Raw genomic sequence first — 115,343 nt, forward strand, 5'->3', positions numbered from 1 at the left:
CCGATTGCCGGCATGCCGATCCTCGAAGCGTTCAAGGCCAAGACCATCATCGTCAACAAACGCTCGATGGCCAGCGGCTACGCCGGCCTGGACAACGAACTGTTCTACCTGGACAAGACCATGATGGTGTTCGGCGACGCGAAGAAGGTCATCGAAGACATGGTCAAGGCCGTCGAATAAACAAAGCTAGTATTTACTTGAGTTCCAGCGGTGCTCTGCTCTACGAGAGTCCAGCAACGTCCAAGGCACAGGCATACACCGCGGCTAACGTAGAGACCCCCTTCGCCCTGCAACAACGGCCTCACGACGACACGCTGGTCCTTTCCGACGGCCAGTACGGTGACTGGACGCCGCGTGATCTGCGCCGTACCGGCGCGACCATGATGCAGGGCTTGGGGGTCAGCCTGGATGTCATCGATCGCTGTCAAAACCATGTGCTGGCCGGCTCGCGGGTGAGACGCCACTACCTGCATCATGATTATGCCGAAGAGAAGAAGTGCACTAATACCCTCTAACCAAGCTTCGTCGATGTATGGAAGCGGCTATTAGGGGGAAACATAGTCTCTATGGACCACTTGAAAAAAAGCGCATCCGTGCTAAAACCAATGTATTGAATATTATGTATTTCTGGATTCAATTAATGCGCACGACTCGTGTATTCGATGATTCGGCCCAAGGACTGAGGGGCGGCGCAGAACGGTCGCGAGGTGCCAGGCGCCGGCTCATGGGCGCTACGCTCTATTGCTCGTCATGTATCAGATGTTCGCCAACGTGGCCAATGCGCCAGTTTCAGGAATGATAGCGAGCTAATATGCCCTCCAAAAAATCATCATTAAGAATGGGCGGGCCGGGAGAAATTAGTACAAGCCCATTCCGTAGGTTCCCGGAAGTAGTTGACGCGATAGGGGGTTCCTCGCGAGGCGTTTTCAAAGACGCTGGTATCAGCCTTGAGCAATTTGCATATGAAGACAACCATCTCGCCTACATGGACGTTGCTCGTCTGTTCAACACGGCATTCGAACACACTCAGTGCCCCCATATTGGCCTGCTGATCGGTGAACGCTTTTCGCTGGAAAATTTGGGTCCGGTGGGTCAGCTTATGCGTCTTGCGACTACACCAGGCGATGCATTGAACGACCTGGTCGGACATGCAAACCTCTATGATCGTGGCGCGACCCCACTCCTTCTTCCCTTGGCGGGCCAACACAGTTTGTTGGGATATGTCATTTATCGCCACGACCTGCCCAATCAATCATTGCTTGTCGACACTGCCGTCATGGTTGGCCTCCAAATGCTGCGGGCCTTATTAGGCGCTAACTGGACGCCCGTTCGTGTGCAGTTTTCATATCGCAAGCCATCAGACATCACCCCGTACATCAGAAAATTTCGCTGCAATATTCAGTTCAATGCAAGCATTTCCGGACTTGTAATAAACAATCAGCAACTCCGACAAATTCAATGTACGGCGAATCCACGCTTACACCATCTACTTAAACTGACTATTTCGAGCGCCACGTCACATTTGACGATTTCGGAAAAAATAAAGAGTCAGGCATACGCTCTATTATTGCAAGGACAGGCAAACTCCAAGCACATCGCCAGTCAATTCTCATTGAATGAAAGAACGCTGCGACGCCGGCTGGGTGCGGAAGGTTCTCACCTCAAAGAACTGATCACCGACTCCAGAAGCAACTTCGCGCGGCAGCTCTTGAAAGATACGGATTTGCCGATATCCACAATCTCCCAGACCCTTCAATACCAGGATCCAAACGCCTTCTCCCGTGCATTCAAAACGTGGACAAATACGTCACCACAGCATTGGAGAAATGGGCTGGGGTAGCCTCCATTGGGGGTTGATTCAACCACTTCCATACCCCCGTGATACCGCGCGCACTGTCCGAAAATGCAAGGTGCCTTTCTGATGATTGCCGTAAAGTGAACGCAACAACAGGCTGATTGCAAAGCTGATCTTCGGTTTTTTGTGTTGTTCATGAGGTTGGCGATTAGTTGCACCTGCGGGTGGAGTTCCGCGCAGACACTCAAGAAGGCCACACGAATAAAAGACGATGCCCAGGCCTTGGGGCGATGCAAGCGACATAGACTGAGTGATCTGATAGAGAGGGATTTCATGCAATTAAATAAAAGTGTGTTGTCGATTACTGTTCTTGGTGCGCTGACACTCTTGACCAGTGGCCGAAGTGTTGCCGGTGGCCTGATGTTGTACGAAATCGCCACCGACAACGTCGGACTGGCCAATGCCGGTGCAGCGGCCCGGGCACAAGGCCCTTCGACCATTGCCAGCAACCCCGCCGGCTTGAGCTACCTCAGCGGAACACAGATCTCCGCTGGCGCTCAGGTTCTTTTTGGTGACTTATCGTTCGATCGGGACAGTGAAACCAATACGCCGGGCACTGGCAGCGGTAACGCGCTCGATCCCATACCGGGTGGCAGTTTCTTCATCAGCCATCAACTGGATGATCGGTGGTCCGTCGGCTTCGGCTCCTATGGCGATTTCGGTCTGGCTGTAAACTACGACAATGACTGGTCCGGCCGTTATTTCGTGCAGAACGCGAGTATTGCGGGACTGTCACTGGTACCCAGTGTCGCCTATCGCTTCAACGATCAATGGTCCGTCGGCGTCGGACTCAAAGCCATGTACGGGATGCTGAAGAGCGAAGCCGCCATCGATCAGGCGCCGCTCGGACTGACACAACGGGGTGACGGCCAATACAAATACCGGGACAGCACCTGGGGTTACGGCGCCAACGCAGGCGTGATTTATGCCCCAAAGCCCGGTACCCGGATTGGCCTGGCTTACACCAGTCAGGTTGACCTCGACTTCGAGGATCGCCTGGATGTGAAGAGCAGTGCTCCGTTGGTGAGTCGCCTCAACAGCCTCAACACCAAAATCGACCTGAAAGTACCGCAAACGGCGACCCTCAGCCTGTACCAGCAACTGGATACGCAATGGGCCGTTCTGGCCTCGGTCAATTGGCAGGACTGGTCGAAATTCGGTGACATCGGCATTGACGTAGACACGTCCAGAACCGGTTCCCGGGCCGCTTCAATCGATGCGCATTACAAAGACACGTATCAATTGGCGCTTGGCGCTCAATACCAGATGAACCAGGACTGGGTCTGGGATTTCGGTGTCGCCTATGACACGTCCGCCGTGTCCGACGGTAATCGTACGCTCACCGTGCCCATGGGCGCCGCCTGGCGCTTCGCCACAGGCTTTACTTATTCACTGAATAAAGAGACAGACGTGAATTTCAGTTGGGTCACGGTGTGGATGGGGGACATGTCCGTCGATCAGCAAAAAACGTTGTCAGGCAATCGTGTCTCAGGCGAGTTCGACAACGCCTGGATTCAAGCCCTGACTGGCAACATGACTTGGCGCTACTGAGAAAAATCCAAGAGCGTTTCAGGTGTCATGCCTAGTATCTAGCCGTGGGCATGAACGCTCACGACACCGGCTTGTACAAAACTAACGAGGTGAAAATGAACAGGAAGTCTCACAGTGGCTGGACATTGGCTGCGGCGGTCGTCGTAGGTTCAACGCTTTTCACCGGGTGCACGAGCAAGCTCGATCCGATCACACAGGCCGACAAGGCCGATGTGGCCAAGGGCGTTCCCGCGCCGAGTCTGGAGCAAACCAAGGCGATCGCCGAGGAAGGCTTTATCTACGGCTTGCCGCTGGTCATGAACTACGCCGTAATGAACGAATTCGCGGTGGACTCCAAGTCCAGCCAGTTCAAGGCCCCCTTCAACCAACTGCACCACGATCATAAGGTCGCGACCCCCGCTGACACGGCCATCATTACCCCCAACAGCGACACGCCGTACTCCTTTCTCTGGACCGACCTGCGCGCCGAGCCGTTGGTGATCACCGTGCCGGCCGTCTCCAAAAAACGCTACTACTCGGTGCAACTGATCGACGGCAACACCTATAACTACGGCTACATCGGCAGTCGGGCCACGGCCAGCGCACCCGGGAGCTATTTGATTGCAGGCCCCGACTGGAAGGGTGCGACACCTCCAGGCATCGACAAGGTGTTCAGCTCCACGACCCCTTTCGCACTGACGCTGATCCGCACCCAGCTGTTCAATCCGGCCGACATGCCGAATGTCGAGAAGGTGCAGGCGGGTTACAAGGTCCAGCCGCTGTCCGCTTTCCTCCATCAACCCGCGCCGCCCGATGCGCCGAAGATCGCTTTCGTGCCGGCCACCACGGAGGGCATCAAGGCCAACTTCTTCGAGTACCTGTCGGCGGCGCTGCAGTATGTGCCGCCATCGGCTGAGGACAAGGCGATCCGTGCGAAGCTGGCCAGCATCGGCGTAGGCCCCGGTCGCAGCTTCGAATTCAAGGACCTCTCGCTCGAGCACAAGGCCGCGGTCCTGCTCGGGATGAAGGCCGGCGACGAGCAGGTCGACAAGTTCCTCTCGAACGGAATGAAGAATATCAACGGCTGGAGCGTCGGCGCGTTCTTCGGCGACCAGGCGTTCTACAAAGGCGACTGGCTGATGCGGGCTGGCGCGGCGAAGGCTGGTCTGTACGGCAATGACGCCGCCGAGGCGATGTACCCCTTTACGCGTACCGATGGCAATGGCCAGACGTTGAATACCGGCAAGCACAACTACACGCTGACCTTCCCTGCCGGCAAAATGCCGCCTGTCAATGCCTTCTGGTCGGTGACCATGTACGACGGCAAGAGCCAACTGCTGATCAAGAATCCGATCAACCGCTACCTGATCAATTCGCCGATGCTGTCGGCCATGAAAAAGAACGCGGACGGTTCACTGACGCTGTATATCCAGAAGGATTCGCCGGGCAAGACCAAGGAGTCCAACTGGTTGCCCGCGCCTGACGACACGGCCTATCTGGTGATGCGCCTCTATTGGCCGAAGGCCACGCCGCCTTCAATTCTTCCCGCAGGCAGCGGCAGCTGGCAGCCGCCGGCAGTGGTGGCATCGAAGTAACGCGACGCTTGCGACTGCTTGCAGTTAGCAAGCAGTCGCTCGATTGCTCAGGCTGAGATCCAGTGGGCCCTATTCCGAAAGGGCTAAGTCCACAGAGTCTGACCTTGAATAAAAGACATTCAGGAACACATCCCTCAAGGAGTACCGTTATATGAGCTTCTCGCACAAATGGATAACGAGTGCTGCACTGAGCAGCTTGTTATTGACCGGCTGCGTATCGAAAGTCACTGAAGTCGAGCAATACTCGGGCTACCTGTCCAACTACAACAACTTGCAGGAAGTCAAAACGGCAAGCGGCGGCACAACAATGCGTTGGGTCAGTCCGTCGTGGAACCCGAATGCCTATGACACAGTGGTGTTCAACAAGCTGGAGCTCTATCCCGCGCCCAAGCCCGATGAGCGGGTCAACCAGCAAACGCTGACCGACATCCAGAACTACATGACCAGTAAGGTCAAAGGCACCCTGGGTCAGAAATACCGTGTGGTTTCCAATACCGGCGCCGCGTCAGCGAGTTCCAAAACCCTGCTGATGCGTGCGGCGATCACCGGGGTGAATGCCGAAAACGAAGGGATGAAATGGTACGAAGTGGTGCCGATCGCCGCCGTAGTCGGAGCAACACAGGCCGCCACCGGCCACCGTGATCAGGACAGCACTTTGTTCATCGAGGCCGAGATTATCGATGCGAGAACCAACCAGACGGTCGCCAGGGTAGTCCGCAAGGTGTTTGGTACAACGCTGGAAAACGAAAGCCAGAAGATCACCGCCCAGGACTTCAAAGCGGCGATCGACAAGTTGAACGTCGATCTCTGGGCGTTCATTCGCAGTTAAGCCTTGATTGAACTGCCAACAGACGTTGGCTCAAGCATTGCAATCAAATACCAATAACGAGGTGCATCGCAATGAAAGTAATCCTGTCCTGGCTGTCAGTCACGTTGATGACGGTGCTGATAAGTGCCTGTTCCGCCGTCGGGTCAACCGATGGCGGCGCCGGTGAAATCGAGATTCGCTCAGGGAAGATCGAGCAGATATCGCTGACGCAGATGCAGACCAATCACGACAGTGGTGTCGGCGCCGTACTCGGTGGTCTTGGCGGCCTGGCGGTTGGCAGCTTGATCGGGGGCGGCACCGGGCGTGACGTCGCCATGGTTGCCGGCGCGCTCGCCGGTGCTGCTGGCGGTAACTACGCCGAGAAGAAAAAATATGACCAACCGATCGAGGCGCAACAAATCATCGTGCGGGTCAACAGTGGCGTGCTGGTATCGGTGACCCAACCGATCAATCCGTCCCTGACCAAGGGCTCGAAGGTGTATATCCAGGGCTCAGGCAATGATGCCCGCGTTGTGCCGCAAGGCAGTTAAGGCTGACTGTTCGGATTCGTAAAACACCGTACGTGCCTTCTTAACAAATTTTGTAGGAGCGAGCTTGCTCGTGATGGACTCAAGAGCGCTGCGTTTATTCTGTAAACACGCGATTCGTTAACGACCATCGCGAGCAAGCTCGCTCCTGCAAAACCTCCCACCGGCAACGGTAAACTTTACGCCCTCCTGCCTAGACCCGACAAATACATGACTGATTGGAGAAGTTAAACTTGTAAAGTAAGTAACCTCGGCATAATACAAGACGTATCAACAACAGAATGGGTGGCTGTTCGCTGTGCTTCAGTTAAGTACGGCCCACTGAGATTGAGGTATTCAAGTAACTTCTGCTTGTCGTTAGAAGGCTCCCGTTGATAGTCGAGGGGCCCGGGGCGATTGGTATCCAAGGAATTCGCATGAACAAGTACATTGAACGACTTTTGCTATCGTCTTTGGTTTTCGGTATTTCCGTTTCCAGTCAGGCCGACGATCAGGCGGAGCTGGCCAAACAGTCATTAAATCCAGTCGCGGCACTGTATAGCTTGCCCATCCAATACAACTGGAATCAGAAAATGGGGCCCTCTGGCAATGGAATCCAGAGCGTCACCAATATCCAGCCGGTTTTACCCTTCACACTTAATGACGATTGGAATCTGATCTCTCGCACGATCCTCCCGGTCATTGATCAGCATGGACTGGCACCGAGGGGCATTGCCGATAAAAGCGGAGTGGGCGACACCACGCAAAGCTTCTTTTTCTCTCCCAAAAGGCCCACCGAGGACGGCTGGATCTGGGGTGCAGGCCCCGCGTTGTTGTTACCGACCGGTAGTGATGAGCTACTGAGTAGCGAACAATGGGGGATTGGACCGACAGCGGTGGCGTTGAAGCAGGCCAACGGCTGGACGAACGGTATTCTGGCGAACCACATCTGGTCGCTGGACAACAACCCGGCCAATGACAAGGAGAAGGTCAATCAGACATATCTGCAACCCTTTCTGGTCTATACCACAGCGTCGTACACCAGTTTTGGCATTAATACAGAATCCACTTACGACTGGGAAGCCAGGGAGTGGAATGTGCCGATCAACCTGTTCGTGACGCAATTGTTCAAAGTCGGCAAGCAGCCCATGAGCCTTCAGGTAGGGCCGCGATACTGGGCGGACAGTCCTGAGGATGGTGCACACGGTTGGGGCTTTCGGGTGGCGTACACGCTACTTTTTCCTAAGTGAAACTATCCGTAAGACTTACTTTTAGCATCAGAGGACAAGTTGTTCTCATGTCAGCAGCGTAGTTTGATTTGCTGCTTATACTGACCGAGCAGTCTGAGCTTGTCATCCGTCGTGGTTCTCCTCGATCAGCGTCGCGCTTGCGCCGACCAGCTTCAGAAAAAAACAAAGACTTACAGCAAGAAAAGGAGCGTTATGAGATATCAAGTCGTGAGCAAACGCGACACTGAATATCCCCTGATCAGCAGTTAATCCCATCTAATGCGAAAAATGGAGTTTCAAGTTCATGATAACCACACTACCGAGAACATTTGGCTGTGCAATGGTATTGCTCGCGTCCTTTGGATTTACGCACGCCCAAGCAGCGGACATCACTCCCGCCGAAACAAAAGCCATCGCCGAGGAAGGCTACATCTACGGTCTGCCCATCGTGATGAACTACGCGACCATGTACGACTATGCCGTGGACAAGAACTCAGGCCAGTACAAGGCACCGTTCAACCACATTCACAGCATGCACAATGTCTTCACCTACAAGGACACGGCCATCGTCTCGCCGAACAGCGATACGCCGTATTCCTTGATGTTCATGGACCTGCGTAGCGAGCCGATCGTGCTCTCGGTACCGACGGTGGAGAAACCGCGGTACTACTCGGTGCAGCTCATCGATAACAACACCAACAACTTCGGTTACATCGGCAGCCGTACCACCGGCAGCGAAGCCGGCGATTACATGCTGGTCGGCCCAGACTGGAAAGGCGTGACCCCGCCTGGCATCAAGAAGGTGTTTCACTCCCAAACACAACTCCTCTTCGCGATCTTTCGCACCCAGCTCTTCAATCCGGCGGACATGCCAAACGTCGAAAAGATCCAGTCCGGTTATGCGGCCCAGCCGTTATCGGCTTATCTCAAGCAGCCCGCGCCGCCTGCCGCGCCGGCGATCAACTTTCCGAAGTTCGACAAGGCCCTGGCCAAGACCGACTTCTTCAAGTATCTGGGCTTTGCCTTGCAGTTTGCCCCGGCCACCCCGGATGAAGTGGCGATCCGCGCGAAGCTTGCCCGTCTGGGCATTGGCGCCGGCAAGGACTTCAACTTCCAGGACCTCTCCGCCGAGCAAAAGGCCGCTGTGGTCGAGGGCATGCAGGCTGGGCATGCGAAGGTTCAGGATGCAGTCAATCATCTCGGCACACAGGTCAATGGCTGGAACATCGTGAGTTCCGGCGGTAATGCCGCGTTTTACAAGGGTGATTGGCTAAAGCGCGCCGCCATCGCACAAGCAGGCATCTATGCCAACGACGCCGAAGAGGCCACGTATCCGATGGCCAAGATCCTGTCCGACGGGACGCCGCTTGACGGCAGCAAGCACAACTACACGATCACTTTTCCCGCTGGACAGCTCCCGCCGGTCAACGCCTTCTGGTCGGTGACCATGTACGACGGCAAGTCGCAACTGCTGATCAAGAATCCGGTCAATCGCTACCTCATCAACTCGCCGATGCTGCCTGACATGAAGAAAAATGCAGACGGCTCGTTGACGCTCTACATCCAGAAGGACTCGCCCGGCGCGGACAAGGAAAGCAACTGGCTGCCCGCACCGAATGATCTGATCTACATGGTGATGCGCCTGTATTGGCCGAAGACGGAAAACCCTTCCGTCCTGCCGCCTGGCAAAGGCACGTGGAGTCCGCCGGCGATCGTTAAAATCAATTGAGCACCTAACGACCGGTGCAGCGGACGGCGCTGGCGTGCCGCCGCTGAACCGGGGCGTCAGGGTTTCACAGAGGCCCTGACGTCCGCTTTGATCACCCAAAGGCCAACGGTGGCCGCAAACCGTAGATATTGTTGTTTTGGCGTTATTTGCACGGCACTCCGTATGCCGCAATTCAACGCCATTGGATGGATCCCCCTCCTCAAGAGGGGGGCGGTGTGAGCACGGCCTGTTCACGATGCTCTTAACGCACCGTGTAAATCCTTCCACCGTCCAACAGAGAACAACAAGCATGTTTTATGAAAACATCGACACCTCCTCCATCAACGACGAGGACCTGCCGTGGGTTCCGTTCGCACCTTACAGCGATGAAATCTTCATCAAATACATCAAGTGCGACCCGGTTCGCGGGGAAACCATAACCCTGCTCAAGGCCCCGGCCGGGTCTTCTCTGCCCAAGCACCATCACTCCGGCACGGTCATCGTTTACACCATCAAGGGTGGCTGGAAATACCTGGAGCACGACTGGATCTCAAAACCGGGCGGCGTGGTGTTCGAAACCGCAGGTTCCAGCCATACGCCGATCGTGCTGACTGAATATGGCGATGAACTGATCACCTTGAACATCACCCAGGGCGACCTGCTGTATTACGACGATAACAACAACGTCGTGGCCATCGAGAACTGGAAATCCAGCGTGGATCGTTACCTGGCGTTCTGCAAAGCCAATGATATCGAGCCCAAAGACATCACCAGTTTTGCGGTCTGAGCAGCTCTCCAATCTCTCGGCCGTCCGGTGTTCGACCGGGCGGCTGCGTCGTTGCAATGAATAAAAAACGGAGACACTCATGTCCCAGAAGCTGCAACCCGCCGGACGTTTCACCCTGAAACTCTGCGCACTGTTGGCCAGCTCGGTCGCTTCCGCACAAGACTCGCTGCCCTTCCCGCCGACGCCTTCGGCCAGTGACGCCAAACCGACGCTGCAAGAATCCAAGCACCAGAAACGTCAGCAGCAATCCCGGCTTCCTGCCGAGGCCCCCAATATCCTGGTGATCATGCTCGATGACGCCGGCTTCGCGCAGTCCGACACCGTCGGCGGCGCAGTCCATACGCCGACCCTGAGTCGAGTCGCCGACAGTGGTGTGCGCTACAACGCTTTTCATACCGCTGCCATCAGCTCCGCTACTCGCGCCGCATTGCTTACCGGACGCAACCATCACCGGGTTGGCAACGGCGTCATCGCAGAGCTGGCCACTGACTGGGAAGGCTACACCGGCAAGATCCCCAAAAGCTCGGCGACCATGGCCGAGGTGCTCAAGCAATATGGCTACAGCACCGCCGCGTTCGGCAAATGGCATAACACACCACCCCTGGATACCACGGCGGCCGGTCCTTTCGATACGTGGCCGACGGCCTACGGTTTTGAACATTTCTACGGTTTCCTGGCCGGCGAAACCTCTCAGTACGAACCGCGTCTGTACCGCGACACAACGCCAATCGAACCGGCGCGAGATCCGAAATATCACCTCAGCGAAGACCTCGCCAATCAGGCCGTAAACTGGCTGCAAGACCATCAGACCTACGCGCCGGCAAAACCATTTTTCATGTATTGGACACCGGGTGCCGTACATGGTCCGCACCAGGTGAATGCGCAATGGGCCGATAAATACAAAGGCAAGTTCGACGGTGGCTGGGACGCCTATCGGGAGCAGACGTTCGCTCGCCAGAAAGCCCTGGGCTTTATCCCGCAGGACGCCGTCCTCACCCCACGCCCGGCGGAGCTCCCAGCCTGGGACAGCTTGTCTTCCGAACAGAAACAGTATCAGGCACGGTTGATGGAGGTGTATGCCGGCTTCCTGGAACATGCCGACACGCAGGCCGGCAAGATCCTCGACGAACTGGAGCGTGAAGGTAAGCGCGACAACACGCTGATCTTCTATGTCTTCAGCGACAACGGCGCTTCTTCCGAGGGGATGGAGGGCACGATTAATGAGTTGCTGGCCCAAAACGGGATTCCAGTTCCCAAAGAGCAGCAGTTGAAAGTCCTCGACGAGATGTATGGCGGCTTGTCCGCGCTCGGCGGTCCTAAACTTGAAAGCATGTACAACGCCGCGTGGGCCTGGGCAGGTTCAGGGCCATTCGTAGGCACTAAACTGGTCGCCGGCTACTTCGGTGGTACGCGCACGCCGCTGGCCGTTTCCTGGCCGAAACAGATCAAGGCCGACGCCAGAGTTCGCGCGCAATTTCACCATGTCAACGACATTGCCCCGACGGTCTACGACGTGCTGTCGATCACGCCACCCAAAGAGGTCAACGGTATCGCTCAGGACCCAATGGATGGCGTCAGCCTGCGCTACACCTTCAACGACGCTCAGGTGAAGTCGAAAAAACCAGTGCAATACTTCGAAGTCTTCGGCAGTCGCGGCGTCTACAAGGATGGCTGGATGGCCTCGGTCTTTGGCCCGCGCAAACCCTGGGTGCAAGGCTTTGCGCAGTTCATGGGCTGGAATCCGGCGAATGACCGATGGTCGCTCTACAACCTGCAAAACGACTACTCCCAGGCCAACGACGTAGCCGCGAGCAATCCGGAAAAACTTGCGGAGCTGAAGGCCGAGTTTGACGTGCAGGCCAAGGCTAACCATGTCTATCCGATTGGTGCCGGTCTCTACCCCTTCCTCGATCCGACTGCACGAATCTCCAGCAGCCAACGCGAATGGCATTTCAGTGATCGTGTCCAGCGCTTTCCGGAGTTTGCGGCTCCGAACCTGCGCAATCAGAACAGCAAAGTTGTCGTCGACGCCGAGGTTCCAGCTAACGCCACCGGCGTGTTGTATGCCTTGGGCGGAATCGGTGGCGGGGTCAGCCTGTACATGGATGACGGTTTCCTGAACTACGAGTACAACGCGCTGGCTATCTCTCGAGTGAAACTGCGTTCGGCCGAACGAGTACCCGCAGGCAAAGTCAGTATCGAAGTGCTAACGACCCTGTCGTCAGCCAAGCCCGGAGCGCCGGCCAATCTGAGCTTGCGACTTGACGGGCAGGAAGCCGCCAAAGGGGTGACACCGTTCACTCCGGCACTGACGTTCACCGCCAGCGAAACCTTCGACGTCGCTCAAGACCTCGGTTCCCCCGTCACCCTGGACTATTTCGAGCGTGCGCCCTTCGCATTCAATGGCAAGGTCAAGGATGTACACGTGACGTATTTGCCTTGACCCTCAATGCCGCCCGGATAACCGGGCGGCAGACTGATGACTCCCGGATCCTGCCCCCATGCCTACCCACGAATCCCCGCCCCAGGGCTTGCATCTCATGGCCAAACCCGTCGGGCCGATCTGCAACCTCGATTGCAGCTACTGTTTCTACCTCGAAAAAGAACAGCTTTACCCCCCTCGGGAACGCTTCAGCATGACCGACGAGGTACTGCGTCTGTATGTGCAGCGCTACATCGAGGCCCAGCCCACGCCTGAGGTCGAATTTACCTGGCAAGGCGGCGAACCGACGTTACTGGGGTTGGATTTTTTTCAACGAGCGGTCCTGTATCAACGCCAGTTCGCAGGGAACAAAGTCATTCGCAACACGCTGCAGACCAATGGCACGTTACTCAATGACGACTGGTGCGCGTTCCTCGCCCGTGAACGCTTCATGGTGGGGATCAGCCTCGATGGCCCGCGATTCGTTCACGACCTCTATCGCCCCGACAAGCGCGGACGCTCCAGTTTCGATGACGTGATGCACGGTCTCGAACTGCTCAAGCAGCATGACATCGACTTCAATGTGTTGGTTACCGTGGCGCGCGATGTCGCCAGATTTCCCTTGGAAATCTATCGATTCCTCAAGTCTGAGGGCGTTCGTCATATTCAGTTCAACCCCGTGGTGGAACGCAAGCCCAGCGCCTCACAGGTCAGTCTGGGTCTGCATTTCGCTATCCCGCCGGAATTGCGCTTGCACGTGGTGCCGGAGCCCGCGATGGTGACGGAGCAAACGGTCGCCCCCGAGGCCTATGGCGATTTTCTCATCACGATTTTTGACGAGTGGGTGCGCCAGGATGTCGGGGAGGTTCATGTCATGAACTTCGAATGGGCACTGGCCTCATGGTGCCAGCTGCCGGCCTCGGTGTGCCTGTTCAGCCCGCGCTGCGGCAAAGCGGCGATCGTGGAACACGATGGCAATGTCTACTCCTGCGATCACTACATGTATCCCGAGTATCTGCTGGGCAACCTGAAGACCGATGATCCTGCCGTGCTACTCGCCTCTGCTGCGCAACAAGCCTTTGGCGCCGCCAAGGAAGAGACACTGCCGACGTATTGCCAGCAGTGCGATTACCGCTTCGCCTGCCATGGCGAATGCCCGAAAAACCGCTTCATGAATGCGCCCAATGGCGAGCCGGGTCTGAACTACCTGTGTCCGAGCTACAAGAAATACTTTCGTCACCTGACGCCCTACATGAACGCCATGGCCCAACTGGTCAGCCACAACCAACCCGTGGCGTTGATCATGCAGGCCTTCGCCGGCCCGCTGATCGTGCCCCTGGATAAATAGCCTTTCAGCTCTGAAATCTGAAGTCGCGAAACTGTTCGCGAAGCTTCATCTTTTGCAATTTGCCGGTGGCGGTATGCGGCAGCGCTTCGACGAAGGCCACATCGTCCGGCAGCCACCATTTCGCCACGCGGCTTTGCAACACCGTCAGCAGATCGTCTTTGCTCGCGGTTCTACCAGGTTTGAGCACCACCACCAGCAACGGCCGCTCCTGCCATTTGGGATGAGGGATGCCAATCACCGCCGCTTCGGCGACGGCCGGATGACTGACAGCGGCATTTTCCAGATCAATCGAGGAAATCCACTCGCCACCCGACTTGATAACGTCCTTGGCGCGGTCGGTGATCTGCATGTAGCCGTCAGTGTCGATCGTTGCGATGTCACCGGTATCGAGCCAGCCCTCGCCATCAAGAATCTGCCCTCCTTCGCCGCCGTAATACTGGCTGGCGATCCATGGTCCCTTGACCAGTAGAAGACCGCTTGCCTTGCCGTCTCGCGGAAGTTCAGCGCCTTGCTCGTCGACAATCTTCATCGACACCCCAAACAACGCCCGCCCTTGTTTGGCCTGCAGGTCGAGCACTGCTTCCAGCGGAGCATCACGGTGTTTGGGCAGCGGATTGCAGATGGTGCCCAGCGGGGACATCTCGGTCATCCCCCAGGCATGCAAAACACGCGCATTGAAACGGGTTTCAAACGTATCGACCTGGCTGCGCGGCGCGGCGGCTCCGCCGATCACCACCCGGTTCAGGCACAGCTCTGTCGCCGGTTGCAAAGCCTGTGTCTCGACATGCTGTTGCAACATCATCCACACCGTCGGCACACCCAGCGCCAGGGTCACCTGTTCATCCCGCATCAGCGTGTAGAGGCTCTCGCCGTCAAGTGCGGCGCCCGGTAACACCAATTTTGCGCCACACATTGCGGCGGCATACGGCATACCCCAGGCATTGACGTGGAACATCGGCACGACCAACAACGCTGAATCCGCCGCCGATAGACCGAAACCATCCGAGGTACACAGCGCCAGCGAATGCAGGATCGAAGAACGGTGCGAATACAGCACACCCTTGGGATTGCCAGTGGTGCCCGAGGTGTAGCACATGGACGACGCCGTGCGCTCATCGAACTCAGGCCAGATGAAGTCATTGCTGTGCCCGGCGATCAGGTCTTCGTAGCACATCAAGCCAGGCACATCGATTGCCGGCATTTGCTCCCGCTCACACAGAGCGATGAACGCTTTGACTGTCTTCAGGCGCGGCGCGATCTGCTCGACCAACTCAGCGAACGACAGGTCGAAAAGCAGGTACTGATCCTCGGCGTGGTTGGCGATGAATTCGATCTGCTCGGGGAACAGCCGCGGGTTGATCGTATGCAGTACCGCGCCCATGCCCGACACACCGAAATACAATTCCATATGCCGGTAACCGTTCCAGGCCAGGGTGCCGATTCTGTCGCCGGGTTGTACACCCAACGCAACCAGCGCATTGGCCACTTGTTTAGCGCGTTCGCCGATGTCGGCGTAAGTGCAGTGATGCACCGCTCCATCTGCCATGCGCGAGGCAATTTCGGTGTACGGATGCGCCTTCAGCGCATGTTCCAGAACGGAAGAAATCAACAGCGGTTGATCTTGCATCAAGCCCAGCATGGTTTGTGTTCCTTTTATTCTTGTTTGATGTCGATGTTTCAGAAGCGGCAGAGACTCACAGGTAGCCGAGCGGATAAAGCATGCAAGCAGCCGCTTCAAGGAGCACGACGGAGCAGGAAATACGACAGCGCCGGGATCAGCACCAAGGCGCCGACCATGTTCCAGATGAACATGAAGGTCAGCAGGATGCCCATGTCGGCCTGGAACTTGATCGGCGACCAGGCCCAGGTGATGACGCCCGCCGCCAGGGTGATGCCGACCAGCGCCACCACTTTGCCGGTGAACGCAACGGAGTTTTTGTAGGCTTCGGTCAACGACAGACCGGCACGCTGCTGAGCCAACTGAACACTGAGCAGGTACAGCGCGTAATCGACACCGATGCCGACACCCAAGGCAATCACCGGCAAGGTCGCGACCTTCACGCCCATGCCCAGCCAGACCATCAACGCCTCGCAGAGAATCGACGTCAGCATCAACGGCACGACCGCCACCACCACCGCTCGCCAGCTGCGGAAGGTGATGAAGCACAGCACGATCACCGCGCCATACACGTAGAACAACATGGTGCGATTGGCGTCGCGCACGACGATATTGGTCGCCGCTTCGATCCCGGCGCTACCGGCGGCGAGCATGAACTGCCGATCGTCGTTGCTGTGTTCACGGGCGAACTGATCGGCCACTTTGACCACGTGATCGAGGGTTTCGGCCTTGTGGTCGGAGAGATAAGCGATCACCGGCATCATCGAACAGTCACTGTCGAACAGTTCCGGGTTGTTCACCGAGGCCTGCTGCGCGCCGTAGTTGAGCACGTTCTGGTTGCGCGCTACGGTCAGCATTTTCGGGTTGCCTTCATAGGAACCCGCCGTGATCTGGCGCACAGCGTTGACCAGCGACACGGTAGTCTGCACGCCCGGTTGCTGTTGCAGCAGCCAGCCGAGACGATCGGCTTCCACCAGGGTTTCGTACTTCAGGCAACCTTCGCTGGCTGTTTTGACCATGACCGCAAACTGGTCGCTGGACAGCGAATAGTTGGCAGTGATGTAGGCGTTGTCGCGGTTGTAACGTGAGTCGGCGCGCAGTTCGGGTGCGCCCGGATCGAGATCACCAATCTTCAACTGCGTGCTGACCATGAAGCCACCTGCCGCCAGCAACCCGGCCACCACCACCGCCACCGTCGCCCAGCGACGCTCGGTAAAGCGGTCAAGCAGGCTCCACACATTACCCAGCCCTTTTCCATTCACCTCCTGCCGTTCCTGACGCAGGCTGCGCGCCGCCGCCTTGGGACTGACACCCCAATAAGACAGCAGCACTGGCAGCAGCACCAGGTTGGTGAAGATCAGCACCGCCACGCCAATGCTGGCGGTGACGGCCAGGTCCTGGATCACCGGAATGTCGATCAGCATCAGTACCGCAAAACCCACGGCATCGGCCAGCAATGCGGTCAGTCCGGCCAGGAACAGACGGCGGAAGGTGTAACGCGCGGCGACCAACTGATGGGTACCGCGTCCGACGTCCTGCATGATCCCGTTCATTTTCTGCGCACCGTGGGATACCCCGATGGCGAATACCAGAAACGGCACCAGAATCGAAAACGGGTCGAGTGCATAACCGAACAAGGTGATCAGGCCCAGTTGCCAGACCACCGCAACCACCGAGCACAGAATCACCAGCGCGGTGCTGCGCACGCAACGGGTAAAGCCAAAGATGATGGCAGTAGCGATCAGCGCTGCGGCGCCGAAGTACATCATGATCAGCATCAGGCCATCGATCAGATCGCCCACCAGTTTGGCGAAACCGATCACGCGGATCTTGATCGGGCCTTTGCCCTCTTCACCGGCGAGGTGTACCGCGCTACTGCCGGCAAACTCAAACTTGTTGCGTAGCTGCTCTTCAAGCATCCGCGAAAAATGGTGATAGTCGATTGCGGCGCCCGTGACCGGATCCTTCTCCAGCAGCGGCACCACAATCATGCTCGATTTGAAATTATTGCCGACAAGACTGCCGATGATGCCGGAACGGGCGATGTTCAAGCGCAGTTGCTCGACCCCACTGGCCGAGCCGTCGTAGGAGTCCGGCATGACCGGGCCACCACGGAAGCCCTCCTCCGTGACCTCGGTCCAGCGCACGGCAGGCGTCCACAATGACTTTATCCAGGCCCGGTCCACGCCCGGGGTCAGGAACAAGGTGTCATTAACCTGCTTGAGCACCTCCAGGTATTTCGGGTCGTAGATGTCGCCGTCGGTGTTTTCCACCACCACCCGAACCGTATTGCCCAGCCCGCGTAACGCCTGACGATTCTCAAGGTAGTTTTTGATGTACGGCTGACTCTGCGGAATCATCTTTTCGAAGCTGGCATTGAGCGTCAGCCCAGTGGCCGCGAAATAGCTCAGCAATACCGTCACGATCAGGCAGGTCAGCACCACCAGCAGGCGGTTGTTGAAAATCAGGCGTTCAAGGACATTGCCGGAGCGTGCATCGAAGCCCTTCAGCTCTCGGATCACCGGCATCGTATCGAGGTTGTAGTTACCCATGAAGTGGCTCGTCTCTTTTTATTATGTGGGATGTGGGCTCATTCGAAGGGCAACTGGCGCAAGCCCCGTGCGCCCGCGACCACCACGACGTCTGATGCGATGGCCTGCGCCGCAGCGGCGGGCCCCAGGCGGTCTTGTGGCTTTAGCGTGAAACTGGCGCCGTCGTCGGTGCTGACAAGCACATGCCCGGCCTGGCTGACCAGGATGATTCGGCCGTCGGCGGTGATCGTGCTCGCGGTGATGCTTGAGGAAAGCCCCACTTCAACCTTGTCCCAGTTCACGCCGTGATCGACGCTGCGATAAACATTGCCCCGCAGGCCATAAACGAGCACCGAGCCCGGCTTGCCGGTGATGCCGAAATAGCTGCCGCCGTAGGGCGTCGGGAGGTTGATGAAGCGTTGCGTTGCCGGGTCCAGTTTCAATACCAGGCCTTGTTCGCCGACAATGAACAGGTCATCGCCGATTGCTCGTATCCCGTAGAAATTCAGTGCTCCCGGATTGTCGGTGCGATCCATCAACGGCACCCAGTTTCGGCCGCCGTCTTCAGTGCGGAAAATCAGATTGAACGCGCCGACGATATATCCGGTTTTATCATTGGCGAACCAAACGTCCAGAAAAGGTTTGTCAGCCCCTTCATCGACCATTCGTTGAGCCTCGGCCAATAACGCATCATTGGGCTGTTGCCCTTCTTGCTTCTGAAAATGTTCGAGCATGATCTGCCCCACCTGACGGCCATCGAGCTGACGCTTCCAGGTTTCACCCCTGTTGTCGCTGTGCAACACAATGCCGTCGTGCCCGACCGCCCACCCCTGCGTCGGGCTCGGAAAATGCACGGCCACCAGATCGGAACTCACCGGCACTTCTGCCTGGTGCCAGCGGACGCCGTTGTCATCGGAATAAAAAATATGGCCGCGTTGGCCCACGGCGACCAGGCGCTGACCTGCACGGGTCAACCCGGTGAACACCCCGCCAATCGCCTTGTCACTCTGAATCGCGGGGCTCGACAGCACGTCGACAAAGTCAGCGGCGACGACGGATCTGGTGAATGGGGCAGCCAACGCCAAAATTAGCGCAGTGAGCGCAATCCATCTAAATGTATTCATGAGGTCTACTCGGCAAAAAAGCCGCCGAACAGTGCGATACACACTGTCGGCGACAAGAAAACACCTGCGTTATGGCTCAGCGAATACCCGTGCCGGCCAATGACTCAGGTGCCCATTGCGCTTTCGAAAGCGGGTCGATGTACTTGACGCCGCCGTACGGCCCGTAGATGCCGGTGATGTTGTAGCTGCCAGAGACCAGGTCATAAATCATGTGGTTATCGGAGTTCGGCGCCTGCACGTCATAGCTGTATGCCATGTGTGCAAAGGACCCGCGGTACAGCTTGCCGCTGGCGTCATATTCATCCGAAGCCAGGGCGATCCAGCTGTCTTCGTCGAGGTAGAAGGTGCGCTTGCTGTAGATGTGGCGTTTGCCCGGTTTCAGCGTGGCTTCGACCACCCACACGCGGTGCAACTCCCAGCGCATCAGGTCCGGATTGACGTGATGCGGCGTGGTGATATCCGCAGCAACCTTGTGATAGTTCAACTTGTACGTGTTGTAAGGAATGATCATTTCCTTCTTGCCGACGAGTTTGAAGTCGTAACGGTCCATTGCGCCGTTGAATACCCAGGCATCGTCATAGGTCGAAGCGCCGGCCGAGCCAGGGTTTGGCGTGTCGTAGGCGATATCCGGTGCGAGTTTCACGCGGCGCTGACCTGGCAGGTATTGCCAGCCACGACGCTCCATTTTCAGAGGGTTGACGGCATCCTGCACCAGGATGGCTTCGCCTGCGCGACGGGCCGGGGCCTGGTAGTAAAGTTTGGTCTTGAAGAACAGATCCGTTTCTTTCGCCGGGTCCATACGCTTGGGATCGTACAGCGGGTATTCCAGATAGGCATTACCGGACGTGGCCAGAATTGCCCTCCCGGAACTGTCGACGTTCCAGGAGTCATATTTCAAATTGGTGGCATACCCCTGATACCGCAGCAAGTGGTTCCACATGGCCTCATAGCCATCTTTCGGGATCGGGAACGGAACGCCCGGCAACGCGTTCTCCAGTGCTACCCCGCCTTCGAGTGTTTTAGTGCCGACGGCGTTTTTTGCGGTGTTATCCAGCAACCGTTGAGGCAGCGCAACGCTGCGATGAGTCGGAAACACATCGACCCGGAACGTCGGGTAACGCTTGAGCAGTTCTTGCGTGGTTGCGGTCAGTTTGTCGGTGTATTGACTGACGTTTTTGCCATCGACGACAACGCGTGGCTTGTCGGCCTCATAAGGGTCCGGACGGAACGAACTACCCGGTTGAAAACTGGCCGGCGCCGTAGTGAGACCGCCGGTGTAGGGCGGAATGGTGTTGTCGGCATTGCCGGTCTTTTCAGCGCCGACGCCTGTCAGGCTGTTGCCGAGTCTGGCTGCTTCATCGGGGGACACGGCTGCGTGTGCCGCACCCGCGATGGCAACGGTCAAGGCAGTGAACAAAAGCGTATTGACGAACTTCATGGAGTGACTCCTGCTATCAAGCAAAGACTTCGATCAAATGGTCGTTTTGAAGGTCAAAGTGACCATGCCCCGATCCTTGAGCTGAGGCTGAGTACCGCCAAAAGCAGTGGTCTGCCCCGGTACGCAGTTGTATTGGCCGTTGGCCCCTGGTGCGGCACCCTCGCCCTGTGCACCTGCACCACCGGCTGAGCCGCAGGTGTCGAACGGACCAAAGTTGTCCACGTACTTCAGGTCAAACCGGTACTGGTTGTGCACGTCCATGCCAACGCCCACCGAGTAACTGCCGGAGTCCTTGTTACCCCCGAGCTGAACCGACGAGTTGCCCGCAAGGCCGACGCTGTAGTTGGCCGGCAGGTACATATCGATGCCGGGGAACACCTGATACCAGGTCGGGTTGAAGTTGACGCCCAGGACGTAGTTGTCCTTGGTGACCTTGTCGACACCGCGATACCAGTCTTCGCCTTTGAACAGCTGCTTGTTCTCGGTGACGTCCAGCCAGCGGCTGTAGGCGACTTCAACCAGCAAGGTCGAACTGTCCCAGACCGGTGTCGCACCGAAAGTGGTCAAGCCGTTGAGCACCGCGTGCACGGTGTTGCCCCGGGCCACGCCGTTATCACCATCAAAGCTGCTGATGAAGCCAGGCAAACCGGCAGCACCGGCTACCGGATTGACCGTTGCCGGCACGCTGGCCAGCGGCATGTTGTGGCGATAGTTCAGGTCGAAACCGACGCTGACACCTTCGATGCTTTTCGACAGGCTGATGCCGTAGATATCGATGTCGTCGACATAGAACTGGTTGTAGCTGCCGGCATTGCCGGAGATCAGTTGCGCAGGGCCGACCGCCGTTGGCTGCAACACCAGGTTGGGCAGAATGTCGGAGGTTTTGCGGTAGTAGAAACCCAGCGTACCCTGCAGCCATTCCGGGCTCCACTTGGCCATCAGGCCAAAGTCACCCTGGTTGTCCGGGGTAAACGTATGCCCGTTGGACAGCCGTAAAAACTGGTTGGCACCCAGTGGGCCAGGTGTGCCGAACAGCGGGTTTCGGCCGCCGATCAACGACAGGTTGTGCCCGCCATTTTGAATGCCGTCGTTGAACCCCAGATAAGTGCCCGACTCCGGCAACCGCGCGGCGTCCCAGTCCAGGAAGTACTGCGCGGCGAGGGTCAGTTCCGGGTTGACCGTGAGGCTGGTGGACAACTGATTACGCGGAATGAACAGTTCTTTGGCTTCTGTTCCCGGGACCGCCAGCGACTTGGAAATATCCAGACCGGACTGGCCATAACTATTGCTATGGGCAAAGGCGAGGATGCTTTCACCCCAGTAAACGGTGTGCTTGCCGAGCTTGCCGCTGAGCAGTGACTCATCGCCGACTTCCGTGCTGCCAAACACGAAGGCATCAAGGATTTCCGAAGAAGGACCGTTGTAATACCGATCGGCGTAACCGCTTTGATGACGAGAGTCCGGCTTACCGTTGTTGAGCTGATTGGTCGAGGCGTTATCGCTGCCAATATCGTCGTAGGCGTGGTCGTACCAGGTGTTGGCGCTGACACGGAAACCGACTTTTTCTTTGTAAACCACGTCCAGTTCGGTCAGCACATCCAGTCGTTGAGAAACGGGACTGCCGGAGGAGAAGTTGCGATCCCCGTCATTGTTGTTCCACGAATTGGCCAACTTGCTGCTGGGGGCTTCCACGCGCTGGGCGTAGTTGAACTTCAGCGTGTTGTCGAAGCGAACCGCAAAGTCTTCATTCCCCGTGTTGATCTCCACAGCCCCTACGGGCGCGATGCCCAGGCCGGTGAGAATGGCGGAGGCCAACAACCCTTTGCGAAGGTTTGCATGGCAGATCTTATTATTTTTGTTCATCTAGCTTGCCACCTGCTCTATGGTTTACGAAAAGTCATGGGTTGAATCACGGCGTAGTGAGCCTCCTCTCAGGTGCGCTGCAAAAGGGTGACCGACACCGCCCGGCCCAGGGCGGTGCTATGTTGTAAAGCCGTGCGGGCACCAGCAATTTGCCTGCCGTCGGCCACGCCGCGCAGTTGCCAGACCAACTCGACCAGTTGCGCCAACCCGGTGGCACCCGGGGCGTGACCACGTCCCAGCAAGCCACCCGATGGGCACACCGCATTCATCTGTCCTTTCAGGCGGTGTCCTTGCTGCACGAATCGATCGATCTCGTCCTCCCGGCAAAAGCCCAGCGCGGCGCTATTGACCATGAAGTCGCCGACGCTTTGGTCGTGCAGTTCAACCACGTCGATGTCTTCCGCACCGAGGCCCGCCTGCTGATAGGCCAACTGCGCGACTCGCCGGGTGGTCGCCTGTCCGAGCACATCCAGCACGCAACCCGTTTCCTGCTCTGAAGCGCTGTCACTGCCCCTGACACTGGCCAACACGGTGACGTCCGCCCGAGCGCCGAAACGCAGGGCGAAGGCCGGGGTACAGAGCAGGATGGCCGCCGCACCGCAGGCGGGCGGGCACAGATAAGGCGGGAGCCAGCCGTCGCGATCCGGCACTCGGTTCAACACGGCGTAGGGATTGCGCCCGGCCTGGGCCCGTGCCCGCTCAAGCACTTGATCGAAGCTGCTTTGAGCAATGCCCATGCGTGTCAATAACCAACTGGTTTGGGCCGCGAACAGCAGCGCCGGTTGTTGTCGACGCTCGATAAAGCCGATGGGGTTCTCATCCTGCCTGAGCGTTGCCGACTCATCGCGAGCGAGATCTTTCAAACCGAAAAACTCACGATTGGAGATGTGTGCCGGCATGCACTCGACACCCACCAACAGGACACATTCAGCCTGGCCGCACAGCAGGCTATTGCGGGCCAGATGGAAAGCACTACTGGCCGACGCACAGCCATCGCCGAGGCTGAAAGTCGGCACCCCCGAGTAGCCAATCTGCGACAACATTTGCTCGGCGATACCGGCTTCTGCGTGTACGCAGGAAGTAAACACCTGGTCGACCAGGTCATAGTCGATCCGCGCATCGGCCAGCGCTGCACGAATAGCTTGCCCCGCCAATGCCGCATGACTGTCAGAGCCACCCAGCGGTAGAAACGGCACCATTGCTGCACCGGCGATCAGCACTTTTACAGACATAAACCTGCTCCCACTCACCGATACGTTGGTGCTTTTGTGGATTCAGACTATTGCGAAGTCGAAAAGCGTACCCCCCCATTGACTGGGGGGGTGGCTGGAAATCGGATTAGGGGGGGAGTTAAAGGATGATCCGAACGGATCACCTCGGGTGGTGAGTTCGCATCAGCTCGCTGTCTCGAGAATTCCCAGCATGTATGCGCGCGCGACTACATGCTGTCTTGTGCCGGCCTGGAATTTTCCAAACAGGTTTTTCAGGTGCCACTTCACGGTTTCCTCGCCGACATTCAGCGCCAGGGCGATTTGCTTGTTGGACAGGTTGCGAGCCAATAGCTGCAACACCTCGCGCTCCTTGGGCGTCAAGAGACGACTCGGGGACACGCTCAAGGGGGTGGATTCCGGTCGCGGAACAGGTGCGGGCGTAGAGGTCGCCGCAAGCAAATTGACGGTATCACGCTGGAGCGCCTGCTTCCATTTGATAAGGTCCGGATGGGTGTCCTGCACCACGCGTAACATACCGTTTTCTTGCGCGAGGCTGACAGCCTCCAGCAAATAGTCGGTGCCGCCCTGTCCGGTCGCCCGAAGTGCCAGCGCCCTGAGCAGCTTGATCTGCACGATGTCTCGCCCACGACGCAGGTATTCGGCTGTTTCGCCAACCCTGTCCAGCACCGCCAGCATCGCCTCCCAGTCACGTTGGGCCAGTAAGGCATAAGCGTTGGCTACCCCGGCCAGCAAGTCCAGCTCCGGCCCCAGCAACCCTGCTCGCTCACGGGCAATAACCGGCGTGAAACTGTCCAGCCGGCGCCATAATGCCTGACAGGTATCGCTGCGTCCCTGCAAGGCATGCAGGCGTATTTGCTCTCCCAGGGAGGCAATGCAGAATCGTGGAATATTTCGCTCTTCTCCAAGGGCGAATAACGCCTCGAGCAGATCCTGCCCGCGATGCCCCTGCCCCTGAAGTGAGGCCAGTCGAGAGGCGGCGAGGAAACCCTGCACAATCGCATCGGGAGAGGCCAATCGCTCAACGATATCCAGCCTGTTCGCCAGCACCGTAGCGGTCTCCTGGACTTCCCCCTGTTCCAGCAACACCGTCGCCAGAGCGCTCGCTAACATGACCGCCACCGGACTGCGCCGACCGATGTCCCGTTCGGCATGCAACAGGCTGTCGTGCAACGCAGTACGCGCCGACACCATTCGACCCTCGTATAAATAGGCAAGACCGACCACCCACTCGCCATACCCGCGTATGGCATCAAGGCCAGTACTAGCCGCGTAACGCGGTGCTCGCTGAAGGATTCGTCGGGCTTTCTCCGGTTGTCCCTGCAACAGCGTCAGCCGGGCGATCTGGCTCGCGACAATCGCTTGCACCTTGATCGAGAATGAAGGCAATCGATCGACCCAAGGCATGATGAGTTCATGCGATTGATCCGGATGGTCCGCAAAGTAGGCGGCGGCGGCGGCGATGGCGGCCGCTTCACAACGTGTCGCCTCGTCGGCGGACGGATGCTGTTTAATGGCAGCAATCAATTGCGCGGCTTCTGCCTGACGCTCTCCCATGGCTAAAGTCCAGGCCGCCGCCAGGCAGATGCGCGGATGCGACAACACGTCAGCGGGACCAAGCTCCTCGACCCACTCCAGCACCCGACTGAACTGCCCTTGCAACATGACTTCGTACAGGCAATTGCCGATCAACGTATAGGCCGGTTGGGGCATGCCGGCCAACAGATATTGCCGGGCGGCCTGCTCCAGGAAACCGTGGTGCTCCAGCCACACAGCACCGCGCCGGTGATAACCCTGACGTTCCTCCAACGGCAAGTCGGCAAAACGACCGAGCAGAAATTCCCGCGCCAATGGATGGATGCGCACCCAGTCACTGTCGATGCTTTCAACAAAAATCGGTGTCGAGGCACATAACTCCTTCAGCAACTCACCCGAGCAAGCGTTGCCCGTCAGCGCCTCGCATAACAAGGGCTGGACCATTTCCAACACTGCAATGCCGGTCAGAAAGCGAACCTGCTCCTCCCGAAGATGTGCGAGTAAACTGTCGACGAAATAACGCTGGATATCACCCAGGCAAGTCGACAACTCTTCGACTGCCGCACTCCGATTCGGGCTCTTCTCCAACGCCGAAATCGCTAATTGCAGACCAAGCGGCCAGCCTTCGGTTATCTCGTGCAGTCGCACGCAGAGGTCGGCATCAACCCTTGTGCCGAAACGGTCATTGAGGATGGCGATCGCCTCTTCCACATTCAGCCGTAAAGCCGCAGTCATGATCGTCGTGAAAAGCCCTCTTGCCGCGAGGTCCGCCACCTGCAGATTCAACCGTGTGCGAGAGGCCATGATGATGCGCAAATTGGCCGGCGCGTTGTGCAGCAGGTACGTCAGGGAGTAACGGATCGTCAGCTCGGGCAGGGTATCCACTTCATCCAGAATCAATACGGTTTCGCTACCCAGATCGGCCACTTCCGCCAACCACTGCGTCAGCCCTTCCTGTTCGTCACGCCCCAGTCCCGCAATAGGTTCGAATGCGCGGGCAAACGATGGCCGACCGCTGCCAATTGCCATGGCAACTCCCAGCCCCTGGACAAAACGCGCACCATCATCCTGTGCATCCAGCGTCATCCAGGCCACCACGGCGCCGTGAGACAAACATTCACGACGCCATTGGGTCAGCAGAAAGGTTTTGCCGAAGCCTGCCGGCGCTTGAACGGCGATCACCACTTTGTCTGTCAGTTCCTGGGTCTGGATACCCAGGCGGTTTCGCATCCGTGCTGATTTCTGACTACGCGGCGGTGTGGTTTTGAGGATCAGTTGGGGTTCTATGCAATCCATTTCTTTCAGACCCTGGTGGTTGATAGACGCCTACCCAAGGAGCGTCTGAAGGTCGCTGGATACAGTTCCAAACGGTCGAACACTACCATGGAATGGTCCGGGGGTTTGAACCCCGGTGCAATCCAACGCAAGCCGCTTGCGTACTTTCGGTGCCGTGACCTGCTCGCCACGCAAAAGAATCCGCTACCTTCCAGCCAGGGCTCTGTATTCGGCCGGTGTACTGGCGTGCGCAACCTTGAACGCTGCCGTCAGGTGGCTCTGAGAACTGAAACCACACTCCAGTGCCACATGCAAAATAGGTAGATCGGTCTGCATGAGCAAATCACGTGCATGTTCCAGTCGTACATTCATCACATAGCGATGGGGCGGCATACCCATGGCGCGCTGAAACAGCCGTCGGAAATGAGCCGGGCTGACACCCGCCTGGCCAGCCAGCGTGCTGATCGACAGTTCCTGCCCCAGATGCTCGCGAATGAAGACCAGTACCGTATGCAGGCGCGCCAGATGAATATGCGGCGGATAAATACCTCTGCTCGCGTCAACTCGTAGCGCACGATACACCTGCTCAAGCATGACCATGGCCAATCTTGCCATGAACCCCTGATCAGCCCCTTTCCCAAGACTTAGCTCATCCATCAATTGCCGGGCCGCCGCGCTCACCAAACCATCACTGACGGGCAATGGCGCCTGCGCGCCAGCGCATAGCTCACGCAATTGTCGAAACACGCCATCAGTGCGCTCGGGCAGATAAAAAACCGCGAAATCAATGCTGCCGGAATAGTGCCATTGAGTGGCACAACCTGCAGGCAGCAGCATTGACAAGCGGGGCATCGATGTTGAGCGCAACTCGCCCCCTGCCCCCTCATCCGCCCGCGAGCCACCGAACTGGGTCAGCAGGGCCATGAAGTCAACGGGCGGGACGGATAAATCAGTCGTATGCAAGAAATAGCGCTCCGCATACAAGGGGATTTCACTGCACACCAGGCCGCCCAGCAAGGGCAATCCCAGTGTTTCATGGACCTGTTGCTGCGGATTCATGGGCATCTCGGGATGAGCATATTTTGACAAATATGACCGCTTTTCAGGTGAGTTGTCGATGTCGGGAAGAACAATAATCGGCCAAATATTCCGCCACTCGCCTTAATGCGAGGCGGGCACAACCGCTCGCCCGCATAACTGATCACAGCCAGGAGAACAGCGTGAGCAAGAAGACCGTCACTGTATTCGGCGCCACCGGGACTGCGGGCATCGCCTGCGTCAATGAGTTCATTCGCCAGGGCCTGGTCAATATCAATGTACTGGCGCGCCGCTCCGGCCAGATGGAACGCTCATCGTCGGGCATCAGCAAGAGTGAGGCGCAAAAACAGCTGCAGTACGCCGAATGGGCGCGTCAGGGCGTGACCATCAAGGAGGTCGACGTCACCATTGCCGAAGCGCTGGTCCCGGCGCTGCGCGGCACCGACTACCTGGTGTCCTGCGTCCCCCTCTACGCCACCGAATCGCAGATGCCGCTGATCTTTGCCGCCAAGGAAGCCGGGGTCGAACGCTTCGTGCCATCCGAGTACGGCGCGATCTACGAGTTCGAGCAGTTCTGGCAGACCGACACCACGCACCGCTTGATGGCCCGGCAGAAGGCGTTCATCCGGCGCATGATCGAATTGGCCGGCATGGACTACACCATCATTCCGGCTGGTGCCTGGATCGAGTACTACATGCTCGAGCCGGTGATGGTGATGGGCGATCCCGACGCCAGGCTGTCCTGGTCGACCGGCGCGGATGTCGGTCGCATCATTCCGCATGTGCTGGCCCACCCGGCCTCGCGCAATGCGATCTGTCCAGTCGCGGCCACGGCCTGGTGTTCGTGGAACGAGCTACTGGCCGCGCGCGAACAAGCCATGGGGCGCCCGATCGAGCGTAACGAGTTGACGCCCGAGCAGTGGCGCGCAGCCTACGCGGCTTCCCGTCCCGGTGCCATCCAGACCCTGCTGGCGATCGGCGTCGCCATGGTCGATACCCCAGCGGGCATGTCGCTGTGCGGCCACTGGAACAAGACCTTCCTCCCCGAGTTCAAGGGGACGCCGTTGCAAGAACTGTTCGTCGACACCGTAGAGCCTTTCGTCGAGGCCACGCGCGCCACGCTGATCGCCGCCGGCGAACTGCCGGCCGACGCCTGACGCGTCTCGAAAACCAGAGTGCAGGCCATAAGAAAAACCGAGTGATATGACGAGGCCCATCATGAAACTAAGCAACCGGATCAACCTGCCTGACATTTCAATAACCGGCTTTGAAACGCCCCTGAACGAGGTCGAGCGCGGCATCCAGGACAGCGTGCATCGCTTTGCCAGGGATTTCATGCGTCCCCTCGGCCAGGAACTCGACAAGATGACCGCAGAGCAGGTGGTCGCCCCCGGCTCGCCGTACTACAGCCTGTTCAGCGAAGCCGCCAAGTTGGGCCTGAGTTCCGATCTGCTGGCCGAACTGCCGCCGGAAACGGCTGTACGCGTCGAGTCTATGATCGGCGAGGAAATGGGCTGGGGCGATGCCGGCCTGGCGGTTTCCCTGGGCGTCAGCACCTTCCCGAACGAGATGGCCAAAGCCTTAGGGAACCAAGAGCTGATCGATCTGAGTGCCGGGAAAATCGGCTGCTGGATGATTACCCATCCGGACAAGGGCACTGACGCCGGCGCCTTCGACATGCAGCGCGACTGGGTGCCGGGGCAGTTGGGTAACAAGGGCAATCTCTTCGCCAAGGTCGGCGAGCACGAGATCGTCATCAACGGCCAGTGCTCGGCCTGGGTGTCCAACGGCGCGGTGGCCCAGGTGGCTCTGGCCTACATGACCGCCGACTATGGCAACGGCTTCTACGATGCCAATGGCTTGCCCTATGGCATCTCCGTCATCGTGCCCCTGGACTTGCCCGGTGTCAGCAAGGGCAAGCCGCTGGAGAAGATCGGCCAACGCGCGCTGCCGCAGGGCGAGGTGTATTTCGACAACGTGCGGATTCCCAAGCGCTTCGCCGTGGCCTTGCAGGACGAGTACTACGGCAACGTCGCTTCGACCTGGTCGTTCGCCGGCACCCACATGGCGCAATGGTTCACCGGCGTGGCACGTTCCGCCTTCGAACTGGCCCTCGCCTACTGCCATGAGCGCAAGCAGGGTGGCCAACTGCTGATCAACCACCAACTTACCCGCTACCGCATCGGCGACATGATGCGTCGTGTCGAGCTTTGCCGGGCTGTCGCCCGCCGCTCCCTGGCCTATGCGCGCCTGTCCCCGCAGGGGCACCCCTGTGCCACGGCTTCCAGCAAGGTCACCGTGACCGAAGAGGCCATGCGCGTAGTCAGCGATGCCTTGCAGCTGTTTGGTGGCAACGGCCTGACCCGCGAGTACCCCATGGAGAAGTTGTTCCGCGATGCCCGCGCCGCGCTGATCGAGGACGGCGAGAACATGATGCTCACCACCCGCCTTGGGTTCCTTGTCCAGGAGCTCTACGAAGACGGCTGGCCCCAGTACTGATCCAAAACCCGACTGACAATAAACTTTGGAGATAATAGAAATGGCTAAATTCCCCGTAGTTGTCTATGGCGCCAGTGGCTACACCGGCATGCTGACCATGGACTGGCTGATCGACCAGAACATCCCCTTCACCGCTGTGGCGCGCGATGCCAAGCGCGCGCAGGAAATGATGGCGCAACGTGTGGTACGCCTGGAGTCCGCGACCTATGAAATCATCGAGGCCGAGCACAACGTCGAGTCGCTGAGCGCCGCCTTCAAGGGAGCCAAAGTGGTCTGCAACACCGTTGGCCCCTTCGTCAACTTCGGTCTGACCACCGTCGAGGCCGCGCTCAAGGCCGGCTGCCACCACATAGATACCACCGGCGAGCAAAGCTACGTCCGTCAGGTTCGCGAGCAATTTGGCGAGCTCTATCGTCAGGCTGGCCTGCTGGTTTCGCCATCGCTGTCCTACATGTTCAGCTTCTCCGAGATCGCCGCCGAACTGGCGCTGGAAACCCCCGGCATCGACGTGCTGGAAACCGCCGCCCTGTGCCGCGGCCCGCGTGATGTCGCCGGGGTCAGCCTGGGCTCGGCGGCCTCGATTTTCGAATTGTTCCACCGGGAGCAGTTCTACCTGTGGGAAAACAAGCTGGTGCAGCACCCCGCCACCGCTTCGTTCAACATTGTCGACCCCAACTTCATGCAGCCGGTTTTCTGCCTGCCTTGGGGGGGAACCTCGCTGCCAATTTACTTCGAGCATGATCCGCGCGTGCGCGCCTGCACCTCCGCGGTCGGTTTCTACGACAACAATGTGATGCCAATGGTGCATGGCCTGAGCCAGAAGTGGGAAGCGGAATACAAGCACTTGTCCAAGGAGCAGCAGGACGCGGTGGTGAAGAGCCTGGTAGAGGCCACCACGCCGAGCATGCCGCCCCGCGAACGCACCACCTTGCAACGCAGCGTCGACATCGCTATCGGCCGCGGTCACCTGTCCGCCGTGCGCGCTACCGTGCATGGCGTCACACCCTATATTTCCACCGGTGCCCTACAGGCCGCGGCGGCGATCAGGCTGCTCGACGACGACACCAACAAGGTCGGCTTCGCTTCCGGTTCCAAGGCTTTTGGACACCGCTATCTGCTCGGTTTCCTGGAGGAGCGCGGCCTGGCCCGTGCCACCGTTACCAAACTCTGATTACCGGCACAGGAACCATTTATGGCCATCATCGATTTTTACGATCGCGGCTGGGGCATCAACCCAGCCGGGGTCGCCTACATCCAGGGCGAGCGCTCTTACACCTTCAACGAAATCGGCGAGCTCTCGTGTCGCATCGCCAACAAGTTGCTCGCACTGGGCTTGCCGAAGGAAACCAAGGGTGCCGTCTGGTCAGGTAACGACGTCACCGCCTGGGCCTGCACACTGGGTCTATGGCGCGCCAACATGACCTGGATTCCAGTCAATGCGCGCAATTCCAGCGAAGAGAATCACTACCTCCTCGACGCATTCGACTGCGAGGTGATGTTCTACCAGAACGATTTCGCGCAAATCATCGCCGAGCTACGGTCCAGGCTGCCTAAGATCAAACACTGGATCTGTATCGATGCCGACGCTGTCGATGCACCTTCATTGGAGCTATGGAGTGCCGGCCAGCCGGCGAGCCGTCCCGAAGTCGCTTATGACATGGACGACGTGGTGGCGGTCTCACCCACTGGTGGCACTACGGGCACGCCAAAGGGCGTGATGAACACCCACCGCAGCGTGCAGACGTTCATCGCCCACTTCATGCTGACCTGTGCTTATCGCAATGGTGAAAAGCCGGTGAATATGGCCGCCGCACCGATGACCCACACTGCCGGCCTGTTGTCCGTACCCTGCACGGCGCAAGGTGGCACTGTAGTGGTCATTACCAAACCCGATCCGGCATTGATGTTGAACGCCATTGCGCAGCACAGGGTCAGCGAGCTCTTTCTGCCGCCAACGGTGATCTACAGGCTGTTGGAAATTCCCGGCATCGAGAAGCTGGACTTCTCCTCGGTGAAGTACCTGATGTACGGCGCGGCTCCCATGTCGGTAGACAAGCTGAAGAAAGCTATCGAGATTTTCGGCCCGGTCATGACCGGCGGCTATGGTCAGACCGAAGCACCGGCCAGCATCGCCAACTTTCGTCCTGACGAGCATCTGGTGGACGGCCAATTCGCCGACGACGAACGCCTGTCCTCGGTCGGCCGCCCTAACCCGCTGGTCCGCGTCGAAGTGATGAGCGATACCCACCAGATCCTGCCGCGCGGTGAAACCGGTGAAATATGCGTGCGCGGCGACCTGATCATGAAGGGTTACTACAAGCAGCCGGAGAAGACCGCCGAGACCATCGTCGACGGTTGGCTGCATACCGGCGACATCGGCCATATCGATGCCGAAGGCTATCTGCACCTCACCGATCGCAAAAAGGACATGATCATTTCCGGCGGTTTCAACGTCTATCCCAGCCAGGTCGAGCAAGTGCTGTGGGGACATCCGGCGGTTCAGGACTGTGCCGTGATTGGCGTGCCCGATGAAAAATGGGGCGAGGCCGTCAAGGCCGTGGTCGAGCTCAACCCAGGCCAGGAAACCACCGAGCAGGAGCTTATCGAGCTGTGCAAAGCCAGGCTGGGCAGCGTGATGGCACCGAAGTCGGTCGACTTCACGACCAGCCTGCCACGTAGTCCGGTGGGCAAGGTGCTGAAAAAAGAACTGCGTCAGCCGTATTGGAAAAACTCGGCCCGCAAGATCTGACACAACCGCGGATCTCAGGCCCGTCGAACGACCCGATCGGGAAAAAATCGAGTCGATTTCAACCTCGGCCTGCACGTGGCCGAGATACGCCTGCCTGAACCTGGTAACGACCAGCAACTTCAGTAAGCCGCTGCCCAGGCGCACCCAACGTCAACCACGCCGTGGGGTGCGAACTGGACACTGACCCACTGAATATAAGGAATTTTCAATGAGCAATATCTATATCGCCGGCATCGCCATGACCGTCTTCGGTCGCCACATCGAACGCAGCCTCGACGACTTGGCACGCGAGGCTTTCCAGGGCGCATTGAAGGACGCCCACTGCACTGCCGCCGATCTCGATATCGCGTTTTATGCCGGCATGACCAATGGCCCATTGCAAGGCCAGCTCTCGATCCCGGGTCAGGTCGTGTTCAGCAAGATCGGTATTGAAGGCATTCCTATCTATAACATCGAGAATGCCTGCGCTTCGGGTAGCTCAGCCTTCAATTTGGCCGTGCAAAGTCTCAAGGCCGGTACAGCCAGTATCGCGCTGGCGTTGGGTGCGGAAAAGATGAACATCCCGGATAAACTGAAAGCCCTCTCGCTGTTCGAGGCTGGTTGGGACGTATCTCGCGCCGAAGAGAATTATCAGACGCTGGTAAAAATGGGCGAAGGTGTAGTGCCGCCCGCCGGGTCGGAATCGGACAAGCCTTACAGTAAGTTCATGGCCATCTATGCCGCATTGTGCCGCCAGCATATGAAAACCTACGGCACCACGCAGCGGCAGATCGCAGCGGTGTCGGCAAAAAACCACACTCACTCGGTCCATAACCCCTACTCGCAATTTCGCAAAGCCTTCGGTATCGACGAAATCCTTGCCGCCCCTCCGATCACTTATCCGCTCACCCTGCCAATGTGCGCGCCGCTGTCGGACGGTGCAGCAGCAGCCATCCTGTGCACCGAGGAAGGACTCGCACGCATCGGTGCCGACAGAAGCCGCTGCATCAAGATAGCGGCCAGCGTCATCCGTAGCTTCAGCCATCGCCGGCTCGATCAGCCGGAACTGAACGTCGGTCACCTGGCAGCTAACCAGGCCTATGAACAGGCGGGCCTGGGGCCGCAAGACATGCATGTCGCCGAAGTCCATGACGCCTCGGCGATGGGCGAAATCATTCAGGTCGAAAACCTGGGCCTGGTCCCGTTCGGTCAGGGCGGACCTGCGGCTGAACGTGGCGAATTCACGCTGGGCGGGCGCATCCCGGTCAATACCTCAGGTGGCCTGGAATCGAAAGGCCATCCACTCGGCGCTACCGGGATCGGACAACTCTACGAACTTGTGACGCAACTGCGCGGAGAGGCTGGCGCACGCCAGGTATATGGCGCACGCCATGCAATCCAGGAGAACGGCGGCGGTTTGCAGGGTATTGAGGAGGCAGCCGTCGCGATCCACATTCTCAGCAAATAGTTCTTGTCAGAAAAATTTGTAGTGGCCAAACCAATCAAAACAAGAAGGATAAAAACATGTTCCAAAACAAAGTAGTCGTCATCACCGGTGCAGGATCCGGCATTGGTCGGGAGTTGGCTATCCAGATGGTGGAAGCTGGCGCGCATGTCGCCCTGTCGGACATCAACCAGGTGGGTCTCGACAAAACCATGAAGCTATTGCCTGACGCCAGCAAAGCGAAAGGTTACCTCCTGGACGTATCGTCCTGGGACGCCTTCCAGGCCCATGCCGACGAGGTAAAGCGAGATTTTGGCACGGCGCACTTCGTCATCAATAATGCAGGTGCCGCAGTCATCGGGACAGTTGCCAACACCTCCATCGATGAGTACGAGTGGCAACTCGGTATCAACCTGTGGGGCGTGCTGTACGGTACCAAAGCGTTCCTGCCGATGATGCAGGCCCAGCGAGAAGGCTGCATCGTCAACATTTCCAGCGTATTTGGCCTGGTGGGTTTCCCGATGCAAAGCGCTTACAACATGTCGAAGTTCGCCGTACGGGGTCTCACCGAAGCGCTTTGGTCGGAACTTGAGGACAGCGGCGTGCGCGCCGTGTGTGTGCACCCCGGAGGAATTCGAACCAATATCGAGAAGTCCGGACGACGTTGTAAGGCCGCCGGCAAAACAGAAGAAAGGTTCACGGCACTGGCAGACAAGATGCTGCTGACGCCAGCGGCGGATTGTGCCAGCGACATCATCAAGGGGCTGCGCAAAGGAACCAAGCGCATTATCACAGGGAACAAGTCGAGCACCTTGTTCTGGATAAGCAGGCTGTTCCCCAATAGCTATCCGGCATTACTCAAGCTGCTTGGCTGAGGCCCGGAAGTTACAAGATGTCTCAGCGCGACGCGAAGCGTCACCACCTCTCAGGAACAATTCCATGACCGACAGTTATACCCGCAAGCTGTTTATTTCTGCCGCTTGTTTCAACGTACTCGCGGGTCTTCCATTACTTGTCGCCCTGCGACCCGTAGCTGCACTGTTGGGGCTGCAAATTACCCCCACCTCAACCCTCTTCATTCAACTCACCACGTGCCTGGTTATCATATTCGGCTGGGCCTATTGGATGATCGCTCGCGATCCGCTGCAGTATCGTCCCTATATCCTGCTCGGGATTATCCTGAAAGTACTGTTTGTTGTGGTGGTCTATGGTCACTGGCTGGCGGGCAGCATCCCCTGGCCATTGCCAGTAGCGGCATCGGGTGACATCGTCTATGCATTACTGTTCTGGCGTTATTTCCAGCGCGCTGCGCGTTGAACTTCGTCGTGCTGACCGTCGGTGCTGCTGGAGCATCAAGGATTGAGCCAGGAAAATTCGAACGCACCCAGCAACCAGGCCGGCCGGTAGGCCGCCTCGGTTGCTGTTGCGGGACACGCCCCTCGTGAGGCCGGGCGGCGTTCCGTTTTTACAAGTGACCCGCCGTAAGGGCGCAACCCTGAGCGGCGGTTACCGCAGCAACGGATATGTACACCTTCAAAAATCCACACTGCCTGAAAATCAACGTCCTTGATCTCACACTTTGTTACCCCATACCCCAGCCGGGTGTAAAAAACTGCTTTGGTAACAGCCTCGCAGGCGGCCTCCCGCCCTGCACTCACTTGCCTGAAAAGCCCAGCCCAGAGCGCTGTACGCGCTTTCTCAAACGCCCACTGCGCGAATTGGCCGGGTGATTGCATATGCTTGTCTGTACAAGTATCTGCGTGTGCATAAGACATCTTGCCAAACAGTCAATATGCTTTTGCGTCACAAGCGCTTCCGATGGTCCCTGGGAATAAAATAATGAAAAAAGCATTTCTCACCCTTTCTGCATTAGCTTTGTGTGTGGCTGCCGGTTCTGCGCTGGCCAAGGAGTACAAAGAGTTGCGCTTTGGCGTCGACCCCTCTTATGCGCCATTCGAATCCAAGGCCGCCGATGGCAGCCTGGTGGGCTTCGATATCGACCTGGGTAACGCGATCTGCGCAGAGCTGAAGGTCAAGTGCAAGTGGGTCGAAAGCGACTTCGACGGCATGATTCCCGGCCTCAAGGCCAACAAGTTCGACGGCGTGATCTCTTCCATGACCGCCACGCCAGCGCGCGAGAAAGTTATCGATTTTTCAAACGAGCTGTTCTCTGGCCCGACCGCGCTGGTATTCAAGAAAGGCGTGGTCATCGGCACCGATCAGGCCTCCCTCAAGGGCAAGAAAGTCGGCTACGAGCAAGGCACCATCCAGGAAGCCTACGCCAAGGCCGTGCTGGACAAGGCCGGGGTAGAGACCCAAGCCTACGCCAACCAGGACCAGGTGTACGCTGACCTGGTCTCCGGACGCCTCGATGCCTCAATCCAGGACATGCTGCAAGCCGAACTGGGCTTCCTGAAGTCGCCGCCAGGCGCCGACTTCCAAGTCAGCGCGCCGATCGAAAGCCCCCTGCTGCCAGCCAAAACCGCCGTGGGTCTCAGCAAAGGCAACGCCGAACTCCAGGCATTGCTGAACAAAGGTATCCAGGCACTGCACGACAATGGCACCTATGCGGCCGTCCAGCAGAAGCACTTTGGCGATCTGAATCTCTACAGCGGCAAATAATGACCCTGCGCCCATTTTCGGATGGGCACTTTTCTGATTGACGTAGGGCTGCTCAATGCTAGAAAACCTATTGCAGATTCTTGGGCTGTCAGGCTTCAGCCTCAAGGGCTTCGGCCCGCTGTTGCTACAAGGCTCCTGGATGACTGTCAAATTATCCTTTCTGTGCTTGTTGGTAAGCGTTGGCCTGGGCCTGATCGGCGCCAGCGCCAAGCTTTCGAAATCAGCGCTGCTGCGCGTCCCTGCGCAGGCCTACACCACGCTGATCCGCGGGGTGCCGGACCTGGTGCTGATGCTGCTGATCTTCTATAGCCTGCAAACCTGGCTGACCTCGTTTACCGATTTCATGGAATGGGAATACATCGAAATCAATCCCTTTAGCGCCGGGGTCATTACCCTGGGATTCATCTACGGGGCTTATTTCACCGAAACCTTCCGTGGCGCCATCCTTGCCGTACCGCGAGGGCAGATGGAAGCGGCTACCGCCTACGGCCTGACCCGCGCTCAGCGCTTTCGCCTGGTGGTGTTCCCGCAAATGATGCGTTTTGCCCTGCCGGGTATAAGTAACAACTGGATGGTGATCCTCAAGGCCACGGCGCTGGTGTCGATCATTGGCCTGGCCGACCTGGTCAAGGTGGCCCAGGACGCGGGCAAGAGCTCCTATCAGCTGTTCTTCTTCCTGATTCTGGCCGCCTTGATCTATCTGGTGATAACCACCGTTTCGAACTACGTCTTGCGCCGGATGGAAATCTTCTACGCCGCAGGTACCCGGGAGGCCGTGCGATGATCGAACTTCTACAGGAGTACTGGAAACCTTTCCTGTTCCAGGACGGCAATCACATCACCGGGCTAGCCATGACCCTCTGGCTGCTCAGCGCCTCGATCTTCTTCGGCTTCGTGATGTCGATCCCTCTGTCGATTGCCCGGGTCTCAGACAATGTCTGGGTGCGCTGGCCGGTGCAGTTCTACACCTACCTGTTCCGCGGTACGCCACTGTATATCCAGCTGCTGATTTGCTACACCGGCATTTACAGTCTGGCCGCGGTGCGTGCTCAGCCCGTGCTGGACGCGTTCTTTCGCGATGCGATGAACTGCACGATCCTGGCCTTCGCCCTGAACACCTGCGCCTACACCACGGAGATCTTCGCCGGGGCCATTCGCAGCATGAACCACGGCGAAGTCGAAGCGGCCAAAGCCTACGGCCTGACCGGCTGGAAGCTGTACACCTACGTGATCATGCCGTCAGCCTTGCGTCGTTCGCTGCCTTACTACAGCAACGAAGTGATCCTGATGCTGCACTCGACCACCGTGGCCTTCACCGCGACCATTCCGGACATCCTGAAAGTCGCGCGGGACGCCAACTCGGCGACCTTCCTGACCTTCCAGTCGTTCGGCATCGCCGCGTTGATCTACCTGGCAGTCACTTTTGCGCTGGTCGGCCTGTTCCGCCTGGCTGAACGCCGTTGGTTGTCTTTCCTCGGCCCGGCTCACTAATTCAGGATGCTTGTTCATGTACAAACTGACCGTTGAAAACCTGCACAAAAGTTATGGCAACCATGAAGTCCTCAAGGGCGTTTCGCTAAACGCCAGGACCGGCGATGTGATCAGCCTGATTGGCGCCAGTGGTTCGGGCAAGAGCACCTTTCTGCGTTGCATCAACTTCCTGGAAACGCCCAACGACGGCGCCATGAGCCTGGACAACCAGCCGATTCAAATGGTCCATGACCGCCACGGCATGCGCGTGGCCGACGCCAATGAACTGCAACGCATCCGCACTCGCCTGGCGATGGTGTTCCAGCACTTCAACCTGTGGAGCCACATGACCGTGCTTGAGAACATCACCATGGCCCCACGCCGGGTGCTGGGCGTCAGCAAGAAAGACGCAGAGGATCGCGCCCGACGCTACCTGGACAAGGTCGGTTTGCCGGCACGGGTGGCCGATCAATACCCGGCGTTTCTCTCGGGTGGTCAGCAGCAACGGGTCGCCATTGCCCGTGCCCTGAGCATGGAACCGGAGATCATGCTGTTCGACGAGCCGACTTCGGCCCTGGACCCTGAACTGGTGGGAGAAGTGCTCAAGGTGATCCAGGGGCTGGCCGAAGAAGGCCGCACCATGATCATGGTGACTCACGAAATGAGCTTTGCGCGCAAAGTGTCGAACCAGGTGCTGTTCCTGCATCAGGGGCAGGTCGAAGAACAGGGTGCGCCCGAGGACGTATTGGGTAACCCCAAGAGTGAGCGTCTGCGGCAGTTCCTCAGCGGCAACCTGAAGTGACCAGAGCGCCTTCGAGCAACCGCAGGGTCGCTCGAAGGCGCTGGTTCAACCCTCAACACGGAGGGCTGATGGTCCTCAATGACTCTTTACATCTCAACCTGCGTGCCCAACTCGATCACCCGATTCAACGGCAACTTGAAGTACTTCAGATTGCTGTTGGCATTCTTCAGCAAAAACGCGAACAGACTTTCTCGCCAACGGGCCATGCCGATGCGCTTGGTCGGGATCACCGTTTCACGGCTCAGGAAATAGGTGGTGCGCATCGGGCTGAAGTCCAGCTCGGCCAAGTGACAGAGACTCAACGCCAAGGGGACATCGGGCTCCTCGATAAAGCCGAAGTGCAGGCTGACCCGGAAGAATCCTTCGCCATAGGCTTCAACCTCAAACCGTCGATCAGCACTCACACGAGGGCTGTCTTCAGACACCACGGTGAGCAACACCACTTGCTCATGCAAAACCTGGTTATGCAGCAGGTTGTGCAGCAGCGCATGCGGAACGGCATCGGACCTGGCCGTCAGAAATACCGCCGTACCTTGTACCCGATGAGGAGGCTGCGTGCGGATGCTACCGATGAACAGTGGTAGAGGCAGCGCGGTTTCGTCCAGCCGTTCAACAATGATCTTGCGGCCCCGTTTCCAGGTCGTCATCAAAATGAACAGGCCAATGCCGGCAATCACCGGGAACGCACCGCCCTGGAAGATCTTCGGTGCATTGGCCGCGAAGTACAGACTGTCTACCAGCAGAAAACCGAGCAGCATCGGAATGGCCAACCAGCGCGGGGTTTTCCATAGCAGCAGGACGACGGCCGAGGACAGGATGGTGGTGATCAGCATGGTGCCCGTCACAGCGACCCCATAAGCGGCGGCCAAAGCACTGGAAGACTCGAAACCAAGCACCAGCAGCACAACACCGACCATCAACGCCCAGTTGACCGTGCCGATGTAGATTTGCCCCTGCTCCTGGCTGGAGGTGTGCTGGATAAACATGCGAGGGACATACCCAAGCTGGATGGCCTGGTGGGTCAGGGAAAATGCGCCTGAGATCACGGCTTGAGAAGCGATGATGGTCGCCAGTGTGGAGAGTGCGACCATTGGCAGCAATGCCCAGCCCGGCGCAAGCAAATAAAATGGATTGCGCACCGCCTCAGGGTTTTCCAGGATCAAGGCACCTTGACCAAAATAATTGAGTAGAAGTCCTGGCAGTACCAAAATGAACCAAGCACGGGCAATGGGCTTGCGACCGAAGTGCCCCATGTCGGCATACAGTGCTTCGGCGCCCGTGAGCGCGAGTACCACTGCCCCAAGGATGGCCACACCGATTCCCGGATGAGCGATAAAAAAATGCGCTCCCCAGTACGGATTGAGCGCTTGCAGTACTTCCGGTCGCTGGAAAATGCCATAGATCCCCAGTGCACCCAACACCACAAACCACAGCACCATCACCGGGCCGAACAGGATACCGATGCGAGCCGTGCCGTGTTTTTGTATCAAGAACAGCGCCACCAGCACGATCAATGACAAAGGCACCACCCAGTGCTCTATTCCATCAAACGCCAGCTGTAGTCCTTCAACCGCAGAGAGCACCGAAATAGCCGGGGTAATCATGCTGTCCCCGTAAAAAAGTGCCGCACCAAACAGACCGAGCAGCACCAGTGCCTTGCTCATGCGCGGATAAGGTAAGGCCGCGCGGCGGGCTAACGCCGTCAACGCCATGATGCCGCCTTCGCCCTGATTGTTGGCCCGCAGGATAAACAACACGTATTTGATCGAGACCACCCAGATCAACGACCAGAAGATCAACGATAGAATGCCCAGCACGCCATCGTGGTTGGCCTGGACACCGTAGTGACCGGCAAACACTTCCTTTAGCGTGTACAGGGGGCTGGTGCCGATATCTCCATACACCACTCCGACAGCAGCGATAAGCAGTCCCGCCGCTGAAGATTTGCGATGAGGTTTTTCAATGGCATGGGGCGATGTTTCGCTCACTTTCTACGTCTCGAGTATTGAGGGCCGAAAACGCATTCCGTGAGAATTCAAGGCCGGTGGACTTCAGTGAAACTGCCATCAAATTCAGATGAGTCGTAAAGACCGTCGTCCTTGCACAGCCAAGTGATCACTCGTTCTGAAGGGCCTGCGACAGACCCGCACCACCTTCTACTCCCCCGCAAGCAACATTGAACAGCCTAAGGAAATCTTGAGGGTAAAGACGAAGAAGCCGAGAGTTGCGAGGCATAAAGGCAATGTCAATTTTCCCGGCCAGTATCGTTGCGAGTAACAAAAGCCATCGTAAAAAAAGCGTAATTTTTCCGCCGCCATACCCTCCGTCATCAGTCGGCATCTTTAGTCCTGCGTCCTCATAGCATCGTTATTCTTCCGATACTCATGGTCCCCCCCAGAGAGGCAACCTTCGACATTTTCCATGGAGAGGGCTTCGAGCAGCACCTGCTCCAGGATGGCAAAAAAACATTTGATGTGAGCCTGTTTCAATGCCTGAGGCCGGGTCACCAGATAGACTTCCATATCTGGAAGTTGGAGATCCGGGAACAACTCGATCAAGTCCTTTGCCAGAATACGGGGCAGTACGGCCACACCCATTCCTCGTCTCACCGATTCGAGCTGAACCGCGAACGCGTTCACACTGATCTGCGCGCGGTCCAGACCACCGGCCTTTGCCGCACGCATTTGCGGCAACATGTCCAGCGGGGGAAGCAAGGCAATATTGACCGCAGTGGCCGGGGTCACCCCTGGAAACCGCTTCAGATAACCTGCATCAGCGAAAACACCGTAGGCGAGCCGGCCTATCGGTCGATAAATCAGCGACGGCTCACCCAGATGAGTTGTACGTACAGCAATGTCTGCCACGCCGCGGACGATCTTGTGAAAGTCGGCTGTTACCATCAGCTCCACCGAGCAACGCGGGTGCAGAGAAGTGAAGCGACTCGCGGCCTCCAGCACACAAGACGAGAACCCCTCTCCTGCGCTGACCAGGACACTGCCAGATAACTCTGTGTGTACCCCGGATAGGCCAGCAGCGGTTTGACGCCTCAAGCCAGTTTCCGCGGCCAGGGCAACTTCCACGAGGGATTGGCCCCGTGAGGTCAACCAGCATCCTTCAACGCCCCGTTCGACGAGTGGCTCGCCCAGTGCGACCTCAAGTTGGGTCAGGCGGCGGGACACGGTAGACGCCGCGATACCCAGCAACTGGCCAGCTTGAAGAAAGCTGCCACGCCGCGAAACTGCCAACAGCAGACGAAGATCGTCCCAATTTGCTTGCAACGCCATGCGTCCTGTCCTCCCTGGTCTGCATATGTGCAAATCCATTATGCAGTAGTCGCTGTTTTTCGAGGGAGGCCTCAAAGGTATATCTACAGGCCCTCGAAACGAATGGAATGGATTGTATGACTACTGGCCCCAACGACTATGCGGAACGCGCCGCAAGAGCCTTCAATTGCCGTGATGTGGAGGCGATGCTTGCGTTGGTTTGCGAAGACTTCATCTACGTCGATGGCATGGGGGTTCAAGCCGGTCGTGAATCCATGCGCAAAAGAGAGACTGCGCTGTTCTACGCATTCCCCGATGCCCAAGTGACCTTCACCCCATTCATGGTCGCTGACGATCGTTTGGCGCTGACTGCCCTGCTGACCGGCACCTTCGCCGCCCCCCTGGTGCTGCCAGGCCGGGTGATTGCACCCCATGGACGCCATATTACCGTGCACTACGCCGCACACTTCACCTTCAAAGACGGACTGGCCATCCGTGAAGAGGTCTTCTTCGACAGTGCGGTGTTGATGCCGTTAGCCGGACAGGGTGAGGGTTGAGCCATGCGCAGCGCATTTGTTACTGGAGCAACCGGCTTGCTGGGCAACAACCTGGTGCGTGAATTGGTCGCTCGTGGCTACAGGGTCAAAGGCCTGGTCCGCTCAAGAGCCAAAGGTGAACAGCAGTTCAACAATCTGCCGGGTGTGGAGCTGGTCGTGGGTGACATGGCCGATGTCGACGCATTCGCCGCATCGCTGCAAGGCTGCGATACGGTGTTTCACACCGCGGCGTTCTTTCGCGATAACTACAAGGGTGGCAGGCACTGGCAGGAACTCGAAAAAATCAATGTCGCCGGTACGCGGGACCTGATTCACCAGGCCTACCGCGCCGGTATACGACGGTTCGTCCATACGTCTTCCATTGCCGTGCTCGACGGCGCACCTGGCGCGTCCATCGATGAGACATGTCTGCGGGCCGACGCCGACGCGGATGACTACTACCGCAGCAAGATCCTCGCCGACCGTGTCGTCTTGTCATTCCTGGAAGCACATCCCGAGATGCATGCCTGCATGGTCCTGCCCGGTTGGATGTGGGGCCCTGCCGACATTGGCCCGACCTCTTCGGGACAGTTGGTCAACGATGTCGTGAACGGCAAGTTGCCCGGGCTGATCCCTGGCAGCTTCTCCGTTGTCGATGCCCGTGATGTGGCATCGGCGCTGATTGCCGCAGCCGAACATGGCCGACGAGGTGAGCGCTATCTCGCGGCGGGCCGGCATATGACGATGGGTCAGCTGATCCCGGTTCTAGGACGTATAGCGGGCGTCAAGACGCCCGTTCGACAACTACCGCTGCCGTTTCTATACACCCTGGCGGCTGTGCAGGAGATCTATGCACGCCTTACCGGCAAGCCCATTCTGCTGAGCATGGCCACGTTGCGCCTGTTGGTACGAGAGAAGGACCGCACCTGCTTCAACCATCGCAAGAGTGAACAGGAGCTTGGCCTGAGTTTCCGGGCGCTAGAGCTGACAATCACTGACACCGTGGCGTGGTACCGTGATCACGACTGGTTTGAAAACCACGGTGCTGGCACACGAGGCGTACCTTGAGTTCCCGAGACCGCACTTACTGGTCATTTACCACGCACCAGAACAAGGACGTAAATTTGTGAACAGGGAAATAATCCTGATGCGTCACGGCCAGCCAAAACTGGCCGCTACCGACAAAATCTCAGCGATCGAGATGAAAGAATGGATCGAGCAATACAACCGATCCGAAATTACCCACCACCCGATCCCGCCTGCCAGTATGCAACTCGCCGCAACCGCCACGGTGATTGTTTCAAGCAGCGCGCCTCGTGCGCTGACCTCCCTCCAGGCGCTCGGCCTGAAGCCTGCACTGGTCGACGCACTTTTCTGCGAAGCACAACTACCTTGTGGTCATTGGAAGCTGCCACGGTTATCGCCGTTTACCTGGGCATTTATCCTTCGAGTCTTATGGCTGTGCGGCTACTCACGCAACGTCGAATCCGCCAGCACTGCGAGGATCCGCGCCAGCACGGCAGCCAAACGATTACAGTCCCTTGCCAGTGATGGACCGGTTCTGCTGCTCGGTCATGGTTTTATGAACCGAATGATCGCCAATCAACTGGTCGCTGACGGTTGGGCTCGGCAAAAACGTAACGACAGACAGTATTGGAGTGCGACCGTGTATCAGTACGACGGTGTGTAAGAGGCGCCACCTGTACAGTTCGATGCCCGGCATCCACACATCGACTGCCGCACAGGCCATGGCCAGATCGTTGTTGGCGCCCGTGGTTTTCAACATGTCCCAGACCACTGTGGTAACGGTGTCGAATACCGGTTCAGTTAATCATCACCTCGTCCAGTGCCTGCGCGAGGGTGCTGACCGTGCGCTCGATATTGTGCAGCTTTTCGAGTCCGAACAGACCGATGCGGAAGGTCTGGAAGTCGGCCGGCTCGTCGCATTGCAACGGCACTCCGGCGGCGATCTGGAGGCCGTGCTCGGCAAATTTCTTGCCGCTCTTGATGTCGGCATCATCGGTGTAGCTCACCACTACGCCAGGGGCCTGAAAGCCGGCTGCGGCCACGCTTTTGATGCCTCTGCCGCTCAACATTGCGCGCACCCGATCACCCAGGACCTGTTGTTCGCCGCGGACCTTTTCGAAACCGTAGGCTTGCGTCTCTTTCATCACCTCGTTAAACCGCGCGAGGGAATCGCTGGGCATGGTCGCATGGTAGGCATGCCCGCCCTGTTCGTAGGCCTGCATGATCTGAAGCCACTTTTTCAGGTCGCAGGCGAAGCTGCTGCTTTGCGTCTGCTCGATGCGCTCAAGGGCCAAAGAACCGAGCATCACCAGGGCGCAGCAAGGGGAGGCGCTCCAGCCTTTCTGCGGCGCGCTGATCAGCAGGTCGACTGCGCATTTGCGCATATCAACCCAAAGCGTGCCTGAGGCGATGCAGTCCAGCACGAACAGGCCACCCACCGCATGCACGGCGTCGCCGACGGCCCGCAGGTAGTCGTCGGGCAGGATAATCCCTGATGAGGTTTCAACGTGGGGGGCGAAGACAATCTGCGGCCTCGAAGCCGCAATGGCTGCCAGCACTTCGTCCAGAGGGGGTGGGGCGTAGGCAGCCTGGCGACCGGTGTCGACCGGTCGGGCTTTCAGCACCGTGGTGGCCGCCGGGATGTTGCCCATCTCAAGGATCTGGCTCCAGCGATAACTGAACCAGCCGTTGCGTATCACCAGACACTGCTGGTCGGTGGCAAACTGTCGCGCCACCGCTTCCATGCCGAATGTGCCGCTGCCCGGGACCACCGCAACAGCCTGGGCGTTGTAGACCTGTTTCAGGGTCCTGGAAATGTTCTTCATCACGCCTTGAAATGACTGCGACATGTGGTTGAGCGAGCGGTCGGTGTAGACCACTGAGTACTCGACCAGCCCCTCGGGATCGATACTGGGATATAGCTTTGACATAGGGTGACTCCTTTGGCAGAGATCTCAGTGGTATCGACCCTGCCCTAAGCCTTGGCAAATGACAAGATTGCTCGGGATTGAATTGCGACTTCTGTCGAGCAGCGCATCATTTTTTTGATCCGGCGTGATCACCACGCAATCAAGTTCGTTCAAGCCAGGCACGGGCGATTTCTTCGCGCGTAGCAAACCAGGCATCGCTGTACTGCCTGGCATACTCGATGAATTGCTTGATCGCCCTTACTTTCCCGGGACGGCCCACCATGCGTGGATGCAGCCCGATCGACATCATGCGGGGTCGCTAGCGCCATATCGGCAATACCAGCCCACGGGACGTTTGCCACAGGTACGTTCGAAGAATTCGATTGCCAGGCGCATGTGCTCTCTCGAACCATTGCCTATGCGGAATTTGTGCCGGTTTAGAGGGGGGTCAGTCTTGCTTCAGCTCGTGGGTCAATTCGGCGCCAGCATCAACGCTGGCCATTACCTCGCCGATTTCTATAGCCCGATTGGGCGTCCGTCGGAACGGCGGGCGTCGATTCAAGGCTAGATCCAGGATAACCGTGGGAGTAAATGTGGGGGTAATTTTGCAGGCATGAAAAAGCCCAACCTTTCAGATTGGGCTAAGTCAGTGAATTTTATGGTCGGGACGGAGTGATTCGAACACTCGACCCCTAGCACCCCATGCGCTTACTGCGTGTAATTCCATGGATGCTAGTAGCTCCTAGCGGAAAGCCTAAACCTAGTAAATGCAAGGTATTCAGCCTATATTGACGTCTATCACGATCCATATACATCCACCGGTAGCCGGGCGATTCGGTGGGGCAAAAGTGGGGCAAAATTCCAAAGCAGTGGAATCAGGCATGGGGTAGACAGTGGCAAAACTAACGGCGAAGCAACTGGAGGTGCTCACCTCCGCGGATGACGGTAGGACGTTGCGCGAAGACGGTGGCCTGACAGCCAAAGTACGCGCGGGTGTACGCGGCGTTACTGTACTGTTTCGCTACGAGTTCAAACTGCACGGAATCAAACGCGATCACCGACTGGGCAGTTGGCCCAAAAAATCGCTGGCGCAGATCCGTGCCGAGCGTGACGAAATGAGAGTGAGCGTCACTAAAGGCGTAGACCCCAGCATCGCCCGCAAGGCCGCCAGGATCGAGGCCCAAGCAGCCATCATCGCCACCATTGCCAACGCCGAACGCGAGTCCGCCGAGAACAAGACAGTCACTGATCTTTTCGAGGAGTGGATGCGCGACGGCGTGTCCCGCCAGGACGGCAACACCGAACTGCGCCGCAGCTTTACCAAAGATGTGTTACCAATCATTGGCAATAAGCCGCTGCGTAACCTCACCGAGAAAGATCTGCTCACCGTCCTGCGCTCGGTCAAAGCCCGCGGCCTGAACCGCGCCGTTGTGATTCGTAGTAAGGACATCGGCCAGATGCTACGCTGGGCCGAGAAACGCAAGCCGTGGCGCGCCCTAATGGTCGATGGAAATCCGGCCGACTTGATAGACGTCAACAAACTGCTCGATCACGACTACCAAGAACAACGCGACCGCCTCCATTCCATCGACGAAATCCGCGAACTGCGCGATATCTTCGCCCGCCTGGAGCGCGACTACGACGCCCTACCCGCCGGCCAGAAATATTCAGGCATCCGACCGGTGAATCCACGCGTGCAATGCGCCGTCTGGATCTGCCTCAGTACGCTCTGCCGCATTGGCGAACTGCTCAAGTCCGAGTGGCGCCATGTCGATCTGGAAAAAGGCACATGGCTCATCCCGGCCAACGCCACCAAAGGACACAAAGGCAAACGGCAGGATCATCATGTTTTCCTGTCATCATTCGCTGTGAAGCAGTTCAAGCGCCTGAAAGAAAAATCCGGGCACACCCCTTTTTGCTTTCCTAGCAAAGATGAAAGCAACCACGTCGATACGAAGACAGTAAGCAAGCTGATCGGCGACCGGCAGTGCTCTTTCAAGAACCGTAAAAACCCGCTATCCGGTCGCCATCATGATGACTCGCTAGTGCTAAGCCAAGGAAACAGCCGGGAATGGACACCGCATGACTTGCGTCGTACGGGAGCGACCATGATGCAGGAACTGGGTGTACCGCTGGACATCATCGACCGCTGCCAGAACCACTTGCTGGGTGGCTCAAAAGTCCGCCGGCATTATCTGCACTATGACTATGCCAAGGAGAAAAATGAGGCATGGAACATACTGGGGCAGCATCTCGAGACGATCTTCGCTTGCCCAAGCCATCGGCGCTGATTGAAAACTGATCCAGCCTTTACTGGGTTAGTTTTAGATCAGCGGCAACACCCCCATCAGCAGTCGCTGATTCAGAGCTGCCTTCTCCCACAGGAAACTCCAGGTCGCCTTCATCCGCGTTATGTCCTTCAGTTCCTATGCCATCAGAAGCTAGAAGGTGCGAGAGAACTCGATTTGCTCGCCAAGCACGCAACGAAATCGTGGATCCGAGTCGGCCGAAAAAGACGGCAATATCGCAATGCCCGCTTCTGTGGCTGTGGCCTGCTGCTGGGTAAGGATGCTGGTACTGCGTAGTGCAATATGTCGTGGTTCACGTATGTAATTCAGGCGCATCAACTCCTTGCTATCAGGAGATCCTCGATATGGCTGACGAAACAGTAATGACGAAGGTCGTCGCGATGACGGATCGGTGGATGCCGCTCGAAGTAGTCAACCGATGTATACAGTTTGAGCACGTATTCGGTGAGCTTGGTGATGATAAAAGGCGGCAGAAAAGCCTGGATATGTTTCTCCGGCTCGTTATCGAAGATACCCATGAATTGATCAGAGCAAAAGTGATACTTATCACCTTTGTATTCCTCCTCCCGATGGCATATTAAAGCGGGGTCATCCGGCTCAGTAAATACCGTTGGCAACTAGCAGCACTGACAGAGTTTGGCCAGGCCGAAGTTCTTGAGGGTTCAACCTCGCACTTACTGCGTTTGAGCAGCGGCGCACTGAATCGTGTCTCGATGTCGGAACCCCGTTTACTGACGGCCGATGGCGCGATGAATGCCCGCTCTTTGGCGCGTGCAATGGTGCTCTCTTCGAAAATCCGAATGAACAGGTGCAAAGTCAAATGATCCAGGTGCTGCATCATGTCCATCCCTCAAGTCGCATCGTGCCACGAACCAAACGTTGCTCTTCGCTTCCAATTGATCGACGCGCGCTCAGGACCAACGCCTCCTCACTACCAGCCCCAGCAATTCTCGATGTCCGCTGACTCCCACCTTTCGATAAAGCCGCTTTATGTAGGTAGCGGCGCTTGAGCGCTGGATGCCCATCAGGGGCGCTATCTCTTCCGCCCCCAGGCCATTGAGCAAATGCCTTAGCAGCTCACGGTCCCGACGAGTCAGTTCAGGATAGAGCTGCTCGACGCGTTGACTTAGCACGGACGGCATCTGGTTGGCTTCGACATAAGCGCGATAGTGCAATCGCGTGACTTGAATCAGTAGCGGCGCAACCGACTCGATAAATTCAATGTCGCGCTGATTGAAGTTACCGTGCTCACGACCTCGATAGAAGTTGATCGACAGCCAAGCCCCGCCCTCTTCCTGATGATTGAGCAAGGCCATGCGCTGAGATATTTGCGGTTGCTCGTAGCAGACCCGCCGATAGTCACGATGGGTGATGTCTTCAACTGATTGAAGCTGAGCCAGGATTCGCGCGTCGCCGTATTTTGCCCGATGGCCGAGCATCGCTTGGCGGTTGCCGTCCAGGCTGTGAAAACGCTCGACGTAGTCCCGGGAGATGCGCGATATCTGCACGAGTCTTGCCTGATCGGAGCACGACAACACCTGCGGCTCCTGGCCTTGCGGATAAGCGAAAATTGTACATTGAGCCAGCGGCATTTCACCCCGTACCAGGGTCAGTAACTCTGCCGCCAACCAGGTTCGGCAGTCCTCGCCTACCCGAGCCAATAGATGAGCAATTTCCCCCGTCGTCAATGGGCTCTGATGGTAAACGTTGGTAAGCAGCCAGTGGTTCATTCAGGTATGAGTTCACGTGATGAAAATTGGCGTTCATGGGGTAGCGTGCGCACCAGCATTGCAGCCACCAGTAACAGCAGCGCAGCGTACAGACAACCGGCGGTATAGGTATGGGTAAGGTCTTTCAGCCAGCCGACCACTAAGGGGTTAAGGGCAGACCCCAGATTACCCACTGCATTGATCACCGCGATGCCCACCGCCCTGGCTTGAAAACTTAATGAGCGATCCGGCAGGGTCCAGAAAATCGACATGGCCGTATAGGAACCCGTCGCCGCCATGCAGACCCCGGCCAGCTGCACGATCGGCTCACTCGACAGGGCCGTGCAACACCAGCCTGTTGCAGCCAGCAGCATTGGAAGCGCCAGGTGCCAACGCCGCTCCTGGGTCAGGTCCGAGTGTCGGCCCCAGAGGATCATGCCAATGATGGTGCATATTTGCGGAATTGCCGACAACAATCCGATCAGCGTATTGCTCTGGCCAGTGCTGAAGCTCTTGACGATCAACGGCGTCCAGACTGCGATCATCGCTAAGGTGTTGACCAGGCAAAAGTACACCAGACAGAACAGAATCACCGATGGCGACAGCAACTCACGTCCCCAGTGAGCGTGAGGGGAAGGTGCCTGACGGTCACGCTCGATCAACTCGGCCAACTGCAGCTTCTCATCGTCGCTCAACCAGTGTGCCTTGCGCGGCTGATCATCCAGATAACCGTACACCGCCAGGCCGAGTACGACGCTGGGTAGTCCTTCAAGAAGAAACAGCCATTGCCAGCCTGCCAGGCCCCAGTGGCCATCCAGCCCCAAAATGGCGCCGGACAAGACCGAGCCAAAGCCCGCGGTAAACGGCATGGCGATCATGAACAGCGCATTGGCACGAGCCCGGTACGCAGCTGGAAACCAGAACGTCATGTACAACAGCACCCCGGGCAGAAATCCTGCCTCGGTGATACCTACCAACGCACGCAACCAATACAGACTGGCTGCGTCATGCGCAAACAGGGTGGCTGTCGACGCGAGTCCCCAAGCAATCATCAGGCTGCCAATCCAGCGACGGGCGCCGAGTTTCGCCAGGACCATGTTGCTGGGGATGCCGCAGGCGATGTAGGCCAGGTAAAAAATCGTCGTTGCCATACCGAACTGGGTACTGCTCAAACCCAGATCGTCCATCATAGTCAGCCCGGCGAAGCCGATGTTGATACGGTCCAGAAATGAAAAAACGAAGCAGATGAAAAGAAACCACAGCAGGCGTTTCGAAACCTTGGCAATGACCGGCGGTTGAGCGCCGGTCTCCACGCCAGGGGTCACAGCAGGACGGGATGGCATAGGGGTGATCCTGTTCTTGTAATTATTGGCTGTCGCGAAGCTTTACAGGTCTTGTCCGGCGCATTCGATCAGTGCGTCGAAGCGCTCGGCATCGTTCAGTGCCTCGGCCGCCAGTAGTGCCAGCTTGACCAGAAACAACTCGCTGTCGTTACCCGTACGATCAATCGCCTCGGCAAGTCGGTCATAGGCGCGTTCGAGGTCTGTTACGTTCATTGACTGGCTCATGGGTGGTCACTCCCGTTGTGGCCAAGGGCCTGGTTCAATCCATGGCGCAAACGCTCGCCATCCAAATGCAGCCAGCGGGCGCAGACGTGCTGGTCCGGGCGTGCCAGATAGGCGGCGCCTGCATGCTGCACGCCATAGCGCGTGCTGAACAGATCGTCGCAATCGGCCAGGGTCAGGTCGGCGTGTTGCACCTGAAGGACTCCATTCATGGCGATCGCGATCACTTGAATCGGCACTCCCTGACGGCGTAGCGCCTGGACTTGGGCAACGACTTCGACATCGAGTGCCGCCGCGTCAGTGAAGCAAATCAAATGATAAGCGGGCGCCAACTCATCGAAGAGATAGTGCTGCTCTGCCAGACGTACATTCAGCAACGGTGCACCGTTGCGCGGCCCGCCGGTAAACAATTGATTATCGTCGTTCACCGCGTTGAGTTGCGAATCGGCATAATCGTGAGCCCTTGAAGTCCGCCAGTGATAGAGCGGGCGCACGAACTCGCGGGTCAATGACAGCGACAGCACCGCGTCGCGTAATAACCGATAGCCACGACTGGGTGGCGCCATGAACCGCGTGCTCTTACCAGCCTCTTCAATGATTTCCCGAGCGGCCTTCACCCGTTCGTCACTGTAGGATGCCAGCAGTCCGGCACCGGCCAGGCCTTTGATGTGCAGGGCCAGTTTCCAGCCAAGGTCGTGGCAGTCCTGGAAGCCGGTATTGGCCCCGCGCACGCCGAAAATCGGTAACAGGTGCGCCGCGTCTCCGGCGAAAATCACGCGGTGGTTGATGTACTCCGCCAGGGTCAGCGCCCGGGCCGAGTACACCGAACTCCAATCCAGTTCCCATACCGGGTTCTCGACGCCGAGCATCGCCAGTTGCGCATCGATGCGCTCACGCAAGGAGTCGGGGTGCAGCGCCTGCTCGGGCGTTTCGTCCACGGGCAACTGGTAATCGATGCGCCAGATATCCCCGGGCTCGCGGTGCATCAACACGGTATTGCCGGGATTCCAGGCGGGATCGAAAAATGCCAGGCGTTCGGTCGGCAGATCGAGCTTGATGCGGATGTCGGCAATCACGAACCGCCCTTCATAGGACGCCCCTTCAAGCTTGAGACCCAGCAACGAGCGAAGTCCGGAGCGGGCGCCATCAGCAGCCACCACCCAATCGGCCTGCAGGGTATAGGTATCGCCCGGGGTATCGACTTGCAACACCGCACCGTCGACGCCTTGCTCGATATCGATGACTTTGTTGCCCCAACGCAATTCGATCAGCGGTTGTGCTTGGGCGGCCTCTACCAGATGTTGCTCGAGGTACTGCTGTTGCAGGTTGGTCATCGGCGCAAAACGATCGTGCTCGTCGACCGGGGCTTCCATGCGAAAAACTCGCTGGCCGCGGTAGTACGAATTGCCGAAACGCCAGGGCAGACCCTGTTCGGACACCACCCCGGACACCCCCACTTGCTGGAAAATCTCCATGGAGCGACGGGTGAAAACAATTGCGCGGCTACCTTCACAGACTTGCTGTTGAGCGGCCAGAACAGTGCTTCTGATACCGAAGCGCGCCAGTTCGAGCGCCAGCGTCAAGCCAATAGGTCCGGCCCCCACAATCGCCACAGACGATTGATTGTCGACGCCTGGGTACGGCACGAAAGCAGGATAAACCTGATAAGGGAAATAAAGAGATTGATGGGGTACGACTTGAGGCTGATGCATGGTTCCGGTAGCTCCCGGTTTATTGTTATCGGGGACAGGTTTTCTGGAGCCACTCTAAATCCAGGCGCTCAAGGGGATGTCCCCTGCAGAGGACATCTTGCTGACGCTCGCCAATCATATCCCTCTGGTGCGTCGCGTTATCGGCGCTCCACCGCTCTGATGCCCTCGCGACCCCCTCCTCCCGTCTTGCGTATGGCATCCCCGGCCGCGAGCGCTGGGCCTCGTCCTGGTCAGGATCGACGGTAATGCGCACCGGCACACGCTGTGCCAGCTTGACGAAGTTGTCGGTGGCATTGTCCGATTGCGGCAGGGCAAATTCGGGACCGGTGACGGCGAGATACGCTGCACATGACCGCGCAATTGCTGGTGGTCGAGGGCATCGACGGAAAAAGTCACCGGCTGGCCGATACGGACTTAATCCATTTGGGTACCTTTCATGTTTGCGATCACCCAAAGCGTATTGGGTACCAGTAGTTCAAGCGCCTGAAAGAAGAGACCGGCAATATCCCTTTTTGCTTTCCCAGTAAGGAGGAAAGCAACCACGTTGATACAAAGAAAGCTGATCGGCGACCGGCAGTGCTCTTTCAAGCACCGCCGAAACCCGCTATCCGATCGCCATCACGATGACTCGCTAGCGCTAAGCCGCGGCAACAGCCGGGAATGGACACCGCATGACTTGCGTCGAACGGGAGCGACCATGATGAAGCAACTTAGTGTTCCGCTGGATATCATCGATCGCTGCCAGAACTATTGGTGGGTGGCTCAAAGGTCCGCCGGCATTATCTGACTATGCCAAAGAGAAAAATGAGGCATGGAACATGCTGGGGCAGTATCTCACGACGGTCTTCGCAAGCTAAATTCATGTGCGAAAGTGCCCAACCGCAGCATTCAACTCTCCATCCACCTGCTGGAGTTCGAGCGTCAACCGCTGCAATTTCACACTTTCTTGGGCGCTCTCCTCTGCCACTTCGCGCACTCGAACGATGCTCTGGCTAGCCTGTTCCGCCAAAAACCGCTGTTGCTCCGCGGCCCCGGAGATTTGTTTGTTCATCCGTTCAATGCTTGATACGGCGCGAGTAATTCGTGTCAATGCCTGAGATGCCTGACCAGCAAGGATCACTGTTTCACCTGTCAGCGCATGGCTAGCCTGTAGCCGCTCAGTTGCCTGCTGGGCGACGCCACGCAGGCGACTGATCAAGTCCTCGATTTCAGCGGTAGAACTCTGCGTGCGGCGTGCCAGACCACGAACTTCGTCAGCTACTACGGCGAATCCACGACCGTTTTCACCTGCTCGAGCTGCTTCTATAGCCGCATTTAATGCCAGTAAATTAGTTTGTTCTGCTACAGCTTTAATCACATCAAGAATGCCGCCAATAGCCGTACTTTCTGCCAGTAACGATTGCATTGCTTCATCGCAGCCTGTCATTTCCAAAGCCAGTTGGTTGATCTTGGAGCCCGCTTGGCGTGCCAAATCGTCACCTTCGCGCGCCTGGTCATCAGCAAGAGCTACTGCCGCGCTAGCGTCCTTGACGTTACGTGCGACTTCGCCGGCCATCATAGTCATCTGTTGCATTGCGGTAGCGGCGATTTCAGTCTCCTGTCGTTGTCTCTCAACTCCCTGGCTGCTGCGCTGAATGACTTCTGCCAGGCTTCCTGCCGTTCCATTGAGCAGGCCTACCCCGGTACCAATTCGACCAACCAATCCTCTCAGGCTACCCAGCATGCTATTGACAGTATCCAATAGTTGCCCAAGCTCATCGTGCCGAACGCTTACACCATCAGGCGCACAACTCAGGTCACCTGCAGCAACCTGTCGAGCCAAATGAACAGCCCGACGCAACGGCTGCAGTATCAAATGACGTATTAATAGACTCGCACCAATACCCAGCGCTAACGCCAGCAAGCTAATAAGGCCAAGCTGACTGTACGCGTTGCGACCATCGCGTTGAATCGCCTGGCTCTGAAATTGGTTGGCCTTATCCAACAACTCGCTGACTTGCTGGGTTTGCGCGTTCATCGCTTCGCTACTAAGAGCGCTTTGCTTGCGGCTGGCAACGAACTGTTCGAAGGCTTTTCGATAATCAGCCAGTGCATGACTTGCAGCCTGAAGCGAAACCTTTTCCTGATCATCGAGATTGAGCACCTGCATTGAAGACAGTAGGTCGCTCATGCGCATCTCCCAATCGCTACGGAAGCGCTCCTCAGCATCCAACGAATAATAAAGCTCGCTATCACGGAGCTTGGCCAGCTTGTCACGTAGAGCAGTGGTCTGCTCCAGTAACAACAGTTGCCCGCTGTCCGGAGAAGTACCTCGTTCCTGCTGTGCACTCATTGCATCAAGCTGATCGAGAAATACCAAGGTGAAGCTTTCTCCCGCTGTCTGCGCGAGTGTTTGCATGCGCAAGCGAGCCTCTCGTGCTTGCTGAAGAGACTCCGCATAACTTAGGAACTGCTTTAAATAGTCGCTGGACGCCTCCCGCATCGCGATGTCGGCGTTATTTTTTTGCGGGAGGCCATCAAAATGCCGAGTGAGCTGCTCAACTGCACCTCGCACTTGATCCTGTGCCTGAGGAGAAAGACTAAGTGCATATTCTTTTTCCGCGATACGAGCCTGCAGGACCAACGTTTGAATCCAGTCCTCGGTACGAAGTTGTTCACCACGACGCCCTAACAGACTCAAAGAATGGAAAGCGGTAATTCCCACCCCGAGAGTGAATAGCAACACCAACCCGAAACCGATCGACAGCTTGGCTCCTACCGAGAGATTACCCAGTAGTCGACTCACCAAAGACATACAAATATCCTCTTCACGCTAGTGGTGATGCAACCAGGAACAGGAAAACATGCCCACTGTCGGAGTCACTTATGCTTCGCCGACAAAGGCAGGGAGACTGACGGGATAATCCTGAACCAAGTCCAGGATTATCCGGGCGCTACATGCACCCACCGCAGGTGTGATGAAACCCTAATACGCCAATCAGGCGTTGGCACTGCACAGACGCAGTGAATGACCTGGAGTGGATTGTTCACTCAATGTCATCGGGTTGGCGACCTTGCTGCCAGAAGCATCACTGCGCAGTGTGGAAGGCAAGAGGAAGTAAGCCAGTGCCGGCAGTAATAGAAGCGCCCCCACCATGTTCCAGACAAACATGAACGCCAGGAGCACACCCATGTCGGCCTGGAACTTGATTGGGGAAAATATCCAGGTACCCACACCTATCGCCAAGGTTATCCCTGTGAGCATTACAACCTTGCCCGTGGAGACCAGGGCGCGGTAGTAAGCTTCGGAGAGGCTTTTACCTTCGCGCAAGAACCCCAGCATGATGGTCATTACATACAGCGCGTAATCAACGCCGATACCTACACCTAGAGCGATTACCGGCAGGGTCGCCACTTTCACACCGATACCTAAACCGACCATCAGTGCCTCACACAGAATCGACGTGAGCATGAGCGGAATCACTGCACACAGAGTGGCTCGCCAGGACCTGAAGGTGACGAGGCAGAGCAAAATGACTGCGCCATACACCCAGAACAGCATCTCGCGATTGGCCTCTTTGACCACAATGTTGGTCGCTGCCTCAATTCCCGCATTGCCGGCGGCAAGTTGGAATTTGACCTCATCAGTGTCATTTGCTGCTGCAAAAGCCTCGACGTGATTCACCAACCGCGTAAGGGTGTCGGCCTTATGGTCTTTGAGAAAAACGTACAGCGTCAGCAAGCTGCAGGACTCATTGTAAAGTCCCCGCGGTGCGCTGGCGGTAATCATGTTAAGCATGGCCTGGTTGTTTTGCAGCTCGTACCACTTGGAGTTGCCCTCAGACAGTCCTACCAACATACGACGATTTAACAACGCCATGGAGTTCGTTGAGTCTACCCCGGGTAAACTGCGCAACTGCCAATCCAGATCGTCGACCTTACGCAAGATGTCGTAGCTTGAGCAGGCACTCTTAGGTGTCTTCACCATTATGGCGAACAGGTCACTGCTGGCTCCGTAGCTGCGCGTCATGAAGGCATCATCGAGGTTGTAACGCGAATCCGGACGTAACTCTGGCGCACCAGCATCCAGATCGCCAATTGCCAGATGCAAGCTGACCATAAAGCCCAGCACAGCAGCCACCAGGCTGACAACTACGCTGATCAAGGCCCATGGTTTTCGAGTAAATAGATCAAGGAATCGCCAAAAAACGTGTCGCGCTTGACCACTCTGCTCGGCCCGTTCGCTCTTGAGGCTTAGCTCGGCTGCGCAGCGATTGACGCCGACATAGGAGAGCAGGACGGGTAGCAAAATGAGGTTGGTGAAAATCAGCACCGCAACGCCGATGCTAGCGATAATGGCCAAGTCTTGAATGACTTTGATCTGAATGATCATTAACACGGCGAATCCCACCGCATCACAAAGCAGTGCAGTCAGACCGGCGAGAAACAGGCGACGAAACGTGAAGCGCGCGGCAACCACTCGGTGCATGCCGCGACCAATATCCTGCATGATGCCGTTCATTTTCTGGGCGCCATGACTCATGCCAATGGCAAACACCAGAAAGGGCACCAGGACCGAATATGGGTCAAGCTCATACCCCAGCAACGGCAGCAAACCAAGCTGCCAGACAACCGCCACTACCGAGCAAAGCACGACCAGAAATGTGCTCCGCAGGCATCGGGTGTAGCCATAGAGCACTACTGTCGTGATAGCAATGGCGGCGGCAAAGAACAGCATGATTTGCCCCAGCCCATCTATCAGGTCCCCTACCTTCTTTGCGAACCCCGTGATGTGAATGTCAATGTTGTCGCTTTGAAACTCGGCGCGAAGCGCTTCCAACTGAACAGAAAGTTTGGCGTAGTCGAGGGGCTGGCCGTCCGGCGTGCGTGACAGCAAAGGAATGGAAATGATGCTGGACCGCTGGTCGAAGGCTACCAGTTGGCCTATCTCGTTGGACAACTGCACATTGCTTCGTAACTCAGCGAGGGATGCGGGGCTGCCGTCGTACTTGTCAGGAATGACCGGCCCACCATCGAGCCCATCCTCCGTCACCGAAACCCAGCGTGTGGAAGGCGTCCATAGCGACTTCATGTACACGCGGTCCACGCCTGGCAGCAAAAAGATACGATCGTTCATGGACTGCAAAGTACGCAGGTAATCAGTGTCGTAGATATCCCCCTTCTTGTTGGCAACCGCGATACGCACCGTATTACCTAGTCCGGAGAGCTCCTTTTGATTGGCTAGATAATTGGCAATATAGGGATGACCAGTCGGGATCATCTTCTCGAAACTAGCGTTCAATCCCAGTCGAGTGGATTGCCAGCCGAGCAGGACCGTCGTCAGCAGACATAGCAGAAGCACCCAGTGGCGATGGTTGAATAGAGCACGCTCAACCAAGGTCCCTGACCTTGGATCAAATATGCCTGACTCAGGCAGGGAAGGATGACGAGCGGAATTCATATGCTCACTCCGAAACTTCAGTGGCGGGATGTGAAAAACGTGACAAACCAGTAAAACCGGAGGTAATCAGACTACCGTCGACCGCCTCAACAATGCTGCTCACGGGAATTCCCAGCGGATTGCCCACCGGGTTAAGTGCTAAACCATTTGAGGCGGAGCTACTGAACAAATCACCAGTTTGATTGGCTAGCAATACACTTCCATCTGGCAATCGAGCGGAACTACTGATTGAACTCGGCCTAGACACCTTCAATTGATTAAAGCTGGCACCATCATCAGATGACAAATAGGCATGGCCTTTAAGTCCCGCGATCAGCAGAGCTCCGTCACCACGTATATTCGCAGTGAAAAAGCTACCGTTATATGGGCTTGGCAAATGTGTGAAAGACTTTCCGTCATCTGTTGAGCGAGCTACATAACCTTGTTCACCGGCAAGGAACCAAAGGTGGTCTTTCCGAGCGATCGCGTAGATGTGCACAAGCGACGGATTTTCGATGCTGCCTATCAGCGATTGCCATGTTGCCCCACCATCCTGAGTAGAAAAAACCATTCCGTAGGAGCCGGCTACGAGGCCGTGGTTGGCATCAAGAAAATGCAGGGCCAGGAATGGTTTATCCGGCCCATCTGCTACCAGGCGTTCGGCATTGGAAATGCGCATATCAGCCGCGTCGGCATCGACTGCATTAGCTTTTATATCTTGAGCTGCCTTCAACTCAATCTCTGCAGCCTGTATACCCGTAAGCTGGAGGCTCCAGCGCTCACCACCGTCCGCAGTGGCCAACACTGTGCCACCGTGTCCGACTGCCCAGCCATGTTCGTCATCGATGAACTGAACCGCAACCAGACTGACTGAGACCGGTACCTGCACCTGTCTCCAGGACTGGCCATTGTCATCGGAAAGTACAATGACGCCTCTTTCACCAACCGCAATCAGTCGATCACCAGCACGTGCCAAATCAATCAGAACAGCATGAGCGGGTGTGGCGATTTGCATCGCCGATGAGCTCAGGACAGAGCCTACGGCTCCACCCTCAGCACAAGCAAGCGAAGCTAAAGCAGACAAAGCCAAAGCTAACGCCAAGGCACTTAAACGACTGTTTATTATCATTTTTATTATCTCTTGAACCGCGTGTCGCAAAAGCACCGACAACTGAGATTGTCGGTGCTTTTCAGAGAGTCTTAGCGTTAACGCACACCCTGCCCCGCCATTACTGTTGGCGAGAAGTCAGACTTCTTGAAACGCTCGACAATCCCCCATTGCGAGGACTGTCCAGTGAGCAGGTCAAGTACAAACCAAGTACCGGACATAAAGTCATAGAACCCCGACGAGACAGAAGCCTGGGCAGGAATATCTGGCATGACTGCCGGTAGCGCCCACAGCGTTTTGGCCAATTGACCACTTGCATCCCAACGATCACCCAACAGCGCTTGCCAGGTATCTTCATCCAGGTAGTAACGGCTCTTAACCATTTGATGGCGCTCGCCAGGCTTCAGATTTGCCTCGACAACCCACACACGATGCAGTTCCCAGCGCAAGACGTCTGGATTAAGATGCCGCTTACCAAGTACGTCTTCCGGTTTGCCTGCGGTAAAGAATTTATTGGTGTTATAGGGAATATAAAGTTCCTTTTTACCTACCAACTTCCAATTGAACCGGTTGAGCCGCCCTTTATAAACGGACAGTTCGTCGTAGGCCATCACGCCTGCTGTTGAAGGCGCTGGCGTGTCGCAGCAGGAGTTAGGTACCTTGCGCACTCGCCGTTGGCCGGCAAGGTAGATATGCGTCTGTGATTTATCGGCATTGAGATTGGCCCGATCCATCGCCTGCTCACCAGCACGAATCGGTGGGCCAATATTAAGCAGGCGAATCATCCAGTAATCGCCATCGAAAGTCTGCGCCGAGCCATCCTGAAAGTAATACGGCATCTCTTGGATAGCCTTACCATCGGTAGTCATTACCTGTTGACCATCGGCAGTCATCAAATAAAAGCGAGCGTCCCGCGTAATGGAGGTACCGCTCCAACTCAGCAGATGGTTCCACATCGCCTCGTCACCATTTTTCGGAATCGGAAACGGGATACCGCCATAAGCCCCTTCGGGCATTGGACCCGCGCTACCCTCTACCAGCTTGGCATTAACCGCATTCTTGGCTGTATTGTCATATACCCACTGCGGAGCCGCTGCTGTTCGACGTGTTGGGTAGATATCCATTCGATAGGTGTCTGGATACCGTTTGAACATTTCTTTAACACCATCGCTCAGCTTATCTGCGTATTGAGCCATGTTCTTCGAAGTAATGCTGAACAGTGGTTTATCCGCGGCGAAAGGATCGCCACGCTTACCACCCTTCTGATAAGACGGATCAACGGTGGTATATCCACCCTCCCATGCCGGGATAGTTTTATCCGCGTTACCAGCCCGCTCAGCGCCAAAGGGGGTCAGGCTTTTGCCTAAATCATCTACTCCGGTAGCCAACGCGGACGCGCTAAAAGCAATAGCACTCATTATAAAAAAATAAGCAGCACTGAATTTAATTCGAGAAATCATGTTCAAGTCCTCTTAGAAAGTGCTCTTGATAGAGAAGGCCAGGTAATCCCGATCTTTAAATGATTGCTTATAATTAAACTGGCTGGCCTCATTGAGCGTAGTGTCAGATGGACCGTAATAATGTGTGTACGTCAAACCACAAGTGACACGATCAAGGTAGGTGGCGGTTACACCGATATTGAAATCACCACCTTTATCAGGACCGAAAGCGCCAACTACAGCCGACTTACCCATAGGGAAGTAGCTGACACCTAGCGGAACACCAAGATCGATACCCGGGAATACCTGACGATAAGTTGGTGTATACACCAACTTGAGCCCTACCCCGTCATCTGTAGCATTCGGATCCAGTGCTGATCGGTTTTCAGTAACCTTCAACAAACGGTTCCAGGCAATCTCACCGATAAAGCTGGCCTCATTGGATATGAAAGTTGGCTCGAGAGATGCGAGCACGTTCAAATTCACGTGGGCAGTCCGCCCGACCGCGTAAAGTGGATGATTGTCATTGTCAGCGTCTACATCTGGCAGTACGACCTGACCATTCGATACCAGGGGCATATTCCAGCGCATAGACGCTTCCCCGGCAAAGTTATACTCACCCACTGACGTGGTAAAACTTGCGCCCAGTGCGCGTATATCCTCCGGATACACCCAGAAGAACTCACCTACTTGTCCGGTTGCAAAATTAGGGGCGCCTACGCCAGGACGGAGGTACAACTGCGGGGTTTTATCATGGTATTGGATAGCATAAAGCCCGTAATCGACAGTTTCAGCTGCATAGCGTAACTGCAGGCCACCCTGTCCAGAACTCCGGGCTTTTTTGTCCTTACCATGAAAAAAGGCCGCAGGGCTGCTTGGATTACCACCGAGAAAATCGGGGAATGGCTCCCCGACAATCAGGCGCTCAGCCCCCTCTCCCATCATGTCGAGCGTGGAAAAATAGCTACCCGCCGCAGGTAATCGTGTTTCTTCCCACTCAAACTGATAGAACGCACCCAACGAAAGCGCATCAGTAAGTTGGTAGGAAGTAGACAACTGACTAACTGGTCTGGTGATTTCCTTGAACTGGGTGTTGGGTACTGAAATAGCCTTTACCACGTCCACCGGAGCCATTCCGCCAGCAATCCCATTGGCCCCGAAAAACAGACTTTCCCCCCAAATTAGGCCATGCCGACCCAAACGAAAGGACAAAGCTCGATCCGCAACTTCACCATTCCAATAGACGAATGCATCTAATAACTCACCATCACCGCCGTGCAGATGTCGAGTGTCATCAGTGAATTCGTCATAGGCAACCGACACCTGATTCGCGCGCGCGGGGTTGTTGTTATCGTTGTCCTTCTGGTATTCGGTGTCGAACCAGGCTGCTCCGCTTAGACGACCACCAAAATTACGGTAACCGATATCCATTTCCGAGAGCAGGTCAAAACGGTTAGAGATAAGGCCCTTATCAAAAGCACGGTCACCGTCATCCTGGTTCAGGCTGACTTCGCTTTTCGAAAGCTTGCTGCTTGGGTCCTTCAGACGCCATGCAGAACTGTACTTGAGGGTGTTATCCCAGCGTGCACTAAGATCATTGTCGCCCGTATCAATTTGAAATGCACTGGCACTCATCGATATCACACTCAGCGCACCTCCTGCTAGAACGCATGATAGGAACTTTGGCCGCCCTGAAGGCGACGGACATGAGTACGTAGTAGACTTTATTACACGCATATACGAACCTCTTTTGTTTTTGTATTAGGCTTCGCTAAACTTGAAATTTGACGCTACTTAACCGCTCCTTCCGAAAACGCATATACCTATCCGGGTCTCACCGAGCACCAGCGATATGACCATTCCCATTAAATTTAACAATACGGGACGTTTCGTATACTTACAGCTATCAACCAGGCCTGTCAAGCCCGGGGTGATGTGTTTTGCCTACGGATCCCTGTTGGGGGGCTGGCATACCGTGACCCTGGCAGCGTCTAAATCCGAGGATCCACCAACAGAAAGCCCTGTAAGACAGATAGTTGTGATTTTTTGACGTTTGAAAGTTGCAGCCGCCTTTCCTGCCGGGTGAACAGACAACGCGCAAGCGCAATCTCACCTTTCATCTGCTAAGCGGCAACAATCACAAGCAAAACGGAACGTACCGTTTATTACATTTCCATTTGTTATGTTCTGCAAGCTAAATGCGAGAAAAGTTAAGGTTTAGAGTTCAACCTGAAAGGCATAAAATAGCGCCATGTATCGCTTCTCTATGCCTAAGAATCGATACGCGCTGAATGGCAGATGGCGTCAAGGGCAGTAAAGCCAAATCGCCACAATGATTTTATTAAAAAAACGCTTGCACTAGAAGCCAAGCGTAAAATTGCAGCACCTAATTAAAATTTAAACATTCCATTGAGCATCACTGTGTCGCCTTCCGAAGTATTTCGAGCATAAACATCTTTTTGATAGCCGAGTACTACTCCAAAATCCCGACTTGCGTAGCCCACTTGCGGGCCGACCTTTATGGATCTTGTTCGATTACCTACATCATCCCCGTGGGACTGGTCATCATTCAACTGAGTCGACAAATATCCACCAATACCTGCCAGCCAGTTCTGGGTCAGCCGATAGTTAAATCCATAGTCTGCAACGACCTGCACTCCAGATTTATAGTCAGTCTTTGGATTTTCGTAACTATAGTTGACACTGATCTTCGAGCTGACCTCAACTTGCGGCATTGGAAACCACGTAAAGGCGTAAGCAGCATAAATTGCCTTACTATTGTTTCCTGGATTAATCAAGGCGTGTTCATCATATTTCCCCCAAGGCGCTACAAAATCCAACTCCAGGTTATGAAGATAGGTTGGAGACTGCCAGCTGACCAAGGCACCGAATAATGGGTCGCCCATTCCATTCGAGGAGTCTCTACCAAATGCTCCCAATGCAGGAATATCCAGGTGACCAGCAACGTAAGGAACTGCGAGCTGCAATGAAACGTTCCCGCCAAGTAGTGATGGCCCATCAAGCGTGTGTACTAATCTCAAAGCATGCGAGTGAACTCTTCCTTTAGCCTTTTGAAATACCTTATTTCCTTGCCCATCTCGAATTGAATCTATGGCAACGGTTTTATTGTATGTATAGGCATGGGTTTCACCTGGAGCACCTACTGCCCCACTCATGACAGTTACAATACCCAATGGATAACTGGAAGCACCTCCTTCAAGCGCCATCGATTTGGCGGCAAACAGCAATACACCAAAAAAAATCACCAGGCGAAAATCAGCTGGAGTCTTCATCACACGTTCCTTTCTTGTTTTTGTTTTTGGCAATGGAAATTGACGCAGTCAAATAACATAAGGATCTGCCAAAAATCCTCTGGATGCTACTCTTCCATTAAAAATATTTCTTTCATCTCAGTAATTTCCAAACTCACAGGTGTCAAACGCAAGCCAATACAGGGTCCTTTTATGCACAAACCCGAACTAATTTCAAACAACGCACCATGACCACTACAAACGATATGACTGGACTCGCTGTCGAGATAACGATTCTTGCGAACTGGCATAGTTGAACCGGGCCAATGGGGACAAGAATTTTTATAGCCATAGATATTTCCGCAGTCATTGACTAAAAAAATGTCGTCGGGACCTGTGCTTTCCTTCCTGAACCCCAAAGATTGGCCTGGCGCAATTTGCTCGAGATGGCAAAGCCTGCGGCGATCAGATTTTGCCATCTTCAACCTACCCCCCTTATTAATCAGGCTTGCCGCCAGGAGCCCATTTTTCACGCCATTGGAACAGGAACACCTGGGAGTTATCCATGATTGCAGGGGCTACGCGCGGCGACCAGTCATCGTCGTGCTGATCCATATCGGCGTCGTACTCGATGTGGCAGCCCAATGGGGTGTTGAAGTACCAGAACCAGTTAGACCCAAACTTATGTCGCCCCGGCCCCCAATATGACTCATAACCTTTAGCTGCAAACGCATAGCCGGCTTGCAGTACTTCCTGAGGCCCCCCCATATGGAAGGTAAAGTGCTCGCATCCCTGCAAATGCGGCGGGGTTTGAATGAAGAAAAGGGTGTGGTGGTCGAAAGTACCCGCAGGACGCAGAAATGGACCCATCCCGACAAATTTGTCGGTGAGTTTGAAACCCAAACGATCCGCATAGAAGCGCTCGGCCTTTTCGATATCTGGAACGAAATAAACAACGTGGGAGAGCGTTCGTGGCTTGGGAGCGAGCTCGGAACTTTCATCCACACCGGTTTTATTCGCAGGACGGTGAATATCTCCCGGCGCGTTTACGCGCTCGGCGGGCAGTTTGTGCGGCTTTCTGATCGAAACTTGAAAGCCCAGAGCGAATCCGAGATCGTCCACTAACTCCAGTGAACCATCGGCCAGAACCTTGACTTCACGCTCGCCCTCGAACTCCTTCCGGATGCTCGCGAGAGTCGCGATGTCTTTTACGCCATACATTGTCTTGCGCAACATGTTTGCGGTCGGCAAATTCCAGGCAGGGAGCGACGGATCGTCACGATGCTTGATAACTACACCAGTTCCATCCAATGCTTCAAAGCGTCCGCCCCCTACCGGCTCAAGGCCGTAATCTTCCAAGAAGCGCTCACTGAGCGCGACATCGTCAACACCAAAATACAAAGTGTCCGGTCCAAGGATGTTCATTTCAACACCTATCAAAGAATGCGTTTTTCTTATGTCAGGCCAGAACCATTGCCGGGCCTGAGATCTCTGATGCGCGCGTGAGTTTCAAATACACGTCACATGAATGGCTTGCGCTCTTCAGGCCACCATAGACCGGAAATAGGTTGTCCCATCTTGTTGCGCAGAGTTCCAACGCCATCAACGATAATTTCGACGACATCACCGGGCTGGAGCCTACGATCGAGCTCCAAAGCTGAACCACCGCCCATCGTACCCGAGCCGATTACATCGCCCGGCACGATGGCTTCACCAAGGCTAGCCCAGGCAATCAGCTCGCCAATTGTCCAAAGTTTATTGGAGCTGTCACCCTTACCCCAAGTCTCGCCATTGACGCGGACTTCCATGCCGATCCGGTCCAAATCTTTGAATTCATCGACGGTGGTAATCCAAGGCCCGATACCGTAGGCGAAGTCTTTACACTTGGTGGGACCCATCCCAATTGGCATTTCGACCGCCTGACAATCGCGGGCACTAAAGTCATTGAAGATGGTGATACCGAACAGGTGATCAAGCGCGTTTTCAGGGCGCAAACTTTCTCCACGCTTTCCGATGACGTAACCAAGCTCCAGTTCGTAGTCCATGTGCTGGATGTATCCTGGCCACGGAACTTCCGCTTCATGCCCAATCACCGTATGCGGCGTACCTTTGAAATAGCCGGGCACCTTCAGAAGATTTGGAGTGGGCGGCTGGCCAATTTTTTCATGGAAGCCTTTGATGTGGCCCACGAATGTCAGTCCATCTCGCACCACAGAAGGATCCGAGGCTGGCAACCACTGCACGCTATCGAATGAGATTGAATGTGCATCTGGCCGCTTAGCATTGATCTTTTCTGCTGCCTCGATAAACGGCGTGCCCAATGCAATTGCCGCCGACATGCTGCCAGGGAAAACAGCATTTGCGTATTGCAGAGCGCTTTCCCGGGAAGAACCGCCCTTGACCAACTGCTCATGGAGCGCGCGCTTCAGGTCGATGACCCGATGCTCCTCTGGAACTACCAGCACCAAGCGGGCTTCCGCACCGTCGGGCCCGTTAACAGAAATTCGGCCTAGCTTCATGTGATTTCCCTCTTTTTATTGACTTGAACGAGCCTGAATCAGCTTTGCAAGACCCAAAGCTAAACGACACGCACCGTTTTGTAAAGGGCAAAAATCGGTACAATTTAGAAGATTTCGCTGATACGCCAAGCCGTGGCGTAGACAGATCAGCAGGAGCCGGGAACTGAAGCAGTCGGATTGATAATTTTGGCAGACAACAAATATACTAATCGTATCGTTTTGTTTTGTTTATAAGTTCGTGCAATGAATCATTGTCAGACCATCTCAAGACCGCAGCGCCAAGGAACACATCAATGCAGGTTAAGAAAACCTCAATGCCTACTGGACGCCCCCGTAGTGAAGCGACACGCCGACTGATCCTGGATGCTGCTATCAGCCTCCTCCAGGACAAATCGATTCAAGCAATCTCTATCGAAGCGATAGCACGAGAGGCAGGAGTGAGTAAGGCGACCATTTATCGATGGTGGGAATCCAAGGCTTCCGTCGTGATCGATGCGTTTATCGAGCAACACTTGGTTAAAACAACGCTTCCTCGAGGCATGCGCCCACGCGAGGCCATAACGCACCATTTCCGTTCTTTCGTAACGCAGTATTCAGGATGGCCCGGCCGGCTCGTCGCTCAAATTGTTGCTGAAGGTCAATCTGATCCAACCATCCATCGCGTCTTCCGTGAGCGATTTCATTACGGTCGAAGAGCAGTCGTCAGAGAGATGCTTGAAGAGTGGAAAAACAGCGGCGACATTTCAAAAGGTGCAGATGTCGAAGTACTCATGGATTTGATCTATGGGCCGGTTTATATGCGCCTGATGATAGGTCATGCCCCTCTGGACGAGTCCTTTGCTGAATCACATATCAATTACATATGCGAATTGCTGGGCTCTAGATCCTGAAAATCGCGATGATTACCATACTAAAAAGCCGGCCTTATGGCCGGCTTGTGTATTTCACAATACAGGGTGGGCCGTCTCTGGATGACCCTTATGAATACCGAATTAGAAAGCAGTATTTGTCTTTCCTTTCAACGCGAGTATTTCCCTTGCCTCTTGAGGTGTAGCAATTTCAAACCCCAACTGTTCCACGATACTTCGGATTTTCCGCACTTGTGCGGCATTAGAAACCGCCAACTCACCGCGCCCGATGTACAAGCTATCTTCAAGACCCACTCTGACGTTGCCGCCCATAATGGCCGCGAGAGTCGCTAGCGACATCTGGTCTTTACCTGCGCCCAATACTGACCAGTGATACTGATCACCAAATAGACGATCTGCGGTTCGCTTCTGATGCATCACATCTTCGATATGAGCCCCCATGGCACCACGCAATCCAAAAATTGTCTGGATGAACAATGGCGGCTTAACCAGTCCTTTATCCAGGAAATACTTCAGCGTGTACAAGTGGCTGACGTCGTAACACTCGAACTCAAAGCGGGTACCGGTATCACCAATGGTTCGCAGGATCCATTCGATATCGGAAAAAGTATTGCGGAAGACCAGATCCTTTGTGGCATTAAGATGCTCCACTTCCCAGCTGTAACGCCACTCTCGATCCTTGCTGGCCATTTCGGAAAGGTTGAGGTTTATAGACCCCATGTTCAGGGAGCACATTTCCGGCTGTAGCGCTACACCCGCCGCCGCACGCTCGCTAATTGCCATTCCCGGGCCACCACCGCCCGTAGAAATGTTCACGATGGCATCCGTTTCGGCCTTAATTCTCGAGACGAATTGACGAAAGATTTCAGGGTCGCCAGTGGGACGACCATCCTCAGGGTTTCGGGCGTGAAGATGAACGATCGCCGCTCCCGCTTTTACCGCTTCGATCGCCTGATCGCCAATCTCCTGAGGAGTAACCGGGAGATGAGGAGACATCGACGGCGTATGTGCCCCGCCCGTGATAGCGGCGGTTATTATAATTTTTCTCACAGTTCTTCTCCTTCTTTCAGCGCTAACAGGACGAACAGCATTCGACAGTTACGCCCGGAACGATTCGACCAACTGTGGTTGGTTGCGCGCTGTACCAGTACGTCTCCTGGCCGCATAACGGTCTCACCGTGATCCATCATCGCGACAATCTCGCCCTCGAGTACCACGGCGTAATCAAGGGATTGCGTTTTGTGGAACCAGAAATGTCGAGGCTTTTTCTTGTCGCGCACACCTTCACTATCAAGAAATTCGACCAACTTTTCCTGGTCATAAACTTCATCTGGCGGGAAGTCGACTATTCGAAGAAGCGAACCCTCATCAGAATGAAAACCAAATTTGTGTCCGGCTGGCGCTGGATCCAAACCGCCCGCACGCCCAACACCCGTTGCCCAGACGACCTGTGCAACCGGCTTACCAGCTTGTGCCAGAACATTTGGTGTATTGGCGTCACTGGTGATAATCGACTCACCAGCTTCGTTGTGACCAGTGACAATCCTCCGTACTGGCTTATAAGCCACTTCGGTAATGTTATTCATCATGCAACCTCAAAAACGGTTCGTTTAGTTTCGTTATTAATCAAATTTTTTGAGTCATACCGCCTTTAGGCGACTCACTGGCATAACCACAAATGTTGCTGACGAACTGGCGATCAGCACTTCTCGCTGAGGGTCATGAAGTTCGGCCCTGGCGAACGCAATTTGACGACCCACACGTTCAACTGTTGCCTTTGCTTTCAACAACGATGGCTTCGCAGCCGCCTGCATATTCACCGTAATGCTGGTAGTGGCACAGGTTTGCCCACAGGGCAGCGTGCTGAGTACTGCAAAAGCCATGGCATAGTCGAGCATGGTCATCAATGTGCCACCGGATACAACGCCATTTCCCTGAAGGGATGTTAATGGCGCTTCGAAACTAAGTTCGACAATGCCAAGGCCGCCATTAATCAACCTCGCGCCAAGTGCACTTAATCCAGCAGTCAATTCAAACGGGATGTCAAATTGGGCCTCTGAAATAGCACGCTCCAAAAAAGCTCGGTCTGGGTTGTCAATGATTTTTTGCACAAGACGTTACCTCAACCTGAATGACTGATGCAGTTCTGCCGTTGCGCACCCAGTCCGGCAATTGTGCCAACCATAATGTCGCCGTCGCGCAAGAAACGATTGTAATGAGTTCCATTACCTGCAGGGGAGCCTGTACAAATCACATCGCCGGGCAATAGCTTTGCGTACTTCGAGATGTATGCGATTTGTTGTTCAATCCCAAAAAGCATATCTGCCGTCGTCTCATCCTGCATTGTTTTGCCGGACACTGTCAGTTGCATCGAGAGGTTGTGGGGATCTTCAACGAACTGCTTGGGAACCAGATACGGACCAAGCGGAAGAAAGCCTGGCTGCCCTTTCGATCTGAGCCAGTCAGTACCGAGCATCTTGTAATCAGTGCGTGGAATGAGGTCGCGAGCCGAAATGTCATTAACGATTGTGTAACCGGCTACATAATCCATGGCATCTTCCACACGGATATTGTACCCCTCCTTGCCTATCACTACGGCCAACTCAAGCTCCCAGTCAGGCTTGCTGGTAGTGGGAGGAAGAACCAAGTCGTCATAGGCTCCCGAAATGGCAGAGACGGGCTTGGTGAATACATAGGGTTCTCCATTAGCGACCCTGTCATCCATCATGTCTTCAGCCCAAGTCCTCAATTCTTCCTTGCTTAGCCCTTCTGGACCGACATTTGAATCGACGGTCAAATCCACTACATGCTTTCGATAGTTTGCGCCTGTGCAGAACACTTGACGCGGCAGATCAACTGCAGGGCGAAACGTGAGTTGATTTTCATCATACCAGGACGACGTAATGACTTTATTGACAATCGATTCGAGCGCGGCGTAACTGGCATCCCAGTTTTCAAGTAGCGACAGCACACTTTTTTCTCGGAGAATATCAACTCCGAACTCCTCAGCCACGCGACTGACTGGGATAACCTTTGCGTCAATAACCAGGCCAGCAAAGCGTTGCTGTGGATTGGCTTTTAAAGAAAATGTACCGAGCGAGAACTTCTTCAAGTGTACCTCCGAATTATTGTAAGAATGAGCCGTCGACAATTTGCTCATAGGTAAAATCCGCGCCGGGCAACCCTAGCAAAGCCCTCTGCCCAATAAGAAGCTCAAGACCCTCGCGAGAAGGCATCAGCGTTTCAGGAAATGTATTCACCATTGCTTTTACTGCTTCGACAGGCATGCCAAGCAGCTCCAAAGCCTCTGTCAGCTTTACCGTGTCGCCAGGCATGGTCGTAAGTGTTGCGCTGAGGATGCGTACCCACGCTTTCAGGGCGTCATTCGCCTGACTCGCCGACTTCCTCACGACCAGTCCTTGACCAGGAAAATTGGTAAATACACCCTGAATCGTTGCAATAGTCTTGAGTCCCCGCTGAACCGCCATGGTGTCGAACGGAGGCCCGAGCAAGGTCGCATCACCCTCCCCCGCAACAAGAGCCGCAAACCGCTCACGCACCCCGCCAACGGGTGTCAGGCGATAATCGTCGGCGCGGAGCCCTGCTTCCTTGAGTAGCGCTCGAAGGGCAATGACAAAACCGTTCTCGGGGGCGTCCACCAGAATGTTGGCACCGCGCAAATCTGCAGGAGCGGATAGGGCCGAGGAACCGACCAGTTGTAACGGCGTGGTGGTTTCAATCTGAGCAATCACCACGAAGTCTTGTGGACCTTGCCGGCGGTTCCAGTGCAAAACGTTGTCGATTGACGTTACGACCGCGTCGACCTCTCCTGCACAGAGTGACGAGTACTGCTCATCAGACGATTGAGTCATCGAAGACTCGATACGCAAATCCGCCGGCGTTTGCCACGAGGCTGATACCGCAATAGCAGGAGGGACAAACCACATCACTCGAAGAGAGTCGTTGGACATTTTTTATTCTCGTTGAAATTACCCCATATATAAAACTATACGTACCGTATTGTCAACGAGGCGACCATCGCTTGATTAAGCCGTCAGAAGGGGGGTATTACAGGTCTAACACCATACGAGGTGTCTTGCTTCCCGAGCAGCAGACAAAGAGCGTCTTGCCTGCCTGCTTTTCCGCCTCGCTCAGAATTGAATCGCGATGGTCTGGCGTGCCCTCCAGCACCCGCACTTCACAAGCACCACAGATGCCTTCGCGACAGGAATGCATCATCTCAACACCGTTTTCAATCAGCGCATCGAGTATGCTTTTGCCCTGCTCCATCCTGAGAGTCTTCCCGGTCCTCGCCAGTACGATCTCATACCCACCCGACGTCGCGGCTTCCTGCAGCGGTATAAAGCTCTCGAAGTGAACCCTGCCATCAGAGATGGACAGCGCCTTTGCTTGCTCGGAATAGACCTGAATCATCCCAGCCGGCCCACAACAATAGTAATGTCGGGTTCCATCATCACCACGGAAAACCTCCTGAATGTGAGCGACGGTAGCCTCCACGTCGTACCCCAACAGCAACTGGACCTTGTCCTGGGTGATGTGGCCTTGCATCGCGTCGATCAACGCGGCGTGGTTAACACTACGAGCGAAGTAATGCAGCTCCCAGTCCATTTTTTTGCTATTCAAGTACTGCGCCATACACCAAAGCGGCGTAACCCCTATCCCACCCGCGATCAGCACAGAACGGTGCTCGCCTTCAGCAAGGGGGAACAGGTTTCTTGGCTCACTGACCTGCAACCTGTCCCCAGGACGCAAGCGTTCGTGAATCATGATCGATCCACCACGACTTTTAGGGTCTTTGGCTACCGCTATGACGTAACGATTTCTCTCGGAAGGATCGTTCAGCAAGGAGTAACTACGCAGAGGAATACCCTCTGCAATGACGTCAATGTGCGCCCCTGGAGTAAATGCAGGAAGCGTCACACCCTCCAGCCCTTTTAGCTCATACGCCAGTACCCCATCTGCCTCATGGGTGACTGATTTGATGTACACCTGGAATGTGTTTGGCATTTCGCAACCTAGCCCGAACCATGGATTGTTAGTGGAGCGTTCGGCCGCCAGCTCATCGAGCTGACGGCCTGACGGGCTCAGAGATAAGTCATTCTGCGTTCTTGACGCTTCTGCTCCGTGTAGTCCTGAATGACGGTCCCAACAGGAATCATGTCAGCCAACGCTCTCAATGAACGGTAGTCGCTCGCCTGCGCCTGGACGCTGTCTTCATTGGCTTCCGATTGACGAATCCGCTCCATCAATTCACGCCGTAAACGGACAATTGCGAGATCCCCGCTACCCAGGAACTCTCGCGTCCGATCGACAATGGGAATGCTCTCGGCAACGGCGTAATCCTCAAAAATAACGCCCGGAACGCCTGTCCAGCTCCGACCGGCACGCATTGCTTCGCGATCTTGCCCATAGTTGAGAAGACCTTGGCGGGACGCTGCGAAGTTGTCGTCGGATTCATCAGTACCATCCAGCGCGAAATCCGGGAGGTTTTCATCGATAGGTTGGCGCGAATCCCAATAGACATACCACTGAAGACTGCGCGTATTGTTAACCGGCACTACGATGATCAGAAATCCCGCTTCTTGTTCGGTGGTACCAATGAACGCGCTCGCCGGTGCTACAAACTCGGTCACCCGAAGGTAGTCCTGCTCCTGACCCGTGGTGCGCAACGAATACGACCGTAAGCCATACGGCTTGCTCTCGAGCGTGTACTTGGGGGTGTCGTTGCCAGTGACGAGCTGGAGCCCGGCCTGGGGAAGCTCCGGGTTCGCCGTGGTGTCATGGTGCAGCAGTCCGATATGGGCCGAGTCCATTAACGTTTCGACGTTTTGCAACCAGTTCGCTTCGTTATAGGAAGCCCGCGGTCTGGCGTGCTTACGATCAAAATAGGTGAATGCATAATCAGTGAAGGCCGGCGCTTCGCCCTCACCCAAGTACACCCAGACAATACCGCCACCCTCTCGCACCTCGAACCCTTGCCCCTCTACCTTTTTGCAAAAAGCCTGGTCCTTCTCGGTTGGCATTTTGGTGCAGTTGCCCTGCGTGTCAAAACTCCAGCCGTGGAAGATGCAAGTCAGGCGGTTTCCTTCATTTCTACCGAGCGCGAGCGAAACGCCGCGATGGGGGCATGCCTCATGGAGGAATCCGACATGACCATCATCCGCGCGAAAGGCGACATATTTTTCGCATAGCAATTCGACACGTTGTGGCGTTCCTCCCGGCTCAAGCGCCTCACTGCGCAGCGCAGGAATCCATTGTCTTTTCCAATACCTGTGCAGAGGTGTGCCAGGGGAGACGTCCGTCAGCAGGCGGTTCTGTTCAGCGGTCAGCATAGCGAGCCCCGTTCTTGTTTTTTAGAAGAGCCGCAGCTAGGCGGCCAAAACTATCTTAATAACAAAGTATCTCAGTCTTTAAGATAGTTTTAGGCTATTCTCGCTTTTAGAGCTCGTCAAGAAAATTCGTTAGCATGTTAACGCTTTGCCGTGAGCGCTCCGTCGACTCCCGTGCACTGAGGTTCATCGCCTCAATGACAGCCCTGGCAGCGCCATAGCTGCAGGGCACACCCGGTTCACACTGAGGTATGATCACCTCAAAGCCACCTGATGGATTTTGCATGAGCGATTTATTGTTTCCTGCCGCCAGCCCTGAGGCCGTTGCGCAAGCATGGCGTAACGAACGTCCGGATCTGGATCACCATGGATTGGCGATTACACTCCGAATCCGAAGCCTCGCCATGTTGATCGATCACCACATAGAGGTAATCGCGGACGACCTTGAACTGGGGATGAAGGATCTCATGCTGCTGTTCGCTTTACGGCGAAGCGGCCCGCCTTACTGCATGCGCCCTACCGATGTCTTTCGTCTGCTGAAGGTGACGTCGGGCGCCGCCACCTATCGAGCGGACAAATTGGTAGAACGCGGCGTCGCCAACCGTATTCCCGATCCACGTGATCGCCGAGGCCAATTGATTCAATTGAGTGAGGAAGGAATGCGTTTGGTAGATGTCGCTATCACCCGTCTGGCGGAATCGAGTTCAAAATGCCTCGATTCGCTCGATAGCAAAGAAGGTGAGCTTGATCAGATTGGCCATCTGTTGCATTCGTTGGAGGCCGGGTGGATGGAGATTACCCCCCTTAGTGAAAACCCGCTCGCACGCTCTGACGATTCTGGTCTGTGATGAGCAGTCCAAAACGGTGGATGAGTGGATGTCGCCGATTGGAAAAGCAGACCCCCCTTTCAGGGCTTGATCTTTTTAAGATCTTCGAGTAATTCGAGCAGTTTCTGCAATTTTTTCTCACCAAACTGCCGCTGGATCTCGAGGTAATTGCGCTCCATCCCTTCGCTCATCGACAAAAAGCATTCATACCCTTGCTCGGTCAGATTGAGGAAAATGCGGCGCTGATCTTCAGCCGATTTCCTGCGAATGACCAGTCCATCGCGCTCCAGGCGCTTGAGCACACCACTCATGCTGGGCTTTAGAATACAAGCCTGATGTGCCAACTGATGACTTTCCAGTTCGCCCTGCTGGCGAAGAATTCGAATGACTCGCCACTGCTGCTCGGTCAAGTCATGATCGTTCAGGCCAGGACGGAAAAACGTCATAACCGCTTCGCGAGCCTGGAGCAAAGTGAGTGTCAGGGAAGGTCTGGGATTGGGCATATTGAGTGGACTATGTGAACCAGCCAACAGCTTACGGTTGGTGCTTCAGTAGCGCAACCGGCTGGAGGTCGCCGCGCACCTGTCCCCAGAAACAACCCCGCTGCAGTCACCCGAAATACAGGTCATTAGCGAAACCCCGAATGTCGCAGGCGATACTCTCCTGGCGTTATTTGTGCGTTGCGTTGGAAAAAACGATTGAAATACGCCGGATCCCTGAAACCCAGCAGGTAGCAGATTTCATTTGCCGAGCTGCCCGTGAACAACAGCAAACGCTTGGCTTCCTGCATGACCCTTTCGAACACCAGGCGTTTGGACGGCAAATCGGCAATACGCCTACAGACATCGTTAAGCCGAGCTTCGGTAACGCCAATGGCCTGCGCATAACGGCCAAGCGCCCAGTGCTCCAGATAATGCTCTTCAATCAGTGCATTGAATCGATGAAAGATCTGCAAGTCTTCACGTCGCGTAGGCGTCGCTTCGAGAGGGTTTGCGCACAGCCTTAATACGCTGACCATGATCAGTCGAGTCAGGCTTAGCACCGCTGCGCTGTGACCGGCGGCCCCACTGTTCATCTCCCCTCGCAGCTCTTCGAATAAAAATGCCAGACGCCGCGATTCGCTTTGCTGCTCAGGCTTGAGGTGATCAAGCGCCACACAGGCTGCGGGAAGTTGCGGCCCCAATGCCAGCCCAGGATCGCTTTCGATCAATTGCCAGATCAACTGCTGGCGAACGGTGAGCACGTGGCCATCGCTGTCCGCCTCCGTCACGAAGGAATGGGGAATCGTCGGTGGGGTGAGAAAAAACATGGGGCCAGACTCGACGTACTGCTGATCATCGAGATAAACCCTCACCGTTCCGCTCTTGACGTAATGCACCTGAAAAAATCGATCGTGGCGGTGCACTGGCATGTTGCGACCAAAGAAACCCGCCAGGTTGCCGAGCTTGTCGTAATGCACTTCGCTATCGCTGTAACGCTGATCGTAGACCTGGCCGATGTTGATGTTAGGAATTGGATACCGATCGTTCATCACACATTTCTCATTTTTCTTGTCCCGACATCCCCCGCCCCCATGGTGCACTCGTTGCGAGTAAATCGCCATGAACGATAAGGCGCTTGACGATCATTAACATATTAATTATAACGATAACATGTTAACAATAATTAGGCCGGACACCTCCCGTCCCGCCACTGCCAGGAGAGAAGCATGAGCCATGCCTTGCATGACATCGCGACCGGCACCTTGCTCGGTGTAGCGCTGAACTACCAGGGATTGCTGCTGAAGCGCCTTTCTGAATTCGAGCAATCGCCGTACCAAAAGCTGCCCGTCAAACCGGTTCTGTTCATCAAGACGCCCAATACGCGCAACGTACATGGCGGCGCCGTGGTGCATCCTGGTGCAGGAATTTCATTGCAGCCTGGGCCGGCTCTGGGGGTGGTGATTGGCAAAGATGCGAGTCGAGTCAGCGCTGACGAGGCTCTGGATCATGTTGCTGGCTATACCATCGTCAACGAATTCAGCCTTCCGGAACAGAGTTACTACCGCCCTGCAGTGAAAGCAAAATGTCGCGATGGTTTCTGTGCCATCGGCCCGGAGTTCGTACCGCGTGAACAGCTTGCCAATCCGCACGACTTGTCCATGCAACTACGAGTCAATGGCGAGCTTCGACAAGAAGACTCCACCGCAAACTTCGTACGCAAGATTCCTCAGTTAATCGCCGAAATCAGCGAGTTCATGACCTTGTATGCCGGAGATGTGTTGATCACCGGCACACCTTTGGGTCGTGTCGATGTCCTGCCTGGTGACCGCGTAGACGTAGAAATCCAAGGTCTGGGATGCCTGACCAATGTCATCGTTGCCGAGCAGGAGGGCACCGTATGAAACACGCTCGTATCCGATTCGAAAGTCAAATACATTCCGTCACGGTCGATGCAGACAACATCGTGCATCTGAGCGACGGCCGCTCCCTCGGCGAAGACCAGGTCGAGTGGCTGCCACCGGCCAATGGCACCATGTTTGCCCTCGGCCTGAACTATGCCGATCACGCTGCCGAACTCGCCTTCGCGCCGCCAACCGAACCGTTGGTGTTCGTTAAATCTACGGGCACCTATACCGGCCACAATCAGATCACCTGGAGACCTGACAACGTTGCCTACATGCACTACGAGTGCGAACTGGTTGCGGTCATCGGCAAGCCTGCGCGCAACGTCAAGCGTGAAGATGCGCTGAGCTATCTGGCGGGTTACACCGTATGCAACGACTACGCGATCCGCGATTTCCTGGAAAACTACTACCGCCCTAATTTGCGGGTAAAAAACCGTGACGCCACGACCCCGGTCGGTCCATGGATTGTCGATGTTGCAGATGTCCCCGAACCAGGCAATCTGAAACTGCGCACTTGGATCAATGGTGAGCTTCGCCAGGAAGGCTCGACCAAAGACATGATCTTCGATATCCCTTACCTGATCGAATACCTGTCCAGTTTCATGACCCTGCAGCCAGGCGACATGATCGCCACCGGTACGCCCGAAGGCCTTGCAGATGTAGTTCCGGGTGATGAGGTGATCGTGGAAGTCGAAGGCGTTGGACGCCTCGTCAATCGAATTGTCAGCGAAGCGGATTTTTTCTCCGCGCGTAAAGAGGCTTGAACATTATGATCAAACATTGGATCAATGGCCGTGAGGTCGAAAGCAAAGACACCTTCACCAACTACAATCCGGCCACCGGCGAAGCGATTGGTGAAGTGGCCAGTGGCGGTGCCGAAGAAGTCGCACAAGCGGTGGCGGCGGCCAAGGAAGCCTTTCCTAAATGGGCCAATACCCCAGCCAAAGAGCGTGCACGACTCATGCGCAAACTTGGCGAGCTGATTGAGCAAAACGTTCCTCATCTGGCCGAGCTGGAGACCTTGGACACGGGCCTGCCGATCCATCAGACCAAAAACGTGTTGATCCCCCGAGCTTCGCACAACTTCGATTTTTTCGCCGAAGTCTGCACCCGCATGGACGGCCACAGCTACCCGGTCGACGACCAGATGCTCAACTATACCTTGTACCAGCCGGTGGGCGTTTGCGGCCTGGTGTCCCCCTGGAACGTGCCGTTCATGACGGCGACCTGGAAGACCGCGCCGTGCCTGGCACTGGGCAACACTGCCGTGCTTAAAATGTCCGAGCTGTCGCCGCTGACGGCCAACGAGCTGGGTCGTCTGGCTGTCGAAGCCGGTATTCCGAACGGTGTGCTCAACGTCATACAGGGCTATGGTGCGACTGCCGGTGACGCGCTGGTTAGGCACCCGGACGTACGAGCGATCTCCTTCACCGGCGGCACCGCCACCGGCAAGAAAATCATGCAATCCGCCGGCCTGAAAAAGTATTCCATGGAGCTGGGCGGCAAGTCCCCGGTGCTGATCTTCGAAGATGCCGATCTAGAGCGTGCCCTCGACGCGGCGCTGTTCACCATCTTCTCGCTCAATGGCGAGCGCTGCACCGCCGGTAGCCGTATCTTCATTCAGGAAAGTGTTTACCCGCAGTTCGTGGCTGAGTTCGCGGCACGTGCCAAACGCTTGATCGTCGGGGATCCGCAAGACCCGAAAACCCAGGTCGGCTCGATGATCACCCAGGCCCACTACGACAAGGTCACCGGCTACATCAAGATAGGCATCGAAGAAGGCGCCACCCTCCTCGCCGGCGGCCTGGAGCGTCCAGCCAACCTGCCAGCCCACTTGAGCAAAGGTCAGTTTATCCAGCCGACTGTGTTCGCCGACGTGAACAATAAAATGCGAATTGCCCAGGAAGAAATCTTCGGTCCGGTGGTGTGCCTGATTCCGTTCAAGGATGAAGCCGAGGCCCTGCAATTGGCTAACGACACTGAATACGGACTAGCGTCCTACATCTGGACCCAGGACATCGGTAAGGCGCACCGAATAGCCTACGGCATCGAAGCCGGCATGGTATTCATCAACAGCCAGAATGTGCGCGATCTACGTCAGCCGTTCGGTGGAGTGAAAGGTTCCGGTACTGGGCGCGAAGGTGGCCAATACAGCTTCGAAGTGTTCGCCGAAATCAAGAACGTCTGCATTTCCATGGGCAATCATCACATCCCTCGCTGGGGACTCTGAGCAGCCGATAGCCGCTGCTGAAGACCGCGATGAGGCGCGCATCGGCTCATCGCAGTTTTCACTGGCCGCGTAATTGAACCGACAAAAATACTTTCAGGAGAATCATCATGGGCGAAGTCGTCCTGGCAGCAAAAGTCTGCCATGTGCCGTCGATGTACTTGTCCGAACTACCGGGCAAACACCACGGTTGTCGTGCTGCAGCTATCGAAGGCCATAAGGAAATAGGTCGGCGCGCGCGTGAGTTAGGTGCTGATACCGCCGTCGTCTTCGACGTGCACTGGCTGGTGAACAGCGGCTACCACGTGAACAACGGTGAGCATTTCAGCGGCGTTTACACAAGCAATGAACTTCCGCACTTCATCAAGGACATGGTTTACCACTACCCAGGCTGCCCGGAGCTCGGACAACTGATCGCCGAAGAAGCCAACGCGGCCGGTGTGCGCACGCTGTCGCATAACATCCCGAGTCTGGAACTGGAATACGGCACCCTGGTGCCCATGCGCTATATGCACATGGATGTACCTGCAGCCGAAAAACTCAAGGTGATTTCCATCGCGGCCTGGTGTGCCTGGCATCGTCTCGAAGACAGCTTCGCTTTCGGCGCCGCCGTACGTCGCGCAATCGAGAAGAGTGACCGCAAAGTCCTGGTGCTGGCCTCCGGCTCTCTTTCACACCGTTTCTCTGACGATCGCGAAGCGGAAGCCAATATCCACAACTGGACGCGCGAATTCGACAAGCAGGTCGACATGCACGTGGTCAAGCTGTGGCGCGAAGGTCGATTCAGAGAGTTCTGCGCGATGCTTCCTGACTACGCCGAGCACTGCTTCGGCGAGGGCAAAATGCACGACACTGCAATGCTCTTGGGCCTGCTGGGTGGGCCGGATTACAACAAGCCGGTCGAAGTTCTCACGGAGCCCTTTGGCAGCTCCGGGACCGGCCAGATCAACGCCATTTTCCCGCTCTGAATTTCGCTCAAGCGGCAGGGGCTCGCCCGCCGCTCGGCACAACGACCTACCAGGAGGGCACGATGCCGCATTTTATTGCCGAGTACACCGACAACATCGAGCAACAGGCCGACCTGCCGGGCCTTTTTGAAAAAGTCCACACGACACTGGGGGCCAGCGGTGTGTTTCCGCTGGGAGGTATCCGTAGCCGCGGCGTTCGACTGGATACGTGGCGTATGGCCGACGGCAAACACGATTACGCCTTTGTCCACATGACGCTGAAGGTTGGCCACGGCCGCGACCTGGCGACACGTCGACGGGTCGCTGAAAAACTGTTCGAAGTCATCACCGCCCACTTTGCACCGCTGCAGGCAGAACGTTTGCTGGCTCTGTCGTTTGAGATGATCGAGCTCCACCCCGAGCTTAATTTCAAGCTCAACAACGTGCATGCCTTCCTCAATCAGCAGGCGAACTAGAACCTTCCTCTTCCCTCGGCCACTCTCACAAAAAGTACAAAATCATGAGCATAGCCACTTCCGCTGCACAGCCTTTGAGCGATGCCGCAACATCGACCCACCGTACAGTGACCTTGCGGCTGATGCCACTGCTGCTGGTGTGCTACCTGTTTGCCCATCTTGATCGGATAAACATCGGTTTCGCGAAGATGCAGATGGGCGCCGACCTGCAATTCAGCGATACCGTCTACGGTTTCGGTGCAGGCTTGTTCTTTGTTGCCTACGCGATGTTCGGAGTACCCAGCAACATCGCCCTGGATCGCATTGGGCCACGACGCTGGATCGCTTTGTTGATGGTTGTCTGGGGGACTCTGTCGACCAGCATGCTATTGATCGAAAACGCTGAAGGTTTCTACGCGTTGCGCTTCTTGCTCGGCGTCGCCGAGGCCGGATTTTTCCCGGGCATTCTGGTCTATCTGAACCGCTGGTATCCGGCCAGCAGGCGCGCCCAGGTTACCGCGTTGTTTGCCATTGCCGTGCCGCTGGCCGGGGTTGTCGGTGGCCCTCTATCGGGCGGTATCCTGCAAGGCTTTCATGATGTTGGGGGCCTGCGTGGGTGGCAGTGGATGTTCCTGATTGAAGGCGCGCCAGTCGTACTACTCGGTTTGCTGGTACTCAAGGTGTTGCCTGACAACTTCGAGTCAGTCAGTTGGCTAAGCAGTGAGCAGAAAGAGCAACTGCGCAAGCAACTGGCTAGCGAAGAACAACGCAAACCCATCATTTCGTTTGGCGGAATACTGCGAGATCCTCAGGTCTGGCTGCTGGTGGGCATCTATTGCGCAGTCATGCTGGCGGTCAATACGCTTGCTTTCTGGATGCCTACCCTGATTCACAGCTCCGGGATTGGCAGCGATGGCAAGGTCGGCCTGCTCAGTGCCCTGCCCTACCTGGCCGGCTGCGGCTTCATGATCGCCTGCGGACGTTCATCGGATCGTCGCCGTGAACGTCGGTGGCACTTGAGTGTGCCATTGCTCATGTCGGCCCTCGGTATCGCCGTAGCCGGCCTTTTGCCTGACGACCCCTTCATGGTAATCGGCGGATTGGTGATTGCGGGTATGGGCGCGAGCGCCGCACTGCCGATGTTTTGGCAGCTACCACCCGCATTCCTGTCAAACAGCACCCAGGCGGCGGGCATCGCCCTGATCAGTTCTCTGGGAAGCATTGCCTCGTTTCTGACACCCAATCTGATTGGCTGGATGCGTGACACGACCCACAGCGCCAGTCTTGCCCTCTACGTCCTCGCGGCATTGATCGTCGCAGGCGCCTTCCTGGTGCTGCGCACGCCCGCCGCCATCGTCAATCCTCATTAAGAGATCCAAGTCATGCTCGATCAAGAATTCATCCAGCAAGCCGCTGCACAACTGGACAACGCCGAACGCTCCCGTAAGCAAGTCGGGCAGTTCTCCCTCGCGCATCCACAGATCACCATCGAAGATGCCTATGCCATTCAGCGAGCCTGGGTGGCACAGAAAATAAAGAACGGTCGTAAGCTGGTGGGGCACAAGATTGGCCTGACCTCTCGGGCCATGCAGGTCTCATCTAACATTACAGAACCGGATTACGGGGCGTTGCTTGACGACATGCTGTTCGACGAAGGCACCGACATCCCCTTCAACCGTTTTATCGTGCCGCGCGTCGAAGTGGAGTTGGCATTCATCCTCGGCAAGCCGCTCAAAGGCCCGAATGTCACTATTTTCGATGTGCTGGAGGCTACCGAATGGGTGATCCCGGCCCTGGAAATCATTGACGCGCGTATCCAGCAGATCGATCCGGAGACCAAAGCCACGCGCAAGGTCTTCGACACCATTTCCGACAATGCGGCGAACGCAGGGGTGGTAATGGGCGGCCGTGCTGTGCGCCCTCACGAGGTCGACCTGCGCAAGGTGCCCGCTGTCTTGTACCGCAATGGCGTGATCGAGGAATCAGGGGTCTCTGCCGCCGTGCTCAATCACCCGGCGAAAGGTGTCGCCTGGCTGGCGAACAAGCTCGCCCCATACGATGTCACGTTGCAACCGGGGCAAATTATTCTGGGCGGGTCGTTTACCCGTCCGGTGGCTGCGAACCCAGGCGATACCTTCCATGTCGACTACGACATGCTGGGTTCCATCTCCTGCCGCTTCGTCTGATTTCTTGAGGACCGTTTCATGGATATGCCAATCAACACATTCAAACAACGCCTGAAAAGTGGCAAGGCTCAAATCGGCCTTTGGCTCGGTCTGGCCAACCCTTACTGCGCAGAGCTGGCAGCCAATGCCGACTTTGATTGGCTATTGATCGACGGCGAGCATGCGCCCAATGATATACGCAGCATGCTTGGCCAATTGCAGGCGATAGCGCCCTACACCAGTCATCCAGTGATCCGCCCTGTCGCTGGCGACACAACGTTGATCAAACAGATTTTGGACATCGGCACCCAGACCTTACTGGTGCCGATGGTCGAAAGCGCCGAACAAGCGCGAGAGCTGGTGCGTGCCGTGCACTATCCGCCCAGTGGCGTGCGCGGTGTAGGCAGCGCGTTGGCGCGGGCGTCGCGCTGGAACAGCGTGCCCGGCTACCTGGACAAGGCTGACGAGCAAATATGCCTGCTGGTGCAGATTGAAAGCCTGAAAGGCCTGGAGAATCTGGATGCCATCGTCAACGTCGAAGGCGTTGACGGGGTGTTTATCGGCCCTGCCGACCTCAGCGCTGCGATGGACCATCGCGGTAACCCGGGCCATCCCGAAGTTCAAGCAGTAATCGAAGACACCATCATACGAATCCGCGATGCCGGCAAAGCGCCCGGCATTCTCAGCGCCGACGAAAGATTGGCCAGACGCTACATCGAGCTCGGCGCGGCATTCGTAGCGGTCGGCGTCGACACCTCCGTACTGATGCAAGGCCTGCAAGCACTGACAAGCAAGTTCAGAAATACCCCGGCCACGATCAGTACCGGCGGTGTTTACTGATTTCAGGTTAATTGCAAATGCTCGCCGCTGGCAGACATCAATGCCAGCGGTGACCATTCCGCCTCAACGCTTCAGTGTCTTCAACTCATTGAGCAACACCAACAACGTCTGCAACTTCTCCGCGCCGTAGCGCTCCTGCAAGCGCTCATAGTTCTCTTCCATGCGCCCGCTCATACTTTCAAAGCAACGCTCTCCGGCAGCGGTCAGTTTCACCAGCACTCGGCGCTGGTCGTGTTCTGAGCGCCGTCGTTCGACCAACTCTGCGGTCTCCATCCGCGCCAGTACGCCAGTCATGCTGGGCTTGAGAATACATGCCAAGTCCGCCAAGCGATTGATCTCCAGTTCGCCCTGCTGACTGAGAATCCGCACTACCCGCCATTGTTGCTCAGTGAGGCCGATATCTTTCAGAGAAGGCCGGAAAAAGCTCATGGCCACTTCCCGGGCCTGGAGCAGGTTGAGTGTCAGAGACTGTCGGTGCTTGGGCATTTAGAAACGGCTCAAAAATCAGTTAGCATGTTAATTATCTTATCACGCCGAAATAGCGATGACGTTTCTAGCGTCCATAAAAAAACGGCGCATTTAGGCGCCGTCCATTTAATCGCTAACCAGAGCACGTCAGAGCCTGATAACCGCTTTCAACACAGTCTTGAAGGTTTCCAATTGATCGTCGCTGAATTGACTGAAGACTTTTTCCTGCTGTTCTCGGGCTATTGTCCATAATCTTTCTGTTTCATCGATACCTTTAACGGTCAGACGCAAGCGCTTATCTTCTTCACAGACCAGCCCCTTACGAGTGAGATTGGCGACGGCCTCTTCGATTTCCCGCTCGGGCATCGCCACCTCCCGTTGCAGATCCGTGAGGCTCAACCCTGCATCGTTCTCCAGCACCATCAACATACGCGCCTCACTTGTCCGCAAACCTGTCGACAATTGCCGCGGCTGATAGCTTGCCTGATACGCGCGCAATGCTTGGGTCATGAGGTAGTACAAATTGTGGCTCAGCCTTCCTTGGAAGTGGCTGCTAGGCGGCTGACCTTCAGCACTTTTTGTCATGCGCGTGTGGGGCAACACCATGGAGTATGCGCCCTGGTGGTACAGCAACGGCGAACGACCAAAATCATCGAAAGCCACTACCTTACCGATCATGATCCAATGATCACCACCGTCCACCTGCTGATATTTTTCGCACTGAAAACGCGCGGAGCAATCAGTAAGAATGGGCGCCCCTCCGTGACCTGACTCGTATTCGATGCCAGCAAAACGATCGTCTTTCGGACGAGCGAAATTGTTCGACAAATCAATTTGATCTGCAGCAAGCACATTCACGGCAAAGTGGGTAGCGGCAGCAAATACATCATGACTGGTTGATCGCTTATCGATACTCCAGAGAATCAACGGCGGATCGAGCGACACCGAGTTGAAGCTATTGGCCGTCACCCCCACTTTTCGGCCATCGTGATCGGCGGCTGTCACCACTGTCACACCGGTGGCGAAGTTACCTAAGGCGCGGCGAAATGCACGCGAATCGAAGGCAGAAGAAGCTGCAATTTCATTAATATCGGACATGCAAGACTCCCGAGCACGCCCCCTGGGCGCGCTCTGATTATTTTTATGAGGGGCTTGTGGCTTGAGGGCGAACGGCCTTAGGCCATTGAGGGATCGGGCTCAAGACCCATCAGTTCGCGACCAAGTATCTGTGCACAAACGTCATAGTCGGTATAGGCGTGCGCCCCCGTAAGATGTGCGTCGCGGAAAAGGCGTTGCAACTCGTTGGTTTCAAACCAGGCGCCGCCGCCGGCCGCTTCCATCAGACGGTCCACAGCCTGGATACACATTTTCGTGGCATAGCCTTGATTGGTACGCCAGAACGTGAGCGTGGTGCGGCTAGGGTACTCGTGGCGCTCGCTGTATTCGGCAATCTCCTCCCAGCTTTTTTCCAGCAACGCTCGGGCAGCCGCAACTTGATGCGTGGATTCGGCCAGGCGCATCAATGCCGGGGTGGCTGCGCCGACAGCGGCACCGGTGTAGGCACGGACGCGGTTGCGGGTTTTCTCGCGAAAGACATCCAGCATGCGCTCGGCAATACCCAGGCTGACAGTCGAAAAACCGCTGGCGAAATAAGGCCGATAAGGGGCGAAGAAAATCTTGCTGTCCGGATACAAACCAAAGCCCGCCGACTTGCCTTCGATCATGTCCTTGGCTTTCTGGATTCGGTGCTCGGGCACGAAAGCATTCTTGACGATCAGGGTTTTGCTACCGCTGCCACGCATACCAACGGCAAACCAGTCATCACGAATTTCATAGTCACTGCTTGGCAGCACCGCGAAACAATAATCCCGAGTGCCTTCGGCATTCTCACGAAAGAACCCCATGATGGCCCATTCGGCATGATCACAGCCTGAACTCCATCCCATCTCACCACTGAAAGTGACGCCTCCCTCCACCTCCTCGGTGCGCCCAAAAGGCGCGATGCTGCTACTGGCAGTAGCATCGGGGTCATTTCCCCACATCTCATCCTGCAGCTTGCTGGAAAACATTGCGATTTGATGACTGTGAGTACATAGAAGGCTCATGGCCCAGGCCGTGCTGGCACAGGAACCGGCCAACAATGCGATGCAGTCGGCAAACTGAGGCAGAGAGATCTCCATGCCGCCGTACTTTTTCGGCTGCAACGCATGGTGCATACCAATACCTTTGAGCAAAGCGATATTTTCGGCGGGAACACAACGCGCGCGTTCGGCCTCGAAGGCATTAGCCGCGATAGTAGGCAGAACACCTTTCAGGTCTTCCAGCAGCGGGTTTGGAGTTTTCATGGGCGGTCTCTTTATTATTGGATAGTGGCGCTCCGCTTGGCAGACGCTTGCGAACATCGCCAGAAGGCACCGTACGCTAGATGGCAAGCGGGTAAGCGCGTCAGCACCCGGTCAGTATGAGGTGCTGGGGCACTACGAAAAATGCACGTTACAAATAGAAGATTGCACTTTTCATAGAGTCTTTAAGCAACGAACAAAACGCGAAGAAGAATGGACCTGAAAGTGATGTTCATCGCTGACTGTTTAAAGATGGCCGCTGCCCTTCCCTCCTGACTTGCCCCCCGCGCCGCCGACTTACCGACAACAGATCCGAGCGAAAACCTCATATAAACGAAACGCAATGACTCGTAGAGTGTCGACCAAGCGAAGCAATTTTCACTGCAACAAAGCCTTCTGCTTGAGCACCCTAGCCCGCGCTAAAAACAACAAAACAAGCTTATTACGAGCGAACATTTTCCTGCTGGATTGAGCACAGCCAAGGTAGAATTTTTCACGCACAGGCAATATACTAAACACTGCGTATACTAATTATTTCCTTGACGAGAGCCATCCTGGGCTTTTGTTTTTTAGAAACAAATGCACCTGGGTAAGGGATCTTGAAAATGTCGACTAACAAACCTGTATCGACCACCAAATCGATCGTGGGTCGCCCACGAAGCGAAGCTACACGCCGTCAGATCCTGGATGCCACCATCAGGCTGCTGCAGGAAAAATCCATTCAAGCCATCTCAATCGAGGCGATAGCACGAGAAGCTGGCGTTAGTAAATCAACCATATACCGGTGGTGGGACTCCAAAGCGTTAGTCGTTATCGACGCGTTCATAGAGAACCAAATGTTGAAGACAGCCTTGCCACGAGAACTGGGTCCGAGAGAGGCAATTGCTCAGCACTTCCGCTCCCTCGTAGACCAATACTCTGGTTGGGCCGGTCGACTGGTCGCACAAATACTCGCGGAAGGTCAGTCAGATCCCTCTACTTTGAGAGATTTTCGAGAGCGGTTTCATTATGGAAGGCGCGCGATAATTCGAGAAACGCTAGAGGAATGGAGGGTGAGCGGCGAGATATCTCCCGATACGGATATCGAGATACTGATGGACTTGATTTACGGGGCCGTTTACATGCGACTCATGATTGGACACGCCCCACTTAACCAAGCGTTTGCCGAGTCGCACATAAACTTTGTGTACCACTTACTGGGTGTCAAGAGCACTGACCCCGAGGCCTAGTCGTTATTGGTCAAGTTCAGTGCGCAGGCGTTGAGTTGATCGGATACCGACGTCGAGCCATTGGAAACGAACACCCCGCTCATCTCGCTATAAGACTGATCGAAATGCTCGCCCCAATTGGGTCATTTCTTTTGCGTAGCGCGGACGAGCTTATCGGCAACGCCCATCAGCACATTGTTACCGGCTACCCAGACGCCCAGGTTCTGAACCGGACTGGAACGTTTGGCTTTCGGATCCTCGCGTCCCATCTCCGGGTTTTTATGACAGGCAACCGGCGCGTTGAGTATCAGCCTGCGTAAACAGGAATTGGCATGGTCGCACCACACGATCTCAGCCTCACGACCTTCGATTACCTTCAACGCATAATCAGGGTCGGCCAGCATCTGTCGTGCCAGCATGCTTGCATCGACATCGCCGTCCCAAATAGCCGCCGCCGCTTGCCGGGGATCTGGAGTACTGGAAAGGAACAGGAGCACCCCGCTACCCAGTGCCTTGCGGAAGGCCTGCGGCTCCCCGTGGTTCAGCATGTTGCCGGAAGTACTCGGCACATTGTCACGCATCGACTCGTAGTTGCCCTCGCTTAGCGAGATGAAGTCTAGGCCGACCTCGGCGATGTGCACTGCGACCTCAGCGTAACCCTCCGGCCCCTGGCCGTCGGGCATATGGTCATTCACACTCATACGCACCCCCACCGGATAATCCGGGCCGACTTCGGCGCGCACTGCTGCAACCACATCGCGCAAGGCTCTAGCGCGATTCGCAACCGAACCACCGTATTCATCGGTGCGTTGATTGGCCAGCGGGGACAAAAAGGACGAGTAGAAGTAGCACATGTGTGCGCCAATCTCGACGCCATCGAAACCACTAGCCTTGGCCCGGCGTGCACCGGCGACGACGCTCGCCTCGATGTCCTTGATCTCCTGGATGCTGGCCTCGTGTGGCACTGGTGTTATTCGGCCACCGGGGATAAAGAGATGGTTGGGCAAGCCGCCAGCCCCCAGGTTCACCGGCTTCGGGCTGGCCGCCAAAATCCACTGACCGTTGCGCGGCACGCCCATGCGGCCGAAGCTCGGAAACAGCTGCGCGAACACTGCTGCACCACATTCATGTACAGCATCGGACACACGCTTGAGGTCATCGACGAATGCGTCTTTGTCAAAGCGAAGGTTTGGCGAAAACGGCGACTCATTCCAGGCTCGTTCGCTGCATACCGATCCACCAACGATGACCAGGCCCACCCCGCCCTGCGCACGACGCTTGAGGAACGCGATGGTCTGCTCACTTGGGCGGCCGTCCTCGGTCGGGCGAAGTACCGCCATCGGCCCAAGGATAATGCGGTTTTTAATCTGCAATCCATTGATCTGCAGCGGGCTTGCCAGCACCTTGGCTGCATTGCTTGTATTCATCGAAATGTTGGTCATGGTCAAAACTACTCTTGCCTGTATAGGGTCGGCTTGCCGGGTTCAATCAACTGAATCCGAATCGACTTACATGATTGAGCTGGCGCCACCGTCCACGGGAATATTGATCCCAGTGACCCATTTAGACTCATCAGAGGTCAGGTAAAGGCCTGCCCAAGCGACAGCGATCGGCTCGCCCGGCTTACCCGTCAGGGTGCGCTCCACGATCGGGGCCACGGGTGCCTTGTCGCCAAACTCCCGATACATCGCCTGAACCGGCGGGGTGTTCATTACACCAGGGCTGACCGAGTTAACCCGTACACCAACAGCGACGCCTTCTGCGGCCAGTTGGCGCGTCAAGGCAAGGACCGCCCCCTTCGCCGCGGCATGCGCAGCCTGCGGCAACGTTCTCGCTCCCTGCATGCCAGCACCGGAGCCGATGTTGACGATGGCACCTTTGGACTTCACCAGATATGGCCAGGCAAGCTGGCAAGCACGCCAGACGAGATCGAGCTCATTCTGAATAGTGAAGACATAATCGGCGTCGCTCTGCATCGCAAAAGGCGCAAAACGCGGCAGGCTGGCATTATTGTAAAGCGCGTCAATGCGGCCATGCCGAGCAGCAGCACCATCGATCCAACGCGCTACATCGTCGCGGTCGCTGAGGTCAACAGGAGCAACCACATCGATGGAATGACCATCGCTTTCTACCAGTTTTGCGGTTTCTGCGGCCGTCTGCGGATTGATGTCACAGCCGACAACGATTGCGCCTTCACTGGCGAACAGTCGAGCTGTCTCGCGCCCCATCCCACTGCCAATGCCGGTCAGTAAAACCACCTTGTCCTGCAATCGCTTGCTCATACCAACCCTCTCGTAAGGGACTTCATATTTTTGTTGTTTTACATCACGCCTTACGGGTACCTAGACGAAAGCAGAGGGCGGACAAAAGCCCCAACGCCAATGCCGCCCAGCCCAAGCTGCCATAGCCAACATGCAGGGCGAGCACGCCCCCCAGGAGTGGGCCAGTAGCCGAACCCGCCATGACCATCACCGGAGTGGCTGCGACCACGCGACCGGACGGATCCAGTCGCGCAAGTACCCCGAATGCGAACACATGGGTGAATGTGACGACGGCGATGAGAACTGAGGTCGCTACGATGTAAACCCCGTAACCACTAAACTGGGTCACAGCAACTGCTGCAGTGGCTTGTATCAGAGGTCCCGCCATGACTACGCCCGAGGCCGGCAAGCGGCGTTCAAGGAGATTGGAAAGGGCGACAGGTACGAGATTCACGACGCCACTGATGACAAGCACCGTGGTGATCTGCGCCGCGCTGAATCCGTGCCAGCCTCCTACACGCTCGATGAATCCGAAGACCATCGAATGGCTCACCATCAATAGACTCACGCCAGTGATGCCGAACCATACTCGCGTAGGCAACTTGGCGAGCTTGGATCGATCGTGCTGGATCGCACGGGCGACCTTCGGAAAAGCCAGCAGTGCGGCGAGTGCGGCAGCAAACATGATGCCCGACATTGTGTAGAAGAATATGTTCGGGCCGTTCTTGCCCACTAGCGGAGGCAGCGTCGCCATCACCAGGATGGACAGTAGGCTCAGCGAGCTAAATGCCATTGCCGCTGTGCGGTGCGGATTAGCAGTGCCACCCATCGTCCCGTGAACGATCGACAGGCCGCAGCCGACCGCCAGACCTGCCACGACATGCGCCGAAGCCAAAAGGGTATAGCTACCACTTACGCTTGGCATGCTGGCGAAGGCCATACCCGCCACGGCATAAGCCGCCGACGTTATGCGCTTGCGGTTGAGTCGGGATAGTTTTGGTGCAATACACAGGCTGCTGAGCACGACCGACCCGAGGAACAGAGTCAGAAGGAACCCGGCACGCTGCGGATCAAGTGCCAGTTGCCCGATCAGGACGATTCCAACCCAGATCGGCAAAGTGGTGATATCCATCAGGCCAGCGCAATGCCCGATGACGAGCGCCGCGGTACCGTAGCGGGCTTCCTTCCGGTTGCCAGCAGCCTTCGTCAGAGAGTCAGAAACAGAATGTGAGCTCATTGGTCTTTAGCCTTTAGGTAGTCGACAAGCAATTCAAGGTCGGCGTCGGTTATTTCGGTTTTACGAAATGCCGGCATGATCAGTACGCCGTTGCGAACGAAATACTTGATGAAGGCCGGGGGCATGTCAGTGCGCTCTTCCAATGCAGCCGGTAAGCTGCGGCCATACTTGGCCGCCAGCGAAGCTGTGCCAGGCATGCGTGAAGCTGCGGCGTGACAGATCGCACACCACTGATCGAAAACCTGCTTGCCACGCTGACCCGGTTCGACGTCCCTGGCCGGTTCGGAGGCGACTGCCAGACCTGCCAGCATCATCAGCACGATGAAACTGTTCGTTTTCATTTGGTGCCCTTCCTCAAATGCTTGGGCCAGATGCCGTAGCGGCCCGGCGAAAGAGTTCCGTTAGGATCGATGGCGTCCTTGATGACCTCGTTCAAGCGCAGCAGGCTGTTGTTGTTGTACGAATACAGGCCCATGGCCTGGTCCTGGAATTCCGGGTGGCAACGATATTCGCCCCAGCCATGCTGTGCGCCAATATCGAGCAGCGTCCGATACGCCTTGATGGAGGCTTTGTTCATCGCCGTATCATCGGTAATCGGGAAGCCCACGATGAAAAGGAAAGCGCGCTCGAAAAACGGCGCAGGCAACGCAAAAGGCCTGAGGTTCCAGATCGGCACATTCTGCAGCGCAGGCATGGTGCGGTGCGCTTCTTCGAAGACACGGTTGGCTTCGAGGATGCCTTGCGCAGTCTGTGGAATGACTGGAGAGAACCACATATGGCCGCGCATTGGGTGCGGGTTGCCTCCGGCACGCGTGCCCATACCGAAGAAGTCCATGTTTGGTACACCCACATCCTGTGGGTAAACCGTCCACTCAGCGGAAGCCTTGCGCGGATCGGTCTGAATCTGGCCAGCCTGAAAGCGCACTCCCTTGATCGACTTTGCGGCCAGCTCCTGTACCGCCTCCCACTGGGCCTGGATCACCTTCGGTGGTCCGTAGAACTTCAGGTTAAGCACCCAGTAAGGAATGTTGTTGTCCTGTCCATACTTCTGCAACTCTGCCGAAAAGCCGACGCTGGCTTTCGCAACCAGCTCGGCATGCGGCTTCTGCAACTGCGGCGGGCCATCATAAAATGCGTCGACAAGGTGTTTCGTGTAATTGCTGACACCCAGCAGCGGGCTACCCATTTCCGGAGCACCAGGGGCTAACCCAGTGTTCTCGACGTACTTGAGCAATTCCACTACCGCGTGCAGGTCGTCATAACGCGCGGCCATCACCATGCCATGCATGAAGGCTTCTGGTGCCGGCATCAACCAAATGCCCATCTTGGTGACAACGCCGAAATTGGACTGGGAAAAAATGCCATCCAGGATCGGCCCCATGCCCATCTTGAATTGCCCCCACGTCTGGGAACCGGGAAGCGCTCCCATTCCTGTTCGAACCACCTCCCCATTTGCCAGCACCACCTCCATTCCGCAGTGCGAATCGAAATGGTTGCGAAAGCGCGACAGCGTGTGACCTACTCCATGGTCAAGCGCATTGCCAACCACACTGCCCCAGCCGGGGTCGGCGACATCCAACCACACTTCCAGGCCACGTTCCTGGATGTAGTTATACAGATCGAAATAGCTGACGCCGGGCTCCACGATTGCGTAGCCATTGCTTTCGTTGACCTCAATGATGCGGTTCATCCGCTTCAGATCCAGCACAACACTGCCGCCATGATTGGGCGCTGAACCGCCGTAGCCGAGGTTTTTGCCGGTGGAAATCGTATAAAGCGGTATGCGGTGCTTATCGGCAATGCGCACGACCGCCTGCACCTCTTCAACCGAACCGGGCGCCACGGCAGCTGATGCGCTTCGATCCTCGGGCGTGTCGCGCAGCGGGGAATAAGAATCACGGTAGGGAAACAGATCCTCGTCCTCAACGAAGACCCATTCTTTTCCGACTACACCAGCAAACGCCTGTAGCGCGACGGAAAAAACTTCGGGGGAAACATTCGGGGGTGTTCTCATAATTCACGCGATGATCCATGAAACCAAAGGATTGGGTTGGCTCGCCGGTACGTCGTACTGATGCAGCACAACAGTACGGCGCGACTGGCTGCGTGCTTGTTCTGCAAGGCAATGCCAAACCTCGCGCGTGGTGAGTCCGGCGACAGCGCCACCTTGCTCACGCCAAAACGGTACGAGCGATTCCTGCCAAAGCCTCGTGAGTCCATTCGTGACTTCAAGCCGCGCACTGCCTTTTTTGGCATGCTCAATGGCGAAAGCCAGGCTTTGCGGCAATCGGCGGTCCGTCACGACAAAGCGAACGTCAAACTGACTGGGGTCGAATGGTTCTCGAGCGATCTCTCCGGATGGCTTCGCGAGCACCGGTAGCGCCCCCAGCATGGCGAGCGTCGCGGCACTTGCGGTGGACACGAGAAACTGGCGCCGCCCAAATCCGAGATTGGAAATATTGGGGATCGGCATGCTCACTCCCCGGAAATGTTGAGGAATGTAGCGGAGCTCTGAACCCCGATTAAGAGACTGAGATCGGCGTCGAGGATCGAGCCGTTGGTATCGCGCGTCGAAGCAGCGTTGACGGGGAAGTTTTGGAAATCAGCGGACGCGAATTGCTTGTCGCGTTCAGCCACCTGTTCACTGGTCGAGTGCCAGATGCGGCCCACAATGGTAACGGTCGCAACATCGCCTTTCAGGCTCGAACCCTGATGCATGTTTGTTTCCTCCGCGCGTTCTTGTTGTTGTGCCCGTGACAGGCTTCATATGCGCGAAACAAAAATATACGATCCGTACCGTTTTGTGCAAGCTTACTTTTTTCGGTTTCGTCAGCTGGCAGCCTTCACCTGCCTACGGAGTCAGCCCTCATGGGCCTTCCACACTCGCCAAGCCAAGCCCAAAGCGTTTTTTTACATTGCTTCTTGAGTGGTCTGTTGGCTACGATCAGAAACGCCTCAGCTTGATTTCAGCAGGCAGCCGCCCACGCCGCAGAGTGAGCACATGCAGCTTTACGCTCCTGTTAAAATTAGTCATTTATTAAGGAATACTTTATGCAGGAGAAGTCTTTAGGACGACCACGCAGCGAAGCTACTCGACTGCAAATACTGAATTCGACCATCAAGTTGCTACACGAGAACTCTATTCAGGCCATCTCGATTGAGGCAATTGCAAAGGAAGCCGGTGTCAGCAAAGCAACGATCTACAGATGGTGGGACTCTAAAGCATTGCTCGTGATTGACGCATTCATTGAAAACCATCTTCTCAAGACCCCACTGCCAATTGAACTCGGTCCCAAAAAGGCCATCGCTGCTCATTTCCGCACACTGGTAGAGCAGTTTTCTGGTTGGCCAGGCCGAATACTTGCTCAAATCATAGCCGAGGGACAATCTGACCCTTCAGTATTACGAGCCTTTCGAGAGAGATTCCACTATGGGCGACGCGCGATAGTTAAAGAAACACTTGAAGAATGGAAACGCAGCGGCGAGATCCCAAGCGACACCGATGTCGAGTCGCTTATGGACATCATCTACTCAGCAGTCTACATGCGCTTGTTGGTTGGCCACGCCCCATTGAACGAGGAGTTTGCCAAGTCGCATATCGACTACATATACCACTTGCTGGGAGTAACGAACTCAGAAAACTGAACAGCACTGTTTGGCTGCTGATCGTTATAAAGTATGAGTTGACTCAGTCCCGATTCACCCTGAGAGGTGAATCGGGACTTTTTGACAGATAACGTCAACCTGGTGCTTTAGATAGGCTGCCCCAAGTATTGATAGGTTTTCAGCAATAGAGCCGCCGACTGCTCTCTATTTTTCAGTGGGTCTTCCTGCTCATAGCGACAAAGTTGTAATGAAGCTTCGCAAATGATTTTGCACCGTTCAAATCGGCGCTCGCTATACATCGCCAATGCCTCGTTAACAGATTGGGTCTTGGATATGCAGTCTGCAAGCACGACGGCATCTTCGATGGCCATGCCACCTCCAGACGTCATATGCGGTGTTGGTGAATGTGCAGCATCGCCGATGAGCACTACGCGGCCGCGGTACCAAGGTGCCGGCACCAGCGTGATATCCAGCGGACGGAAGATAACCTGCCTGGCATCGGTCACCTGCTCAAGAGCTTCCAATACAGCGGGCGCGGTATATTCGGCAAGGCGTTCGCGAATCATCGCGCTCGCTTGATCCTCTGGTACCCGCAGAGGCTCCACACTGTTCTCGAGATAAAACAGGTAGCAGCTGTTCTCCGATGTCGGGAAAGAACCCACCGTTTTCCCTGTCGGGCTGCGGTACAGACAGAACCCATCAATCTGAGCCGGACGCGGCGCGTTGAAACGCCAGACACTCTGACCTGCAAAATGCGGCCTGCACTCAGTACCGAAAACCTGATCGCGGAGCTTGGAGTAGGCTCCATCCGCAGCCACTACCAAGTCATAGGTAGCCTCGCGACCATCCGAGAATTTAACTTCGACGCAGTCCCCACGGTCGTCGAGATGTTCGATCGTCAACCCTTTATCCAGAACCGCCCCAGCCCCTTGCGCTGCCGACTCCAGGATTCGAGCAAGTTCTGGCCGACGGATGCCACAGCTGGGGGGTGCAGGGTCCGATCGCAGGAGTTGACCTGAGGAATCGAATTGCCGAAACGCGTCGAATCGCATACCACTGTCGAGACAAGGCTCCGCCAATCCGATCATGTCCAATGCTCGGACCGTGTTGTGTAACAGGCAAATGCCAGACCCTGCCGAGGGAATCCCCGGCTTGATATCAATACAGTGGACGTCCACTCCCGCCCTGCGCAGTGCATAAGCTGCGGTGGCACCGCCGATTCCGCTGCCTACAATCAAAACGCGTTTAACTTGACTCATTCTTGTCTCCTCTCCGCTTCTATGGCGGGTGGTAGCTGCTACTCAATTACACAGCTTGTTTGCCAATTCCGGTACATCGAAGTACGCCTCGGCAAGAGACATCCGCGACCGGGTATAGCCCTCGTATAGTCATCTGCGGCAAGCCTTCAGGCGTCGCGCAGTACTGCTTCAATTGCAGCGACGAGCAAATCCACTGGGCAGGACTGTCCAAGCCTTCAACTACCCTCGCATCCCGCGCTTCATGCCGCTCACCAGACATCGGCATTGCTAAGAACAAACCAAATCTATACGTTCCGTTTTGTTTCCGCAACCATGCCGAGTAAAACCTAGATTTACGCAATAGAGCCATTGACAACGCCAATCTCAGACAACAATACTTTGTATACGCATCGTTTTGTTAGTGCTACCTTCAATTAGATAGCTATTCATAGCCGGAGCGCGGCTTACGTAGGCCGCCTCGCGTTTACTTCAACTCTCTCTGCCGTTTCGGAGCTCGACGCATGACCGCTAATTCCCAGTCTCCCGTGTTCGTTTCAAGCGCTGCCGCGCAGGCCGTTTTCCGTTGGAAAGATGCGATTGCCGCGCTTCAGGCCGCTTATGGGCAACATTTGCCAGCCAGGGCTACCCCGCCTCGTACCGTTGCAAGTCTTGAAAAAACCTGGCTTCGCACCTTGCCGGCAATTCCGGCAAGTGGACGCTACTTCGGCGCCAAGCTGATGGGGTCGAACATGGGCGATGCGCCACCGGGGATCGAATACGTCATCGTTCTGTTTGACCGAACGACCAATCGCATTGCCGCTTTCATTGACGCAAATCTGATGACTGGATTCCGGACTGCAGCTACGTCGGCAGCAGCCCTTGACCGCCTCGCCCCACAGAAACCTGTTCGTCTAGCCGTCATTGGAAGTGGGTTGGAAGCCTCGATGCACACCCGTGCCTTCGCAAGTGTCCGCGAACTGACCGAAATAACCGTCTACAGCCCGACGCCTGAACGGCGCGAAGCGTTTGCCACAGCGGCGACGCGAGATCTCGGTGTACCCGCTCGCGGAGTTGGTTCGGCACAAGAGGCCGTGGAAGGCGCCGACATCGTGCTGACTGCCGCACGCTCACGCGATGAAAAGCCGATTTTGTTCGGCGAGTGGTTGAAGCCGGACGCCATTGTCGTTTCGATCGGTTCGACCATCCCGGAGCAGCGTGAAATAGACATTTCCGTCGTAGAGCGCAGTGACTTGATCATCTGCGACACCCTGGAAGAAGTGCTGGAAGAGACAGGAGACATGCTTGCTGCCCATACCGCCGGGATCGAATTTCGACACAAAGCCTTCAGCCTGTCTGACCTGATGAGTGGCGCCTGCAGTGAGCAGTTGAAGCAAGCCAAGGCCCCGATGTTTAAGTCAGTCGGCGGTGGTCTTCAAGACATTGTGGTAGCGGAACTCATCCTGACCAAGGCACTTGAAGCAGGGCTCGCAACACCACTGCCAATCGATTTTGAAACAAAGCGCTGAGCGAACAGCGACGACTATCACCAACCCTGACTAACAGGAGCCTTACATGGCCAATTACAATAAGAAAGACGCTCGAGACTGGGCACGCGAAAAACTCGTTGGGGTCGCCAACGTTACGATTCCAACAATGACCTCCGACTTCAAACGCATCAATGAGAAAGCCGTTCGCCACGACGTAGAACTGGCAATCAAGCATGGCTTCGTCGGTTCGCTGTCCTGCTCGGAGGTAGCCATCACCCAAGAGCAGTACGGTGAGTTCTGTCAAATCATGGCCGATCAAGCAGCCGGCCGTCTCGTGATCGTTCACCACGCGGTGTTCAACACGCTGGAAGATAACATTGAGGCCGTGAAGCGAGCCGAAGCTGCCGGCGCCGACCTTGTACTGCTTGGCTATCCTCCGTTCTTCTATCCGAAGTCCTATGACGAAGTATTCGAGTACACCAAGGCGATCTGCGACGCGACGAACCTGGGCGTAATCATCTTCCCGCTGCCCGCCTGGGGTTTCAGCCGCTTGCACCCTGCCGATATTCCGCTGGCGGTGCTGCGTCGCATGGTCGACGAGATCCCCAACGTCGTTGCAATCAAAGCCGAAGGCGGACTGCCTTACATCATGTCGGCGATCGAAGTTCACCGCGAATTCCATGAAGAAGTCGTTATCTCATCTCCGCTTGAGTATGAGTACGTGCCTTTGGCACAAGTGATGGACATCCCATTCTGCGGAACCAACTACTCCTCTTACTACGGCCCATTGCTACCACAGATCCACAAGTTGATCCGTGCGGGCAACTACGATGAGGCAACTCAGCTCTGGTACAAAATGGATCCGGCACGTAAAGCGTTTGCAAGCCTCCCAATGGCGGCAAACGGGCTTCTCAATCGCATGATGTGGAAATACCAAGGCTGGTTGCAGGGTTACAACGGTGGTCCTATGCCGCACCCGACCCAACGTGTGTACCAGCGCGACATGGCTGTGCTACGTAAAGGGCTGGAAGCTGCTGGACTGAACCCGACCACCGACCTCGATGAAGCCTTCTTCATCGGTCGTAACTCCATTTGAGGTCTGCCCGATGAATAGCACCGCAACCTTGAATCTGAAAGACCCCGACCTGCTGCGTCAGGCAATGTTGATCGACGGCGAATGGGTCCAGGCAGACAGTGGCCAGACAATCGAGATCCGCAATCCAGCCACTGGTGAATGGGTAGCGCGCGTACCAAACGGTGGAGAGTCCGAGACTCGCCGCGCAATCGCAGCGGCCGAACGCGCCATGCAGGGATGGCGCAAGACGCTGCCAAAGGAGCGTGCAAAGGTCCTGCGCAAGCTCTATGAGCTAATGCTTGAAAACATCGAGGACCTGGCGGTCATCCTGACGGCCGAACAGGGTAAGCCCTTGGTGGAATCCCGTGGCGAAATCCTTTACGCCGCAAGCTTCATCGAATGGTTCGGGGAAGAGGCGAAGCGCGTGAATGGCGACATCATTCCGCAGAATGTAGACGGTCGGCGCATTCTCGTGCAGAAAGCCCCTATCGGTGTTTTTGCAGCCATCACACCGTGGAACTTCCCCTCCGCGATGATTACACGCAAAGCCGGTCCGGGCTGGGCGGTTGGTTGCGCTGGAGTTATCAAGCCGGCCAGTCAGACCCCCCTTTCGGCACTGGCTTTGGCCGTACTCGCCGAGCGCGCCGGTCTGCCGCCTGGTGTGTGCAACGTCGTCACGGGCTCGGCCCGCGCAATCGGCGGGGAGCTCACCGCAAACCCGGTCGTTCGGAAGTTGTCTTTCACAGGTTCGACCGAAGTTGGATCGCTGCTGCTGGCCCAGTGCGCTCCGACCATCAAAAAGGCGAGTATGGAACTGGGCGGCAACGCGCCGTTCATCGTCTTTGACGATGCTGATATCGATGCCGCAGTGAAAGGTGCAATTGCCGCCAAGTACCGCAACACAGGTCAAGCCTGCGTTGCCGCCAACCGCATGCTCGTTCAATCGGGTGTTTACGATCAGTTTGCGAAGAAGCTCGCGGATGCAGCCGCTGCGCTCAGGGTTGGTAATGGCATGGATGACGGTGTGGTACTGGGTCCGCTCATCAATGGGGATGCAGTGCAAAAGGTCGAAGAGCACATTGCCGATGCGGTGAAAAAAGGTGCACGCATTGCTACCGGAGGCAAGCGTCACCCCTTGGGCGGTAGTTACTTCGAGCCAACAGTGCTCACCGATGTGTCACGCGATGCACTGATCTTCAATGATGAAACCTTCGGCCCTGTCGCTCCCCTCTTCCGTTTCGAGACTGAGGACGAGGCAATTGCGATGGCCAACGACACACCTTTTGGCTTGGCAGCCTATGTGTACGCACGTGACGTCGGTCTGATCTTCCGTGTCGTCGACAATCTTGAGTTCGGCATGGTGGGCGTCAACGAGGGGATGATCTCCACAGAAGTTGCACCCTTCGGCGGCGTGAAGACCTCCGGACTTGGCCGGGAAGGCTCAAAATACGGGATCGACGACTACCTGGAAATCAAGTACGTCGCACTGGGCGGCTTGTAAGCCGGCGATAGTGGGTGAGGTGGTGTATGTCTATAAAACATGCGCCCTCACCTACACGCATTCATCACGGCGCTGTAAATTTTGCTCAATGGCCTCACTGATAAGACGTATCAGTGGGGCTCCAAACCCTCGTCTCGCTCTACGAGATCGACACAAGTTACGCATCTGATACCACGGCCAAAAGCAGACACTCACTAGGCAATCTGATGAGATGCGGCGTGTAATGACATCCAGTTCAATAATTGAAGTCATGCCCCAACTCCGCCTGCATCCACTCCAGAAATCTTCTGACCCTTGGGAAGTTGGAATGCGCTTTCGGGAAAACCAGGTGGTGTGCAGTGATTGCCGCACTCAACTGCGGCACTACCTCGACCAACGTTCCACGCGCTAGATAATCCTGCGCAAGCAGTGTGCTTTCCAGGGCAAATCCAAGCCCGTGGCTGGCTGCCTCCAGCGTCATGTAGGAACGGTCAAAACTCAGTGTGTAAGGCTTTTCAGGGCGCGATAAACCATGTTGTGCAAACAACTGTGGCCACTTGATCAGCGTCGCCTCCGACAGAATCAGGTTGCAGTCCAGCAAATCCGCAATGGCATGAATGGGTCGTTTTTCCAGGAGTTTGGGAGAAGCCATGACCGCGATTTTTTCATTGCGCACCGTGCGCACTTCGAAACTAGGCCAGTTGGGCATTCCGTGGCGGATGTCCACGTCGATCTTGTCCCGGCTGAAGTGCAGTGACTCATAGGAACACGAAAGGTTGAGCTGGATGTCAGGATGACTCTGGCGGAATTGCTCCAGACGCGGCATCAGCCACAGCAGTCCGAAACTGGGCGATGAGTGCAAGCGCAGGCAATCGAGGCTGAAGTCACTGGTCGCGCGCTCGGTCGCCACGGCAAGGCTGTGCAGGATGCCGGACACCTCGGTCAGGTACTGCTCGCCCACCGGCGTCAGGGTCACGCCTCTGGCGGTTCGGAAAAACAGCTGTCGCCCGATCATCGCCTCAAGCTTGGCCAATTGGTGGCTGACCGCCGAAGGCGTTAAGTCCAGCAATTCGGCAGCGCGGGCGACATTGCCAAAACGCGCTGTCTGCTCAAAGGCCTGAATGGCTTTCAGGGGTGGCAGTGTCGGGGGTACTTCGCCGGTTGAACGCATGGTGATGGTTTTTCCGCTGTAAATAGCCTGAGCCGGGCATCGAGCCATTCAACCATCCAACTGCAAAAATGACGAGTGCTGAATTTTTTTCAGTACCCAGTGAAGTTCGCGTTATTGCTCAGGAACGGGGTGGAGCACAAGCTGAGTCATCGATTCGCTACGGATCGACCCAATAGCACTCTCCAATAAGAACAATGAGGTACTCCCATGCTTCTCCAAGGCAAAGTCGCGATCATCACCGGTGCAGCCTCCGCACGTGGCATTGGCCGCGCGACAGCGACCACCTTCGCGCAACAGGGCGCACAGGTTGTGATCCTCGACTTGGATGAATCCGCCGCCCGCGATGCCGCCGCCTCCCTGGGCGAAGGCCATCTGGGTCTGGCCGCCAACGTCGCTGATGAATCACAGGTTCAGCAGGCCGTCGCGAAAATCATCGAGCATTTCGGTCGCATCGACATTCTGGTCAACAATGCTGGCATCACCCAGCCTCTCAAAACCCTGGATATTCGCCCTTCGGACTACGACAAGGTGCTGGACGTAAGCCTGCGCGGCACCCTGCTCATGTCCCAGGCAGTGATTCCGCTGATGCGCCAGCAGTCCGGCGGCAGCATCGTCTGCATGTCCTCGGTTTCCGCGCAACGAGGCGGTGGCATTTTCGGCGGCCCTCACTACAGTGCCGCCAAAGCGGGTGTGCTGGGCCTGGCCAAAGCCATGGCGCGGGAACTGGGACCGGACAAGGTGCGCGTCAACTCCATCGCCCCCGGCTTGATCCACACCGACATCACCGGCGGCCTGATGCAGGACGACCGTCGCCACGCGATCATCGACGGCATCCCCCTGGGGCGTCTGGGGGAAGCTCAGGACGTCGCCAATGCGGCCCTGTTCCTGGCCAGCGACCTATCCTCTTACCTGACCGGCATCACCCTGGATGTGAACGGCGGCATGCTGATTCACTGAGTACACCTGGGCGGGCCTGCCCGGCCCGTGCGGTTCTGGATCGACGATGCAGCCGGGCCTCGGGCCCTGGCGGTCAATAAAAACAAGAGATCGAACCATCATGACAACACTGTCGCTCGAAGCGGTTTCGACCGTGCGCTCCTCCGCCTACCGTAAAACGGCCTGGCGCCTGATGCCGTTCCTGATGCTGTGCTATCTGTGCGCGTATCTGGACCGGGTCAACGTCGGCTTCGCCAAGCTGCAAATGATGAACGACCTGGCCCTCAGCGAAACAGTCTATGGACTGGGCGCGGGCATGTTCTTCATCGGTTACTTCCTCTGCGAGGTGCCGAGCAACATCATCCTGCACAAGGTCGGCGCTCGGGTCTGGATCGCCCGCATCATGATCACCTGGGGCATCGTCTCGGCCCTGTTCGCCTTCGTCGAAACTGCCTGGCAATTCTATGCCTTGCGCTTTCTGCTTGGCATTGCCGAAGCCGGCCTGGCGCCGGGCCTGTTGCTGTACCTGACCTACTGGTTCCCGTCCTACCGCCGTGCACGCATGACCGTGTTGTGGTTCATCGCCATTCCGCTGTCGGGCATGGTGGGTGGCCCTCTTTCCGGCTGGATCATGAACCACTTTGCCGGCCTGCACGGTTGGGCCGGCTGGCAATGGATGTTCGTGCTCGAAGCTGTGCCCACCGTTCTTATCGGCTTGCTGGTACTGAGCTACCTCAAGGATGGCGTACATCAAGCCACCTGGCTCGATGACGACGAAAAAGCACTGATCCGCCGCGAGCTGGCCGAGGATGACCAGCAGAAAATCACCCATGCGTCGGTGGGCGAGTTTATTCGCGACCGTCGTCTGTGGTTGCTCGCAGGCATCTACTTCTGCGTTGTAATGGGCCAGTACGCGATCACCTTCTGGCTACCGACACTGGTACGCAACGCCGGGGTTTCCGATCCGCTGCACATCGGTTTCCTGACCAGCCTGCCCTACCTCTGCGCCATCGTGGCAATGCTGCTGGTCGGTCGCAGTGGCGACAAACACCGCGAGCGACGCTGGCACCTGATCGCCCCGATGATTGCCGGCGCACTCGGCCTGACTCTCGCCGCATTGCTGGGCGGCAATATCGTCCTGTCCATCCTGAGCCTGTGCCTGGCGGCGTCCGGCATTCTGTCGGCGACGTCGCTGTTCTGGATGCTGCCCACCACATTGCTCGGGGGCGTTTCCGCCGCCGCGGGCATTGCGGCAATCAACAGCTTCGCCAACCTCGCCGGGTTCTGCTCGCCTTACCTGATCGGCTGGATCACCACACAGACCGGCTCCAGCGCCATCGGCATGTACCTGATCACCGGTGTGCTGGTGAGCGGCGCCCTGCTGGTCCTGCGCATTCCCGCCGCCCTGGTCAATCGTTGAGTTAACGGAGTTTCATCATGACAACCCAGTCTTCACACGCTTCAAGCAAGAGTCTGGCGCAGCGCGCCCACAATATTCGTCGTCACTCGCTGCGCATGGGACAAGTCCAGGGCCAGGGTTATGTCGGCCAGGCCCTCGGGGCGGCCGACCTGCTGGCCGTGTCCTACTTCCATGCGTTGAATCTTAAGCCTGAGGACCCGGAATGGGAGGAACGTGATCGCTTCTACCTCTCCATCGGTCACTACGCCATTGCGCTGTATGCCGCCCTGATCGAAGCCAAAATCATCCCGCTCGATGAACTGGAAACCTACGGTTCGGACGACAGCCGCCTGCCGATGTCGGGCATGGCCGCCTACACCCCGGGCATGGAAATCACCGGGGGCTCGCTGGGTCAGGGCCTGGGCATCGCTGTCGGTGCCTGCCTGGGTCTCAAGCGCAAAGGCTCGGCCTCCTTCGTCTACAACCTGCTGTCGGACGGCGAGCTGAATGAAGGCTCGACCTGGGAAGCCGTGATGTCGGCGGCGCACTGGAAGCTCGACAACCTGATCGCCATCGTCGACGTCAACAATCAGCAAGCCGATGGCTATTCGAGCGAAATCCTGTCGTTCGAACCCATTGTCGATCGCTGGCAAGCGTTCGGCTGGTTCACCCAGCGCGTCGATGGCAACGACATCGATGCACTGGTCGCGGCATTCGATGCCGCTCGCCATCATCCCGGCGCCCAGCCACGAGTGATCATCTGCGACACCAAAATGGGCAAGGGCGTGCCCTTCCTGGAAACCCGCGAGAAGACGCACTTCATTCGCGTGGAAGAGCACGAATGGGATCTGGCACTGAACAATCTTGAAGAAGGAAAAAACCAATGAGCAATGCCGCAAACACTCCGACTTCGACTGCCGAGCCGATCAAGAAGCGTCTGACTACCTCGGCGATGATCGCCTCCATTGCTTCGGAAGGCCAAGCCACCAAGTCGGCGCCTTTCGGACATGCATTAGCCGCGCTTGCCGATCAGCGTCAGGACATCGTCGGGCTGTCCGCCGATCTGTCCAAGTACACCGACCTGCACATCTTCGCCAAGGCCCATCCCGACCGTTTCTATCAAATGGGCATGGCCGAGCAATTGCTGATGAGCGCGGCCGCCGGCATGGCCCGAGAAGGCTTCGTGCCGTTTGCCACCACCTACGCGGTGTTCGCTTCGCGCCGTGCCTATGACTTCATCTGCATGGCCATCGCCGAGGAAAACCTCAACGTCAAGATCGTCTGCGGCCTGCCCGGCCTAACCACCGGTTACGGCCCAAGCCACCAGGCTACGGACGACCTGGCGATCTTCCGCGCCATGCCTAACTTGATGATCGTCGATCCGTGCGATGCACTCGAAATCGAACAGGCCGTGCCCGCCATCGCCGCGCATCAGGGGCCGGTGTACATGCGTTTGCTGCGCGGCAATGTGCCGCTGGTGCTGGACGAGTACGGCTACAAGTTCGAGATCGGCAAAGCCAAGACCCTGCGCACCGGTAACGACGTTCTGATCATCTCCACCGGCCTGATGACCATGCGCGCACTGGAAGCCGCCAAGGCACTGCAAACCGACGGCGTCGATGTCGCCGTGCTGCACGTACCGACGATCAAACCCCTGGATGTGCAAACCATTCTTGCCGAGGCAAGGAAGCCAGGTCGGCTGGTGGTCACAGCAGAAAACAGTTCGATCATTGGCGGTCTTGGCGAGGCCGTTGCAGGGGTGCTGCTGCGTAACGGAGTGACGCCAACTTTCAGGCAGATTGCTTTGCCCGACGCGTTCCTTGACGCAGGTGCCCTGCCGACGTTGCATGATCGTTACGGAATCTCAACTCAAGCCGTTTGCGCACAGATTAAAGGTTGGCTGTAACCGCACTCCAAAGGCACCTGCCCCCAGGTGCCGTTCAACTCGATGCAAGTTAGTAAACTTCCTCAGCCTCTAACGTCATGACTATGAAACCAGACGGGCTTCCTGATTCGGTAGCTCAAAGCAATCACCTGCAACGAGAGTCAACCGCCAACGCCCCTTGCCGTACCAGCACCCCGTTTATGAAATTGACGGCAGCGGCGAGCGCCTCACGCCCCTCGGAGAGCACCGGCGCATATGCCTGCCAGACATGAAACATACCGGGCCATACCTCCAGCCTGGTGTCCACGCCCGCTGATCCAGCGTTTCTCGCCAGACGTACTGCATCATCAAGAAGGATTTCACACTCCCCCACTTGAATCATCATTGGCGGCAACCCCTGCAGGTCAGCCTCCAAGATAGCAGTCTCGACCTGATCTCCCAGGTAGGCGTCAGCACTGGCTTGCAACTTCTGAGGTGTAAGAAAGCAGTCCACTGCAATCTTGGTATGGATGCTTTCTCCGGTAAGAGCCAGATCCAGCCAAGGAGAAAACAGCACCACGCAACCTGGCATTTCCATTCCCATGGTCCTGGCGTGAATCAGGGCGGCCATGATCAAATGGCCTCCCGCCGAATCCCCCACCAATGCAATATCGTTTGCTCCTTCGCAATTAGCGAGTAACGCCGCATACGCAGTCAGAACATCTAGCTGTGCAGCAGGGTATGCATGTTCAGGTGTCAGTCGATAATCAACCACGTAAGCCGTGGAAGATGTACCGGCAGCAAGCGTGCCGGCGATTCCCTCAAAACCTTCAGCGCTGCCCACCATGAAACCACCACCGTGGACATAGAGCAAAGAGCGCTGGGAATCCACACAGGTTAACTTCCGCACAGGAACTCCACCGAGTGTCGACGCCGTGGAGCTGCAATCAGGCGGAGGCGAAAAACGCTTGCACAAGTGGTCAAAACCTATACGAGCCTGCTGCAGCGACCCAGGAGGATTTTCTCTTCGAGAGAGCAGTTCATTACGAATAGCATTCAGTTCATAACTACTCATTCTTGCCTACCAATCAAAGAGTGACGTGGAGTGTCAGTCAGATATCAAGCACCAGCCTTGATGACTTGGCACGTGAAACACACTGCAGAATGACCGCATTGGAAGCACGCTCCTCATCGCTGAGGACATAGTCCCTATGATCAACTTCACCCGCTAGCACCCGGCACTCACAGGTACGGCAAAGGCCCTCCCGGCAGGAATAAGGCACCATTATCCCCACCTCTTCGAGTGCATCTAGAAGGCTGGTATCAGCTGGCACGGTTAACTCCATGCCACTGCGAGCAAGTTCCACTACGAAGCTTTTGTTCTGTTCCTTTTCAGGTGCATTCGACTCAGGTGCACTAAACAACTCGAAATGCACCTGGCCGGAAGGCAGGTAAGCCTGTGCGGCATCCCGTACCGCATTCATGAGCGGTGACGGCCCACAGCAATAGAGGTGGTCCGTTGCCTTTGCTTGTCGAGTAAACGCCTGCAGATCGGGACGACCGGCCATTTCGTCATCCGAGTGAAATACTAATTTTCCGCCACGAGGAAGATGCTCGATGTAAGCAGCCCGGGACCGGGATCGGACGCAATAGAGAAGTTGCCATGGTTTGTCATTCGCATCGCACCAACGAATCATGCTAAGAATCGGCGTAATGCCGATACCGCCGGCGATAAATAAATAGGTGCTTGCGTCGTGTGCCAGCGGAAAGTTATTGCGAACCGCGCTAATTTCGAGCAGGTCGCCAACTCGCAGATGTGCATGAATGAACGCTGAGCCACCCCGTGACGGCTCAGACAATCCGACCCCAATTGAGTAGCTTCCGTCCGAAGGATCGTACCGGTGAACGGAGTACTGCCTGATCAGACCATTTGGCAGGCGAACATCAATGTGCGAGCCCGCGTCGGCCACAGGAAGAGGTTGACAGTCCAAGGCCAGCAAGCGGATATCCATAATGGCGTCAGCAGCTTTCACGATCGCCATCACTCGAACGCGGTTCCAGTCGCTCATCTCAGACCTCCTGGATCTTGACGGGATTGCTTATCGCCTGCTCAGCCTTATAAGCATTCGCCACCAGCCACCTGAAATACGAAAGAGCAGCATCAGCTCCGATCGGAATCATTTTGAAATCGGAAGTCAACTTCAACATGCGATCTTGCGCATGAATCATATCGCTGTCCTCCTGGAACGCTGTGACGACCTGGTTGTGGATTGCCAGCGTCACCTCGGGGTCATCAATGGCGAAATTATGAGGCTGCGAAAAGAAGTAGTGCGTGGATTCGTCCGTTTCCGGAGTCAGTGCCTGAGTGCTACGGAACTCTGCCGCATTGACGCGATTTCCCGCCTTGGCATTTTGCCCACTGGGCTGCATTCCCGAATCCATCAGGAAGATGCTCGGCAGCAGGAAGTCATAGATATTCCAACGATCGACAGACCCCGGATAATTTTTGACTTTCTGCACAAAAGGTGCGGGCTTGATTCCTTCACCCCAACGCGTTACTCGCACGCCGTTTTCCAGCTTTTCGACCATAGGTATGCAGGCCGCATACGCCTCGTCACCGCCCAGCGTGTTCGGATGAACATAGGGCAAATGTGCGAGGTCAAGCAGGTTGTCAGCGATCAGCAGGTAGTTGGTGGTGTAATAGGTGTAACCCTCCAGGCTTCGCCACTCGGGGTCATCCAGCCAATGTGTATCAGGGATCAGGGACGGATCCGCCAGGCTGGCATCACCCACCCAGATCCAGATCCACTTGTGCTTCTCTACAATTGGGAATGTGCGCACCTTAGCCTGCGGAGGAATGCGCTCTTGTCCGGGTATTTCGACGCAGCGCCCCACCGTATCAAATAGGAGACCATGGTACATGCACCGAAGCTGATCGCCTTCTAGGCGCCCTTTCGACAGTGGAGCGCCTCGGTGACAGCAACGGTCTTCGAAAGCCACCACTTTTCCGTTGGTATCACGCCATAGCACCACTGGCACGTTGAGAATCGTTCTTGCGAGAAGTTTATCGACTGGGATCTCACTCGACCAAGCAGCTACATACCAAGCGTTACGAAGGAGCATGACGTCGACCTCATTTCTTGTTTTTGGTGTTGAAATTATCTTGCTGACGCCATGCTAGCGGTGGATCATCTATGCGCATAGATCATGGAGCTAATACAGAATATGCGCGGTACTCATGGTAAAAAATTCGATTTGAATCTCTTGCTAGCGTTCGATGCGCTTCTGAAAGAGCGCAATGTATCTCGAGCAGGAGAGCATCTTGGTTTGACGCAGAGCGCCATGAGCCATGCACTACGACGTCTCCGGGAGTTTTATGAAGACCCCCTCTTCGTCCGTATTGGCGATGCGATGAAGCCGACGCCTTTCGCAGAGGAGATGGGGGATTCAGTTCTGGAGATCGTATCCGCCGTACAGCACAGGCTGTTGGCGCAGGCCAGTTTCAGCCCTATGTCTTCCACCAGGGTCTTCAGCCTTTGTATGACGGATATGGGCGAGTTGGTATTTTTGCCCCGGCTGATTTCAGAACTTCAGAAGGTGGCCCCTCATTGCCGAATACGAACATCGCAACTACCCACCGAGCATATAGCTAACTCACTGGAGAGAGGTGATACAGACCTGGCTATAGGATCACACTACATCCAGGACCCTAACCTTTTTCAACAAGAACTGTTTAAACACTCTTTTTGCTCTATCGTCAGTACCATGTACCCTGGTAACGAAGTAGACCTTGAACAATTCCTGAGCATGAAGCATGTTTCCGTCGTTCTGTCAGACAGTAGTACACGCTACGACCAGTTTATCGACGAATTGGGGCATCAACGAGAAATTTACCTTACAACCCCACACTTTATAACGGTCCCGATGATACTGGAGAAAAACCCGAATCTAATCGCAACCGTGCCCGGTGACCTGGGGCAAACATTCCGACGCTACAATGCGGTCAAGGTAATTAAAACCCCGATCAAGTCCCCCAGCTTGCACCTGCGACAGTATTGGCACCCGCGCCATCATCATGACCCCGGAAATATATGGCTTCGCCAGTTGGTCAAGCTTCTTTTCGACAAGTATATGAGTTGATGGGCGTGATATTGGCGCAATCTAATCATTCCCTCACTTCAATGATTGCGGCAATTTACGAGGATAAACCTACGCTTATTGAATAAGGGAAATGATGAAATTTCACCGCTATGATATTAGAATTTATCGCTATCCAAATATGTGAATAGCGATCGTAAACGCTTCCCCTTAGCTAGAAACAGAGCGTCCACTCAGCTTTTTGGTGGTGTGTGCTTTCTTTAGGATTCGGCGTGCAGAGGAAGCATAAGACATTAAATATGCCGCCGGCCGTTGCGTGGGAACGCGCGATGAAAAATCGCTTGCCCCCCGAAAAAATTTCCGAAGAATATCTGGATATATTATGCCGAGGCGTTACCGAAGCATGTACAAGTTCAGCGGATTGATCGGTCGCACGCGATCGCCCTTGGCATAGACCTAACGAGACTTGATTCTGTCTTTTCCAGCGTACGTGGCGACAGCGACGTCGCCACCTTCATGGGATCAACCAACTCGTGCAATTCCACAGCATCTCGGACGTCGGAGTTGTGCGGCTCCCCTTAAAGATCAGATCACTCCTCTAGCTTTGAATACCGAGATCTGTCCATCTGAATAGCCCAGTTCCTGCAAAACACTGACACTGTGCTCCCCCAAACCCGGCGAGGGTTTTTCTTCGACCATTTCGGTGTAGGGCATATGCACCGGATGCTTGACGTAGCAGTTTCCCGATTGGGCCGGCACCTCGACAATCATGCCGCGATGTTGCACCTGCGGATCGGCGATTGCCTCGGCGACCGTGTTGATCGGGCTGCAGGGTACGTCGGCCTCCTGAAGCGACTTCATCCAGTACTCACGGCCGCGCTCTTGTAATCTCGAAGTCATCAAGGACTCCAGATGAGCGTGATTCTGCGCGCGCAGCGGACCGTCACGCAGCAGCTGATCATCTATCCACTCAGGTCGCTGCATCGCGATGCACATCCGTTGCCACTGCTCTTCGGTATCAACACAGATGGCAATCGGTTCGTCGGCGGTAGCGAAAGCCTGGAACGGCGCGATCAGCGCGTGGCGACTGCCCAGACGGCGCGGAAGATCACCCACCTGCAGGAAGCGTGCAACAGCGTTTTCCATCATTGCCAGCTGGCAATCGAGCATCGAAATATCGATAAACGCCCCCTTTCCGCCCTCCTGCCCCCTGCCCACCAGCGCTGCCAGCACACCGACGGTGGTGAATAAGCCAGACCCGATATCGCCTAGCGAAATGCCCACGCGTGCAGGTGGTCCGAACTCTTCACCGGTAATGCTCATCATGCCGGACATCGCCTGTGCGACCACGTCAAAAGATGGCAAATGTTTATAAGGGCCATCCTGCCCAAAACCTGAAATTGCGGCGTAAACCAATTGCGGGTTCAACTCACTCACGGCTTCATAACCGAACCCCAATCGTTCCATCGCCCCCGCCCGGTTGTTTTCAATGAACACGTCAGCCGTCGTCAGTAACTGGCGAAGAACAGCTTTGCCCTCCTCCTCTTTCAAGTTCAGCGCGACGCTGCGTTTGTTCCGGTTGACGCTATTGAAGTAGATACTTTCCTCGTCTTTGAACGGCGCAACGCTGCGGGTGTAGTCCCCGCCTTGCGGCCGCTCAATCTTGATGACATCAGCCCCGAGCATCGCGAGCAGCCAAGTTGAATAAGGCCCTGCCAACATATGAGTCGCATCAATTACACGTATACCGCTCAGAGGCCCTTTGTTGGGTATTTCAGATTTAATCGACATGACTTCACCCTGCCCGGCAACTGAGGTTGCCAGCGAACAATTAATATTTAAATTCGAGAAAGCGTCTGTTCATCCAAGCGTCAGAGCTTTCTATTCTCGGAAACGCGACAACATCAGTGTTTCATTACACCGCAAAGTTGTTCTAAAGCCCTTTCCACGCTGGTGGACGTTTTTGCTGAAACGCTGCAACGCCTTCACGAAAATCAGCAGAGTGATAGCAACGCAACAACACATCCTCATCCTCGACACTTGCTACTTGCGCGTCTCGAAGTCGCCGCAACGTAGTTTTGGTGGCCCATAGCGTCAGTGGCGCAAGCTGCACCAAATGCTCCGATACGCGCTCGGCCGCAGCTTCCAACGCGTCTTCGTCCACCAACTCCCTGAACGCCCCGCTTGCCATAAGCGCCGAGGCGTCCAGCAGACGTGCGCTGAACACCATTTCTTTTGTCATTGCTGTGCCGAACAAATCGACAAGACGCTGATAGTTCAGGGCGCTGAGGCAGTTGCCAACCGTTCGTGCAATGGGAAATCCAAATCTGGCTGAACGGCTGATGATGCGCACGTCACAAGCTGCCGCGATAAGTGCCCCCCCACCCACACACGGACCCGCGATGGCGGCAACGGTTGGAAATGTCAGCGCTTCAAGAGAATGGATGAGCGTTTCACTGTGACCTTCGAGTTCAAGAAACTCAGCTGTCGTTTTCGCATCCTCCAGAGCGCCGAAATCTGCCCCCGCCATGAAGGAGGGGCGCGCGCCCGTTGCGCCGGTCAGAACCAGCGCCTTGACTGATGCATCGAGTGTCAGCTCTTGAAAAATCCCGGTCAACGCCTCTTCCATTCCAGGCGACATCGCGTTCAAGGCGTGAGGTCGATTGAAGATGACCCATTCAACACTCCCTCGTCGTAACCGAACAATTTCGGCGCTCTCTTCGATTTTCATAGTTGAATCCTGTCTGGCCATTTAATAAGTGCTCACAGTTCGACGACCGCTGCCGCCATGCTGGTTTAACTGTTAACCCGTTCCCCGGATTGCAGCAGGTGGCAATCCTGTTCTGGCAGATGCAGCAGTACGACCTGCCCCACCCGATAGTCGACCGAGGGGGGCGTAAAGGCGCGCATCGAAAGGCCAGCGCCGATGTCTACCAATACGTCGCAGTACTCTCCGAGGTACGCGGTGCGCAGCACCGTACCGGGCAGCACATTGGTCACGCCTGAATTTGGCCCAACGATCCGCACTTTGGACGGACGGATACACAGGGTGATCTCTGCACCAGGACCAGCACCACTGCGGTCCATCCCCACCAGTGATTGCTCTCCAAAGCGCAATGTGCCGGCCCCCGTTAACACGCCCTTGATCACGTTATTGCTGCCAATGAACGCAGCGACGAACGCGTTGGCCGGCAGCTCGAAAATCTCTCTCGGCGAACCCAGTTGTTGCACACTGCCTCCATTCATGACCGCCACCTGATTGGCCGTCACCAATGCCTCTCCCTGATCGTGAGTGACGTAGACAGTCGTCAGTCCAAGCAAGTCATGCACTCGACGGATTTCGAAGCGCATTTCTTCCCGAAGGTGGGCATCAAGGTTCGACAGCGGTTCGTCGAGCAATAGAATGCTCGGCTCGACAATAAGAGCTCGCGCCAGCGCCACCCGTTGCTGTTGCCCACCCGACAACTCGGAGGGATAGCGGTCAGCCAAGTGGTCAAGGTGCACAGTCTTCAGGGTTTTAGTGAGCTTTTCTTCCAGCAAAGCACGCGGCACCTTGCGTATCTGCAAGCCAAACGCCACGTTCTCCGCCACGGTTTTGTGCGGCCACACCGCATAGTTTTGAAAGACCAGCGATATATCCCGGCGCTCCGGAGGCACCACGCCCTGCGAGCTGGAAATGACCCGGTCATTGACGCGGATTTCGCCTGCGGTCGGTGCTTCGAAACCGGCTAGCAACTGCAGTGTGGTTGACTTGCCACATCCGGATGGACCAAGCAACGCCAGCAATGTTCCATCCTCCACAGTCAGGTCAATACCTTTTAGCGCCTGGAACTGGCCGAAGCTTTTTTGCAAATTACGGATCTGGATCTGGCTCATTGGGCGACTCCGAGTTCAACACTGGCACGTTTATGTTTCGCCAACTTCACGCTGAGCGTCTGAGCGATCGCCACCACCACCATGGTGACAACCAAAAGTAATACGCTAGCGGCAGCCACCGCCTCGTAATTTCCGCCATCCTTGTAGTTGTAAATCAACGTCGTCATGACGTTAGTGCTGGGTGTTATCAAGAACACCGCAGCTGATAGTTCGCGCATCACTGGGATAAACACCAACAGCCATCCTGAAATCAGTCCGGATCTCATCAGCGGAGCTGTGATACTGATGAATGTCTTCGACTCACTGGCACCCAGGATCCGGGCGACCCGCTCCAGGTCCGGACTGATACCCTTGAGCATTGCCCCGCCATGCGAATAGGCAATAGGCAGGAACGTCGCGACGAACGCCGCAATGATGATCGCCGAGGTCCCGTAAAGACTTAGGGGTGGCTGGGTATAGGCTGCGAAGAAGCCCACCGACAATACAATTCCGGGAATGATGATCGGTAGATTGGTCAACGCCGCGATGATGGTCGTTCCCGCAACCAAGCGGCGCTCGACGATGTAAGCGATCAAAGTGCCGAGCAGTACGCAAAGACTGGCGCCGATGGCGCCATAGGCCAATGAGTTGATAATCGCCGCCTGAGTTTCAGCGTTCTCCAGGACTGCCCATCGATACCAGTGAAACGTCAGATTGCTCAGCGATGGCCCCTGACCCCAGGCTTTGCAGAGAGAAACGACGATCAAGGCGAAGTAAGGCAGGATCACCGCCGTCACCGGGACAATCAGCGCGAACAACAACCCGGCCCAGCGCCACCCTTTCAGATCAATGCTGCGGCCCGCCCGGCTCTTGCCACCGATCATTACAAAACGTCTGCGGCCAAGAATTTTTTTGCGTACCCAGAACAACCCACCGGTGAGCAAAAGGAGCGGCATGCAATACGCTGCCGCCATGTACAACTCGGGCGGGAACAACTGATAGAACTCGGCCAGTTTGGTGGTGACAACCGATGTTCCTGAGGGCGTGAGCAGAAAGGCGGGAACGCCGAACAGGGTCATCCCCTGAATGAAGGACAAAATGAAACCCACGATGACCGAAGGCATCACCATCGGAATGGTCACGCTGAACATTGTGCGTAGTACGCTGGCGCCGAGCGTCGTCGCCGCGTCTTCAAGCTCGACCGCCATTTCATCGAGGGCGCTGGCGACAATGGTGAAGGTATACGGGACGGTATAGATGGCGCAGACAAAGATCGCGCCACCCATCGAGTAGATGTTGAACAGAGCCAAATCGCTGCCCGACATTTGTCGATAGAACGTATTCAGCCAGCCGGCATTAGGTGCCGCAAGTAGAATCCAGCCCAGTGCACCGATGAACGACGGGGTCACGAAAGCCCCCAACGTGAGCATCCTGATGAGTCCCCGGCCGGGCATGTTGGTACGCGCCACCAACCAGGCCAGCGGAACACCCAGCAGCGTTGAGATCGCTGCGGTTGAAAACGCCAGAATAATCGAATTGATAATCGGCTGGAGCATGCCTTTGGCAGTCACCAGACGCACGTAATTGTTCAGCGTCCATTGTTGCGTGGTGTCATCGTGCATGCTGTTGAACAGAATCCAGCCGACCGGTTGCGCAACCAACAAGAACAGCGCCGCCAGAACCACGCTCACTACGGTCCAACGCACCCAAGGTCGGTGTCGTCGAATCTCGGCGCCAACGGTCGCCGAGGAAGTGCCTAT

At 56.2% G+C, this 115,343-nt stretch carries 101 protein-coding genes and 4 pseudogenes (1 of these 105 running past the window's edge); 48 read left to right on the forward strand and 57 right to left on the reverse strand.

Annotated features, from left to right (window positions below; all coding sequences use genetic code 11):
• The 12 genes and pseudogenes from ASD95_RS05550 to ASD95_RS05605 all read left to right on the forward strand — a co-directional run.
• On the forward strand, positions 1-180 hold a 180-nt coding region (locus ASD95_RS05550), incomplete at its 5' end, for an NAD(P)(+) transhydrogenase (Re/Si-specific) subunit beta (RefSeq protein WP_056723148.1).
• A 104-nt stretch (positions 181-284) separates the two neighbouring features.
• Positions 285-497, forward strand: a pseudogene (locus tag ASD95_RS05555) (site-specific integrase); the annotation flags it as partial.
• 314 nt (positions 498-811) lie between these two features.
• Positions 812-1,840: an AraC family transcriptional regulator gene (locus ASD95_RS28345; protein WP_082562913.1), complete on the forward strand. Its 1,029-nt coding sequence runs from the start codon at positions 812-814 to the stop codon at positions 1,838-1,840.
• Between the two features lie 288 nt (positions 1,841-2,128).
• Entirely contained in the window at positions 2,129-3,406 is a 1,278-nt protein-coding gene (locus ASD95_RS05565; protein ID WP_082562914.1) for an OmpP1/FadL family transporter, read from the forward strand.
• 95 nt (positions 3,407-3,501) lie between these two features.
• Positions 3,502-4,980 carry a DUF1254 domain-containing protein gene (locus tag ASD95_RS05570; protein ID WP_082562928.1) on the forward strand — a complete coding sequence of 493 codons (1,479 nt, stop codon included), beginning with the start codon at positions 3,502-3,504 and terminating at the stop codon, positions 4,978-4,980.
• A gap of 151 nt (positions 4,981-5,131) precedes the next feature.
• On the forward strand, positions 5,132-5,809 hold the full coding sequence (locus tag ASD95_RS05575) for a DUF3313 domain-containing protein (protein WP_056723155.1): 678 nt from the start codon (positions 5,132-5,134) through the stop codon (positions 5,807-5,809).
• A gap of 71 nt (positions 5,810-5,880) precedes the next feature.
• Positions 5,881-6,339, forward strand: a complete 459-nt coding sequence (locus tag ASD95_RS05580) for a glycine zipper 2TM domain-containing protein (protein WP_056723157.1) — start codon at positions 5,881-5,883, stop codon at positions 6,337-6,339.
• 413 nt (positions 6,340-6,752) lie between these two features.
• Positions 6,753-7,565 carry a hypothetical protein gene (locus ASD95_RS05585; protein WP_056723160.1) on the forward strand — a complete coding sequence of 271 codons (813 nt, stop codon included), beginning with the start codon at positions 6,753-6,755 and terminating at the stop codon, positions 7,563-7,565.
• 319 nt (positions 7,566-7,884) lie between these two features.
• Positions 7,885-9,273, forward strand: a complete 1,389-nt coding sequence (locus ASD95_RS05590) for a DUF1254 domain-containing protein (RefSeq protein WP_409079120.1) — start codon at positions 7,885-7,887, stop codon at positions 9,271-9,273.
• 289 nt (positions 9,274-9,562) lie between these two features.
• The gene (locus tag ASD95_RS05595) at positions 9,563-10,039 is read left to right on the forward strand and encodes a 2,4'-dihydroxyacetophenone dioxygenase family protein (RefSeq protein ID WP_056723163.1); all 477 of its coding nucleotides are present in this window, start codon (positions 9,563-9,565) and stop codon (positions 10,037-10,039) included.
• 79 nt (positions 10,040-10,118) lie between these two features.
• Positions 10,119-12,482 (forward strand): arylsulfatase, encoded by a 2,364-nt coding sequence (locus ASD95_RS05600; protein ID WP_056723166.1) that lies wholly within the window; start codon positions 10,119-10,121, stop codon positions 12,480-12,482.
• 58 nt (positions 12,483-12,540) lie between these two features.
• Entirely contained in the window at positions 12,541-13,809 is a 1,269-nt protein-coding gene (locus ASD95_RS05605) for an anaerobic sulfatase maturase (RefSeq protein ID WP_056723167.1), read from the forward strand.
• A gap of 4 nt (positions 13,810-13,813) precedes the next feature.
• Here ASD95_RS05605 and ASD95_RS05610 read toward each other — a convergent pair whose 3' ends face one another.
• The 8 genes from ASD95_RS05610 to ASD95_RS05645 all read right to left on the reverse strand — a co-directional run bounded on the left by ASD95_RS05610 (position 13,814) and on the right by ASD95_RS05645 (position 27,482).
• Positions 13,814-15,448: a 3-(methylthio)propionyl-CoA ligase gene (locus ASD95_RS05610; protein ID WP_056723169.1), complete on the reverse strand. Its 1,635-nt coding sequence runs from the start codon at positions 15,446-15,448 to the stop codon at positions 13,814-13,816.
• 95 nt (positions 15,449-15,543) lie between these two features.
• Entirely contained in the window at positions 15,544-17,979 is a 2,436-nt protein-coding gene (locus ASD95_RS05615; protein WP_056723171.1) for an efflux RND transporter permease subunit, read from the reverse strand.
• A gap of 38 nt (positions 17,980-18,017) precedes the next feature.
• The gene (locus tag ASD95_RS05620) at positions 18,018-19,082 is read right to left on the reverse strand and encodes a WD40/YVTN/BNR-like repeat-containing protein (protein ID WP_056723173.1); all 1,065 of its coding nucleotides are present in this window, start codon (positions 19,080-19,082) and stop codon (positions 18,018-18,020) included.
• Between the two features lie 76 nt (positions 19,083-19,158).
• On the reverse strand, positions 19,159-20,520 hold the full coding sequence (locus tag ASD95_RS05625) for a DUF1329 domain-containing protein (protein ID WP_056723175.1): 1,362 nt from the start codon (positions 20,518-20,520) through the stop codon (positions 19,159-19,161).
• A 33-nt stretch (positions 20,521-20,553) separates the two neighbouring features.
• Positions 20,554-22,383, reverse strand: coding sequence for a DUF1302 domain-containing protein (locus ASD95_RS05630; RefSeq protein WP_056723176.1), 1,830 nt, complete (start codon positions 22,381-22,383; stop codon positions 20,554-20,556).
• A gap of 68 nt (positions 22,384-22,451) precedes the next feature.
• Positions 22,452-23,615, reverse strand: a complete 1,164-nt coding sequence (locus ASD95_RS05635) for a thiolase C-terminal domain-containing protein (protein ID WP_056723178.1) — start codon at positions 23,613-23,615, stop codon at positions 22,452-22,454.
• A gap of 162 nt (positions 23,616-23,777) precedes the next feature.
• Complete coding sequence (locus tag ASD95_RS05640) at positions 23,778-26,444, reverse strand: LuxR C-terminal-related transcriptional regulator (protein WP_056723179.1); 2,667 nt, start codon at positions 26,442-26,444, stop codon at positions 23,778-23,780.
• Positions 26,445-26,627: 183 nt separating this feature from the next.
• Complete coding sequence (locus ASD95_RS05645) at positions 26,628-27,482, reverse strand: helix-turn-helix domain-containing protein (RefSeq protein ID WP_056723182.1); 855 nt, start codon at positions 27,480-27,482, stop codon at positions 26,628-26,630.
• A gap of 161 nt (positions 27,483-27,643) precedes the next feature.
• Between ASD95_RS05645 and ASD95_RS05650 the strand changes: the two genes are divergently transcribed.
• The 11 genes from ASD95_RS05650 to ASD95_RS05700 all read left to right on the forward strand — a co-directional run bounded on the left by ASD95_RS05650 (position 27,644) and on the right by ASD95_RS05700 (position 39,026).
• On the forward strand, positions 27,644-28,618 hold the full coding sequence (locus ASD95_RS05650; RefSeq protein WP_056723183.1) for an NmrA family NAD(P)-binding protein: 975 nt from the start codon (positions 27,644-27,646) through the stop codon (positions 28,616-28,618).
• Positions 28,619-28,679: 61 nt separating this feature from the next.
• A complete protein-coding gene (locus ASD95_RS05655) occupies positions 28,680-29,960 on the forward strand; it encodes an acyl-CoA dehydrogenase family protein (RefSeq protein WP_156385736.1) in 1,281 nt (426 codons plus the stop codon).
• A gap of 40 nt (positions 29,961-30,000) precedes the next feature.
• Entirely contained in the window at positions 30,001-31,131 is a 1,131-nt protein-coding gene (locus ASD95_RS05660; RefSeq protein WP_056723185.1) for a saccharopine dehydrogenase family protein, read from the forward strand.
• A 21-nt stretch (positions 31,132-31,152) separates the two neighbouring features.
• Positions 31,153-32,709, forward strand: coding sequence for an AMP-binding protein (locus ASD95_RS05665; protein WP_056723186.1), 1,557 nt, complete (start codon positions 31,153-31,155; stop codon positions 32,707-32,709).
• A gap of 208 nt (positions 32,710-32,917) precedes the next feature.
• Positions 32,918-34,156, forward strand: a complete 1,239-nt coding sequence (locus ASD95_RS05670; RefSeq protein ID WP_056723188.1) for a thiolase family protein — start codon at positions 32,918-32,920, stop codon at positions 34,154-34,156.
• A gap of 56 nt (positions 34,157-34,212) precedes the next feature.
• On the forward strand, positions 34,213-35,007 hold the full coding sequence (locus ASD95_RS05675; protein ID WP_056723190.1) for an SDR family NAD(P)-dependent oxidoreductase: 795 nt from the start codon (positions 34,213-34,215) through the stop codon (positions 35,005-35,007).
• A gap of 64 nt (positions 35,008-35,071) precedes the next feature.
• Positions 35,072-35,449 carry a hypothetical protein gene (locus ASD95_RS05680; protein ID WP_056723191.1) on the forward strand — a complete coding sequence of 126 codons (378 nt, stop codon included), beginning with the start codon at positions 35,072-35,074 and terminating at the stop codon, positions 35,447-35,449.
• A 522-nt stretch (positions 35,450-35,971) separates the two neighbouring features.
• The gene (locus ASD95_RS05685) at positions 35,972-36,754 is read left to right on the forward strand and encodes a transporter substrate-binding domain-containing protein (protein ID WP_056723194.1); all 783 of its coding nucleotides are present in this window, start codon (positions 35,972-35,974) and stop codon (positions 36,752-36,754) included.
• Between the two features lie 55 nt (positions 36,755-36,809).
• Positions 36,810-37,538 (forward strand): ABC transporter permease, encoded by a 729-nt coding sequence (locus tag ASD95_RS05690; protein ID WP_056723196.1) that lies wholly within the window; start codon positions 36,810-36,812, stop codon positions 37,536-37,538.
• Positions 37,535-38,245, forward strand: coding sequence for an ABC transporter permease (locus tag ASD95_RS05695; protein WP_056723198.1), 711 nt, complete (start codon positions 37,535-37,537; stop codon positions 38,243-38,245). Before ASD95_RS05690 ends, ASD95_RS05695 begins: the two co-directional genes overlap by 4 nt.
• 16 nt (positions 38,246-38,261) lie before the next feature.
• Positions 38,262-39,026, forward strand: coding sequence for an ABC transporter ATP-binding protein (locus ASD95_RS05700; RefSeq protein WP_056723200.1), 765 nt, complete (start codon positions 38,262-38,264; stop codon positions 39,024-39,026).
• Between the two features lie 86 nt (positions 39,027-39,112).
• On the opposite strand, the gene ASD95_RS05705 is transcribed toward ASD95_RS05700, so the two are convergent.
• From ASD95_RS05705 to ASD95_RS05715, 3 genes are all read right to left on the reverse strand, one after another.
• Positions 39,113-41,014, reverse strand: a complete 1,902-nt coding sequence (locus tag ASD95_RS05705; RefSeq protein WP_056723202.1) for a potassium transporter Kup — start codon at positions 41,012-41,014, stop codon at positions 39,113-39,115.
• Between the two features lie 127 nt (positions 41,015-41,141).
• Positions 41,142-41,366 (reverse strand): hypothetical protein, encoded by a 225-nt coding sequence (locus tag ASD95_RS05710; protein ID WP_056723204.1) that lies wholly within the window; start codon positions 41,364-41,366, stop codon positions 41,142-41,144.
• A 2-nt stretch (positions 41,367-41,368) separates the two neighbouring features.
• Positions 41,369-42,310, reverse strand: coding sequence for a LysR family transcriptional regulator (locus ASD95_RS05715; RefSeq protein ID WP_056723206.1), 942 nt, complete (start codon positions 42,308-42,310; stop codon positions 41,369-41,371).
• A gap of 116 nt (positions 42,311-42,426) precedes the next feature.
• On the opposite strand from ASD95_RS05715, the gene ASD95_RS05720 reads away from it, so the two are divergent.
• The 3 genes from ASD95_RS05720 (at position 42,427) to ASD95_RS05730 (ending at position 44,515) form a co-directional block, all read left to right on the forward strand.
• Positions 42,427-42,846 (forward strand): ester cyclase, encoded by a 420-nt coding sequence (locus tag ASD95_RS05720; RefSeq protein ID WP_056723208.1) that lies wholly within the window; start codon positions 42,427-42,429, stop codon positions 42,844-42,846.
• A gap of 3 nt (positions 42,847-42,849) precedes the next feature.
• A complete protein-coding gene (locus tag ASD95_RS05725) occupies positions 42,850-43,893 on the forward strand; it encodes an SDR family oxidoreductase (protein WP_056723210.1) in 1,044 nt (347 codons plus the stop codon).
• Between the two features lie 79 nt (positions 43,894-43,972).
• Positions 43,973-44,515, forward strand: a complete 543-nt coding sequence (locus tag ASD95_RS05730; protein WP_056723415.1) for a hypothetical protein — start codon at positions 43,973-43,975, stop codon at positions 44,513-44,515.
• A gap of 133 nt (positions 44,516-44,648) precedes the next feature.
• Here ASD95_RS05730 and ASD95_RS05735 read toward each other — a convergent pair whose 3' ends face one another.
• Positions 44,649-45,782 carry an aminotransferase class V-fold PLP-dependent enzyme gene (locus tag ASD95_RS05735; RefSeq protein WP_056723211.1) on the reverse strand — a complete coding sequence of 378 codons (1,134 nt, stop codon included), beginning with the start codon at positions 45,780-45,782 and terminating at the stop codon, positions 44,649-44,651.
• Between the two features lie 872 nt (positions 45,783-46,654).
• Between ASD95_RS05735 and ASD95_RS05740 the strand changes: the two genes are divergently transcribed.
• Positions 46,655-48,052, forward strand: coding sequence for a tyrosine-type recombinase/integrase (locus ASD95_RS05740; protein ID WP_056723213.1), 1,398 nt, complete (start codon positions 46,655-46,657; stop codon positions 48,050-48,052).
• Between the two features lie 332 nt (positions 48,053-48,384).
• On the opposite strand, the gene ASD95_RS29595 is transcribed toward ASD95_RS05740, so the two are convergent.
• From ASD95_RS29595 to ASD95_RS29600, 7 genes and pseudogenes are all read right to left on the reverse strand, one after another.
• The gene (locus ASD95_RS29595; RefSeq protein WP_156385738.1) at positions 48,385-48,687 is read right to left on the reverse strand and encodes a YHS domain-containing protein; all 303 of its coding nucleotides are present in this window, start codon (positions 48,685-48,687) and stop codon (positions 48,385-48,387) included.
• Positions 48,648-48,917, reverse strand: coding sequence for a helix-turn-helix domain-containing protein (locus ASD95_RS05750; RefSeq protein ID WP_330219618.1), 270 nt, complete (start codon positions 48,915-48,917; stop codon positions 48,648-48,650). Before ASD95_RS05750 ends, ASD95_RS29595 begins: the two co-directional genes overlap by 40 nt.
• A 64-nt stretch (positions 48,918-48,981) precedes the next feature.
• Positions 48,982-49,800, reverse strand: a complete 819-nt coding sequence (locus ASD95_RS05755; protein WP_056723220.1) for a helix-turn-helix transcriptional regulator — start codon at positions 49,798-49,800, stop codon at positions 48,982-48,984.
• Positions 49,797-51,122 (reverse strand): MFS transporter, encoded by a 1,326-nt coding sequence (locus ASD95_RS05760; RefSeq protein WP_056723222.1) that lies wholly within the window; start codon positions 51,120-51,122, stop codon positions 49,797-49,799. Before ASD95_RS05760 ends, ASD95_RS05755 begins: the two co-directional genes overlap by 4 nt.
• A 42-nt stretch (positions 51,123-51,164) precedes the next feature.
• Positions 51,165-51,347: a hypothetical protein gene (locus tag ASD95_RS05765; RefSeq protein ID WP_056723224.1), complete on the reverse strand. Its 183-nt coding sequence runs from the start codon at positions 51,345-51,347 to the stop codon at positions 51,165-51,167.
• Positions 51,344-53,056 (reverse strand): FAD-dependent monooxygenase, encoded by a 1,713-nt coding sequence (locus tag ASD95_RS05770; RefSeq protein ID WP_056723226.1) that lies wholly within the window; start codon positions 53,054-53,056, stop codon positions 51,344-51,346. Before ASD95_RS05770 ends, ASD95_RS05765 begins: the two co-directional genes overlap by 4 nt.
• A gap of 196 nt (positions 53,057-53,252) precedes the next feature.
• A pseudogene (locus tag ASD95_RS29600) lies at positions 53,253-53,536 on the reverse strand (HlyD family efflux transporter periplasmic adaptor subunit); the annotation flags it as partial.
• Here ASD95_RS29600 and ASD95_RS29605 point away from each other — a divergent pair.
• Positions 53,531-53,913 (forward strand): annotated as a pseudogene (locus ASD95_RS29605) (tyrosine-type recombinase/integrase); the annotation flags it as partial. The pseudogenes ASD95_RS29600 and ASD95_RS29605 sit on opposite strands and share 6 nt — an antisense overlap.
• Before the next feature lie 2 nt (positions 53,914-53,915).
• Here the strand turns inward: ASD95_RS29605 and ASD95_RS30215 are convergent.
• The 10 genes and pseudogenes from ASD95_RS30215 to ASD95_RS05810 all read right to left on the reverse strand — a co-directional run bounded on the left by ASD95_RS30215 (position 53,916) and on the right by ASD95_RS05810 (position 66,792).
• Complete coding sequence (locus ASD95_RS30215) at positions 53,916-54,779, reverse strand: methyl-accepting chemotaxis protein (protein WP_442965736.1); 864 nt, start codon at positions 54,777-54,779, stop codon at positions 53,916-53,918.
• A pseudogene (locus ASD95_RS30220) lies at positions 54,774-55,850 on the reverse strand (HAMP domain-containing protein); the annotation flags it as partial. The pseudogene ASD95_RS30220 and the gene ASD95_RS30215, both read right to left, overlap by 6 nt.
• Before the next feature lie 183 nt (positions 55,851-56,033).
• Positions 56,034-58,496, reverse strand: coding sequence for an efflux RND transporter permease subunit (locus tag ASD95_RS05780; RefSeq protein ID WP_056723230.1), 2,463 nt, complete (start codon positions 58,494-58,496; stop codon positions 56,034-56,036).
• Between the two features lie 4 nt (positions 58,497-58,500).
• The gene (locus tag ASD95_RS28370; protein ID WP_330219619.1) at positions 58,501-59,640 is read right to left on the reverse strand and encodes a WD40/YVTN/BNR-like repeat-containing protein; all 1,140 of its coding nucleotides are present in this window, start codon (positions 59,638-59,640) and stop codon (positions 58,501-58,503) included.
• 41 nt (positions 59,641-59,681) lie between these two features.
• Positions 59,682-61,001: a DUF1329 domain-containing protein gene (locus ASD95_RS05790; protein WP_056723416.1), complete on the reverse strand. Its 1,320-nt coding sequence runs from the start codon at positions 60,999-61,001 to the stop codon at positions 59,682-59,684.
• Between the two features lie 54 nt (positions 61,002-61,055).
• Positions 61,056-62,759 carry a DUF1302 domain-containing protein gene (locus ASD95_RS05795; protein ID WP_056723234.1) on the reverse strand — a complete coding sequence of 568 codons (1,704 nt, stop codon included), beginning with the start codon at positions 62,757-62,759 and terminating at the stop codon, positions 61,056-61,058.
• A gap of 653 nt (positions 62,760-63,412) precedes the next feature.
• Complete coding sequence (locus ASD95_RS28375) at positions 63,413-64,315, reverse strand: SphA family protein (RefSeq protein WP_082562917.1); 903 nt, start codon at positions 64,313-64,315, stop codon at positions 63,413-63,415.
• Positions 64,316-64,401: 86 nt separating this feature from the next.
• Positions 64,402-64,752, reverse strand: a complete 351-nt coding sequence (locus ASD95_RS28380; protein WP_082562918.1) for a Rieske (2Fe-2S) protein — start codon at positions 64,750-64,752, stop codon at positions 64,402-64,404.
• A 19-nt stretch (positions 64,753-64,771) separates the two neighbouring features.
• Complete coding sequence (locus ASD95_RS05805; RefSeq protein ID WP_056723238.1) at positions 64,772-65,698, reverse strand: VOC family protein; 927 nt, start codon at positions 65,696-65,698, stop codon at positions 64,772-64,774.
• Between the two features lie 95 nt (positions 65,699-65,793).
• A complete protein-coding gene (locus ASD95_RS05810) occupies positions 65,794-66,792 on the reverse strand; it encodes a fumarylacetoacetate hydrolase family protein (protein ID WP_056723240.1) in 999 nt (332 codons plus the stop codon).
• Between the two features lie 293 nt (positions 66,793-67,085).
• Between ASD95_RS05810 and ASD95_RS05815 the strand changes: the two genes are divergently transcribed.
• Complete coding sequence (locus ASD95_RS05815; protein WP_077431821.1) at positions 67,086-67,682, forward strand: TetR/AcrR family transcriptional regulator; 597 nt, start codon at positions 67,086-67,088, stop codon at positions 67,680-67,682.
• A 102-nt stretch (positions 67,683-67,784) separates the two neighbouring features.
• Here the strand turns inward: ASD95_RS05815 and ASD95_RS05820 are convergent, their stop codons facing one another.
• The 7 genes from ASD95_RS05820 to ASD95_RS05850 form a co-directional block, all read right to left on the reverse strand.
• Positions 67,785-68,711 carry a 3-keto-5-aminohexanoate cleavage protein gene (locus ASD95_RS05820; RefSeq protein ID WP_077431820.1) on the reverse strand — a complete coding sequence of 309 codons (927 nt, stop codon included), beginning with the start codon at positions 68,709-68,711 and terminating at the stop codon, positions 67,785-67,787.
• The gene (locus ASD95_RS05825) at positions 68,708-69,247 is read right to left on the reverse strand and encodes a cupin domain-containing protein (RefSeq protein ID WP_056723418.1); all 540 of its coding nucleotides are present in this window, start codon (positions 69,245-69,247) and stop codon (positions 68,708-68,710) included. The genes ASD95_RS05820 and ASD95_RS05825 overlap by 4 nt, the downstream gene beginning before the upstream one ends.
• A 54-nt stretch (positions 69,248-69,301) precedes the next feature.
• A complete protein-coding gene (locus tag ASD95_RS05830; RefSeq protein WP_056723243.1) occupies positions 69,302-69,772 on the reverse strand; it encodes a PaaI family thioesterase in 471 nt (156 codons plus the stop codon).
• Between the two features lie 11 nt (positions 69,773-69,783).
• Positions 69,784-70,773: a fumarylacetoacetate hydrolase family protein gene (locus ASD95_RS05835; RefSeq protein ID WP_056723245.1), complete on the reverse strand. Its 990-nt coding sequence runs from the start codon at positions 70,771-70,773 to the stop codon at positions 69,784-69,786.
• A 13-nt stretch (positions 70,774-70,786) separates the two neighbouring features.
• A complete protein-coding gene (locus ASD95_RS05840; protein ID WP_056723247.1) occupies positions 70,787-71,632 on the reverse strand; it encodes an ABC transporter substrate-binding protein in 846 nt (281 codons plus the stop codon).
• 97 nt (positions 71,633-71,729) lie between these two features.
• Positions 71,730-72,689 (reverse strand): PDR/VanB family oxidoreductase, encoded by a 960-nt coding sequence (locus tag ASD95_RS05845; RefSeq protein WP_056723249.1) that lies wholly within the window; start codon positions 72,687-72,689, stop codon positions 71,730-71,732.
• Between the two features lie 77 nt (positions 72,690-72,766).
• Positions 72,767-74,014 carry a Rieske 2Fe-2S domain-containing protein gene (locus ASD95_RS05850; RefSeq protein ID WP_056723251.1) on the reverse strand — a complete coding sequence of 416 codons (1,248 nt, stop codon included), beginning with the start codon at positions 74,012-74,014 and terminating at the stop codon, positions 72,767-72,769.
• A 281-nt stretch (positions 74,015-74,295) separates the two neighbouring features.
• Between ASD95_RS05850 and ASD95_RS05855 the strand changes: the two genes are divergently transcribed.
• Positions 74,296-74,859: a MarR family winged helix-turn-helix transcriptional regulator gene (locus ASD95_RS05855; RefSeq protein WP_056723253.1), complete on the forward strand. Its 564-nt coding sequence runs from the start codon at positions 74,296-74,298 to the stop codon at positions 74,857-74,859.
• Positions 74,860-74,918: 59 nt separating this feature from the next.
• On the opposite strand, the gene hpaR (ASD95_RS05860) is transcribed toward ASD95_RS05855, so the two are convergent.
• Complete coding sequence (gene hpaR, locus ASD95_RS05860; protein WP_056723258.1) at positions 74,919-75,341, reverse strand: homoprotocatechuate degradation operon regulator HpaR; 423 nt, start codon at positions 75,339-75,341, stop codon at positions 74,919-74,921.
• A 125-nt stretch (positions 75,342-75,466) separates the two neighbouring features.
• Positions 75,467-76,369 carry a 4-hydroxyphenylacetate catabolism regulatory protein HpaA gene (hpaA, locus tag ASD95_RS05865; protein WP_056723260.1) on the reverse strand — a complete coding sequence of 301 codons (903 nt, stop codon included), beginning with the start codon at positions 76,367-76,369 and terminating at the stop codon, positions 75,467-75,469.
• 177 nt (positions 76,370-76,546) lie between these two features.
• On the opposite strand from hpaA, the gene ASD95_RS05870 reads away from it, so the two are divergent.
• The 8 genes from ASD95_RS05870 (at position 76,547) to hpaI (ending at position 83,858) form a co-directional block, all read left to right on the forward strand.
• Positions 76,547-77,221, forward strand: coding sequence for a fumarylacetoacetate hydrolase family protein (locus ASD95_RS05870; RefSeq protein ID WP_056723262.1), 675 nt, complete (start codon positions 76,547-76,549; stop codon positions 77,219-77,221).
• Positions 77,218-77,988 (forward strand): fumarylacetoacetate hydrolase family protein, encoded by a 771-nt coding sequence (locus ASD95_RS05875; protein ID WP_056723264.1) that lies wholly within the window; start codon positions 77,218-77,220, stop codon positions 77,986-77,988. Before ASD95_RS05870 ends, ASD95_RS05875 begins: the two co-directional genes overlap by 4 nt.
• A gap of 5 nt (positions 77,989-77,993) precedes the next feature.
• Entirely contained in the window at positions 77,994-79,454 is a 1,461-nt protein-coding gene (gene hpaE, locus ASD95_RS05880; protein WP_056723266.1) for a 5-carboxymethyl-2-hydroxymuconate semialdehyde dehydrogenase, read from the forward strand.
• Between the two features lie 107 nt (positions 79,455-79,561).
• A complete protein-coding gene (hpaD, locus tag ASD95_RS05885) occupies positions 79,562-80,419 on the forward strand; it encodes a 3,4-dihydroxyphenylacetate 2,3-dioxygenase (RefSeq protein ID WP_056723268.1) in 858 nt (285 codons plus the stop codon).
• A 62-nt stretch (positions 80,420-80,481) separates the two neighbouring features.
• Positions 80,482-80,874 (forward strand): 5-carboxymethyl-2-hydroxymuconate Delta-isomerase, encoded by a 393-nt coding sequence (locus tag ASD95_RS05890; protein ID WP_056723270.1) that lies wholly within the window; start codon positions 80,482-80,484, stop codon positions 80,872-80,874.
• Positions 80,875-80,918: 44 nt separating this feature from the next.
• Entirely contained in the window at positions 80,919-82,223 is a 1,305-nt protein-coding gene (locus tag ASD95_RS05895; RefSeq protein ID WP_056723273.1) for an MFS transporter, read from the forward strand.
• 12 nt (positions 82,224-82,235) lie between these two features.
• On the forward strand, positions 82,236-83,039 hold the full coding sequence (hpaH, locus tag ASD95_RS05900; protein ID WP_056723274.1) for a 2-oxo-hept-4-ene-1,7-dioate hydratase: 804 nt from the start codon (positions 82,236-82,238) through the stop codon (positions 83,037-83,039).
• 18 nt (positions 83,040-83,057) lie between these two features.
• A complete protein-coding gene (gene hpaI / locus ASD95_RS05905; protein ID WP_056723277.1) occupies positions 83,058-83,858 on the forward strand; it encodes a 4-hydroxy-2-oxoheptanedioate aldolase in 801 nt (266 codons plus the stop codon).
• Positions 83,859-83,921: 63 nt separating this feature from the next.
• On the opposite strand, the gene hpaR (ASD95_RS05910) is transcribed toward hpaI, so the two are convergent.
• The 3 genes from hpaR (ASD95_RS05910) to ASD95_RS05920 all read right to left on the reverse strand — a co-directional run bounded on the left by hpaR (ASD95_RS05910) (position 83,922) and on the right by ASD95_RS05920 (position 86,671).
• Entirely contained in the window at positions 83,922-84,344 is a 423-nt protein-coding gene (hpaR, locus tag ASD95_RS05910) for a homoprotocatechuate degradation operon regulator HpaR (protein WP_056723279.1), read from the reverse strand.
• 129 nt (positions 84,345-84,473) lie between these two features.
• Complete coding sequence (locus ASD95_RS05915; protein ID WP_056723281.1) at positions 84,474-85,424, reverse strand: p-hydroxyphenylacetate 3-hydroxylase reductase component; 951 nt, start codon at positions 85,422-85,424, stop codon at positions 84,474-84,476.
• Between the two features lie 77 nt (positions 85,425-85,501).
• The gene (locus ASD95_RS05920; RefSeq protein WP_056723282.1) at positions 85,502-86,671 is read right to left on the reverse strand and encodes a p-hydroxyphenylacetate 3-hydroxylase oxygenase component; all 1,170 of its coding nucleotides are present in this window, start codon (positions 86,669-86,671) and stop codon (positions 85,502-85,504) included.
• A 602-nt stretch (positions 86,672-87,273) separates the two neighbouring features.
• On the opposite strand from ASD95_RS05920, the gene ASD95_RS30225 reads away from it, so the two are divergent.
• A complete protein-coding gene (locus ASD95_RS30225) occupies positions 87,274-87,897 on the forward strand; it encodes a TetR/AcrR family transcriptional regulator (RefSeq protein ID WP_056723284.1) in 624 nt (207 codons plus the stop codon).
• 122 nt (positions 87,898-88,019) lie between these two features.
• On the opposite strand, the gene ASD95_RS05930 is transcribed toward ASD95_RS30225, so the two are convergent.
• The 7 genes from ASD95_RS05930 to ASD95_RS05960 all read right to left on the reverse strand — a co-directional run bounded on the left by ASD95_RS05930 (position 88,020) and on the right by ASD95_RS05960 (position 94,092).
• Entirely contained in the window at positions 88,020-89,318 is a 1,299-nt protein-coding gene (locus ASD95_RS05930; protein ID WP_056723286.1) for an oxidoreductase, read from the reverse strand.
• 66 nt (positions 89,319-89,384) lie between these two features.
• Complete coding sequence (locus ASD95_RS05935; protein ID WP_056723287.1) at positions 89,385-90,158, reverse strand: SDR family NAD(P)-dependent oxidoreductase; 774 nt, start codon at positions 90,156-90,158, stop codon at positions 89,385-89,387.
• 43 nt (positions 90,159-90,201) lie between these two features.
• Positions 90,202-91,374 carry an MFS transporter gene (locus tag ASD95_RS05940; RefSeq protein ID WP_056723289.1) on the reverse strand — a complete coding sequence of 391 codons (1,173 nt, stop codon included), beginning with the start codon at positions 91,372-91,374 and terminating at the stop codon, positions 90,202-90,204.
• A complete protein-coding gene (locus ASD95_RS28385) occupies positions 91,371-91,715 on the reverse strand; it encodes a c-type cytochrome (protein WP_082562920.1) in 345 nt (114 codons plus the stop codon). Before ASD95_RS28385 ends, ASD95_RS05940 begins: the two co-directional genes overlap by 4 nt.
• Positions 91,712-93,388, reverse strand: a complete 1,677-nt coding sequence (locus ASD95_RS05950) for an FAD-binding oxidoreductase (RefSeq protein WP_056723291.1) — start codon at positions 93,386-93,388, stop codon at positions 91,712-91,714. Before ASD95_RS05950 ends, ASD95_RS28385 begins: the two co-directional genes overlap by 4 nt.
• A gap of 3 nt (positions 93,389-93,391) precedes the next feature.
• Complete coding sequence (locus tag ASD95_RS29060) at positions 93,392-93,847, reverse strand: hypothetical protein (protein WP_156385740.1); 456 nt, start codon at positions 93,845-93,847, stop codon at positions 93,392-93,394.
• 2 nt (positions 93,848-93,849) lie between these two features.
• The gene (locus tag ASD95_RS05960; RefSeq protein WP_056723295.1) at positions 93,850-94,092 is read right to left on the reverse strand and encodes a hypothetical protein; all 243 of its coding nucleotides are present in this window, start codon (positions 94,090-94,092) and stop codon (positions 93,850-93,852) included.
• A gap of 333 nt (positions 94,093-94,425) precedes the next feature.
• Here ASD95_RS05960 and ASD95_RS05965 point away from each other — a divergent pair, with 333 nt between their 5' ends.
• Positions 94,426-95,019 carry a TetR/AcrR family transcriptional regulator gene (locus tag ASD95_RS05965; RefSeq protein ID WP_056723297.1) on the forward strand — a complete coding sequence of 198 codons (594 nt, stop codon included), beginning with the start codon at positions 94,426-94,428 and terminating at the stop codon, positions 95,017-95,019.
• Between the two features lie 107 nt (positions 95,020-95,126).
• Here ASD95_RS05965 and ASD95_RS05970 read toward each other — a convergent pair whose 3' ends face one another.
• Positions 95,127-96,239 carry an FAD-dependent oxidoreductase gene (locus tag ASD95_RS05970; RefSeq protein WP_056723300.1) on the reverse strand — a complete coding sequence of 371 codons (1,113 nt, stop codon included), beginning with the start codon at positions 96,237-96,239 and terminating at the stop codon, positions 95,127-95,129.
• Between the two features lie 500 nt (positions 96,240-96,739).
• Here ASD95_RS05970 and ASD95_RS05975 point away from each other — a divergent pair, with 500 nt between their 5' ends.
• Genes ASD95_RS05975 through ASD95_RS05985 form a run of 3 tightly spaced genes read left to right on the forward strand, consistent with a single transcriptional unit; the run spans position 96,740 to position 100,281 of the window.
• Positions 96,740-97,744, forward strand: a complete 1,005-nt coding sequence (locus tag ASD95_RS05975) for an ornithine cyclodeaminase family protein (RefSeq protein WP_056723302.1) — start codon at positions 96,740-96,742, stop codon at positions 97,742-97,744.
• Positions 97,745-97,790: 46 nt separating this feature from the next.
• Positions 97,791-98,801 (forward strand): dihydrodipicolinate synthase family protein, encoded by a 1,011-nt coding sequence (locus ASD95_RS05980; RefSeq protein ID WP_056723304.1) that lies wholly within the window; start codon positions 97,791-97,793, stop codon positions 98,799-98,801.
• 28 nt (positions 98,802-98,829) lie between these two features.
• Positions 98,830-100,281, forward strand: a complete 1,452-nt coding sequence (locus tag ASD95_RS05985; RefSeq protein WP_201783882.1) for an NAD-dependent succinate-semialdehyde dehydrogenase — start codon at positions 98,830-98,832, stop codon at positions 100,279-100,281.
• Between the two features lie 235 nt (positions 100,282-100,516).
• Here the strand turns inward: ASD95_RS05985 and ASD95_RS05990 are convergent, their stop codons facing one another.
• A complete protein-coding gene (locus ASD95_RS05990) occupies positions 100,517-101,431 on the reverse strand; it encodes a LysR substrate-binding domain-containing protein (protein WP_056723421.1) in 915 nt (304 codons plus the stop codon).
• 207 nt (positions 101,432-101,638) lie between these two features.
• Here ASD95_RS05990 and ASD95_RS05995 point away from each other — a divergent pair, with 207 nt between their 5' ends.
• The 4 genes from ASD95_RS05995 to ASD95_RS06010 all read left to right on the forward strand — a co-directional run bounded on the left by ASD95_RS05995 (position 101,639) and on the right by ASD95_RS06010 (position 105,672).
• Positions 101,639-102,388 (forward strand): SDR family NAD(P)-dependent oxidoreductase, encoded by a 750-nt coding sequence (locus ASD95_RS05995; protein WP_056723307.1) that lies wholly within the window; start codon positions 101,639-101,641, stop codon positions 102,386-102,388.
• A 100-nt stretch (positions 102,389-102,488) separates the two neighbouring features.
• Positions 102,489-103,787 (forward strand): MFS transporter, encoded by a 1,299-nt coding sequence (locus ASD95_RS06000; RefSeq protein ID WP_056723308.1) that lies wholly within the window; start codon positions 102,489-102,491, stop codon positions 103,785-103,787.
• Positions 103,788-103,804: 17 nt separating this feature from the next.
• Entirely contained in the window at positions 103,805-104,653 is an 849-nt protein-coding gene (locus tag ASD95_RS06005; RefSeq protein WP_056723310.1) for a transketolase, read from the forward strand.
• Positions 104,650-105,672: a transketolase family protein gene (locus ASD95_RS06010; protein ID WP_056723312.1), complete on the forward strand. Its 1,023-nt coding sequence runs from the start codon at positions 104,650-104,652 to the stop codon at positions 105,670-105,672. The genes ASD95_RS06005 and ASD95_RS06010 overlap by 4 nt, the downstream gene beginning before the upstream one ends.
• Before the next feature lie 124 nt (positions 105,673-105,796).
• Here the strand turns inward: ASD95_RS06010 and ASD95_RS06015 are convergent, their stop codons facing one another.
• From ASD95_RS06015 to ASD95_RS06025, 3 genes are read right to left on the reverse strand one after another with little or no spacing between them, the layout of a single operon-like run.
• Entirely contained in the window at positions 105,797-106,705 is a 909-nt protein-coding gene (locus ASD95_RS06015; protein ID WP_082562921.1) for an alpha/beta hydrolase, read from the reverse strand.
• A gap of 37 nt (positions 106,706-106,742) precedes the next feature.
• Positions 106,743-107,699 (reverse strand): PDR/VanB family oxidoreductase, encoded by a 957-nt coding sequence (locus ASD95_RS06020; protein ID WP_056723315.1) that lies wholly within the window; start codon positions 107,697-107,699, stop codon positions 106,743-106,745.
• 1 nt (position 107,700) lies between these two features.
• Positions 107,701-108,753 carry an aromatic ring-hydroxylating dioxygenase subunit alpha gene (locus ASD95_RS06025; RefSeq protein WP_056723317.1) on the reverse strand — a complete coding sequence of 351 codons (1,053 nt, stop codon included), beginning with the start codon at positions 108,751-108,753 and terminating at the stop codon, positions 107,701-107,703.
• Between the two features lie 102 nt (positions 108,754-108,855).
• Between ASD95_RS06025 and ASD95_RS06030 the strand changes: the two genes are divergently transcribed.
• Entirely contained in the window at positions 108,856-109,770 is a 915-nt protein-coding gene (locus ASD95_RS06030; protein WP_056723319.1) for a LysR family transcriptional regulator, read from the forward strand.
• A gap of 543 nt (positions 109,771-110,313) precedes the next feature.
• On the opposite strand, the gene ASD95_RS06035 is transcribed toward ASD95_RS06030, so the two are convergent.
• The 4 genes from ASD95_RS06035 to ASD95_RS06050 all read right to left on the reverse strand — a co-directional run.
• On the reverse strand, positions 110,314-111,519 hold the full coding sequence (locus ASD95_RS06035) for a CaiB/BaiF CoA transferase family protein (RefSeq protein WP_056723322.1): 1,206 nt from the start codon (positions 111,517-111,519) through the stop codon (positions 110,314-110,316).
• Between the two features lie 142 nt (positions 111,520-111,661).
• Positions 111,662-112,459: an enoyl-CoA hydratase gene (locus ASD95_RS06040; protein WP_056723323.1), complete on the reverse strand. Its 798-nt coding sequence runs from the start codon at positions 112,457-112,459 to the stop codon at positions 111,662-111,664.
• A 65-nt stretch (positions 112,460-112,524) separates the two neighbouring features.
• Positions 112,525-113,604: an ABC transporter ATP-binding protein gene (locus ASD95_RS06045; protein WP_056723325.1), complete on the reverse strand. Its 1,080-nt coding sequence runs from the start codon at positions 113,602-113,604 to the stop codon at positions 112,525-112,527.
• Positions 113,601-115,343: the 3' portion of an ABC transporter permease gene (locus tag ASD95_RS06050; protein WP_056723326.1), read on the reverse strand. Its footprint extends 15 nt past the window's final position; 1,743 of the gene's 1,758 nt are visible here — the last part of the coding sequence; the start codon falls outside the window, past its right edge; the stop codon is at positions 113,601-113,603. Before ASD95_RS06050 ends, ASD95_RS06045 begins: the two co-directional genes overlap by 4 nt.

Source organism: Pseudomonas sp. Root71, from assembly GCF_001429045.1.
Classification (GTDB): domain Bacteria; phylum Pseudomonadota; class Gammaproteobacteria; order Pseudomonadales; family Pseudomonadaceae; genus Aquipseudomonas; species Aquipseudomonas monachiensis.

Excerpts from the sequence above, each read along its gene's own strand:
- ASD95_RS28345 (WP_082562913.1), top strand. The coding sequence starts at position 812 with ATGCCCTCCAAAAAATCATCATTAAGAATGGGCGGGCCGGGAGAAATT.
- ASD95_RS05565 (WP_082562914.1), top strand. The coding sequence starts at position 2,129 with ATGCAATTAAATAAAAGTGTGTTGTCGATTACTGTTCTTGGTGCGCTG.
- ASD95_RS05570 (WP_082562928.1), top strand. The coding sequence starts at position 3,502 with ATGAACAGGAAGTCTCACAGTGGCTGGACATTGGCTGCGGCGGTCGTC.
- ASD95_RS05575 (WP_056723155.1), top strand. The coding sequence starts at position 5,132 with ATGAGCTTCTCGCACAAATGGATAACGAGTGCTGCACTGAGCAGCTTG.
- ASD95_RS05580 (WP_056723157.1), top strand. The coding sequence starts at position 5,881 with ATGAAAGTAATCCTGTCCTGGCTGTCAGTCACGTTGATGACGGTGCTG.
- ASD95_RS05585 (WP_056723160.1), top strand. The coding sequence starts at position 6,753 with ATGAACAAGTACATTGAACGACTTTTGCTATCGTCTTTGGTTTTCGGT.
- ASD95_RS05590 (WP_409079120.1), top strand. The coding sequence starts at position 7,885 with ATGGTATTGCTCGCGTCCTTTGGATTTACGCACGCCCAAGCAGCGGAC.
- ASD95_RS05595 (WP_056723163.1), top strand. The coding sequence starts at position 9,563 with ATGTTTTATGAAAACATCGACACCTCCTCCATCAACGACGAGGACCTG.
- ASD95_RS05600 (WP_056723166.1), top strand. The coding sequence starts at position 10,119 with ATGTCCCAGAAGCTGCAACCCGCCGGACGTTTCACCCTGAAACTCTGC.
- ASD95_RS05605 (WP_056723167.1), top strand. The coding sequence starts at position 12,541 with ATGCCTACCCACGAATCCCCGCCCCAGGGCTTGCATCTCATGGCCAAA.
- ASD95_RS05610 (WP_056723169.1), bottom strand. The coding sequence starts at position 15,448 with ATGCTGGGCTTGATGCAAGATCAACCGCTGTTGATTTCTTCCGTTCTG.
- ASD95_RS05615 (WP_056723171.1), bottom strand. The coding sequence starts at position 17,979 with ATGGGTAACTACAACCTCGATACGATGCCGGTGATCCGAGAGCTGAAG.
- ASD95_RS05620 (WP_056723173.1), bottom strand. The coding sequence starts at position 19,082 with ATGAATACATTTAGATGGATTGCGCTCACTGCGCTAATTTTGGCGTTG.
- ASD95_RS05625 (WP_056723175.1), bottom strand. The coding sequence starts at position 20,520 with ATGAAGTTCGTCAATACGCTTTTGTTCACTGCCTTGACCGTTGCCATC.
- ASD95_RS05630 (WP_056723176.1), bottom strand. The coding sequence starts at position 22,383 with ATGAACAAAAATAATAAGATCTGCCATGCAAACCTTCGCAAAGGGTTG.
- ASD95_RS05635 (WP_056723178.1), bottom strand. The coding sequence starts at position 23,615 with ATGTCTGTAAAAGTGCTGATCGCCGGTGCAGCAATGGTGCCGTTTCTA.
- ASD95_RS05640 (WP_056723179.1), bottom strand. The coding sequence starts at position 26,444 with ATGGATTGCATAGAACCCCAACTGATCCTCAAAACCACACCGCCGCGT.
- ASD95_RS05645 (WP_056723182.1), bottom strand. The coding sequence starts at position 27,482 with ATGAATCCGCAGCAACAGGTCCATGAAACACTGGGATTGCCCTTGCTG.
- ASD95_RS05655 (WP_156385736.1), top strand. The coding sequence starts at position 28,680 with ATGAAACTAAGCAACCGGATCAACCTGCCTGACATTTCAATAACCGGC.
- ASD95_RS05660 (WP_056723185.1), top strand. The coding sequence starts at position 30,001 with ATGGCTAAATTCCCCGTAGTTGTCTATGGCGCCAGTGGCTACACCGGC.
- ASD95_RS05665 (WP_056723186.1), top strand. The coding sequence starts at position 31,153 with ATGGCCATCATCGATTTTTACGATCGCGGCTGGGGCATCAACCCAGCC.
- ASD95_RS05670 (WP_056723188.1), top strand. The coding sequence starts at position 32,918 with ATGAGCAATATCTATATCGCCGGCATCGCCATGACCGTCTTCGGTCGC.
- ASD95_RS05675 (WP_056723190.1), top strand. The coding sequence starts at position 34,213 with ATGTTCCAAAACAAAGTAGTCGTCATCACCGGTGCAGGATCCGGCATT.
- ASD95_RS05680 (WP_056723191.1), top strand. The coding sequence starts at position 35,072 with ATGACCGACAGTTATACCCGCAAGCTGTTTATTTCTGCCGCTTGTTTC.
- ASD95_RS05685 (WP_056723194.1), top strand. The coding sequence starts at position 35,972 with ATGAAAAAAGCATTTCTCACCCTTTCTGCATTAGCTTTGTGTGTGGCT.
- ASD95_RS05690 (WP_056723196.1), top strand. The coding sequence starts at position 36,810 with ATGCTAGAAAACCTATTGCAGATTCTTGGGCTGTCAGGCTTCAGCCTC.
- ASD95_RS05695 (WP_056723198.1), top strand. The coding sequence starts at position 37,535 with ATGATCGAACTTCTACAGGAGTACTGGAAACCTTTCCTGTTCCAGGAC.
- ASD95_RS05700 (WP_056723200.1), top strand. The coding sequence starts at position 38,262 with ATGTACAAACTGACCGTTGAAAACCTGCACAAAAGTTATGGCAACCAT.
- ASD95_RS05710 (WP_056723204.1), bottom strand. The coding sequence starts at position 41,366 with ATGCCGACTGATGACGGAGGGTATGGCGGCGGAAAAATTACGCTTTTT.
- ASD95_RS05715 (WP_056723206.1), bottom strand. The coding sequence starts at position 42,310 with ATGGCGTTGCAAGCAAATTGGGACGATCTTCGTCTGCTGTTGGCAGTT.
- ASD95_RS05720 (WP_056723208.1), top strand. The coding sequence starts at position 42,427 with ATGACTACTGGCCCCAACGACTATGCGGAACGCGCCGCAAGAGCCTTC.
- ASD95_RS05725 (WP_056723210.1), top strand. The coding sequence starts at position 42,850 with ATGCGCAGCGCATTTGTTACTGGAGCAACCGGCTTGCTGGGCAACAAC.
- ASD95_RS05730 (WP_056723415.1), top strand. The coding sequence starts at position 43,973 with ATGCGTCACGGCCAGCCAAAACTGGCCGCTACCGACAAAATCTCAGCG.
- ASD95_RS05735 (WP_056723211.1), bottom strand. The coding sequence starts at position 45,782 with ATGTCAAAGCTATATCCCAGTATCGATCCCGAGGGGCTGGTCGAGTAC.
- ASD95_RS05750 (WP_330219618.1), bottom strand. The coding sequence starts at position 48,917 with ATGGACATGATGCAGCACCTGGATCATTTGACTTTGCACCTGTTCATT.
- ASD95_RS05755 (WP_056723220.1), bottom strand. The coding sequence starts at position 49,800 with ATGAACCACTGGCTGCTTACCAACGTTTACCATCAGAGCCCATTGACG.
- ASD95_RS05760 (WP_056723222.1), bottom strand. The coding sequence starts at position 51,122 with ATGCCATCCCGTCCTGCTGTGACCCCTGGCGTGGAGACCGGCGCTCAA.
- ASD95_RS05765 (WP_056723224.1), bottom strand. The coding sequence starts at position 51,347 with ATGAGCCAGTCAATGAACGTAACAGACCTCGAACGCGCCTATGACCGA.
- ASD95_RS05770 (WP_056723226.1), bottom strand. The coding sequence starts at position 53,056 with ATGCATCAGCCTCAAGTCGTACCCCATCAATCTCTTTATTTCCCTTAT.
- ASD95_RS30215 (WP_442965736.1), bottom strand. The coding sequence starts at position 54,779 with ATGCTGGGTAGCCTGAGAGGATTGGTTGGTCGAATTGGTACCGGGGTA.
- ASD95_RS05780 (WP_056723230.1), bottom strand. The coding sequence starts at position 58,496 with ATGAATTCCGCTCGTCATCCTTCCCTGCCTGAGTCAGGCATATTTGAT.
- ASD95_RS05790 (WP_056723416.1), bottom strand. The coding sequence starts at position 61,001 with ATGAGTGCTATTGCTTTTAGCGCGTCCGCGTTGGCTACCGGAGTAGAT.
- ASD95_RS05795 (WP_056723234.1), bottom strand. The coding sequence starts at position 62,759 with ATGCGTGTAATAAAGTCTACTACGTACTCATGTCCGTCGCCTTCAGGG.
- ASD95_RS28375 (WP_082562917.1), bottom strand. The coding sequence starts at position 64,315 with ATGAAGACTCCAGCTGATTTTCGCCTGGTGATTTTTTTTGGTGTATTG.
- ASD95_RS28380 (WP_082562918.1), bottom strand. The coding sequence starts at position 64,752 with ATGGCAAAATCTGATCGCCGCAGGCTTTGCCATCTCGAGCAAATTGCG.
- ASD95_RS05805 (WP_056723238.1), bottom strand. The coding sequence starts at position 65,698 with ATGAACATCCTTGGACCGGACACTTTGTATTTTGGTGTTGACGATGTC.
- ASD95_RS05810 (WP_056723240.1), bottom strand. The coding sequence starts at position 66,792 with ATGAAGCTAGGCCGAATTTCTGTTAACGGGCCCGACGGTGCGGAAGCC.
- ASD95_RS05815 (WP_077431821.1), top strand. The coding sequence starts at position 67,086 with ATGCAGGTTAAGAAAACCTCAATGCCTACTGGACGCCCCCGTAGTGAA.
- ASD95_RS05825 (WP_056723418.1), bottom strand. The coding sequence starts at position 69,247 with ATGAATAACATTACCGAAGTGGCTTATAAGCCAGTACGGAGGATTGTC.
- ASD95_RS05840 (WP_056723247.1), bottom strand. The coding sequence starts at position 71,632 with ATGTCCAACGACTCTCTTCGAGTGATGTGGTTTGTCCCTCCTGCTATT.
- ASD95_RS05845 (WP_056723249.1), bottom strand. The coding sequence starts at position 72,689 with ATGCCAAACACATTCCAGGTGTACATCAAATCAGTCACCCATGAGGCA.
- ASD95_RS05850 (WP_056723251.1), bottom strand. The coding sequence starts at position 74,014 with ATGCTGACCGCTGAACAGAACCGCCTGCTGACGGACGTCTCCCCTGGC.
- ASD95_RS05855 (WP_056723253.1), top strand. The coding sequence starts at position 74,296 with ATGAGCGATTTATTGTTTCCTGCCGCCAGCCCTGAGGCCGTTGCGCAA.
- hpaR (WP_056723258.1), bottom strand. The coding sequence starts at position 75,341 with ATGCCCAATCCCAGACCTTCCCTGACACTCACTTTGCTCCAGGCTCGC.
- hpaA (WP_056723260.1), bottom strand. The coding sequence starts at position 76,369 with ATGAACGATCGGTATCCAATTCCTAACATCAACATCGGCCAGGTCTAC.
- ASD95_RS05870 (WP_056723262.1), top strand. The coding sequence starts at position 76,547 with ATGAGCCATGCCTTGCATGACATCGCGACCGGCACCTTGCTCGGTGTA.
- ASD95_RS05875 (WP_056723264.1), top strand. The coding sequence starts at position 77,218 with ATGAAACACGCTCGTATCCGATTCGAAAGTCAAATACATTCCGTCACG.
- hpaE (WP_056723266.1), top strand. The coding sequence starts at position 77,994 with ATGATCAAACATTGGATCAATGGCCGTGAGGTCGAAAGCAAAGACACC.
- hpaD (WP_056723268.1), top strand. The coding sequence starts at position 79,562 with ATGGGCGAAGTCGTCCTGGCAGCAAAAGTCTGCCATGTGCCGTCGATG.
- ASD95_RS05890 (WP_056723270.1), top strand. The coding sequence starts at position 80,482 with ATGCCGCATTTTATTGCCGAGTACACCGACAACATCGAGCAACAGGCC.
- ASD95_RS05895 (WP_056723273.1), top strand. The coding sequence starts at position 80,919 with ATGAGCATAGCCACTTCCGCTGCACAGCCTTTGAGCGATGCCGCAACA.
- hpaH (WP_056723274.1), top strand. The coding sequence starts at position 82,236 with ATGCTCGATCAAGAATTCATCCAGCAAGCCGCTGCACAACTGGACAAC.
- hpaI (WP_056723277.1), top strand. The coding sequence starts at position 83,058 with ATGGATATGCCAATCAACACATTCAAACAACGCCTGAAAAGTGGCAAG.
- hpaR (WP_056723279.1), bottom strand. The coding sequence starts at position 84,344 with ATGCCCAAGCACCGACAGTCTCTGACACTCAACCTGCTCCAGGCCCGG.
- ASD95_RS05915 (WP_056723281.1), bottom strand. The coding sequence starts at position 85,424 with ATGTCCGATATTAATGAAATTGCAGCTTCTTCTGCCTTCGATTCGCGT.
- ASD95_RS05920 (WP_056723282.1), bottom strand. The coding sequence starts at position 86,671 with ATGAAAACTCCAAACCCGCTGCTGGAAGACCTGAAAGGTGTTCTGCCT.
- ASD95_RS30225 (WP_056723284.1), top strand. The coding sequence starts at position 87,274 with ATGTCGACTAACAAACCTGTATCGACCACCAAATCGATCGTGGGTCGC.
- ASD95_RS05930 (WP_056723286.1), bottom strand. The coding sequence starts at position 89,318 with ATGACCAACATTTCGATGAATACAAGCAATGCAGCCAAGGTGCTGGCA.
- ASD95_RS05935 (WP_056723287.1), bottom strand. The coding sequence starts at position 90,158 with ATGAGCAAGCGATTGCAGGACAAGGTGGTTTTACTGACCGGCATTGGC.
- ASD95_RS05940 (WP_056723289.1), bottom strand. The coding sequence starts at position 91,374 with ATGAGCTCACATTCTGTTTCTGACTCTCTGACGAAGGCTGCTGGCAAC.
- ASD95_RS28385 (WP_082562920.1), bottom strand. The coding sequence starts at position 91,715 with ATGAAAACGAACAGTTTCATCGTGCTGATGATGCTGGCAGGTCTGGCA.
- ASD95_RS05950 (WP_056723291.1), bottom strand. The coding sequence starts at position 93,388 with ATGAGAACACCCCCGAATGTTTCCCCCGAAGTTTTTTCCGTCGCGCTA.
- ASD95_RS29060 (WP_156385740.1), bottom strand. The coding sequence starts at position 93,847 with ATGCCGATCCCCAATATTTCCAATCTCGGATTTGGGCGGCGCCAGTTT.
- ASD95_RS05960 (WP_056723295.1), bottom strand. The coding sequence starts at position 94,092 with ATGCATCAGGGTTCGAGCCTGAAAGGCGATGTTGCGACCGTTACCATT.
- ASD95_RS05965 (WP_056723297.1), top strand. The coding sequence starts at position 94,426 with ATGCAGGAGAAGTCTTTAGGACGACCACGCAGCGAAGCTACTCGACTG.
- ASD95_RS05970 (WP_056723300.1), bottom strand. The coding sequence starts at position 96,239 with ATGAGTCAAGTTAAACGCGTTTTGATTGTAGGCAGCGGAATCGGCGGT.
- ASD95_RS05975 (WP_056723302.1), top strand. The coding sequence starts at position 96,740 with ATGACCGCTAATTCCCAGTCTCCCGTGTTCGTTTCAAGCGCTGCCGCG.
- ASD95_RS05980 (WP_056723304.1), top strand. The coding sequence starts at position 97,791 with ATGGCCAATTACAATAAGAAAGACGCTCGAGACTGGGCACGCGAAAAA.
- ASD95_RS05990 (WP_056723421.1), bottom strand. The coding sequence starts at position 101,431 with ATGCGTTCAACCGGCGAAGTACCCCCGACACTGCCACCCCTGAAAGCC.
- ASD95_RS05995 (WP_056723307.1), top strand. The coding sequence starts at position 101,639 with ATGCTTCTCCAAGGCAAAGTCGCGATCATCACCGGTGCAGCCTCCGCA.
- ASD95_RS06000 (WP_056723308.1), top strand. The coding sequence starts at position 102,489 with ATGACAACACTGTCGCTCGAAGCGGTTTCGACCGTGCGCTCCTCCGCC.
- ASD95_RS06005 (WP_056723310.1), top strand. The coding sequence starts at position 103,805 with ATGACAACCCAGTCTTCACACGCTTCAAGCAAGAGTCTGGCGCAGCGC.
- ASD95_RS06010 (WP_056723312.1), top strand. The coding sequence starts at position 104,650 with ATGAGCAATGCCGCAAACACTCCGACTTCGACTGCCGAGCCGATCAAG.
- ASD95_RS06015 (WP_082562921.1), bottom strand. The coding sequence starts at position 106,705 with ATGAGTAGTTATGAACTGAATGCTATTCGTAATGAACTGCTCTCTCGA.
- ASD95_RS06020 (WP_056723315.1), bottom strand. The coding sequence starts at position 107,699 with ATGAGCGACTGGAACCGCGTTCGAGTGATGGCGATCGTGAAAGCTGCT.
- ASD95_RS06025 (WP_056723317.1), bottom strand. The coding sequence starts at position 108,753 with ATGCTCCTTCGTAACGCTTGGTATGTAGCTGCTTGGTCGAGTGAGATC.
- ASD95_RS06030 (WP_056723319.1), top strand. The coding sequence starts at position 108,856 with ATGCGCGGTACTCATGGTAAAAAATTCGATTTGAATCTCTTGCTAGCG.
- ASD95_RS06035 (WP_056723322.1), bottom strand. The coding sequence starts at position 111,519 with ATGTCGATTAAATCTGAAATACCCAACAAAGGGCCTCTGAGCGGTATA.
- ASD95_RS06040 (WP_056723323.1), bottom strand. The coding sequence starts at position 112,459 with ATGAAAATCGAAGAGAGCGCCGAAATTGTTCGGTTACGACGAGGGAGT.
- ASD95_RS06045 (WP_056723325.1), bottom strand. The coding sequence starts at position 113,604 with ATGAGCCAGATCCAGATCCGTAATTTGCAAAAAAGCTTCGGCCAGTTC.